General features: G+C 63.5%; 111 protein-coding genes and 1 riboswitch (2 of these 112 running past the window's edge). Of the genes, 58 read left to right on the forward strand and 53 right to left on the reverse strand.

All coding sequences use genetic code 11. The features are described 5' to 3' along the window. On the reverse strand, positions 1-430 hold the 5' portion of the coding sequence (locus ACNFIC_RS03275) for an ABC transporter ATP-binding protein (RefSeq protein ID WP_416779885.1). It extends 374 nt beyond the left edge of the window; only the first 430 of its 804 coding nucleotides appear in the window; it begins with the start codon at positions 428-430; its stop codon lies off the left edge, out of view. Positions 431-813: 383 nt separating this feature from the next. Here ACNFIC_RS03275 and ACNFIC_RS03280 point away from each other — a divergent pair, with 383 nt between their 5' ends. The 3 genes from ACNFIC_RS03280 (at position 814) to ACNFIC_RS03290 (ending at position 3917) form a co-directional block, all read left to right on the forward strand. Then, positions 814-2937 carry a TonB-dependent siderophore receptor gene (locus tag ACNFIC_RS03280; protein WP_138218168.1) on the forward strand — a complete coding sequence of 708 codons (2124 nt, stop codon included), beginning with the start codon at positions 814-816 and terminating at the stop codon, positions 2935-2937. Between the two features lie 105 nt (positions 2938-3042). Beyond that, complete coding sequence (locus tag ACNFIC_RS03285; protein ID WP_416779887.1) at positions 3043-3495, forward strand: YeeE/YedE family protein; 453 nt, start codon at positions 3043-3045, stop codon at positions 3493-3495. A gap of 2 nt (positions 3496-3497) precedes the next feature. Then, a complete protein-coding gene (locus tag ACNFIC_RS03290) occupies positions 3498-3917 on the forward strand; it encodes a YeeE/YedE family protein (protein ID WP_138217831.1) in 420 nt (139 codons plus the stop codon). 41 nt (positions 3918-3958) lie between these two features. Here the strand turns inward: ACNFIC_RS03290 and ACNFIC_RS03295 are convergent, their stop codons facing one another. Further along, positions 3959-4858 carry a LysR substrate-binding domain-containing protein gene (locus tag ACNFIC_RS03295; RefSeq protein ID WP_138217832.1) on the reverse strand — a complete coding sequence of 300 codons (900 nt, stop codon included), beginning with the start codon at positions 4856-4858 and terminating at the stop codon, positions 3959-3961. A 92-nt stretch (positions 4859-4950) separates the two neighbouring features. Here ACNFIC_RS03295 and ACNFIC_RS03300 point away from each other — a divergent pair, with 92 nt between their 5' ends. The 9 genes from ACNFIC_RS03300 to ACNFIC_RS03340 all read left to right on the forward strand — a co-directional run bounded on the left by ACNFIC_RS03300 (position 4951) and on the right by ACNFIC_RS03340 (position 14689). Continuing rightward, the gene (locus tag ACNFIC_RS03300) at positions 4951-6042 is read left to right on the forward strand and encodes a tartrate dehydrogenase (RefSeq protein WP_416779890.1); all 1092 of its coding nucleotides are present in this window, start codon (positions 4951-4953) and stop codon (positions 6040-6042) included. A 246-nt stretch (positions 6043-6288) separates the two neighbouring features. Then, entirely contained in the window at positions 6289-7344 is a 1056-nt protein-coding gene (locus ACNFIC_RS03305; protein WP_416779892.1) for an ABC transporter substrate-binding protein, read from the forward strand. 12 nt (positions 7345-7356) lie between these two features. Then, the gene (locus ACNFIC_RS03310; protein WP_416779894.1) at positions 7357-8280 is read left to right on the forward strand and encodes an ABC transporter permease; all 924 of its coding nucleotides are present in this window, start codon (positions 7357-7359) and stop codon (positions 8278-8280) included. Position 8281: 1 nt separating this feature from the next. Beyond that, complete coding sequence (locus tag ACNFIC_RS03315) at positions 8282-9073, forward strand: ABC transporter permease (RefSeq protein WP_416779896.1); 792 nt, start codon at positions 8282-8284, stop codon at positions 9071-9073. Between the two features lie 158 nt (positions 9074-9231). After that, positions 9232-10692 carry an NAD-dependent succinate-semialdehyde dehydrogenase gene (locus ACNFIC_RS03320; RefSeq protein ID WP_416779898.1) on the forward strand — a complete coding sequence of 487 codons (1461 nt, stop codon included), beginning with the start codon at positions 9232-9234 and terminating at the stop codon, positions 10690-10692. A 117-nt stretch (positions 10693-10809) separates the two neighbouring features. Further along, positions 10810-11895: an ABC transporter ATP-binding protein gene (locus tag ACNFIC_RS03325; RefSeq protein ID WP_416779900.1), complete on the forward strand. Its 1086-nt coding sequence runs from the start codon at positions 10810-10812 to the stop codon at positions 11893-11895. Positions 11896-12111: 216 nt separating this feature from the next. After that, entirely contained in the window at positions 12112-13404 is a 1293-nt protein-coding gene (gene gabT / locus ACNFIC_RS03330) for a 4-aminobutyrate--2-oxoglutarate transaminase (RefSeq protein ID WP_416779902.1), read from the forward strand. 73 nt (positions 13405-13477) lie between these two features. Then, positions 13478-14158 (forward strand): hypothetical protein, encoded by a 681-nt coding sequence (locus ACNFIC_RS03335; RefSeq protein WP_416779904.1) that lies wholly within the window; start codon positions 13478-13480, stop codon positions 14156-14158. A 39-nt stretch (positions 14159-14197) separates the two neighbouring features. Beyond that, the gene (locus ACNFIC_RS03340; RefSeq protein ID WP_416779906.1) at positions 14198-14689 is read left to right on the forward strand and encodes an Lrp/AsnC family transcriptional regulator; all 492 of its coding nucleotides are present in this window, start codon (positions 14198-14200) and stop codon (positions 14687-14689) included. Positions 14690-14739: 50 nt separating this feature from the next. Here the strand turns inward: ACNFIC_RS03340 and ACNFIC_RS03345 are convergent, their stop codons facing one another. From ACNFIC_RS03345 to ACNFIC_RS03355, 3 genes are read right to left on the reverse strand one after another with little or no spacing between them, the layout of a single operon-like run. Further along, positions 14740-15372: a cupin domain-containing protein gene (locus ACNFIC_RS03345; RefSeq protein ID WP_416779908.1), complete on the reverse strand. Its 633-nt coding sequence runs from the start codon at positions 15370-15372 to the stop codon at positions 14740-14742. 12 nt (positions 15373-15384) lie between these two features. Then, entirely contained in the window at positions 15385-16668 is a 1284-nt protein-coding gene (locus ACNFIC_RS03350) for an NAD(P)/FAD-dependent oxidoreductase (RefSeq protein ID WP_416779910.1), read from the reverse strand. A gap of 56 nt (positions 16669-16724) precedes the next feature. Continuing rightward, positions 16725-17429: an HAD-IA family hydrolase gene (locus ACNFIC_RS03355; RefSeq protein ID WP_416779912.1), complete on the reverse strand. Its 705-nt coding sequence runs from the start codon at positions 17427-17429 to the stop codon at positions 16725-16727. 186 nt (positions 17430-17615) lie between these two features. Here ACNFIC_RS03355 and ACNFIC_RS03360 point away from each other — a divergent pair, with 186 nt between their 5' ends. Next, on the forward strand, positions 17616-18542 hold the full coding sequence (locus ACNFIC_RS03360) for a 2-hydroxyacid dehydrogenase (protein WP_416779913.1): 927 nt from the start codon (positions 17616-17618) through the stop codon (positions 18540-18542). Positions 18543-18556: 14 nt separating this feature from the next. Here the strand turns inward: ACNFIC_RS03360 and ACNFIC_RS03365 are convergent, their stop codons facing one another. After that, entirely contained in the window at positions 18557-19135 is a 579-nt protein-coding gene (locus ACNFIC_RS03365) for a nucleotidyltransferase family protein (protein WP_416779915.1), read from the reverse strand. 243 nt (positions 19136-19378) lie between these two features. Here ACNFIC_RS03365 and ACNFIC_RS03370 point away from each other — a divergent pair, with 243 nt between their 5' ends. Further along, positions 19379-21706, forward strand: coding sequence for a putative bifunctional diguanylate cyclase/phosphodiesterase (locus ACNFIC_RS03370; protein WP_416779917.1), 2328 nt, complete (start codon positions 19379-19381; stop codon positions 21704-21706). Beyond that, positions 21694-22581: a phosphate/phosphite/phosphonate ABC transporter substrate-binding protein gene (locus tag ACNFIC_RS03375; RefSeq protein WP_416779919.1), complete on the forward strand. Its 888-nt coding sequence runs from the start codon at positions 21694-21696 to the stop codon at positions 22579-22581. The genes ACNFIC_RS03370 and ACNFIC_RS03375 overlap by 13 nt, the downstream gene beginning before the upstream one ends. Before the next feature lie 19 nt (positions 22582-22600). Here ACNFIC_RS03375 and ACNFIC_RS03380 read toward each other — a convergent pair whose 3' ends face one another. Both ACNFIC_RS03380 and ACNFIC_RS03385 read right to left on the reverse strand, forming a co-directional pair. Further along, complete coding sequence (locus ACNFIC_RS03380; RefSeq protein ID WP_416779921.1) at positions 22601-23740, reverse strand: glycerate kinase; 1140 nt, start codon at positions 23738-23740, stop codon at positions 22601-22603. Positions 23741-23858: 118 nt separating this feature from the next. Continuing rightward, positions 23859-24956 (reverse strand): sugar diacid recognition domain-containing protein, encoded by a 1098-nt coding sequence (locus tag ACNFIC_RS03385; RefSeq protein ID WP_138217839.1) that lies wholly within the window; start codon positions 24954-24956, stop codon positions 23859-23861. A gap of 154 nt (positions 24957-25110) precedes the next feature. On the opposite strand from ACNFIC_RS03385, the gene ACNFIC_RS03390 reads away from it, so the two are divergent. Both ACNFIC_RS03390 and ACNFIC_RS03395 read left to right on the forward strand, forming a co-directional pair. Next, positions 25111-26439 carry an MFS transporter gene (locus ACNFIC_RS03390; protein WP_416779923.1) on the forward strand — a complete coding sequence of 443 codons (1329 nt, stop codon included), beginning with the start codon at positions 25111-25113 and terminating at the stop codon, positions 26437-26439. A 95-nt stretch (positions 26440-26534) separates the two neighbouring features. Next, positions 26535-27446 carry a LysR substrate-binding domain-containing protein gene (locus ACNFIC_RS03395; RefSeq protein WP_138217841.1) on the forward strand — a complete coding sequence of 304 codons (912 nt, stop codon included), beginning with the start codon at positions 26535-26537 and terminating at the stop codon, positions 27444-27446. A 363-nt stretch (positions 27447-27809) separates the two neighbouring features. Here ACNFIC_RS03395 and ACNFIC_RS03400 read toward each other — a convergent pair whose 3' ends face one another. The 4 genes from ACNFIC_RS03400 to ACNFIC_RS03415 form a co-directional block, all read right to left on the reverse strand. Further along, complete coding sequence (locus ACNFIC_RS03400; RefSeq protein ID WP_416779925.1) at positions 27810-28439, reverse strand: pseudouridine synthase; 630 nt, start codon at positions 28437-28439, stop codon at positions 27810-27812. A 6-nt stretch (positions 28440-28445) separates the two neighbouring features. Continuing rightward, the gene (gene amn / locus ACNFIC_RS03405; RefSeq protein ID WP_138221416.1) at positions 28446-29909 is read right to left on the reverse strand and encodes an AMP nucleosidase; all 1464 of its coding nucleotides are present in this window, start codon (positions 29907-29909) and stop codon (positions 28446-28448) included. 129 nt (positions 29910-30038) lie between these two features. After that, entirely contained in the window at positions 30039-31691 is a 1653-nt protein-coding gene (locus tag ACNFIC_RS03410) for an acyl-CoA dehydrogenase family protein (protein ID WP_416779927.1), read from the reverse strand. Between the two features lie 115 nt (positions 31692-31806). Continuing rightward, positions 31807-33795 carry a 7TM diverse intracellular signaling domain-containing protein gene (locus ACNFIC_RS03415; RefSeq protein WP_416779929.1) on the reverse strand — a complete coding sequence of 663 codons (1989 nt, stop codon included), beginning with the start codon at positions 33793-33795 and terminating at the stop codon, positions 31807-31809. 265 nt (positions 33796-34060) lie between these two features. On the opposite strand from ACNFIC_RS03415, the gene ACNFIC_RS03420 reads away from it, so the two are divergent. The 8 genes from ACNFIC_RS03420 to lnt all read left to right on the forward strand — a co-directional run bounded on the left by ACNFIC_RS03420 (position 34061) and on the right by lnt (position 41566). Then, positions 34061-34858: a hydroxymethylpyrimidine/phosphomethylpyrimidine kinase gene (locus ACNFIC_RS03420; RefSeq protein ID WP_138221413.1), complete on the forward strand. Its 798-nt coding sequence runs from the start codon at positions 34061-34063 to the stop codon at positions 34856-34858. A gap of 14 nt (positions 34859-34872) precedes the next feature. After that, positions 34873-35496: a thiamine phosphate synthase gene (gene thiE, locus ACNFIC_RS03425; protein WP_138221412.1), complete on the forward strand. Its 624-nt coding sequence runs from the start codon at positions 34873-34875 to the stop codon at positions 35494-35496. A 17-nt stretch (positions 35497-35513) separates the two neighbouring features. Beyond that, complete coding sequence (hemL, locus tag ACNFIC_RS03430; protein ID WP_138221411.1) at positions 35514-36797, forward strand: glutamate-1-semialdehyde 2,1-aminomutase; 1284 nt, start codon at positions 35514-35516, stop codon at positions 36795-36797. 175 nt (positions 36798-36972) lie between these two features. Beyond that, a complete protein-coding gene (locus ACNFIC_RS03435) occupies positions 36973-37518 on the forward strand; it encodes a tetratricopeptide repeat protein (protein WP_138221410.1) in 546 nt (181 codons plus the stop codon). 191 nt (positions 37519-37709) lie between these two features. Beyond that, positions 37710-38708, forward strand: a complete 999-nt coding sequence (locus ACNFIC_RS03440; protein ID WP_138221409.1) for a PhoH family protein — start codon at positions 37710-37712, stop codon at positions 38706-38708. Then, the gene (gene ybeY / locus ACNFIC_RS03445; RefSeq protein ID WP_138221408.1) at positions 38701-39174 is read left to right on the forward strand and encodes an rRNA maturation RNase YbeY; all 474 of its coding nucleotides are present in this window, start codon (positions 38701-38703) and stop codon (positions 39172-39174) included. The genes ACNFIC_RS03440 and ybeY overlap by 8 nt, the downstream gene beginning before the upstream one ends. Before the next feature lie 26 nt (positions 39175-39200). Beyond that, positions 39201-40040 carry an HlyC/CorC family transporter gene (locus tag ACNFIC_RS03450; protein ID WP_138221407.1) on the forward strand — a complete coding sequence of 280 codons (840 nt, stop codon included), beginning with the start codon at positions 39201-39203 and terminating at the stop codon, positions 40038-40040. Positions 40041-40048: 8 nt separating this feature from the next. After that, on the forward strand, positions 40049-41566 hold the full coding sequence (lnt, locus tag ACNFIC_RS03455; RefSeq protein ID WP_416779932.1) for an apolipoprotein N-acyltransferase: 1518 nt from the start codon (positions 40049-40051) through the stop codon (positions 41564-41566). A 36-nt stretch (positions 41567-41602) separates the two neighbouring features. Here lnt and ACNFIC_RS03460 read toward each other — a convergent pair whose 3' ends face one another. Together ACNFIC_RS03460 and ACNFIC_RS03465 are read right to left on the reverse strand one after the other, a co-directional pair. Next, positions 41603-42364, reverse strand: a complete 762-nt coding sequence (locus tag ACNFIC_RS03460) for a YdcF family protein (protein WP_416779934.1) — start codon at positions 42362-42364, stop codon at positions 41603-41605. Positions 42365-42492: 128 nt separating this feature from the next. Beyond that, on the reverse strand, positions 42493-42807 hold the full coding sequence (locus ACNFIC_RS03465) for a hypothetical protein (protein ID WP_416779936.1): 315 nt from the start codon (positions 42805-42807) through the stop codon (positions 42493-42495). 241 nt (positions 42808-43048) lie between these two features. Between ACNFIC_RS03465 and leuS the strand changes: the two genes are divergently transcribed. The 5 genes from leuS to ACNFIC_RS03490 all read left to right on the forward strand — a co-directional run bounded on the left by leuS (position 43049) and on the right by ACNFIC_RS03490 (position 49118). Then, positions 43049-45655: a leucine--tRNA ligase gene (leuS, locus tag ACNFIC_RS03470; RefSeq protein WP_138221403.1), complete on the forward strand. Its 2607-nt coding sequence runs from the start codon at positions 43049-43051 to the stop codon at positions 45653-45655. 56 nt (positions 45656-45711) lie between these two features. Further along, positions 45712-46317 carry an LPS assembly lipoprotein LptE gene (lptE, locus tag ACNFIC_RS03475; RefSeq protein WP_138221402.1) on the forward strand — a complete coding sequence of 202 codons (606 nt, stop codon included), beginning with the start codon at positions 45712-45714 and terminating at the stop codon, positions 46315-46317. A 37-nt stretch (positions 46318-46354) separates the two neighbouring features. Beyond that, entirely contained in the window at positions 46355-47392 is a 1038-nt protein-coding gene (gene holA, locus ACNFIC_RS03480) for a DNA polymerase III subunit delta (protein WP_138221401.1), read from the forward strand. A gap of 183 nt (positions 47393-47575) precedes the next feature. After that, the gene (gene arfA, locus ACNFIC_RS03485; RefSeq protein ID WP_138221400.1) at positions 47576-47740 is read left to right on the forward strand and encodes an alternative ribosome rescue factor ArfA; all 165 of its coding nucleotides are present in this window, start codon (positions 47576-47578) and stop codon (positions 47738-47740) included. Between the two features lie 61 nt (positions 47741-47801). Next, positions 47802-49118, forward strand: coding sequence for a lytic murein transglycosylase (locus ACNFIC_RS03490; protein ID WP_138221399.1), 1317 nt, complete (start codon positions 47802-47804; stop codon positions 49116-49118). A 485-nt stretch (positions 49119-49603) separates the two neighbouring features. Here ACNFIC_RS03490 and ACNFIC_RS03495 read toward each other — a convergent pair whose 3' ends face one another. The 13 genes from ACNFIC_RS03495 to ACNFIC_RS03555 form a co-directional block, all read right to left on the reverse strand. Further along, positions 49604-50542 carry a S66 peptidase family protein gene (locus ACNFIC_RS03495; protein ID WP_416779939.1) on the reverse strand — a complete coding sequence of 313 codons (939 nt, stop codon included), beginning with the start codon at positions 50540-50542 and terminating at the stop codon, positions 49604-49606. Between the two features lie 108 nt (positions 50543-50650). Then, positions 50651-51667, reverse strand: coding sequence for a lipoyl synthase (lipA, locus tag ACNFIC_RS03500; protein WP_138221397.1), 1017 nt, complete (start codon positions 51665-51667; stop codon positions 50651-50653). A gap of 2 nt (positions 51668-51669) precedes the next feature. Continuing rightward, a complete protein-coding gene (lipB, locus tag ACNFIC_RS03505) occupies positions 51670-52317 on the reverse strand; it encodes a lipoyl(octanoyl) transferase LipB (protein WP_138221396.1) in 648 nt (215 codons plus the stop codon). Further along, entirely contained in the window at positions 52317-52592 is a 276-nt protein-coding gene (locus ACNFIC_RS03510) for a DUF493 domain-containing protein (RefSeq protein ID WP_011535839.1), read from the reverse strand. The genes lipB and ACNFIC_RS03510 overlap by 1 nt, the downstream gene beginning before the upstream one ends. Before the next feature lie 73 nt (positions 52593-52665). Next, positions 52666-53826: a D-alanyl-D-alanine carboxypeptidase family protein gene (locus ACNFIC_RS03515; protein WP_138221395.1), complete on the reverse strand. Its 1161-nt coding sequence runs from the start codon at positions 53824-53826 to the stop codon at positions 52666-52668. A 266-nt stretch (positions 53827-54092) separates the two neighbouring features. Continuing rightward, entirely contained in the window at positions 54093-55091 is a 999-nt protein-coding gene (locus ACNFIC_RS03520) for a septal ring lytic transglycosylase RlpA family protein (protein ID WP_138221394.1), read from the reverse strand. Then, a complete protein-coding gene (mltB, locus tag ACNFIC_RS03525; RefSeq protein ID WP_138221393.1) occupies positions 55092-56102 on the reverse strand; it encodes a lytic murein transglycosylase B in 1011 nt (336 codons plus the stop codon). Between the two features lie 17 nt (positions 56103-56119). After that, on the reverse strand, positions 56120-57223 hold the full coding sequence (gene rodA / locus ACNFIC_RS03530; RefSeq protein WP_171031003.1) for a rod shape-determining protein RodA: 1104 nt from the start codon (positions 57221-57223) through the stop codon (positions 56120-56122). A 38-nt stretch (positions 57224-57261) separates the two neighbouring features. Continuing rightward, positions 57262-59160: a penicillin-binding protein 2 gene (gene mrdA / locus ACNFIC_RS03535; protein ID WP_138221391.1), complete on the reverse strand. Its 1899-nt coding sequence runs from the start codon at positions 59158-59160 to the stop codon at positions 57262-57264. A 17-nt stretch (positions 59161-59177) separates the two neighbouring features. Continuing rightward, positions 59178-59645: a 23S rRNA (pseudouridine(1915)-N(3))-methyltransferase RlmH gene (gene rlmH / locus ACNFIC_RS03540; RefSeq protein WP_138221390.1), complete on the reverse strand. Its 468-nt coding sequence runs from the start codon at positions 59643-59645 to the stop codon at positions 59178-59180. Positions 59646-59654: 9 nt separating this feature from the next. Further along, the gene (gene rsfS, locus ACNFIC_RS03545) at positions 59655-60074 is read right to left on the reverse strand and encodes a ribosome silencing factor (RefSeq protein WP_138221389.1); all 420 of its coding nucleotides are present in this window, start codon (positions 60072-60074) and stop codon (positions 59655-59657) included. 42 nt (positions 60075-60116) lie between these two features. Beyond that, entirely contained in the window at positions 60117-60809 is a 693-nt protein-coding gene (gene nadD / locus ACNFIC_RS03550) for a nicotinate-nucleotide adenylyltransferase (RefSeq protein WP_416779944.1), read from the reverse strand. Beyond that, positions 60778-62049: a glutamate-5-semialdehyde dehydrogenase gene (locus ACNFIC_RS03555; protein WP_138221387.1), complete on the reverse strand. Its 1272-nt coding sequence runs from the start codon at positions 62047-62049 to the stop codon at positions 60778-60780. Before ACNFIC_RS03555 ends, nadD begins: the two co-directional genes overlap by 32 nt. A 387-nt stretch (positions 62050-62436) precedes the next feature. On the opposite strand from ACNFIC_RS03555, the gene ACNFIC_RS03560 reads away from it, so the two are divergent. Both ACNFIC_RS03560 and ACNFIC_RS03565 read left to right on the forward strand, forming a co-directional pair. Beyond that, on the forward strand, positions 62437-63123 hold the full coding sequence (locus tag ACNFIC_RS03560) for a DNA-3-methyladenine glycosylase (protein ID WP_138221386.1): 687 nt from the start codon (positions 62437-62439) through the stop codon (positions 63121-63123). A gap of 2 nt (positions 63124-63125) precedes the next feature. Continuing rightward, the gene (locus ACNFIC_RS03565; protein ID WP_138221385.1) at positions 63126-64442 is read left to right on the forward strand and encodes a bifunctional DedA family/phosphatase PAP2 family protein; all 1317 of its coding nucleotides are present in this window, start codon (positions 63126-63128) and stop codon (positions 64440-64442) included. A 363-nt stretch (positions 64443-64805) separates the two neighbouring features. On the opposite strand, the gene ACNFIC_RS03570 is transcribed toward ACNFIC_RS03565, so the two are convergent. From ACNFIC_RS03570 to ACNFIC_RS03580, 3 genes are read right to left on the reverse strand one after another with little or no spacing between them, the layout of a single operon-like run. Further along, positions 64806-65396, reverse strand: coding sequence for an LON peptidase substrate-binding domain-containing protein (locus ACNFIC_RS03570; RefSeq protein ID WP_138221383.1), 591 nt, complete (start codon positions 65394-65396; stop codon positions 64806-64808). Positions 65397-65405: 9 nt separating this feature from the next. After that, positions 65406-66122, reverse strand: coding sequence for an LrgB family protein (locus ACNFIC_RS03575; RefSeq protein ID WP_138221382.1), 717 nt, complete (start codon positions 66120-66122; stop codon positions 65406-65408). Continuing rightward, the gene (locus tag ACNFIC_RS03580) at positions 66119-66481 is read right to left on the reverse strand and encodes a CidA/LrgA family protein (RefSeq protein WP_138221381.1); all 363 of its coding nucleotides are present in this window, start codon (positions 66479-66481) and stop codon (positions 66119-66121) included. Before ACNFIC_RS03580 ends, ACNFIC_RS03575 begins: the two co-directional genes overlap by 4 nt. A gap of 148 nt (positions 66482-66629) precedes the next feature. Between ACNFIC_RS03580 and ACNFIC_RS03585 the strand changes: the two genes are divergently transcribed. The 3 genes from ACNFIC_RS03585 (at position 66630) to ACNFIC_RS03595 (ending at position 69602) form a co-directional block, all read left to right on the forward strand. Next, the gene (locus ACNFIC_RS03585; RefSeq protein ID WP_138221380.1) at positions 66630-67085 is read left to right on the forward strand and encodes a MaoC family dehydratase; all 456 of its coding nucleotides are present in this window, start codon (positions 66630-66632) and stop codon (positions 67083-67085) included. 115 nt (positions 67086-67200) lie between these two features. Then, positions 67201-68934: a C13 family peptidase gene (locus ACNFIC_RS03590; protein WP_416779948.1), complete on the forward strand. Its 1734-nt coding sequence runs from the start codon at positions 67201-67203 to the stop codon at positions 68932-68934. Between the two features lie 26 nt (positions 68935-68960). Continuing rightward, positions 68961-69602, forward strand: coding sequence for an oxidoreductase (locus ACNFIC_RS03595; protein ID WP_138221378.1), 642 nt, complete (start codon positions 68961-68963; stop codon positions 69600-69602). A gap of 63 nt (positions 69603-69665) precedes the next feature. On the opposite strand, the gene ACNFIC_RS03600 is transcribed toward ACNFIC_RS03595, so the two are convergent. The 4 genes from ACNFIC_RS03600 to ACNFIC_RS03615 all read right to left on the reverse strand — a co-directional run bounded on the left by ACNFIC_RS03600 (position 69666) and on the right by ACNFIC_RS03615 (position 73977). Further along, positions 69666-69926, reverse strand: a complete 261-nt coding sequence (locus tag ACNFIC_RS03600; RefSeq protein WP_138221430.1) for a YceK/YidQ family lipoprotein — start codon at positions 69924-69926, stop codon at positions 69666-69668. Between the two features lie 23 nt (positions 69927-69949). Then, positions 69950-70579, reverse strand: a complete 630-nt coding sequence (gene ubiX, locus ACNFIC_RS03605) for a flavin prenyltransferase UbiX (RefSeq protein WP_138221377.1) — start codon at positions 70577-70579, stop codon at positions 69950-69952. Then, a complete protein-coding gene (mpl, locus tag ACNFIC_RS03610; RefSeq protein WP_138221376.1) occupies positions 70576-71925 on the reverse strand; it encodes a UDP-N-acetylmuramate:L-alanyl-gamma-D-glutamyl-meso-diaminopimelate ligase in 1350 nt (449 codons plus the stop codon). Before mpl ends, ubiX begins: the two co-directional genes overlap by 4 nt. 66 nt (positions 71926-71991) lie before the next feature. Continuing rightward, positions 71992-73977, reverse strand: a complete 1986-nt coding sequence (locus ACNFIC_RS03615; RefSeq protein WP_416779951.1) for a sigma-54-dependent Fis family transcriptional regulator — start codon at positions 73975-73977, stop codon at positions 71992-71994. Positions 73978-74241: 264 nt separating this feature from the next. On the opposite strand from ACNFIC_RS03615, the gene ACNFIC_RS03620 reads away from it, so the two are divergent. The 10 genes from ACNFIC_RS03620 to yhdJ all read left to right on the forward strand — a co-directional run bounded on the left by ACNFIC_RS03620 (position 74242) and on the right by yhdJ (position 85251). Continuing rightward, complete coding sequence (locus ACNFIC_RS03620) at positions 74242-75762, forward strand: aldehyde dehydrogenase family protein (protein ID WP_416779953.1); 1521 nt, start codon at positions 74242-74244, stop codon at positions 75760-75762. A 214-nt stretch (positions 75763-75976) separates the two neighbouring features. Further along, positions 75977-77425: an ethanolamine permease gene (eat, locus tag ACNFIC_RS03625; protein WP_138221373.1), complete on the forward strand. Its 1449-nt coding sequence runs from the start codon at positions 75977-75979 to the stop codon at positions 77423-77425. Between the two features lie 49 nt (positions 77426-77474). Then, entirely contained in the window at positions 77475-78869 is a 1395-nt protein-coding gene (locus ACNFIC_RS03630; protein WP_138221372.1) for an ethanolamine ammonia-lyase subunit EutB, read from the forward strand. 12 nt (positions 78870-78881) lie between these two features. Continuing rightward, positions 78882-79700: an ethanolamine ammonia-lyase subunit EutC gene (gene eutC, locus ACNFIC_RS03635; RefSeq protein ID WP_138221371.1), complete on the forward strand. Its 819-nt coding sequence runs from the start codon at positions 78882-78884 to the stop codon at positions 79698-79700. Positions 79701-79808: 108 nt separating this feature from the next. Beyond that, positions 79809-80267 (forward strand): GNAT family N-acetyltransferase, encoded by a 459-nt coding sequence (locus tag ACNFIC_RS03640; protein ID WP_138221370.1) that lies wholly within the window; start codon positions 79809-79811, stop codon positions 80265-80267. A 342-nt stretch (positions 80268-80609) separates the two neighbouring features. After that, positions 80610-81257: a DedA family protein gene (locus ACNFIC_RS03645; RefSeq protein WP_138221369.1), complete on the forward strand. Its 648-nt coding sequence runs from the start codon at positions 80610-80612 to the stop codon at positions 81255-81257. Between the two features lie 7 nt (positions 81258-81264). Beyond that, positions 81265-82080, forward strand: a complete 816-nt coding sequence (locus tag ACNFIC_RS03650) for a zinc-dependent peptidase (RefSeq protein WP_138221368.1) — start codon at positions 81265-81267, stop codon at positions 82078-82080. Between the two features lie 93 nt (positions 82081-82173). After that, the gene (gene ppa / locus ACNFIC_RS03655; RefSeq protein WP_003255365.1) at positions 82174-82701 is read left to right on the forward strand and encodes an inorganic diphosphatase; all 528 of its coding nucleotides are present in this window, start codon (positions 82174-82176) and stop codon (positions 82699-82701) included. A gap of 161 nt (positions 82702-82862) precedes the next feature. Further along, complete coding sequence (locus ACNFIC_RS03660) at positions 82863-83561, forward strand: LexA family transcriptional regulator (protein ID WP_416779957.1); 699 nt, start codon at positions 82863-82865, stop codon at positions 83559-83561. Positions 83562-84372: 811 nt separating this feature from the next. After that, positions 84373-85251, forward strand: coding sequence for an adenine-specific DNA-methyltransferase (yhdJ, locus tag ACNFIC_RS03665; protein WP_138221366.1), 879 nt, complete (start codon positions 84373-84375; stop codon positions 85249-85251). Here the strand turns inward: yhdJ and ACNFIC_RS03670 are convergent. Beyond that, positions 85216-86244, reverse strand: coding sequence for a hypothetical protein (locus ACNFIC_RS03670; protein ID WP_416779960.1), 1029 nt, complete (start codon positions 86242-86244; stop codon positions 85216-85218). The genes yhdJ and ACNFIC_RS03670 overlap by 36 nt on opposite strands. Before the next feature lie 116 nt (positions 86245-86360). Beyond that, positions 86361-86502: riboswitch (FMN riboswitch) on the forward strand. Between the two features lie 79 nt (positions 86503-86581). Here ACNFIC_RS03670 and ribB point away from each other — a divergent pair. Further along, positions 86582-87226 (forward strand): 3,4-dihydroxy-2-butanone-4-phosphate synthase, encoded by a 645-nt coding sequence (ribB, locus tag ACNFIC_RS03675; RefSeq protein WP_416779962.1) that lies wholly within the window; start codon positions 86582-86584, stop codon positions 87224-87226. Positions 87227-87287: 61 nt separating this feature from the next. Here ribB and ACNFIC_RS03680 read toward each other — a convergent pair whose 3' ends face one another. Genes ACNFIC_RS03680 through ACNFIC_RS03690 form a run of 3 tightly spaced genes read right to left on the reverse strand, consistent with a single transcriptional unit; the run spans position 87288 to position 91009 of the window. Beyond that, positions 87288-88481 (reverse strand): SGNH/GDSL hydrolase family protein, encoded by a 1194-nt coding sequence (locus tag ACNFIC_RS03680; protein WP_416779964.1) that lies wholly within the window; start codon positions 88479-88481, stop codon positions 87288-87290. Between the two features lies 1 nt (position 88482). Beyond that, positions 88483-89619 (reverse strand): DUF459 domain-containing protein, encoded by a 1137-nt coding sequence (locus ACNFIC_RS03685; protein WP_138221362.1) that lies wholly within the window; start codon positions 89617-89619, stop codon positions 88483-88485. Next, positions 89606-91009 (reverse strand): MBOAT family O-acyltransferase, encoded by a 1404-nt coding sequence (locus tag ACNFIC_RS03690; protein WP_416779967.1) that lies wholly within the window; start codon positions 91007-91009, stop codon positions 89606-89608. Before ACNFIC_RS03690 ends, ACNFIC_RS03685 begins: the two co-directional genes overlap by 14 nt. A gap of 234 nt (positions 91010-91243) precedes the next feature. Here ACNFIC_RS03690 and ACNFIC_RS03695 point away from each other — a divergent pair, with 234 nt between their 5' ends. The 3 genes from ACNFIC_RS03695 (at position 91244) to dxs (ending at position 94397) form a co-directional block, all read left to right on the forward strand. Further along, on the forward strand, positions 91244-91486 hold the full coding sequence (locus ACNFIC_RS03695) for an exodeoxyribonuclease VII small subunit (RefSeq protein ID WP_011531978.1): 243 nt from the start codon (positions 91244-91246) through the stop codon (positions 91484-91486). Continuing rightward, entirely contained in the window at positions 91483-92370 is an 888-nt protein-coding gene (ispA, locus tag ACNFIC_RS03700) for a (2E,6E)-farnesyl diphosphate synthase (RefSeq protein WP_138221360.1), read from the forward strand. Before ACNFIC_RS03695 ends, ispA begins: the two co-directional genes overlap by 4 nt. Before the next feature lie 131 nt (positions 92371-92501). Further along, positions 92502-94397 (forward strand): 1-deoxy-D-xylulose-5-phosphate synthase, encoded by a 1896-nt coding sequence (gene dxs, locus ACNFIC_RS03705; protein WP_138221359.1) that lies wholly within the window; start codon positions 92502-92504, stop codon positions 94395-94397. Positions 94398-94501: 104 nt separating this feature from the next. On the opposite strand, the gene ACNFIC_RS03710 is transcribed toward dxs, so the two are convergent. From ACNFIC_RS03710 to nrdR, 11 genes are all read right to left on the reverse strand, one after another. Further along, positions 94502-94921, reverse strand: a complete 420-nt coding sequence (locus ACNFIC_RS03710; RefSeq protein ID WP_138221358.1) for an MFS transporter — start codon at positions 94919-94921, stop codon at positions 94502-94504. Beyond that, positions 94918-95535, reverse strand: a complete 618-nt coding sequence (ribA, locus tag ACNFIC_RS03715) for a GTP cyclohydrolase II (protein ID WP_138221357.1) — start codon at positions 95533-95535, stop codon at positions 94918-94920. Before ribA ends, ACNFIC_RS03710 begins: the two co-directional genes overlap by 4 nt. A 297-nt stretch (positions 95536-95832) precedes the next feature. Next, positions 95833-96576, reverse strand: coding sequence for a substrate-binding periplasmic protein (locus ACNFIC_RS03720; protein WP_138221820.1), 744 nt, complete (start codon positions 96574-96576; stop codon positions 95833-95835). A 15-nt stretch (positions 96577-96591) separates the two neighbouring features. Further along, the gene (locus tag ACNFIC_RS03725) at positions 96592-97095 is read right to left on the reverse strand and encodes a phosphatidylglycerophosphatase A (protein WP_138221819.1); all 504 of its coding nucleotides are present in this window, start codon (positions 97093-97095) and stop codon (positions 96592-96594) included. Continuing rightward, positions 97092-98048 carry a thiamine-phosphate kinase gene (thiL, locus tag ACNFIC_RS03730; protein WP_416779971.1) on the reverse strand — a complete coding sequence of 319 codons (957 nt, stop codon included), beginning with the start codon at positions 98046-98048 and terminating at the stop codon, positions 97092-97094. The genes ACNFIC_RS03725 and thiL overlap by 4 nt, the downstream gene beginning before the upstream one ends. An 18-nt stretch (positions 98049-98066) precedes the next feature. After that, entirely contained in the window at positions 98067-98564 is a 498-nt protein-coding gene (gene nusB, locus ACNFIC_RS03735; protein WP_138221817.1) for a transcription antitermination factor NusB, read from the reverse strand. Further along, a complete protein-coding gene (gene ribE / locus ACNFIC_RS03740) occupies positions 98561-99037 on the reverse strand; it encodes a 6,7-dimethyl-8-ribityllumazine synthase (RefSeq protein ID WP_138221816.1) in 477 nt (158 codons plus the stop codon). The genes nusB and ribE overlap by 4 nt, the downstream gene beginning before the upstream one ends. Before the next feature lie 91 nt (positions 99038-99128). Beyond that, positions 99129-100220, reverse strand: a complete 1092-nt coding sequence (gene ribBA / locus ACNFIC_RS03745; RefSeq protein ID WP_138221815.1) for a bifunctional 3,4-dihydroxy-2-butanone-4-phosphate synthase/GTP cyclohydrolase II — start codon at positions 100218-100220, stop codon at positions 99129-99131. 18 nt (positions 100221-100238) lie between these two features. Then, the gene (locus tag ACNFIC_RS03750) at positions 100239-100904 is read right to left on the reverse strand and encodes a riboflavin synthase (protein ID WP_028690276.1); all 666 of its coding nucleotides are present in this window, start codon (positions 100902-100904) and stop codon (positions 100239-100241) included. A gap of 42 nt (positions 100905-100946) precedes the next feature. Further along, on the reverse strand, positions 100947-102077 hold the full coding sequence (gene ribD / locus ACNFIC_RS03755; RefSeq protein ID WP_416779974.1) for a bifunctional diaminohydroxyphosphoribosylaminopyrimidine deaminase/5-amino-6-(5-phosphoribosylamino)uracil reductase RibD: 1131 nt from the start codon (positions 102075-102077) through the stop codon (positions 100947-100949). 2 nt (positions 102078-102079) lie between these two features. Continuing rightward, positions 102080-102544: a transcriptional regulator NrdR gene (gene nrdR / locus ACNFIC_RS03760; RefSeq protein WP_016393425.1), complete on the reverse strand. Its 465-nt coding sequence runs from the start codon at positions 102542-102544 to the stop codon at positions 102080-102082. 106 nt (positions 102545-102650) lie between these two features. On the opposite strand from nrdR, the gene ACNFIC_RS03765 reads away from it, so the two are divergent. From ACNFIC_RS03765 to trxA, 3 genes are read left to right on the forward strand one after another with little or no spacing between them, the layout of a single operon-like run. After that, positions 102651-103103, forward strand: coding sequence for a YbaY family lipoprotein (locus ACNFIC_RS03765; protein ID WP_138221813.1), 453 nt, complete (start codon positions 102651-102653; stop codon positions 103101-103103). After that, entirely contained in the window at positions 103104-103763 is a 660-nt protein-coding gene (locus ACNFIC_RS03770; RefSeq protein WP_416779976.1) for a class I SAM-dependent methyltransferase, read from the forward strand. It begins immediately after the preceding gene. A gap of 31 nt (positions 103764-103794) precedes the next feature. Continuing rightward, positions 103795-104667, forward strand: coding sequence for a thioredoxin (gene trxA, locus ACNFIC_RS03775; protein WP_138221811.1), 873 nt, complete (start codon positions 103795-103797; stop codon positions 104665-104667). Between the two features lie 50 nt (positions 104668-104717). On the opposite strand, the gene ACNFIC_RS03780 is transcribed toward trxA, so the two are convergent. From ACNFIC_RS03780 to ACNFIC_RS03790, 3 genes are all read right to left on the reverse strand, one after another. Further along, the gene (locus ACNFIC_RS03780; protein WP_416779978.1) at positions 104718-104978 is read right to left on the reverse strand and encodes a hypothetical protein; all 261 of its coding nucleotides are present in this window, start codon (positions 104976-104978) and stop codon (positions 104718-104720) included. A 22-nt stretch (positions 104979-105000) separates the two neighbouring features. Beyond that, on the reverse strand, positions 105001-106227 hold the full coding sequence (locus ACNFIC_RS03785; protein ID WP_416779980.1) for a hypothetical protein: 1227 nt from the start codon (positions 106225-106227) through the stop codon (positions 105001-105003). Between the two features lie 78 nt (positions 106228-106305). Next, positions 106306-106662, reverse strand: a complete 357-nt coding sequence (locus tag ACNFIC_RS03790) for a hypothetical protein (RefSeq protein WP_138221809.1) — start codon at positions 106660-106662, stop codon at positions 106306-106308. A 132-nt stretch (positions 106663-106794) separates the two neighbouring features. Here ACNFIC_RS03790 and ACNFIC_RS03795 point away from each other — a divergent pair, with 132 nt between their 5' ends. The 5 genes from ACNFIC_RS03795 (at position 106795) to ACNFIC_RS03815 (ending at position 110683) form a co-directional block, all read left to right on the forward strand. Then, positions 106795-107361: a DUF2796 domain-containing protein gene (locus tag ACNFIC_RS03795; RefSeq protein WP_416779982.1), complete on the forward strand. Its 567-nt coding sequence runs from the start codon at positions 106795-106797 to the stop codon at positions 107359-107361. A 2-nt stretch (positions 107362-107363) separates the two neighbouring features. Further along, positions 107364-108074: an ABC transporter ATP-binding protein gene (locus ACNFIC_RS03800; RefSeq protein ID WP_416779984.1), complete on the forward strand. Its 711-nt coding sequence runs from the start codon at positions 107364-107366 to the stop codon at positions 108072-108074. Then, complete coding sequence (locus ACNFIC_RS03805) at positions 108074-109339, forward strand: ABC transporter permease (RefSeq protein WP_138221806.1); 1266 nt, start codon at positions 108074-108076, stop codon at positions 109337-109339. The genes ACNFIC_RS03800 and ACNFIC_RS03805 overlap by 1 nt, the downstream gene beginning before the upstream one ends. Positions 109340-109348: 9 nt before the next feature. After that, complete coding sequence (locus ACNFIC_RS03810; RefSeq protein ID WP_138221805.1) at positions 109349-109891, forward strand: DUF3299 domain-containing protein; 543 nt, start codon at positions 109349-109351, stop codon at positions 109889-109891. 108 nt (positions 109892-109999) lie between these two features. Further along, a complete protein-coding gene (locus ACNFIC_RS03815; protein ID WP_416779987.1) occupies positions 110000-110683 on the forward strand; it encodes an OmpW/AlkL family protein in 684 nt (227 codons plus the stop codon). Here ACNFIC_RS03815 and ACNFIC_RS03820 read toward each other — a convergent pair. Then, positions 110671-111885: an MFS transporter gene (locus ACNFIC_RS03820; protein WP_416779988.1), complete on the reverse strand. Its 1215-nt coding sequence runs from the start codon at positions 111883-111885 to the stop codon at positions 110671-110673. The genes ACNFIC_RS03815 and ACNFIC_RS03820 overlap by 13 nt on opposite strands. A 101-nt stretch (positions 111886-111986) precedes the next feature. On the opposite strand from ACNFIC_RS03820, the gene ACNFIC_RS03825 reads away from it, so the two are divergent. Further along, a protein-coding gene (locus ACNFIC_RS03825) for a winged helix-turn-helix transcriptional regulator (RefSeq protein ID WP_138221802.1) crosses the window boundary here: on the forward strand, positions 111987-112275 show its 5' portion. 152 nt of this gene lie beyond the right edge of the window; only the first 289 of its 441 coding nucleotides appear in the window; it begins with the start codon at positions 111987-111989; the stop codon falls past the right edge of the window.

Here is a 112275-nt window from a genome sequence, read left to right on the forward strand (position 1 = left end):
GTAATTGTCCACCGGACAGGGAGGTCAAGCTGCGGTCCAGCAGCATCCCGACATCGGCCAGTGCCACGGCGCGATCAACCGCCTGTTGATCGGTATCACTCCACGGCTGCCACCAGCTTTGCCAGGGGTAGCGCCCCTGCATGACCAGCTCGCGCACGGTGATACCGGCAGGCGAGCTGGTACGTTGCGGCAACAGTGCGATTTGCCTGGCCAGTTCACGGCGCGAGAGCTGAACGTGGGGCTTACCTTGTAGCAATACGTCGCCGCTGGCGGGGCGCAGCATGCGTGCCAGCACGTTCAACAAGGTGGTCTTGCCGCACCCATTGGCACCAATCAACGCAGTAAAACAGCCCTCGGGAATGCTCAGGCTGATGTCATCCAGCACCTTCAGTCCGTCGAATTGAAGCTCAAGCCCCGTCGCTTTCAACATGCACGCACACTCGAATTCGAACCCCCGCACCAGCGCAGCCCGCCGGACATGTGGGTTCATCGCGAATCTCACCCCGCTCAGGGCGGACAGTACCTACGGCAGCATCCAGGCCTTGAACATTCATGCGCAGTAGCTTGCAGCAATAAATTAGTGAAGACAATAAATTGTGCGCTAGTACAAATATTTCTCATTTAGATGTAGAGTTCGCCCGCTACTGCTGACTGCCAAGAAGCAGGCGTGAAGGATCACAGAACATCCTCCGCCTCGCGCACACATACTAGAAGACCAAAGGATGTTCCTTCGCCATGTGCCAGGTTACGCACCCAAGCCCCGAACGTTTCGCCCCACGTCCCGCCTTCAGCCTTACTGCACTGGCACTGGCCATGGCCAGCCTGGGTTCAGGCAGCCTGCATGCCGCTGAGGCCGACCCAGCCACCACGGTTGCGCCCTTGGAAATCGAGGCCACCAACGTCACCGGGCAAAGCGTCGAGCAGCCCACTGAGCACGTGGTCGGCTATGTAGCCAAACGCAACCTGAGCGCGACCAAGACCGATACGCCGATCACCGAAACCCCGCAGTCGCTGTCGGTGGTGACGAGCGATGAGGTACGCGACCGCCAGGCGGAAACCCTCGGCCAGGCGCTGAGATACACGCCAGGCTTCACCAGCGGCTCGACCAACTTCAACCGCACGGCGGACCGCTTCCGCGTGCGTGGTTTCTCGGTCGAATCCGCCACCGGCGGCTCGCTGCGCGACGGCCTGCGCCTACAGACCAACTCCTACGACGGCACCCAGGAACCTTATGGCCTGGAGCGCGTCGAGGTCATTCGCGGCACTGCTTCGGTGCTCTACGGCCAGCTCTCGCCTGGCGGCATGGTAAACGGCGTCAGCAAGCGCCCAACCCAGACGCCGTTTCACGAGCTGAACCTACAAGTAGGCTCCTATGACCGCAAACAGCTCGCCGCCGATTTCAGTGGTCCATTGGGCGATAGCGACACCCTGAGCTACCGCCTGACCATGCTCGGGCGCGACAGCGATACCCAGCAGGACTATCTCAACGACGACAAGTTCTACATCGCCCCAGCGCTGACCTGGCGCCCAGACGAAGACACCTCGCTGACCTTGCTGTCTTTCTACCAGAAGACCGATACGCGTTTTCCTGCACCGGTGCCCTATCAGTTGACCAAAGGTGTCGGTAACGGCGCCTTCAAGATCGGCCGCCACGATTTCATCGGCGAGCCGGACTACGACGATATGAATGGCGAAATGTCGGCCCTGGGGTACGAATTCAGCCACCGCTTCAACGAGCACTTCACGGTCAACCACAAGCTGCGTTATTCCGAGTCGGATGTGAAGTGGAGGTACTTGCAGGTCGTGCCCGGTACGGCCGCCGCCACTGCCACGACCGGCATTCTGAACCGCCGATACAGTGACCGCCACGAACGTGCTCGGGTCCTGGGCAGCGATACCAACATCGAATCCAAATGGCAGTTCGGCAACGTCGAACAAACCGTGCTGCTCGGTTTCGACGGCTACGACATGTCCTACGATTCCCATAATTTCCGAGGCGCTGCCCCCGACCTGGACCTGAGTCGTTACAACTATGGACAGCCCGTAGTGGTTAACAGAGCCCGTGCCCTGGATCGTGGCTCGCAGATCGATACGCTGCAAAAAGGTGTGTATCTACAGGATCAGATCAAGTTCGACGACAAGTGGGTCCTGGTGCTGGGTGGCCGCCACGACTGGGCTGATCAGGATCAGATGGCGCATCGCACAGGTGCCAAGGCCAGCCAGAGCGACGAAGCCACCACCTGGCGCGCGGGCCTGGTGTACCTGGCGGACAACGGCCTGGCGCCCTACGTCAGCTACAGCGAGTCGTTCTTCCCGGTTTCGGTAGCAGAAGCCCCCGGCCTGAACTTCGAACCCACCGAAGGTAAACAGTACGAAGCCGGTGTGCGTTATCAGCCCAAGGACAGCACTGTCCTGCTCAGCGCAGCCGTCTACGAGCTGACCCAGACCAACGTGCTCAAAGAGGACCCAGTGACCGAAGAGTTCCGCCAGACCGGCAAGGTCCGCTCGCGCGGCCTGGAGCTGGAAGCCAAGGCGGACGTCACCCCGGCACTCAGCGTAATCGCCTCCTACAGCTATACCGATGCCCGCACCATCAAGAGCACCATTGACTCCGAGATCAATCAACGGATCGATGAAACGCCGTATCACCAGGCGGCGCTGTGGGCCACCTACAACCTCGTCAACTGGGGCATTCCGAAACTGACCGTGGGCGGTGGCGCTCGCTACATGGGTACCACGCCGGTCTCGGGCCTGGATTCGTCCATGCCCGCCTATACCCTGTTTGACGCCATGGCGCGCTACCAGATCGACGACCAGTGGACGGTAACCGTCAACGCCACCAACCTGACCAACAAGCTCTACACGACCTGTGACGCCGTCGACTGTCAGTACGGTGACGAGCGCACCCTGGTGACCTCGCTGAACTTCAACTGGTAATCCACCCCGGCGCGCGCCGCGCAAGCACCCTGCCATGCCCGCTGCCTGTCTCTGAAAGATAGAGGCAGCGGGCAGGCGGATGTGCTAAAACCTGCGAGTTTCCATGTGGCATCGGAGAAACTCGTGCACATCGACTGGCTCAGCTTCACCCCCTGGTCATCCCTTGCAGGCGGCGCGTTGATTGGCTTGGCGGCCAGTCTGTTGGTCATCGCCAATGGGCGTATCGCCGGCATCAGCGGCCTGATCGGCAGCCTTTTACAGCGCGGTGGCGAGGGCCGCAGCGAAACATCCCTTTTCCTCCTGGGCCTGCTTGTCGCACCGCTACTCTGGGGCTTGTTCTTCACGCTGCCACACATCTCATTCGAAAGTGACGGGCTCGCCCTCGTGGTCGCCGGAATACTGGTGGGCGTCGGTACGCGATACGGCTCAGGCTGCACGAGTGGCCACGGGGTATGCGGCTTATCGCGCCTTTCGCCCCGTTCGATAGTGGCCACTGTGAGCTTCATGCTGAGTGGTTTCGTCACGGTGTTCGTGTTGCGTCATCTGCTGGGAGGATGAACGTGGCCAAACTGTCGGCGTTCATCGCAGGTCTGCTGTTCGGCTTGGGCTTGCTGTTGGCAGGTATGGCCAACCCCAGCAAAGTATTGGCGTTTCTGGACCTGACGGGTGCCTGGGATCCCTCCCTGGCGTTGGTCATGCTCGGGGCCATTGGCGTCGCCGTGGGACCGCTGACATGGGCCCGTCGGCAGTCCCGCTCGCTGCTGGGTCAGCCCATGCAGCTACCGGTCAAACGAGAATTGGACGCGCGCTTGATTGGCGGGAGTTTAGTGTTCGGCATCGGCTGGGGCATAGCAGGGATCTGCCCAGGCCCGGCAGTGGCCACGTTGCTCACAGGGCACTGGCAAGTGCTGGTGTTCACGTTGGCCATGCTCAGCGGCATGCTGTTGTTCAAGGCACTGGAGAGCCGACGCCGCGCTTGAGCCGACGCAGATGATGGCTGAACGTACGGAAGACGCCGCCTTCAACAGCGCTGGCGAAAGTAATCGCCCAGAAATTCCACCGTTACCCTCACCTTCGCCGAACTGAGCAATGGCGAGGTATGTACCGCCCAGATATCCGCAGGCTGAGCGTATTCAGCCAGCACCTGCACGAGCCGCCCAGCTTGCAGGTCGTCTTTGACATCCCACCTCGAACGCAATAGCAGGCCACGCCCATCCAGGCACCACTGCCGGGCGATTTCGCCATTGTTGGTAGAGAGGCTGCCCGCCACTTTGACGGTCTGCGGCCCTCTGGGCCCGATCAGGTTCCAGACTCCAAACGGGTGGTCCCGCTCTTTGATCACCAAGCAGTCATGCTGCCCCAGGTCTGCCAGGGTTTCGGGTGTGCCGCGCGCTTGCAGGTAGCCGGGGCTAGCGCACAGCACACGATGGTTCTTGGCCAGCGGCTTGGCGATAACATGCGGCGATATGTCATTGCCCACCCGGATATCCAGGTCCACGCCCTCCTCCATCAAATCCACCAAGCGATCCTGGATATCCAGGCGGATGTCCAGTCCAGGGTAGCGCACGGCCAATTCAGCCAATGCCGGCGCGACCATGCGACGCCCGAGGCCTGGGCTGCTGACCACCCTTAGCAGACCTTTGGGCTCACCCTGCCAGGCGTAGATTTCATCGCCCAGCTGGCTGACCTGATACAACAATTGCTGCGCCCAGGCACTGACGCGCTCCCCCTCCTCGGTCAGGGTCACGCTGCGCGTGGTGCGGTGCAGCAAGCGCAGGTTGAGGTCTTGCTCCAACGCGCGAACGCGTTTGCTGACAAACCCGGCAGACATGCCCAGTTCGTCAGCCGCAGCAGAAAAACTGCAACGACGTGCCACCAACAAGAACACATTCAAGTCGTGCAGGCTGGGTAGATTGTTCACGATTCGGAAACCAAGTTTCTATAAATGTACTGATTTTGTCTGATTTGGAGATATATAGCATAGGGGCTCCTCCACCGGACAGAGTTTCCCCTATGACCAACACCCCGTTTCGTATCGCGGCCATTCCCGGCGATGGCATTGGCCTCGAAGTCCTGCCTGAGGGCATCCGGGTCCTGGAAGCCGCCGCACGCAAATACGGCCTGGCGTTGCAGTTCGACACCTTCGGGTGGGCTAGCTGCGACTACTACCTGCAACACGGCAAGATGATGCCGGACGACTGGTCCGAGCAGCTCAAGCGCTACGATGCCATCTATTTCGGTGCCGTCGGCTGGCCTGACAAGGTGCCCGACCACATTTCGCTGTGGGGCTCGCTGCTCAAGTTCCGCCGCGAGTTCGACCAGTACGTGAACATCCGCCCGGTGCGCTTGTTCCCAGGCGTGCCTTCGACCCTGGCCGGGCGCAAGGTCGGCGATATCGATTTCGTGGTGGTGCGGGAAAACACCGAAGGCGAGTACTCGTCGATTGGCGGGATCATGTTCGAGAACACCGAGCAGGAATTCGTCATCCAGGAATCGATCTTCACCCGCCGTGGCGTCGATCGCATCCTCAAGTACGCCTTCGAACTGGCCGAGAAGCGCGAGCGCAAGCATGTGACCTCGGCCACCAAGTCCAACGGCATGGCGATCAGCATGCCGTACTGGGACAAGCGCACCGAGGCGATGGCCGCGCACTACCCCACGGTCACCTGGGACAAGCAGCACATCGACATCCTCTGCGCGCGCTTCGTGCTGCAACCGGATCGCTTCGATGTGGTGGTGGCCTCCAACCTGTTCGGCGACATCCTCTCCGACCTCGGCCCTGCCTGCGCCGGCACCATCGGCATCGCGCCGTCGGCCAACCTCAACCCCGAGCGCAGCTTCCCGTCGCTGTTCGAGCCGGTGCACGGTTCGGCCCCGGACATCTACGGCAAGAACATCGCCAATCCCATCGCGATGATCTGGTCCGGCGCGATGATGCTGGAGTTCCTCGGCCAGGGTGATGAACGCTACCAGCGCGCCCACGACGACATGCTCAAGGCCATAGAGACGGTGATTGCCGAGGGCAAGCTAACCCCAGACATGGGCGGCACGCTATCGACCCAGCAGGTGGGTGCCGCGATCACTGAAGCGCTGTTGCAGCGCTGAGCCCCACACAGAGGTGCCAGGCGCCCCGAAGGCACCTCTGTAACCCTTGTGCCAGAGCCTTCTGCGCAGGATATGCCGCAAGCTCTGCGGAATTTGCAATAAACCGCTTCTGCATCGCCCATTTGTGCGCCCTTGCACTTGGGCCGTGCCGGTACAGTAGCCCGAGGGGTCATCCACCGAGCGGCCCGACAAGACCGCCAACGCTCGTCTCCTGCACCTGCCCACATCCGAATGGGAGTATCGCACATGACAATATCCACGCTACGCGCCCTGCAGCTTTCCACCCTCGCCCTGCTGATCGGCAGCGCCGCCCCCTCATGGGCAGCAGACTCGATCACCTTCGTCTCCCAGGGAGGCGCTTACCAGGACGCTCAAAGCAAGGCGATTCTGCTACCGGCCGCCAAGGAACTCGGCCTGACCCTCAAGCAGGACAGCTCGCCCAAGGCCTACCCAATCATCAAGACCCAGGTGCAAAGCGGCAACGTCAGCTGGGACGTGGTAGACCTGCCTACAGGCGACTGCATTCGCGGCGAAGAGGAAGGCCTGTTCGAGAAGCTCGACCTCGCGCTGATTCCAAACGCCGCGCAATTGCCAACAACCCTCAAGGATGACTACAGCGTCGGCTATATCAGCTATTCCACTGTGCTGGCCTACCGTACCGACACCTTCGATAAGGCCAGCGCCCCGAAGACCTGGGCCGATTTCTGGAACACCGACAAGTATCCTGGCGCGCGCTCCCTGCGCAATTTACCGCGCCCAACCCTGGAGATCGCCCTGCTCGCCGACGGCGTAGCCCCGGACAAACTCTATCCGCTGGACGTTGATCGCGCGTTCAGGAAGCTTGAGCAGATCAAGCCGCACATCGCTACCTGGTGGACCTCGGGCGGGCAATCGGCGCAACTGATCAGCGACGGCGAGGTAGACATGATCCAGGCCTGGAACGGACGTATCACTGCCGTGCAGGCCGACGGCGCCCCGGTGGCCTTCAACTATGACCAAGGCATTCTCGAAACCAATTCGCTGTGCGTGCTCAAAGGCAGCAAGCACCGTGAGGCGGCGATGAAGTTCGTCAATGAACTGATCGACGCCCGCCTGCAAGCAGCCCTACCGCTGATCATCGACTATGGCCCGCTCAACCCCAAGGCCTTCGAGACAGGCTTGATCCCCGCCCAGCGTGCCGAGCAGTTGCCCTCCTCGCCAGACAACCTGAAACGCCAGGCCTTGCTGTCAGCTCAGTGGTGGGCGTCGGCTGAAGGGGTCAAGGCTGAAGAACGCTGGCTGTCGTTCGTGCAGAAGAACTGACCGGAGGTCGACATGAGCAATGCGTATCTCGCCCAATCTGTGCTGGACTCAGGCCCGAGCCCTGCGCCCATGACCACCCCCGAGGCGCTGCGGCGTGAAGAGCGCAAGGAGCACACCAACATGCTGCTCCTGCTGCTGCCGGCGCTGCTGATGGTCGTCGTGCTGCTGATCCTGCCCCTGGCCTGGCTCGCCCTGCAATCGGTGCAGGGCGACGAGGGCTTCACCCTGGCCAACTACCTGCGCATCTTCGAGGAGCGTATCTACTGGGACACCTTCGCCCTGACCTTCAAGATCAGCCTGATCGTCACCGTGCTGTCGATCTTGCTGGGTTTTCCCATCGCCTACGCAGCCTCGCGGCTGCCCGGGATTTGGGGCAACCTGATTCTGGTATGCGTGATCATCCCGTTCTGGACCAGCGTGCTGGTGCGCTCCTACGCGTGGCTGGTGCTATTGCAGCGACGCGGGCTGGTCAACCAGGCGCTGCTCGACCTGGGCTTGATCGATAAACCGCTGAACCTGATGCACAACACCACCGGCACGGTGATCGGCACCCTGCACGTGATGCTGCCGTTCATGGTGTTGCCGCTGTACGCGGTGATGCGCAAGATTCCCCAGGACCTGCTGCAAGCCTCCAGCAGCCTTGGCGCCTCGCCGTTCTATTCGTTTCGCCGGGTGTTCCTGCCCATGGCGGCCCCCGGGGTCATGGCGGGCTCGATCCTGGTATTCGTGATCTGCCTGGGCTTCTTCATCACCCCCGAATTGCTCGGTGGCGGGCGCACCATCCTGGTGTCGATGCTGGTGCAGCGCAACGTCGAGCTATACCACGCCTGGGGCGCGGCCAGTGCCGTGGGTCTGGTGCTGTTGCTGGTGGTGTTCCTGATCTTCTGGGGCATCAACCGCTTCATCCCGATCGAACGTGTCCTGGGAGCGCGCTGACATGAAAAGCCTGTTGTCCAACCTGCGCATCGCGAACCTGCTGTTCGGGCTGCTGGTGGTGCTGATCCTGGCCTACCTGATCGTGCCGGTGCTGATCGTGGTGCCGATGTCGTTCTCCGAGGCGCGCTTCCTGCAATTCCCGCCCAAGGCGTGGTCGCTGAACTGGTATGCCGCGTTCTTCCAGAGTATCGAATGGATGAGCGCCGCGAAGGTCAGCCTGATCACCGCCGTGGCCACCACCGTGGTATCGCTGCCGGTCGGCATGGCGGCGGCCTACGCCATCAACAACTCAACGCTCAAGGTGATCCGTACCCTGCAGATTGTCCTGCTCATGCCAATGATGGTGCCGATCATCCTGATCGCCGCCGGGGTGTTCTTCGTCTATGCCCGGGTCGGGTTGGTCAGTTCACTAATTGGCCTAGTCCTGGCGCACATCATGCTGGCCCTGCCCTACGTGATCATTGCCCTGCTCGCGGGGCTGCGCAACTTCGACATGTCCCAGGAAATGGTCGCTCGCAGCCTGGGGATGAACCGCTTTCGCGCGTTCATGGCGGTGACCCTGCCGCAGATCAAGCCCAGTGTTGTTTCCGCCACCCTGTTCGCCTTCATCACCTCGCTGGATGAAACCGTGGTGGCGCTGTTCATTTCCGGCGGCGACAACCAGACCCTGACCAAGCGCATGTTCACCGCGCTGCGCGACGAGATCGACCCGACCATCGCCGCCATCAGCTCGATGCTGATCCTCGCCTCCCTTCTGCTGGTGGTCATCGCCGGGCGCAACAAACAGGCCTGAGCCACCTGCCGTCACGCCATGCAGCGTGGCGGCAGGACCTGCTGCAACCCTGCACATTTCGGCATCTCTGACTGCCCGCCCTGGCCAAGTTGGCATCGGGCGCTGGCATCGGCTTTTTACAATATGTCCATCACGGCAACCGGTTACAGGTATTTCCCATGTTGAAAACCCAATTGCGCGACCCGTCCCTGCTGGTGGAAAAGGCGTACGCCAACGGCGTGTGGATCGACGCTGACGATGGCGCCACCCTGGCGGTCGTCAACCCTGCCAACGGCCAGACCTTGGCCCAGGTGCCGGCCCTGGAGGCCAGCGAAACCCGCCGCGCCATCGCCGCCGCCGAGGCCAGTTTCCAGGCCTGGCGCGAGGTGCCGCCGGCCGATCGAGCCAAACTGCTAGAGGCCTGGCATCAGGCGATCCTGGCCAACCAGGACGACCTGGCGGTGATCATGAGCGCCGAGCAAGGCAAACCCTTGGCCGAAGCCCGTGGAGAGATCGGCTACGGCGCAAGCTTCGTCAAATGGTTTGCCGAGGAAGCCCGGCGCATCTACGGCGACAGCATTCCGGCCCCGACTGCCGACCGGCGCATCCTGGTGCTCAAGCAGCCCGTCGGTGTGGTGGCCGCCATCACCCCATGGAACTTCCCTAATGCGATGATCACCCGTAAGTGCGCTCCGGCGTTGGCGGCAGGCTGCACCATCGTGGTCAAACCCTCGGAACTCACGCCGCTGTCAGCCTTGACCTTGGCCGTACTGGCCGAGCGCGTCGGCATCCCGCCCGGTGTATTCAACGTGCTGACCGGCCTGCCAGCCGGGGTGGGCAGTGAACTGACCGGCAACCCGAGCGTGCGCAAGCTGTCGTTCACCGGCTCCACCCAGGTCGGCCAACTGTTGATGAGCCAGTGCGCCACCACCATCAAGCGACTGAGCCTGGAACTGGGCGGCAATGCGCCCTTCATCGTGTTCGACGATGCCGACCTTGAATTGGCGATCCAGGGCGTGATGCTGAGCAAGTTCCGCAATGCCGGGCAAACCTGCGTCTGCGCCAACCGCATCCTGGTCCAGGACGGTATCTACGAACGCTTCGCCGAACGCCTCAGCGCCGAGGTGGCCAAGCTCAAGGTCGGCGATGCCTTCACTCCAGGCGTCACCCTGGGGCCGCTGATCAACGCCGCTGCGGTCGACAAGGTACGCCGGCACATCGACGACGCCGTGAGCAAAGGCGCCTCAGTGATCGCGGGCGGCCTGCCCCAGGGCGACGGTCTGTTCGTGCAACCCACCGTGCTGCGCGACGCCAGCCCAGACATGCTGCTGGCCAGCGAAGAAACCTTCGGCCCGGTGGCGCCGCTGTTTCGTTTCCAAAGCGAAGACGAAGCGTTGGAAATCGCCAACGCCACGCCGTATGGCCTAGGCGCGTACTACTTCACCCAGGACATGCGCCGCGCCTGGCGTGTGGGTGAGCGTTTGGAATTCGGCATGGTCGGCCTGAATACCGGGGTCATCTCCATGGAGGTGGCGCCGTTCGGAGGCATGAAGCAATCGGGTAGCGGGCGCGAGGGCTCCAAGTACGGGTTGGAAGAATTTCTCGAGATCAAGGCCTGGCACATAGGCGGCCTGGGCTGAGTCGCTGACAGCAGATCTGACTTTTGAACCGGCTTAAAACAGCACGTAGCGGTTGGGTGGCTGTGCTCAGATGGGCACAGCTCGCTTGCCCCGTTGCCTTGTGCAGGAGAATTCACGATGCAGTTCACTGATGGTTTCGAATCGGTCACCGTTCATCAGGTAAGCAAACACTACGGCAATCTCAAGGCGCTGGACCAAGTCGACCTGAAGGTCGAAGCCGGTGAGTTCATGTCGCTGCTCGGGCCTTCAGGCTCCGGCAAGACCACGCTGCTGAGCATTCTCGGTGGTTTCTTGCGGGTCAGTTCGGGCAGCATTTTGTTCGGCGAGCGCGACGTCACCCTGATGCCGCCGAACAAGCGTGAGATCGGCGTGGTGTTCCAGAATTACGCACTGTTCCCGCACATGAGCGTGGGCCAGAACGTCGCCTTCCCCCTGCGCGCCCGCGGTATCAGTGCCAAGGACAGTCGCGAGCGGGTGGCCAAGGCCCTGGCCACCGTGGAGCTGGGCGGTTATGAAGACCGCGCCATTGCGGCATTGTCCGGCGGTCAGCGTCAGCGTGTGGCCTTGGCCAGGGCGATCGTCTTCGAGCCCAAGCTGATCCTCATGGACGAACCCCTCTCGGCCCTGGACAAGCAACTGCGCGAGACCATGCAGATCGAACTACGCGCCCTGCACAAGCGCCTGGGCGCGACGATGATCTATGTCACCCACGACCAGCGCGAAGCCCTGACCATGAGCGATCGCATCGCGATCATGCGTGGCGGCAAACTGGTGCAGGTGGACACTCCACGCAGGCTGCATGACCACCCGGCCGACGACTTCGTGGCCAGCTTCATTGGCGAAAGCACCCTGGTGCCGCTGCAACGCAATGCGGCAGGCCTGAGCCTGGGCGCGGCGACCCTGCGCACCAGCCGCGAGATACCGGCCAGTGGCGAGCTGTTCCTGGCGCTGCAATCGGAAAAGCTGCTGCTCGACACCGGTGACGCGGGGCCTGAGTGGAATCGCTTGCACGGGCGGGTTTCCGACATCGTGTTCCAAGGCGAGAGCTTGAAGGTGTTCGTAGACCTCGATGGCGGCCCGACGGTCAGCCTGCGCCAGCCCAGCCACCATGAAGGCAATCTGAGCTTGCCGGCGATCGGTGCACCGCTGTGGATGCGCCTGCATCCGCAAGACACCATCGTCGTGCCGCGCGCCAGGGGCTGATGGCGTTGCTCAGGGCCTGTGGGCGTCACGGGCTTGCCTCGACAGGCAAGCGCTGACCCCGCAGCGCCTCCCCAGAGCCCCCAGCGTAATATTTCGCAACCCTCGCCCAAAACAACCGATCCCGCCACCTGCCCCCTCAACTTCAGCGCTTGTCACGCTGGCCAGTCCTTATCCTGATATCCAACCCAGCCCCACTGATTGACCCTGGAGATCACGATGAATCCACCCCTGAGCGAAAACCAACGCCTGCTCGCCTGGCGCGACGAAAATGTGCCACGCGGCATCGCCACGGCCCACCCGCTGGTGGCAGCCCGCGCCAGTGGCGCTGAGCTGTGGGATGTCGACGGCCGCCGCTACCTGGACTTCGTCGGTGGCATCGGCGTGCTGAACACCGGCCACAACCACCCCAAGGTGGTCGAGGCAGTGCAGCGCCAGGTCGAGCAACTGTCCCATGCCAGCTTCCAGGTGGTCGCCTACGAGCCCTACATTGCCGTCGCCGCGCGGCTCAACGCGCTGGTCGGCAACGGCGAGCACTACAAGAGTGTACTTTTCACCTCCGGCGCCGAGGCGGTCGAGAACGCCATCAAGATCGCCCGCGGCTACACCAACCGCCCTGCGGTGATCTCGTTCACCGGGGGCTTTCATGGCCGCACCCTGCTGGGCGTGACCCTGACCGGCATGAGCCAGCCCTACAAGCAGAATTTCGGCCCCTTCCCCGCCGAGATCTACCACGCCACCTACCCCAATCCTTATCGGGGCATCGACAGCCAGCAAGCCCTCACCCGTCTGGACGAGCTGTTCGCCACCGATGTCGCCCCTGACCGTGTGGCGGCGATCCTCATCGAGCCAGTGCAAGGTGACGGCGGCTTCATCGCGGCCCCAAAAGCCTTTCTGCAAGGGCTGCGCGAACGCTGCGACCAACACGGCATTGTGCTGATCCTGGATGAGATCCAGGCAGGCTTTGGGCGCACCGGCAAGATGTTCGGTTTCCAGCACGCCGATATCCAGCCCGACCTGGTCACCGTCGCCAAGAGCTTGGCCGGCGGTATGCCGCTATCGGGCGTGGTGGGTCGTGCAGCGATCATGGATGCACCCAGCCCGGGCGGTCTGGGCGGCACCTATGGCGGCAATGGGGTAGCCTGCGCAGCGGCGTTGGCGGTGCTGGATCTGTTCGAGAGCGAGGATCTGCTGGCCCAAGGCGAAGCGCTCGCCGAGCAGCTGCATGCAGGGCTGCTGCGCTTGCAACGCGCCCACCCAAGAATCGGTGAAGTCCGCGGCCTGGGCTTCATGCAGGCAATAGAAATGGTCGCAGGCGATGCCGCCAATACCCCGGACGCCGCCCTCGCCCAGCGCGTGATCGACCAGGCTCGCGAGGCGGGCTTGCTGGTCATCAAGTGCGGTGTGCAGCGCAACGTGGTGCGGTTCCTCGCGCCACTGGTCACCACCCAGGCGCAGCTGGCTGAAGCCTTGCAGATGCTTGGCCAGGCGCTGGATGCGGCAGGCGCCTGAGTGCTCGCCATGGGCCGGCACGGCCCTTGGCCCCTCGGATGGATCCGTCTGACACCCACAGGAGTTCCCTAGCATGAAAATCACGCAGTACCAGGCACTCGGCCTCTCCTACGCCACCCTGGTTGACCGCGAACGGGGCATCCTCGAAGGCTTGCGCCCTCTTGCGGTTCAATCTGCGCAGCCGGTCGATGACCACCAACTACTGGACGCCTACCGCGACCTCAGCCAGCAACTGGCGCCCATGGCCAGCAGCCCAGCGGCGTTGCATGGTCAGTTGTACCAACGCCTGGCGCGGCAATTGCTTCTGATTCCTGATTGGGATGCCAGCGTGGCCTTCGGTAACGCAGGCGCACACTGGCCGATCTATGAAGATGCCCCAGGAGCCTTGCAGTACCTGGGCAAGTTCTACCGCCTGATCCTGATCGCCCCACGCCAGGGTATCGATATCGACAGCCTGACCTGCCGCCTGCCGATTACCTTCGATGCCATTGTCCAGCCAATCGACGACGACTGGCGCCCGGCCTTGGCACAGGCACTGCAAACGATCAAGGTGTCACGGATGGACATGTTGCCGGTGCGCAGCAGCGAGCCGGACGATCCGTGGAACAGCCTGGTGGACTTCCCCCTGTGTACCCTGCGGCGCAGCCAGGCCCAGCCCTGGAACCTGTCGAACTCGGCACTCGATGCCAAACGTTGTGAATACGCAAGCCTGGCCGACATGGCCCATGCCCACCAACGGGCATTACGGGCCTGAGGCCGGCGCCCTGCACTGGCAATCTCTGAGGAGTCAACGATGGACGCGTCAACCAAACTCGATCGCATCGACATCAACATCCTTGTCCAGTTGCAAAAGGACGGACGCATGACCAACGTCAGCCTCGCCGAAGCCGTGGGGCTGTCGCCCAGCCCCTGCCTACAGCGGGTCAAGCGCCTGGAATCGGCGGGCTACATCAGCGGCTACGAAGCTCACGTCAACCTGGCCAAGTTCGCCAGCTCCGTGACGGTGTTCACCGAGGTCACCCTGTCGGACCACAAACGCGCGGATTTCGTGAAGTTCGAATCGAGCATCCGCAACATCGACGAGGTGCTGGAATGCCACCTGATCAGCGGTGGCTATGACTACCTGGTGCGCTTCCTGTGCAGCAGCATCCAGCATTACCAGGACCTGATGGAGTCGATCCTGGACAAGGACATCGGCATCGAGAAGTACTTCAGCTACATAGTGATCAAGTCGCCGGTGGTCAAGAGCAGCGTGCCGCTGCGCAGCCTGGTCAAGGCGGTGTGACGCGAATCACGTGGGAGCGCCGAGGCTCCCACGAAAGCCCAGGCTGCGGTTCAACCTAGGATGCAATAGACCTTGCGTACCAGCGTCTGGCTGGTCCACGCATTGGTCGCGCCTGCCGGCACCACCAGCGTTTCGCCAGCGCACACCCTATGCTCGGCACCATTCGCCTCGATCAGCGTGAGTTGCCCCTCGATGATAAGCATCAGCTCGCTATAGCCTGGCTCCACCTGCCGCCGCGCGTAGGGCTCACAGGCCCAAACCCCGATACGTAACGGCCCCTGCTCGAAGCCCGCCTGGCTCCAGGCATTGGGCGTCGCGCTCAGCAACACCTCGGCAGGCGGCGGGCTGCAAGGCTGCAACTCGCCCCACAGCTCGAGCTTGAGCGGATGAGCGTGGCTAGGCTCACCTGAAAGCCGCTCGAACGCCATGTACACATAGCGCAACCCCTCGCCGGCCTGCCAATCCACGGCCACGCCTTGGGGGACCACGAAGCAGTCGCCGGCCTGCACGTGCAGGTCGAAACCCTGGCCGCTCAGCCGTAGCTCGCCTGCTTCGACGATCCCCAGTACTACGCCGTCCAACCCAGGCGCGCCGTCACCTGCGTAGCGTCCGACCCGATAACCGCGTCCTGGTTGATGAACCTCACCCGCCAAGGACGGGGTGTAATGCAGAATCTGCGCCATGAAACCTCCTGGTCAACGGCCGATGGCATCGAGAAACTGTTGCCAGCCTGCTGCCAGGCGCACGCCCGGCGCACGGAAGGCATGCAGTGGTATGGGATTAAGCCGCTCGCCGGCAAGCAGGCGCAGGTCGGGAGTCTGGCCTGCGGTCAGTTCCGCCAGGCGCGCGCCCATGTAGGTGGACATCGCCACCCCGCCGCCGTTGTAGCCGATAGCGTAGAAACAACGCGCGTGCAACTGGCCGGCATGCGGCAACCCATCCAATGTCATGCCTACCAACCCCGACCAGCGATAGGCAATGGGCTGGCCGCGCAACTGTGGGAAAATCTCGACCATATTGTCTTGCAAGGCCTGGTAGGCAGCATCGCTGCCATCCTTGCCGAACGCGCCACGGCCGCCGAAGATCAGCCGGTCGCCAATCACCCGGAACCAGCGCAGCATGCGCTTGGTGTCGCCACACACCTGCCCGCCGGGCAGCAAGCTCGCCAGCAGTGCAGGCGCCAACGGTTCGGTGGCGATGATCGCGCTGCAAAACGGCACGATGCGCCGGTGCAGCGGGCCGGTGACGGGGGTGAGATCGGAATAGGCGTTGGTGGCGTAGACCAGTTGCCGTGCTCGTACTCGCCCCTGCGCAGTGTCCACCACCACCCCGCCACTGTCGCAGGCCACACGTAAAGCGGGGCTTTCGACGCACACCTTGACGCCACGGGCATCCAGGTGGCGGGCCATGCCGCGAGCGTAATTGAGCGGATGCAGGCCGCCCGCCTTGGGCGTCAGCATGCCGCCGCTGAAACGCCGGGAGCCGGTCATCTGCGCCACTTCATCGGCATTGAGCATCACCGAACTGCGCTTGCCGGTTTCGCGCTCGATCCACGCAGCAGTGCCCTTCAGACCCTCCAGGGCCTTGTCGTTGTGCGCAGCCGCCAGATGACCATTTAGGATCAGGCCGGCCTCGCTCAACCCCAGGCTGTCGACCGTCTCGATCACGCTGTCGACCGCCGCATAGCCGGTACGATACAGGTGCAGCGCGGTGTCGCGGTCGAAGCGCTGCATGACGCTCTGGAAGCTGACGCGAAACTTTGGCGATACCACGCCGCCATTGCGCCCGCTGGCACCTGAGGCCAGGCAACCGGCCTCCAGCACCAACGGTTCGCGGCCACTGTCGGCAATATGGCGGGCGGCCGACAAGCCGGTGTAGCCGCCACCGATGATCACCACATCGCACTGCCGCTCGCCGTGCAGGGGCGTCAGCGCTACGGCGGGCTCGGCGGTGGCGGCCCAAAGAGAGGGGATATTCATGGGGCAAAGGTCCGTAAAGTCGTGGCATTGGGGCCGCAAGACGGCCCCGTCTCAGTTCAGCCCAGCTCTTTTTCCACCGCATCGGCCAACTGCGCCAACGACGTGAAGTGGTAATGCGGCTCGGTACGCTCGGACTCCAGCGTGCCGCCGGTGCCTTTCTGGGCGTGACGACGCTCGATCCAGCACACTTGGTAACCCAGGCGTTTGGCAACGCCGATATCGTGATACTGGCTCTGGGCAACGTGCAGGATCTGTTCGAATACGATGCCCTGGGTGGCCAGCACGCCGCGGGTGTAGGCGAAGAATTGCGGGTCGGGTTTCTCGAAGCGCACATCGTCCACGCTGACCCTTACATCGAACGGCTCGCCCAGGGTGCGGGCCATGTGGTTGAGGGCCCAGATCCGCGAATTGGTGGTGGCCACCAGCTTGAAGTGCTTGCGCAGGCGCTGCAAGGCTTGCACCGAATCCGGGAAGGCCGGGAAGTTTTCCACCGACAATGCCAGGCCTCGGGCGTATTCGACGCTGTCGGGCAGGTTCAGCTTGGCTGCGATACGGTGGTAGCAGCGCTCCAGGTCATCCGGCCACCAACCGGCATCGGACTCGGCGCGGGCTTCACGGTAGGCCTTGAGAATGTCGTCGTCGCTGTAAGGCCTGGCGGCCTCGGCGACCACGCCACGAACATGATTGAGGATGCCAGCCTCGAAATCGATCAGGGTACCGACGACATCGAAGGTCAAGGCTTTGAATGGCTTGAAGGACATGGTGCGCTCCGCTGGTGTGGGTGACGGTGTGGGGAAAGTATCCGCGTCCCGGCCTGCGCCAATGTTCCGTTTTGACCGCACCTGGCAGGCACAACCTGCCGTATTTGTCGCGACGGCCAGGCGAATGTTGCGTCGCGCTCTGGCAAGCTGGTGCCTTCTGACCGCCATCCCCGCAAGCGAGGCACCATGACCCTGCTGTTCAAAGTCGACCCGGATCGAGGTCGCGCCTGGAAAGCGCTGTTCGCCGAGCACGCCCCCGATATCGAGGTGCGCTTGTGGCCTGAAATCGGTGATCCCTCGCAGATCCGTTACCTGGCCACCTGGCAGCCTCCCGAGGATATCGCCGGGCACTTCAGCAACCTGCAAGTGCTGTTTGCCACGTCTGCCGGCGTCGATCAGTTCGACAGCAACGCGCTGCCACCGAGCGTGCAGATCGTCAGGATGCTCGACCCCGGTATCGTCCAGGGTATCGTCGAGTACGCCACCCTCGCGGTGCTGGCCTTGCACCGCGACCTGCCTCTGTACCTGGACCAGCAGCGCCAGGGGCTTTGGCAGGTGCAGCAGAATGTGCCGGCGGCGCAACGGCGGGTAGGCGTCATGGGGCTGGGTAATCTTGGCCAGGCAGTGTTGCGCCAGTTGCACGGGTTCGGTTTCGCGCTGCGCGGCTGGTCGCGTTCGGCCAAGCAGATCGAGGGTGTCCAATGCTATGCCGGTGACGCAGGCCTGCCGGGCTTTTTGGCCGGTTGCGATATCCTGATCTGCCTGTTGCCGCTGACCGCGCACACAGCCGGTATCCTCGACGCACGCCTGTTCGACGCACTGCCGCGAGGGGCCAGCGTGGTCAACCTAGGGCGCGGCGGTCACCTGCGTGAAGCCGACTTGCTGGCCGCGCTGGACAGCGGCCAGCTGCGACGCGCCATCGTCGATGTGCTGAGCTGCGAACCGCCAGCACCCGACCACCCCTTGCTACATCACCCCAAGGTATGGGTGACGCCGCATATCGGCGCGGTGACTCACCCGGCCTCGGCTTTTCAGGTGTTGCTGGATAACCTACGGCGGCATCAGCGCGGCGAGCCGATGCAAGGACGGGTATCGCGCGAACGCGGGTACTGACGTGTACAACGAACTCAAGCGCTGGTGACTGAGTCTAGGGCACCGGGCGTATCGACGTCTTGCAACACCCCGGCATCCTCGGTCTGAAGTACCCTCACCCGCTCTGGATAGCGTTGCAGGACCGAGCGAGCACCTTCATCACCCGCGAGCCGAGCCAACGCCGGCCACAACTCGCGGCCGAACAGCACCGGATGGCCATTGCGCCCCTGGTGCCGGGCTACGACAATCGCGCCGGGGTTGGCAAGCGCCAACAGTTCGCGCAAGGTGTTTTGTTGTATCCAAGGCATGTCGCCGAGCACGATAGCCACGGCCTGCGCAGGGCTGTCGGCCAACGAGGCGACGCCTGCCGCCAGGCTGTGCCCCATGCCCAGCATGGCCTGCGTGCCTATGACCACCCGGCAGCTATCGGGCAAGCCCAGTTGCGCTGCCGTTTCGCCAGGGCGCAACACCACGCGTACCTCATCGAACACTGCCAGCGCCCGCGCGACGCTGTGCTGCAACAAGCTGCGGCCATCGGCCAGACACGCCCTGCGCTTGTCGCTGCCAAAGCGCGAACCCTGCCCCGCCGCCAATACCAGCGCGACGACGGTCATCGCGCCTGGCACTTGTGCACGGCAACCCGCGAACCCATCGCAGCGCGCTGAAAAATATCGGTTCTTACGCTTTCAAGCATGGCCAGGTCATCGATCTTGGGGGTATGCGGCGACACTAGCACAGCGATGTTGCGCTGGCAGCCACCCTGGGCGATGCCAGATAAAGGCAATATGCCACTAGTCATTCTGCTGTCATGTTTCTGTCGTATTTTTCAGCCTTCACCCAAGGTCGGGGATAACGCAGTGATCCGCCGTTCACGCTCGCGCGCAGGGCTGTTGCCGCTGCTGCTATTGATGCTGTGTGCTCTCACCCTCACCTTCCTGTGGGGCCTGCACATCAGCCAGAAAGCTGCCACGCGTCAGGACGCGCTGTCGGCAAAAGCCGCCGAACACCTCAATCTGGCGAGCATGGTCGCGGAAAACCTGCGTCAACTGGTAGACCGTGCCCAAGCCGTAGGGCGTGTCACCCAGGACGACATGAGGCGCCTGCGCCAAGGCAACCTGAGCTTGGCACGCATTCTTGCCGAAGACCCAGTGTTCAAACGCATGAGCCTGTACGACCGTCACGGCCGGCTGCTCTCCTCCAGCCACGCCGATGGGCCCGAACAGCTTCCAGCGGCCTGGCGCGAGCAGCTTGAGCGGCATGTCGCGCGCTATGGGTTCAAGGCCTTCATGCCGCGTGGCATGCCCGCCTCGCGTGCCTCGGTACAACCCAATTGGCGCTTGCCGTTCCTGCTGCCGCTGACCGACCTGCCAGGTCGGGAAATCGACACCATTCTGGTAGTTCAACTGGACATCGGTTACCTGGCCTTGCTGTTCCAGCACATCGACTTGGGCCGAACAGGCATGATGCGCCTGCTTCAGGACGATGGTCAGGAGCGCTTGCGCATCGACACCAGCGGCGTGGTGGTGGCCGGTGAGGCCCTCGCGCCGGATCTGCCTGACAGCGGCGAGACATCTGGCGCGCTCACCCAGTACAGCCTCCAAGGGCCTTATCAAAGCCTCTACCGACGTGTGCCCGAGCGCGGCTTCAGCGTGGTGGTCAGCCAGCGCAACGACGAAATCCTCGCCCCCTCGACACTCAGCACCCACCGCCAGTTTTGGCTGAACCTGGTCATGACCTTGCTGATCCTGGCCAGCCTGGCGTGGTGCATGCGCCTGCTGCGCAAGCGCCAGGAGGCTTTTGGCGAACTGGAGCGCACCCAACAGGTCAACCAGCAACTGATCGGCCGCCTGGAGGAGGAACACCGGCGCAGCAGCCATGCCGCCGCCACCGATCACCTGAGCGGGCTGCACAACCGCCGCCAGTTCGTCGAAGTGGCGGCAAAGGCGCTGACCCAACAGCGCGGAAAACGTCGGCTGATGGCGATCCTGTTCATCGACATGGACCGGTTCAAGTCGATCAACGACTCCCTGGGCCACAAGATCGGTGACTTGCTGCTACAGGCGGTGGCCGGGCGTATCCAGCATATGCTGGAGCCTGGCGATGAGGCCTCACGCTTTGGCGGGGATGAATTCGTCGTGCTGCTGGCCGGCGAACGTGGCGAGGAGCAGATCGATGCCTGGGTCCGGGCGTTGGTCAACAAGCTTTCGGCCACCTATGCGCTGGATGGCCAGGAGGTCAACACCAGCCCCAGTGTCGGGGTCAGCATCTGCCCACGTGACGGCCAGGACATCGACACCTTGATCCGCTGCGCGGATGCCGCCATGTACTCCGCCAAACAGGCCGGGCGCGCCCAGTACCGATTCTTCGACCCGTCGCTGAACCTGTCCGACATTCAGGCCTTCACCCTCGAACAGACTTTTGGCAACGCCCTGGCCGAGCGCCAGTTCGTTTTGCATTTTCAACCGCAGATTCGCCTGGATACCTTGCAAGTGCTCGGCTACGAAGCCCTGGTGCGCTGGCAACACCCCGAATTCGGCCTGCTCTACCCGGACCGTTTCATTGAAATGGCCGAGCGCAGCGGCTTTATCGTCGATCTGGGCTGGGAAGTGCTGCGCCTGGCCTGCGAGGCACTGGCCCTAGGCGGCGAACAGTGGCGCGATACGCGCCTGGCAGTGAACGTTTCGGCCTTGCAGTTGCGTCAAGCCGACTTCAGCGATCGCCTGCTGGCAGAACTCGACGCCTACGGCTTCGCCGCGCAGCGCCTGGAGCTGGAAATCACCGAAACCACCGTGCTCGACCCAGAGGGCACAGCCGTGGAGCACCTTCATCGTCTGCGCGCGGCAGGTATTGGCATCAGCCTCGACGATTTCGGCCGTGGCTATGCAGGTTTTGCCCACCTGCAGGCGCTGCCGCTGTCCAAGCTCAAGATCGACCGGGCGCTGATCGCTCCATTGTCCAACAGCTACGACGACAGCCCGATCGTGTCATCAACCATCATCCTGGCCAAGCGCCTGGGCCTGGAAGTGGTCGCCGAGGGGGTCGAAACCCGCGAGCAAGTGGTGTGCCTGAAGCTCGCTGGCTGCGACATCGCCCAGGGCTACCACTTCAGCCGCCCCCTGTCCTTGGCCCAGTTGCACGATTACCCTCCGTTCAGCGGTGCCGAGGAAAAGGCATGCGTGTATTGAAAACCTTCGCCAGCGTGGCGCTGACGCAACTGCTGGCGATGGCCGCTCAGGCCAACTGCACACCCCACAGCCTGCGCCTGGCGGTGATCCCGATCAAGGACGTGCAGGCCATGACCGACGAGCATCAACCGCTGCTTAAGCGCCTGAGCGAAGCCGCTGGCGTGCCGGTGGAACTGGTGATCAGCGCGTCCTACGAAAGCGTGGTGGATGCTATCGTTTCCGGTGGGGCCGACCTCGCCCGTCTGGGCCCGGCGTCGTACATCATCGCCCACCAGCGCGACCGGCGTATCGAGCCGTTCGCCACCTTCACCCTCAGCGCTGGCACCTATACCCCGGCAGGTAACCACTACCAAGCCTTGCTATTGACCCGCGCAGACGGGCCGTCCGATCTCGATAGCCTGCGCGGTGCGCGGGTGGCATTGAGCGACCCGGCCAGCACCTCCGGCAGCCTGGTGCCCAGCGTGGAGTTCGCCAGCAAGGTCGGCACCCCGTTGCAGGGGTACTTCAATTCGCTGGTGTATGCAGGTAACCACGACAAGGCATTGGACGCGTTGCTCGAAGGCCGGGTGGACGCGGCCTTCGTCGCCAGCGAGCGCGCCGATGCGTATTTGAAGGCGCACACCCTCGACCCCAGGCGCTTGCAGGTACTATGGCGTTCCGCGCCGATCTATTACGACCCTTACGTGTTCAGCGCAGGCCTGTGCCCGGCGCTCAAGCACAAGCTGCGCAAGGCCATGCTGGCAGATCCCGAGGCACTGGCCGAGTTCGTCGCCTCCCAGGACGCCACCGGGCTGGTCCCCGTGGCGCACAAGGAATATGCCGGTCTGGAAAAGATGATGGAAACATCGCTGCGGCCTGGCCAGCCACATCCTTGAACAAGGCCGCTAGCCCCGATCAGCGGGCGCTGGCGGCCTGCCATAACCTGGCCACATCCGCCGCCCGCGCCTTGAGCAGCCCCTGGGCATCGGCACACGCCTGCTCCAGGCTCATCGGCCCACTGGCCAGGGCAAACGCGGCGTCGATGCCGTGTGCATACAGCTGCTCGTAACCGGCCCCCAAGGTTCCAGCCAGTACCACCACCGGCACGCCATGCCGTTTGGCCACCCGTGCCACGCCTAATGGCGTCTTGCCGCGCAGGGTCTGGGCATCGAAGCGCCCTTCCCCGGTGATCACAAGGTCGGCACCCTGGACCCGCGCATCCAGCTCAGCCAGCTCTGCAACCACCTCCACACCAGGGCGGAACCGCGCCCCCATGAACGCCTTGGCAGCAAAGCCCATGCCGCCCGCCGCACCGCTACCGGGCTCATCGCGCCTATCGCTGCCCAGTAGCCGCGCGCAATGGTCTGCGAAATGCCCCAGGGCCTGGTCAAGCCACTGCACCTGCTCGGGGTTGGCGCCTTTCTGCGGACCGAAGATCGCCGAAGCCCCACTGGGCCCACACAGCGGGTTGTCGACATCCGCAGCGACCTCGACCTGCACCTGGGCCAGGCGCGGATCAAGGTCGCTGGCATCGAGGCGCGCCAGTTGCGCCAGCGCCAGGCCACCCTCGGCCAGCGGCTGGCCGTCGGCATCCAGCAAACGCAGGCCAAGGGCCCGCAGCATGCCGCTACCACCGTCGTTGGTCGCACTGCCACCGATAGCCAGGACGATACGCCGGGCACCGGCGTCCAACGCCGAAGCGATCAGTTCGCCAGTCCCCCAGGTACTGGAGCGGCAAGCATCACGCTGGTGCCCCGGCACCAGTTGGATGCCGCTGGCCTGGGCCATTTCGATCACTGCCGTCTGGCTCTCGGGCAGCCAGCCCCAGCTGGCCTGGACGTTACCGCCGAGCGGTCCGCGCACGCTCTGGCGACGTTGCTCGCCGTGGCTTGCGGCAACGATTGCCTCCAGCGTGCCTTCGCCACCGTCAGCCATCGGCACCTGGACCAACTCGGCCTGCGGCCACACCTCGGCAAGGCCGCAAGCGATGGCACAGGCGACACCGGCAGCATCGAGGCTGTCCTTGAACGAGTCGGGGGCGATCACGATTTTCATGGGGAATTCTCCTGTCTTGTACCGCGCATGCTGACAGTTGCGTGACAGGGTGGCGTCGGTCGGATGCACAAAGCCGCGCGCCGGTTGTTTGGGCAGATGCCTGTCCGGGTGAGCGCGCTTACCCTGCCGGCAATAACTGCAGCCCCAAGTACAAACTCAGCATGCCTTCCATGCGCAACGGATCCACCTCCCCTACCTCGGCGATCCGCTCCAGCCGATAGCGCAGGCTATTGCGATGAATCCCCAGCGCATCGGCACACGCCTGGCTCTGCCCGTCATGCGCGCACCAGGCGCGCAGCGTATTGAGCAACTGGCCGCTGTTGTCCTTGGCACGAATACGCAGCAGTGGCTCAAGCAACTCATCCAGCGCATCGTCGTTGCGGTGGCGCCACAGCAGTGCCGGCAGGCGGTAACGGGCAAGGCTGAGCAGGCGCTCCTGCGGCAGCACTTCGCGCCCGTAGGCGAGCAGGTCGCGCACCCGTCGGTAACCGCGGCGTAACTGCTCAAGGCTTTGCGCCGGGCTCCCCGAGGCCAGCCGTTCGACGTCCCAGCCATGGCGCTGCAAGCGCTCGAGCAGGCGAGCCTCGTCCAACGCCGTGGACGCCGGGCGGCACCATAGCAGCGATTGACGCGCGGGGCTGACACACCAGCTGTCTGGAAATCGGCTCAGCAGCCACGCCGCCAGGCTTTCAGCCGGGGGACCGGATTGGAGTTCGAGCAGACAAGGCACCCGTGGCAGGTTGGGTTTAAGGCCAAGCTGCTGCGCTTCATCCACCAGCCTGGGCGAATCGCCTGTGCCACCGAGCAGCAAGGCCAGCAAGTCGTCGCAGCGCTGACGGCGCCATTGCTGCTCCACCTGCAAATGGCGCTGGGCCAGGAGCATCTCTGCGGTCATGCGCACCAGCTCGCCATAGGTACGCAGCTGCCGCGGATCCCCCGTCAGGCCTAGCACGCCGATCAGCCGGCCATCGAGCATCAGCGGCAGGTTGACCCCCGGCTGCACGCCCTTGAGGCACTTGGCCGCGTCGTTGTCCAGCTCGACGATACGCCCGTTGGCCAGCACCAACTGGGCGCCTTCATGGCGGGTGTTGATACGCTCAGGCTCGCCGCTGCCCAGGATCAGCCCCTGGCTGTCCATCACATTGACGTTGCACGGCAAAATGGCCATCGCCCGATCGACGATGTCCTGGGCCAGCTCGTGGTCCAGTTCGAACATGCACAGATCCTTGAGGTTTGGTCGCCAGCACAGCAGGCTGCGGCCAACGCTGTGCAAAAGCACAAAGACAGCCGCGCTACACTGCCCGAGACTCATCGGGCGAGCGCCGGCTACAGGCGACGCGGCGATAACCATAACAAAAGAGACCCCGATCATGGCACACAGCCCCGCCCTTGACCAAGGCAACGACGTCACCCGCAACGCGCTGTACCGGCGCATCACCCTACGGCTGATTCCGTTCATTTTCATCTGCTACCTGTTCAACTACCTGGACCGCGTCAACGTTGGCTTTGCCAAGTTGCAGATGCTCGACGCGCTGAAGTTCAGCGAAACCGTCTACGGCCTCGGCGCCGGCATCTTCTTCATCGGCTATGTGCTGTGCGGCCTGCCCAGCAACCTGGCGCTCAATCGCTTCGGCCCACGGCGCTGGATCGCGGTGATGATGATCGCCTGGGGTAGCCTGTCGACCTGCCTGCTGTTCGTCACCACCCCCACCGAGTTCTACACCCTACGCTTGCTCACTGGCGCCGCCGAAGCCGGCTTCTTCCCGGGCGTCGTGCTATACCTCTCGCGCTGGTTCCCGGCGGCCCGGCGTGGCCGGATCATGGCGTTGTTCATGTCGGCGATCCCGGTTTCCGGCCTGCTCGGCGGGCCGTTCTCGGGCTGGATCCTGGAGCACTTCGGCGCAGGCCAAGGCGGCCTTGCCGGTTGGCAGTGGATGTTCCTCATCCAAGGCCTGCCGACCGTGGCCCTGGGGGGATTGGCCGTGCTGCTGTTGAGCGACGGTCACCACAAGGCCGCATGGCTAAGCCCGGCCGAGCGCCAGATGATCGAAACCGACCTGGCCACCGATGCTGCCAGCAAGCCGTCCACTAGCGGCGATAGCGTGCTGTCGGTGTTGACCAACCCGCTGATCTGGACCTTCGGTTTCGTCTACTTCTGCATCCAGAGCGGCGTGTACGCCATCAACTTCTGGCTGCCGTCGATCATCAAGAACATGGGCTTCGACAACCCGCTGCTGATCGGCTGGCTGAGCGCCATCCCGTACCTGCTGGCAGGGGTGTTCATGATCCTGGTGGGCCGTTCGGCAGACCTGCGCAACGAGCGCCGTTGGCATCTGGTGGTGCCGATGCTGATGGGCGCACTGGGCCTGCTGATCGCGGTGAACTTCGCCGCCCAGCCAGCCGTCGCGATCCTTGGCCTGTCCATCGCCACCATGGGCGCCCTCACCGGCTTGCCGATGTTCTGGCCGATGCCCACCGCGCTGCTTAGCGCCAGTGCCGCCGTGGCGGGTTTGGCGATCATCAACTCGGTAGGCCAGATGGCCGGTTTCCTGAGCCCCTACCTGGTCGGCTTCATCAAGGACCAGACCGGCTCCACCGACGCTGCGCTTTACACCCTGGCGGCGCTGATCGTGATCGGCAGCCTGGTGGCCCTGCGCGTCTCGCGCGCAGGCAACACCGCCCTCGCCGGCGCGCGCTGATACCCCCCTGCCCGCTCCCACGCGATGGGAGCGGGCTTGCCCACGATGGCTTCGGATCTGGCACACTCTCCTGGCCCCCGCCACGGACCGCGCGCATGCTGATCGACGAAGAACTCACCCTGAAGAAACTCGAAACCTTCCTCGCCTTCATGCGCACCGGCAACCTCGGCCGCGCCGCCGCCGCGCTGTCCACCAGCGCGGTCAGCGTGCACCGCGCGGTCCATTCGCTGGAAAGCGCGTTGCGCTGCCCGTTGTTCAAGCACGAAGGCCGCCAACTGATTCCACTGGAAAGCGCCTACGTGCTGGAGAAAAAGGCCCGCCAGCTGATCCAGGATGCCGAACAGATGGTGCGCCAGACCCGCGAAGCCGCAGGCTTCTATGCCGAGCGTTTTCGACTGGGCGCGTTGTATTCGCTGACGGTCAAGACCGTGCCCAAATTGGTGATGGGCCTGAAGCTGCGCCGCAGCGAACTGAACATCGACTTGACGTTGGGCTCGAACATCGACCTGCTGCAGCGCCTGAAAAATCACGAACTCGACGCGATCCTGGTCTCGCTGGACGAAAGCGTCAGCGACCCGGCATGTGAGCATTTGCCGCTGTTCTCGGACGATATTTTCCTTGCCGTGCCCACCGACTCGCCGTTCGCCGACCAGGACGAGGTCGACCTTGCAGACCTGGCCGACTCCACCTTCATCACCCTCACCCAAGGTTTTGCCACCCACCGCGACGGCGCGCGGGTGTTCCAGCAGGCAGGCTTCGAGCCAAAGGTGGCGATGCAGGTCAACGATATCTTCACGTTGCTCAGCATGGTCAGTTCGGGGGTCGGGTTTGCGTTGCTGCCGGGTCGCATCGCGGCGGTGTATGAAAACCGCGTGAGGTTGATCGCGCTACAGCCCCGGTATCGGTTGCAGCAGCATATCGGGGTGGTGTTTCTCAAGGCGCGGGAGCGCGAGCCGAACCTGTTGGCGTTGTTGGCCGAATGCCGGATGTACAGCCGGGAGGTTTGATTGGGCGTAACTGTCTTGCTCAATCGCGATCCCTGTAGGAGTTCACCCAGCCCTGCCGGGCTGCGCTGTCGTGCAGAGAACTGATTTCGCAAGCGCGCCGCGTACCCTGTGGGAGCGGCGGTTCGGCGCCCCGACTTGCCCGCGAAGCAGGCGACTCGGTGTATGGCACCGGCTTCGCCGGTGTTCGCGGGCAAGCCCGCTCCCACAGGTCCCTGCTAAATCAAAAAGTTATGTGTAGTTCTATGAGAGCGGCCTCGTGCCGCGAACACCGGCTTAGCCGGTGCCATGCGGCGCGGTGGATGGCACCGGCTAAGCCGGTGTTCGCGGCACGAGGCCGCTCCTACACAGGTGCCGCTGACAACCTCAGAGCTTGGCTTGCACCTCGCGCCAGCAGCCCTGCTCCAGCCCTTCGATCGTCCAGTCGCCAATCCTCACCCGCACCAGGCGCAAGGTCGGCAGGCCCACCGCCGCCGTCATGCGCCGCACCTGGCGATTGCGCCCTTCGCGAATCACCAGTTCCAGCCATGCGGTCGGCACGCTCTTGCGAAAGCGTACGGGCGGATTGCGTGGCCACAGTTCAGGCTCCTCCAGCAAGCGTGCCTCGGCCGGCAGGGTCGGGCCATCGTTCAGCTCGACGCCCTCACGCAGGCGCTGCAACTGCTCGGCGTTCGGTGCACCTTCCACCTGCACCCAATAGGTCTTGGCCAGCTTGTGCTTGGGGTCGGCGATGCGCGCCTGCAAGCGCCCGTCGTTGGTCAGCAGCAGCAGACCTTCGCTGTCGCGGTCCAGGCGCCCGGCCGGGTAGATGCCGGGTATGTCGATGAAGTCCTTGAGCGTGGCGCGGCCTTCGCCATCGCTGAACTGCGTGAGCACATCGAACGGTTTGTTGAACAGGATCAAGCGCGGCTCGGCCGGCGGCGCCTTGGGCTGGCGCCGTGGGCCGGCAGGACGCGCCGCCGGGCGGCGCGGGGTGTGGCGGGGAGGCAGGGGCATGGATCCTCAGCGGAACGGCGGCTCATCGAAGCTGCGCAGTTTACGCGAGTGCAGCGAGTTGAGCTCGGTACGCAGCAAATCCAGGGCGGCAATGCCGATCTTCAGGTGCTGGCTGACCGCGCGGTTGTAGAACGCATTGGCCGAGCCCGGCAGCTTGATCTCGCTGTGCAACGGCTTGTCCGAAACGCACAGCAAGGTGCCATACGGCACACGCAGACGGTAGCCCTGGGCGGCGATGGTGCCGCTTTCCATGTCCACTGCCACCGCGCGCGACAGGTTGATCAGCGGACGCTCCTGGGCCCAGCGCAGCTCCCAGTTGCGATCATCGTAGGTCAGCACGGTGCCGGTCCGCAGGCGCTTCTTCAGCTCCTCACCACGCTCGCCGGTGACTTGCGCAGCCGCTTCCTGCAAAGCCAGCTGTACCTCGGCCAGGGCCGGGATCGGAATGTTCGGCGGCACCACGCGATCAAGAATGCCGTCGCGGCGCATGTAGGCGTGGGCCAGTACATAATCACCAATGGTCTGCGACTGACGCAGGCCGCCACAATGGCCGATCATCAGCCAGCAGTGCGGACGCAACACGGCCAGGTGATCGGTGATGTTCTTGGCATTGGACGGGCCGACCCCGATGTTGACCAGCGTCACGCCATCGCCGTCACCGGCGATCAGGTGGTAGGCCGGCATCTGGAAGCGATGCCAGACCACCCCAGCTACCAAGGCCTGGGCTTCGCCGTTGTCCATGCCCTTTTCGATGACCACGTTGCCCGGCAGGACCATGCGCACGAAACGCGGATCCTCGCGCAGTTGTTCAAGGCCATGGGCGATGAACTGGTCAACGTAGCGGTGGTAGTTGGTGAGCAGGATCCACGGCTGCACATGCCGCCAGTCGCTGCCGGTGTAGTGCACCAGGCGACGCAGCGAGAAATCCACACGGGCCGCGTCGAACAGTGCCAGCGGCAGGGTTTCGGCGCGCTCCCAGTCGTACAGGCCATCGGCAATATCGTCGGTGGCTGCCGACAGGTCGGTGCTGGGGAACACCCGCGCCAACTGCGCGGCGGTGATGCCGCTGCCCGCCAGCTCGTCGCCCTGCTCGACCACGTAGGGGTACGGGATGCTCTGCTCGCTGACACCCACTTCCACCGTTACGGTGTAGTCGTGCATCAGCGGACGCAACTGTTCCAGCAGGTAGCTGCGGAACGCGGCCGGTTGCGTGACGGTGACACTGTAGGTGCCATCGACCTGAACCTTGGCGTACGCACGGGTAGTCGCGGCAACCTCGCCGAGGCTGTGGTAAGTCAGGCGCAGGGCGGGATAACGAAACAGCGTACGTGCTTGCTCATCAGGCTCGGTGCGATCTTTGAGGTAACGCTTCAGGGCCTGGCTGAGCGCCCCGGTGGCTTGTTCATGCAGGGCCGCCAGACGGTCGACGGCCTGTTCAGGGGTGGCAACGACTTCAAACACTTGGCTCACGCTGGGCTTCCTGTCTTTTGCACATGCTTGCCTGGCATCTTGCCTGCGTTGCGCGGCAAATACACCCCCGGCAAGCGGCCACGGGGCCAAGAACGTGCCCTGCGCGCCATGCAGCGCGACCCGGCACCATCAACCCGCCCACACCGGGGTAGCCCGCACCACCAGTGCCTCGGCATCCACGCCACGCGGCAGCGTGCCATACACCCGCCCAGCAGCAGTCAGGCGACTGCCGATGAAGGCATCGCTGACCGTCGCATCGCCGGCTTCGAGCAGCAGCTTGGCCTGCACCGCCAGGGCGATGTCCTCGGTCAGTTGCCGCGCGCGGTACTGCATCTGGCCGGTGTCGGCGAAGGCGCCCTTGAGGTTGCCAATGAACGTGGCCAGGCGCGTATCGCCATGCCCATCGCCCAGCTCGGCGAACAGCGCATCGAGTACCCCCGGTTCCTTCGACAGCGCCCGCAACACGTCCAGGCACTGCACGTTGCCCGAGCCCTCCCAGGTCGAGTTGACCGGCGCCTCGCGGTACAGCCGTGGCAGGATGCTGTCTTCGACGTAACCGGCGCCGCCCAGGCACTCGGCCGCCTCGTTGATCATCCCGGGCGCGCGCTTGCAGATCCAATACTTGCCCACCGCCGTCATCAGGCGGGCGAAATGCGCCTGCTGCGGGTCGTCCGGCTGATCCAGCGCCTGGCCCATGCGCAGGCTCAGGGCCAGCGCGGCCTCGCTTTCCAGCGCCAAATCGGCGAGCACGTTCTGCATCAGAGGCTGCTCGGCCAGCACGCGACCGCCGACCTTGCGGTGCGCGCAGTGGTGTGCGGCCTGGGTCAGGGCCTGGCGCATCAGCGCACTGGAGCCGACCATGCAGTCGAAACGGGTCATGGCGACCATTTCGATGATCGTCGGTACGCCCCGGCCCTCCTCGCCCAACATCCACGCCAGCGCGCCACGAAACTCCACTTCGCTGGAGGCATTGGAGCAATTGCCGAGCTTGTTCTTCAGGCGCTGGATATAGAACTGGTTGCGCGTATCGTCCGGGCGATGACGCGGCAGCAGGAAGCAGCTCAAGCCTTTGTCGGTCTGGGCCAGGGTGAGGAAGGCATCGCACATGGGCGCCGAGCAGAACCACTTGTGGCCGACCAGTTCATACGGCTGGCCCGGACCGGCCGCGCCGACCGGGTAGGCCCGTGTGGTATTGGCGCGCACGTCGGTCCCGCCTTGCTTCTCGGTCATGGCCATGCCCAGGGTCACACCAGCCTTGTGCCGGTCGCCGACATTGCGCGGGTCGTACTCGCGGCTGAGCACCTTGGGCAGCCAGTAGCCAGCCAGCTGCGGTTGCAGGCGCAGCGCCGGCACGGCGGCGAAGGTCATGGTCAAGGGGCAGCCACTGCCGGCTTCGGCCTGGCTGTGCAAGTAGGTCATCGCGGCGCGGGCAACGTGGGCGCCGGCCCGGGGCTCGGCCCAAGGCAGCGACGGTAGGCCATGCTCGACGGCCGTGCGCATCAGTTCGTGGTAGGCCGGGTGGAACTCCACCAGATCGATGCGGTGACCGTAGCGGTCGTGACTATGAAACACCGGTTTGTTGGCGTTGGCGAGAAACCCGGCCGCCATCAGTGGGCCGCCCGCCAGCGCACCGTAGGCATCGATCCGCGATTCGGCCCAACCGGCCCCACAGCGCCGCGCCCAGGTTTGTAGCGGCAGGTCGAGGCGGTACAAGTTGGCGCCGTCGAGCGAAGGCGGTTGGTTGCTGACTTCATGGGTTTCAGCGAACTGGTGCAGGTTCATCGGGAGCCTCCTGGATCCGCGCCTGTGCGACCCCCCAGTGAAGCACCGCAGCGCGCCGCGTCAAAGTGACATAACGGACGATAAGCAGGCCATTCGTCGAACACGCAAAGCGCTCTCAGCGCTTGAAACCACCCGCCAGTTGTCCGCACGGTACCTGGACCTGGGCCACGGCCAGGGTCAAGCTCAACTCGAAGCGGCTGCCCAGCCCTGGGGTGGACTCGTGGGAAAGTCGCGCCCCGATCAACTCGCCCAACTGCCGGCAGATCGACAGGCCGATACCCAAGCCGCCATAACGCCGCGTCATCGAGCCATCAACCTGGAAGAAGCGTTGGTACAGCACAGCCTGATCCAGGTCTTCGAAGCCGATGCCGCTGTCGCTGACGGTAAAACTCAAGGCCAGGCTGTCTGGCCCGGTCAAACGCCCACGGGCCTGCACCGTCACGCCACCGTGATGGGTGAACTTGAGGGCGTTGTCCACCAGGCAGGCCAGGCAGCGCGCAAGCTTCTGCGCATCACCAAGCAGCCCGTCCGGCAGGTCGGCCGGGACGTCGAGGCTCAAGTACAGGCCCTTGGCCAGGGCCTGGCCGGCATACCCCGCGCGCAGCTCTTGCAGCAGGCGGCGCAGGCTGAACGCCAGCGTCTGCGCGCGCAGGCGGCCGGCCTGCAGCTCGGTGAGCATGAGGATGTCGTCGACCATCGCCATCATGTCCTGGGCCGACCCGGTGGCCGTGCGGTGGTACTGGGCCTGCTCGGCGCCCATGGGCAGCGTGTGCATCAGCTCCAACGAACCGATCACGCCGTTCATCGGGGTGCGCAGCTCGTGGGTGACAGTGGCCAGGAACTCGTCCTTGAGCCGATTGCTGCGTGCCAGTTGCTGGTTCAGGTGTTCAAGGGCGCTACCCGTCTCGCGCAGAGTCTGCGCCTGCTCTTCACGCAGGTTGTTGATGCGGTCCGCCAGCGCCAGCGCCAACAGTGCCACCTCCAGCGCCGCGCCAAGCTGGCTGGCGTACATGGTGATGAATAGATTGGGCAGGTAGCCCAGCACCATCAAGGTATTGACCAGCCCACCCAGCAGGAACGCGCTCCAGGCAATGATGAACCAGCGCGCCACACGTACTCCGCGCCGCCAGGCATACACCCCGGCACTGAAGACGCTGACGATGAACAACAACGCCAAGCCCGTGGCCATGCGCAGTGCCAGGCCGTAGCGCAGGCTCAGCGCCAACAGCATGACCAGCCCGCCGCCGATCATCAGCGCCAGCAGCCAACGGTCCAGGCCACGGCTCAAACGCCGCAGTTGCAGGAAGTGGCGCGCGAACTGGCAGCCGAACAGGCCCGCTGCACCAATGAACAATGGCGTCGAGGCGTTGGCCCACCAGGGACTGTCCGGCCAGAAGTAGGCGATTCCAGCGCCGTTGACCGACACCTGGTACAAGCCGAACGCGCCGATATAAAGGATGTAGTAGAGGTAACTGACATCCCGCACGCTCAGGTAGATGAACAGGTTGTACACCAGCATCACCAACAGCACGCCGTAGATCATCCCCAGTACATACAGCCGGGTCGGTTGGTTTTCCAGGTACGCCTGGGTCGACCACAGCGTCAGCGGTGCCTGAATCGAACCCTGGCTGTGCAGGCGCAGATACACCGTGGTGGCTTTACCCGGTGCCAAGGGCAGTTCGAACAGGTAGTTGTCCTGGTGAATCTGCCGGCTGGCGTAGGGCAACGCATCACCAGTGCGCTGGGTCAGGCGGTAGTGGCCAGTGTCGTCGGGCAGGTACAGTTCGAGGTGGTCCAACGGCGGATAGGCCAGCTCCAGCAACCACTGGCGCGGCGCGGCGCCTAAAACACCGACATACTGCAGATCGACGCGTAGCCAGAACACCGAGGACGAATACCCGGCGTTGAGCACATCGTTGGGGTAGTCGCGAAAACGCTTGGCGAAGGCTGGGGAGCTGACGTCGGCGATACTGGCGCTGCCATCGAGGTCTTCGAAGACCTGCATGTGCCGACCCAACGGGAGACGTCCGGTGGCATCGTCGAACTCGACCGCCCCCGCGAACATGGGCAAGCAGCCCAGAAGCACAATCAGCAAATAGCGCATACAGCCCCAGCATGGTCTGTCCGTTCGCGTCGCGTTGGCCTCCTTTCCCTTTGAGACGACGTGATTCGGCAGAGCCCGTTTATCGAATTGTCCGAGCACTCTAGCATAGCCTCCGGTTAACGAAAGAGGTCATCTGCTTTTTGCCTAAAACCGCTCTAGCACGTGCGTTACAGGTAGGCACAAACAATTAACCTGACCACTCGATCAACAAAACCCGCCAAGCGACTGAACCGCACAAAAGGGTTTGGTGATAAGCTCGCCGCCCATGAATACCTACAGCTCCCGCCCCGTTGTCCTCTGTCTCTCCGGCCACGACCCCAGTGGTGGCGCCGGGCTGCAGGCAGATATCGAAGCCCTGATCGCCCAGGGTTGTCACGCTGCACCTGCCGTGACTGCCCTGACCGTGCAGGATACCGTCAACGTGTCCGACTTCCGCGTGCTCGACCGCGCGTGGGTGTTGGCCCAGGCCAACGCCGTGCTGGCCGACTCCACGGTCGCGGCGGTCAAGCTCGGCATGCTCGGCTCGATCGAAATGGTCGATACCGTCGCCGAACTGCTCAGCGCCCACCCGCACCTGCCACTGGTCTGCGACCCGGTGCTGCGCGCCGGTGGCGGTGGCCGCCTGGGCAAGGACGAGGTCGGCTACGCCTTGCGTGAACGCCTGCTGCCGCTGGCCACCATCGCCACCCCGAACCTGCCAGAGGCGCGCATTCTTGCCGAACTGCCTGAAGGCACGGCGGATGAGTGCGCCGCAAAACTGCTGCCGTTCTGCAAGCACCTGCTGATCACCGGTGGACACGGTGACGAAGACGAGATCCACAACCGCCTGTACACCCGCGACGGTCAACGCCACACCTGGACCTGCCAGCGCCTGCCGGGCAGCTACCATGGTTCGGGCTGTACGCTGGCCAGCGCCCTGGCCGGTCGCCTGGCCCTGGGCGAGCAGCTGCAAAGTGCCGTGCGCAGCGCCCTGGACTACACCTGGCGCACCCTGCGTGACGCCGAGCAACTGGGCAAGGGCCAGTACGTGCCGCGCCGCCTGCCCCTGGACTTCTGCTCCTGACACGAGGCCACCCGATGACGCTCCGCGGTCTGTATGCGATCACCGACAGCCAATTGCTCGCCGGTCGCTTCCTCTCCCATGTGCAAGCTGCCCTGGAGGGCGGCGTGTGCCTGCTGCAATACCGTGACAAGGGCGACGACGACGCACGGCGCCTGCGTGAGGCCGAAGCGCTGATGAAACTCTGCGAGCGCTACGGCACCCAACTGATCATCAACGACGACGCCGAACTGGCCGCGCGCCTGGGCGTCGGCGTGCACCTGGGCCAGACCGACGGCCCGCTCACCCCAGCCCGCGCCCTGCTCGGACGCCATGCGGTGATTGGCTCGACCTGCCATGCACGCCTGGAGCTTGCCGCCCAGGCGGCCAGCGAGGGCGCCAGCTACGTCGCCTTCGGCCGCTTCTTCAATTCCGTCACCAAGCCTGGGGCACCGGCCGCCAACGTCGAACTGCTGGAGCAGGCACGCGCCCAGGTCAAGCTACCGATCGCCGTAATCGGTGGCATCACCCTCGACAACGCCGCCCCACTGGTCGCCCACGGTGCCGACCTGCTGGCGGTGATCCACGGCCTGTTCGGTGCCGACAGCGCGCAGGAAGTCACCCGCCGCGCCCGCGCCTTCAACGCCCTGTTCGCTTCCTGATTTCGAGAGAAGATCCCATGTCCCGTTCCGAAGAACTGTTCGCCAAAGCCCAGAAACACATCCCCGGTGGCGTGAACTCGCCCGTGCGCGCCTTCAAGAGCGTCGGCGGCACGCCGCTGTTCTTCAAGCATGCCGAAGGCGCCTATGTCATCGATGAAGACGACAAGCGCTATGTCGACTACGTCGGTTCCTGGGGCCCGATGATTCTCGGCCACGGCCACCCGGACGTGCTGGACGCGGTGCGCAGGCAGCTGGAGCACGGCCTGTCCTACGGCGCGCCGACCGCCATGGAAACCGAAATGGCCGACCTGGTCTGCTCGATCGTGCCGTCGATGGAAATGGTGCGCATGGTCAGCTCCGGCACCGAAGCCACCATGAGTGCCATCCGCCTGGCCCGTGGCTACACCGGGCGTGACGCGATCATCAAGTTCGAAGGCTGCTACCACGGCCACTCCGACAGCCTGCTGGTCAAGGCTGGCTCCGGCCTGCTGACCCAAGGCGTACCCAGCTCGGCGGGCGTGCCGGCGGACTTCGCCAAGCACACCCTGACCCTGCCATTCAACGACATTGCCGCCGTCGAGAAGACCCTGGCGGACGTTGGCCAGAGCGTCGCCTGCATCATCGTCGAGCCGGTGGCCGGCAACATGAACTGCGTGCCACCGGCACCGGGTTTCCTCGAAGGCCTGCGCGCACTGTGCGACAAGCACGGTGTCGTGTTGATCTTCGACGAAGTGATGACCGGCTTCCGTGTGTCGCTGGGCGGCGCCCAAGGCCACTACGGCATCACGCCGGACCTGTCGACCTTCGGCAAGATCGTCGGTGGCGGCATGCCGGTCGGCTGCTTTGGTGGCAAGCGCGAGATCATGGGCTGCATCGCCCCGCTGGGCCCGGTCTACCAGGCCGGCACGCTGTCGGGTAACCCGCTGGCCATGGCCGCCGGCCTGACCACCCTCAAGCTGATCAGCCGCCCAGGCTTCCATGACGAACTGAGCGCTTTCACCAGCCGCATGCTCGACGGCCTGCAACAGCGCGCCGACGCTGCTGGCATCCCGTTCGTCACGACCCAAGCCGGTGCCATGTTCGGCCTGTACTTCAGCGGTGCCGACGACATCGTCACCTTCGATGACGTGATGGCCAGTGACGCCGAGCGCTTCAAGCGCTTCTTCCACTTGATGCTCGAAGGCGGCGTATACCTGGCCCCGAGCGCCTTCGAGGCGGGCTTCACCTCCATCGCCCACGGCGACAAAGAGTTGCAGATCACCCTCGATGCGGCAGAGCGGGCGTTCGCCAAGCTCAAGTAAGCGACTTGCCCGGCGATAAGCTGGCCGAAGGCTGCGTTGTGATCCAGGTCACACCGCAGCCTTTGCGCGTATCAAAGCAGAAATCTGAGTAAAACTTTGTAAGGTAGGCGCTGCTTATCCCATAATGTGCCACCAGAGACATTGGCCGCAGCTTTGCAGAGGTAAGTCGATCCCCATGAACCGCACCGGCCGCGCCCTGACCTTGGGCTGCCTGTTGCTTCTTCAGCCTCTGCTGGTCCTGGCGGAGGGTGGTAACTCGTTGCTGATTCCGGCGACGGGACGCTGCACGCTGAACGCAGCACCGGAAGACCTTGAGAACGCCCTCAAGGCTTGCGAGCGGACGGCACAAGCCGGGGACGCCCAAGCGCAGTACGAGCTGGGTGAGTTCTACTACAGCGCCTCCCCACGCCAACTCGACAAAGCCCTCAACTGGTTCGAAAAGGCCTCCCTGCAAGGCCATGCCGAGGCGCAGTACCGCCTGGGTTCGATGTTCTATCGCGGTGAAGGGGTCAAGGCCAACAACGTGCAGGCCTATATCCTGCTGAAAATGGCAGCGGTCAACGGCGCCGAAGACGCCCTGGATCTGGCAGACGAGGTCACCGAGCAGATGCCGCGTGACGAGCTCGAACACGCCACCCAAGTGCTCGGCCAGATTTTCCGCAAGTACCTCCTGGAGCTGCAGAACGCCGAAGGGCGCTCGCCATTCTCGCCACTGCCCTGAGCCTTCACGGCACTTTCGCTCGCCATCACGCAAGCGTAAGAAAAACCGCGCATCCTGCTGTCTTAATCCGTGTGGGCCGGCTAGCCCCGCGAAAGGCCAAATACCCTTGATCGTTTCAGTGCTTTCGCCACTGCGGTTCAAGGGGTATTCTTGAATTCACATTCACTGCCGTCGGGCGGCTATAAACGACCTTGAACGCACCCATACAACCCCATCGTTTCATCCTCGAACCTTTCGAGGCCAACCGTTTCGCCAACCTGTGCGGCCAGTTCGACGAGCACCTGCGCCTGATCGAACAACGCCTGGCCATCGAGATCCGCAACCGCGGCAATCAATTCGAACTGATCGGCGAACCTCAAACCACTTCCGCTGCCGAGCAACTCCTGCGCCGCCTCTACCGTGAGGCCAAGGCCACCGAGCTGTCGCCGGAAACCGTCCATCTCTATCTACAGGAGTCGACGGTCGAGAACCTCGCCAACCCCGCCGTCAACGAGGTCAGCGTCTCGCTGCGTACACGCAAGGGCAACATCCGCCCGCGCGGCGTCAACCAGCAGCGCTACGTCAAGGAAATCCTGGCCAACGACATCAACTTCGGCATCGGCCCTGCCGGTACCGGCAAGACCTACCTGGCCGTTGCCTGCGCCGTCGATGCGCTGGAGCGCGAGCAGGTGCGACGCATTCTGCTGGTACGTCCGGCAGTCGAGGCCGGCGAAAAACTCGGCTTCCTGCCCGGCGACCTGGCCCAGAAGATCGACCCGTATCTACGCCCGCTCTACGACGCGTTGTACGAAATGCTAGGCTTCGAGCACGTGGCCAAGCTGATCGAGCGCCAGGTGATCGAGATCGCGCCGCTGGCCTACATGCGTGGGCGTACGCTGAACAACAGCTTCATCATCCTCGACGAGAGCCAGAACACCACGCTCGAACAGATGAAGATGTTCCTGACCCGGATTGGCTTCGGCTCCACGGCGGTGATCACCGGCGACATCACCCAGGTCGACCTGCCGCGAGGCACCAAGTCGGGCCTGGCCCACGTGATCGAGGTGCTGCGCGACGTACCGGGCATCAGCTTTACCCATTTCCAGCCCAAGGACGTGGTGCGTCACCCGCTGGTGCAGCGCATCGTCGAAGCCTATGACCGCTTCGACGCCCGTCAGGCCAAGCCCGAGGCACCCCGCGACGATGCTTGAACTTGACCTGCAACGGGCCACGGACGCCGCCGCCCCCGATGACGCCGCCTTCCGCCGCTGGTGCGAGCTTGCCTTGCGCCAGCGCAGCGCCGACTCCGAGATGACCATCCGCCTGGTCGACGAAGCCGAAGGCCGCGAGCTGAACCACACCTACCGGCACAAGGACTACGCCACCAACGTGCTGTCCTTCCCGGCCGAGGTGCCTGACGAGCTGCTCGACATCCCGCTGCTGGGCGACCTGGTGATCTGCGTGCCAGTGGTCGAGCGCGAGGCCGCCGAACAAGGCAAGTCGCTCGAAGCGCACTGGGCGCATTTGGTCATACATGGCTGCCTGCACCTGCTCGGCTACGATCACATCGACGATGAGGAAGCCGAAGAGATGGAAGCGCTGGAACGGAACTTGCTGGCTGAACTGGGTCACCCGGACCCATACGCCGACGACGAAACCGACTCAATTACACACTGACACTGTAAGGATCACGAGTAACCGCCATGAGCGAAGATCGATCGAGCAACGGGCAAAAGTCCTGGCTGGGTAAACTGACCCAGGCTTTTGCCCATGAGCCGAAAAACCGCCAGGAGCTCCTCGAGCTGTTGCGCGAAGCCCATCAGAACAAGCTGCTCGACAGCGAAGCCTTGACCATCGTCGAAGGCGCCATTCAGGTCGCCGACCTGCAGGTGCGCGACATCATGGTGCCGCGCTCGCAGATGATCAGCATCAAGGCCAGCCAATCGCCACGCGAGTTCCTGCCCGCGGTGATCGACGCGGCGCACTCGCGCTACCCGGTGATCGGCGAGAGCCACGACGATGTGCTCGGCATCCTGCTCGCCAAGGACCTGCTGCCGCTGATCCTCAAGGAGAACGGCGACAGCTTCAACATCAAGGACCTGCTGCGCCCGGCCACCTTCGTGCCCGAGTCCAAGCGCCTGAACGTGCTGCTTCGCGAGTTCCGTGCCAACCATAACCACATGGCCATCGTCATCGACGAATACGGCGGCGTGGCAGGCCTTGTGACCATCGAAGATGTCCTGGAACAGATCGTCGGCGACATCGAAGACGAACACGACGTCGAGGAAGACAGCTACATCAAGCCGCTGCCCAGCGGCGACTTTCTGGTCAAGGCGCTCACCCCGATCGAGAACTTCAACGAGTTCTTCGACAGCGAGTTCTCCGATGACGAGTTCGACACGGTCGGCGGCCTGGTCATGAGCGCCTTCGGGCATCTGCCCAAACGCAACGAGACCACCGAGATCGGGGCCTACCGGTTCCGTATTCTCAACGCCGACAGCCGCCGGATACACTTGCTGCGTCTGACCCCGATCAATCGTTAAGGAACAACATGCGCTGGATCACCCGCCCCGGCTGGCCCGGTAACCTGCTGGCCCTGGCGGCCGGCGCCTCGACCCTGCTGGCCCTGGCACCATTCGACATCTGGCCGGTGGCCCTGCTGGCACTGGTGCTGTTCTACGCCGGCCTGCGCCAGCTCACTCCACGCCAAGCCATGGGCCGTGGCTGGTGCTTCGGCTTCGGCCTGTACGGCGCCGGTACCTGGTGGATCTACGTCAGCATGAACACCTACGGCGGCGCCTCGCCGTTGTTGGCCGTACTGCTGCTGGTGGCGTTCTTCGCGGCCCTGGCGCTGTTCTTCGCGCTGCCCGCCTGGTTGTGGGCACGCTGGCTGCGGCGCGATGCAGCGCCCTTGGCAGACGCCTTGTGCTTTGCAGCATTGTGGCTACTGCAAGAAGCTTTCCGCGGCTGGTTCCTGACCGGCTTCCCGTGGCTCTACTCGGGCTACAGCCAGCTCGACGGCCCGCTCGCCGGCCTTGCGCCAATCGGCGGGGTATGGCTGATTTCGTTCGCCCTCGCCTTGAGCGCCGCCTTGCTGTGCAACCTGCACCGCTTGCGCGCACGCCCCGGATTCCTGGCCACTGCCCTGGTCTTGCTGGTCGCGCCGTGGATCATCGGCATGGCACTCAAGGGCCATGCCTGGACCCAGCCGGCGGGCGATGCGCTCAAGGTCGCAGCCGTACAAGGCAACGTCGAGCAGGACCTCAAGTGGGACCCGGCGCACGTCAACGCCCAGCTGGCGCTGTACCGTGACATGAGTTTGAGCAGCAAGCCGGTCGATCTTCTGGTATGGCCGGAAACCGCAGTGCCCGTGCTCAAGGACCAGGCGCAAGGCTACATCGACATGATGGGGCGCTTCGCCGCCGAGCGTAACACCGCACTGATCACCGGCGTGCCGGTGCGCGAAGTGGTTCACCGCCAGCGCCGCTATTTCAACGGCGTCACGGTCACCGGCCAGGGCGACGGCACCTACCTCAAGCAGAAACTGGTGCCCTTCGGCGAATACGTGCCCCTTCAAGACATGCTGCGCGGGCTGATCGAGTTCTTCAACCTGCCGATGTCGGACTTCGCCCGAGGCCCCGATGACCAACCACTGCTGCAAGCCAAGGGCTACCAAGTAGCACCGTACATCTGTTACGAAGTGGTCTACCCCGAGTTCGCCGCCAGCCTTGCCGCGCGCAGCGACTTGCTGCTGACCATCAGCAACGACACCTGGTTCGGCACCTCGATCGGCCCGCTGCAACACTTGCAAATGGCCCAGATGCGCGCACTGGAAGCCGGTCGCTGGATGATCCGAGCCACCAACAATGGCGTGACCGCACTGATCGACCCGTTCGGCCGCATCAGCGCCCAGATCCCACAGTTCCAGCGCGACATCCTGTACGGCGAAGTCGTGCCGATGCAGCAACTGACGCCTTACCTGCAATGGCGTTCGTGGCCGCTGGCGATCGTCTGTACCCTGCTGATGGGCTGGGCGCTACTGGCGCGGCGTATGGCCAAGACCGTCTGAGCCCACCAGGCGGCTCCCGTGCGGGAGTCGCCTGGATCAGTAGAACACCCGATAGCCGACCAACCCGAGCGCCTCGTTGAGCAACTGCCCGCTCTGCCAAATCGCGCGCCCTTCAGGCAATAGCCCCGCGAACGGCCGCGCATGCTCGCGTCCCAGGAACCCTACCGGCGCGGGGATCACTTCGAAACCCGCCTGTTCGAAACTCCAGCGGGCACGCTGCATGTGCCAGGCCTGGGTCACCACCACGACGCGGCGGATACCCAGGGGCTGCAACAGCTGCGCGCTCAGTTCGGCATTCTCCCAGGTGGTGCGGCTGGCCTGCTCCTTCCAGCTGACCGCCACCCCGAAATCCTGCTGCAGGCGATCGGCCATCAACTGCGCCTCACTGGGCGGCGTTCCGTAGTGCAGGCCACCGCTGGTGGCTACCGGCAACCCGGAAGCCTTGGCCAAGGCGGCGGCATAGCGCATGCGCTCCAGGGCGACGTAGGTGGGCTGGTCGGCACCTTGCCAGGCAGGATCGCCGCGCTCACGGCCGGCCCCGAGCACCACGATGGCATCGGCACGTGTGGCCAGATCGGCCCAGGCCTGAGGGGGCAAGGCAGGTTCAGTCTCCAACTGCCGCGCGGCCTGCTCAACCACCAGTGGCAGGCTCATCAGCAACAGTGCACCGAAGCCCAGCCCGAAGCAGCCTGCCGCCAGGCGCGGGCGGCGCTTGCGCAACCACCAGCCAAGCAGCAGCAACAGCAGCAGAATCCCCGGCGGCATCAGCCATTGTTTGATGAAAAATCGCAGTGGCATCGCACACCTCTCCATGCAGGGCATGCAGCCTAAGAGGAACGGCGCCGGGCCTCAAGAGGCAGCCGGCGCCTAACGATGCTGGGTATCTGGAAATCGGCGCGCAAACGCGCACCTGCGACGCTGGACGACTAACGCGAGGACAGCGTCCTGGACCTTGCCGATGCAGCGGGGCGCTTGCGATCTTTCAGCCAGATGATCCTGGCAGACGACGATTGCGCTTGCGGATAAGCACTGGCGCTGGCGTGACGGTTTTCTGGAAGCGACTCCAGGTAGGCCTTGATGACTTCGAACTCGGCATGGCTCAGACCACGCAACTCCAGTTCGGCAGGCATCTCGTCACGCAATCGCACTGAAGTCCTGGCCATTTCCAGTGCCAGCCCCAGGCGATCGATCAGGCGCTCATAAAGATCCGGTTTATTCGTGGTTAGTTGCGACTCTCCCATCCGTTCACCTCATTGAAGGTCAGAATATCTCCCCCCCTCCCGATGAGCTTAGCGTCGCTGGGAAAAGCAGCCGGGCGCTGCGACCAACGGCCCGTGCGGCGGGCGATGCAATCAAGGTTTCCCACGATACACAGCGCTCATGTATGCTACGGCGTTCACTCTATCGACACCGCAGTGCCGGTCGCAGCGAGGTTGCGCTGCCTGGAAACAGGGTCTTTTCTCTCTCAGCAAAAAAGTAGCCATGCACGAACAATACACGCCCCGTGATATCGAAGCCGCCGCCCAGACCTTCTGGGACGAGCAACAGTCGTTCGCTGTTAGCGAACAGCCAGGCAAAGACACCTACTATTGCCTGTCGATGTTCCCGTACCCGAGCGGCAAGCTACACATGGGGCACGTGCGCAACTACACCATCGGTGACGTGATTGCCCGCTACCAGCGCATGCTGGGCAAGAATGTCCTGCAACCGATGGGCTGGGACGCGTTCGGCATGCCGGCCGAAAACGCCGCGATGAAAAACAACGTCGCCCCGGCCAAATGGACGTACGAGAACATCGACTACATGAAGACCCAGCTCAAGAGCCTGGGTCTGGCCATCGACTGGGCCCGTGAAGTCACCACCTGCAAGCCGGACTACTACCGCTGGGAGCAGTGGCTGTTCACCCGTCTGTTCGAAAAAGGCGTGATCTACCGCAAGAACGGTACGGTGAACTGGGACCCGGCCGACCAGACCGTATTGGCCAACGAGCAAGTCATCGACGGCCGTGGCTGGCGCTCGGGCGCGTTGATCGAAAAGCGCGAAATCCCGATGTACTACTTCCGCATCACCGACTACGCCGACGAGTTGCTGGAAAGCCTCGACGAGCTGCCGGGCTGGCCTGAGCAGGTCAAGACCATGCAGCGCAACTGGATCGGCAAGTCGCGCGGTATGGAAGTGCAGTTCCCGTTCGATCAGGCCAGCATCGGCCATGACGGCGCGCTGAAAGTCTTCACCACCCGTCCGGACACCCTGATGGGCGCGACCTACGTCGCCGTCGCCGCCGAGCACCCGCTGGCCACCCAGGCCGCCCAGGGCAACCCTGCGCTGCAAGCATTCATCGATGAATGCAAGAGCGGCAGCGTGGCCGAGGCCGACATGGCTACCCAAGAGAAGAAGGGCATGCCGACCGCCCTCTTCGTCCAGCACCCGCTGACCGGTGAAAAGCTGCCGGTCTGGGTCGCCAACTATGTGCTGATGCACTACGGCGACGGCGCAGTGATGGCCGTGCCGGCGCATGACGAGCGCGATTTCGAGTTCGCCCACAAGTACAACCTGCCGGTCAAAGCTGTGGTGCGCACCAGTGCTGGCGACGAAGTCGGCCGCGAATGGCTGGCTGCCTATGGCGAGCACGGCCAACTGATCAATTCCGGCGAGTTCGACGGCCTGGACTTCCAGGGCGCCTTCGACGCCATCGAAGCCGCGCTGATCCGCAAGGAACTCGGCAAGTCGCGCACCCAGTTCCGCCTGCGCGACTGGGGCATCAGCCGCCAGCGCTACTGGGGCTGCCCGATCCCGATCATCCACTGCCCGTCCTGCGGCGACGTGCCAGTGCCGGAAGACCAACTGCCGGTCACCCTGCCCGAGAACGTGGTGCCAGACGGCGCCGGTTCGCCGCTGGCGCGCATGCCCGAGTTCTATGAGTGCACGTGCCCGAAATGCGGCGCTGCGGCCAAGCGCGAAACCGACACCATGGACACCTTCGTCGAGTCGTCCTGGTACTTCGCCCGCTACGCCTCGCCGAACTACGAAGGAGGCATGGTCGACCCGAAAGCCGCCAACCACTGGCTGCCGGTCGATCAGTACATCGGCGGTATCGAGCACGCCATCCTGCACCTGCTGTACGCACGCTTCTTCCACAAGCTGATGCGCGACGAAGGCCTGGTGACCTCCAACGAGCCGTTCAAGAACCTGCTTACCCAAGGCATGGTCGTTGCTGAAACCTACTACCGCGTTGCCAGCAACGGTGGCAAGGACTGGTTCAACCCCGCCGATGTCGAAATCGAGCGTGACGCCAAAGCCAAGATCATCGGCGCGCGCCTGAAGACCGACGGCCTGCCGGTGGAAATCGGCGGCACCGAGAAGATGTCGAAGTCCAAGAACAACGGCGTCGACCCTCAATCGATGATCGACCAGTACGGTGCCGACACCTGCCGTCTGTTCATGATGTTCGCCTCGCCGCCCGACATGAGCCTGGAGTGGTCCGACTCCGGCGTCGAGGGTGCCAGCCGCTTCCTGCGGCGTGTCTGGCGCCTGGCCCAGGCCCACGTTGCGCAAGGCCTGCCAGGCAAGCTCGACACCACCGCGCTGAGCGATGAGCAGAAAGTCATCCGCCGTGCCATTCATGCCGCGATCAAGCAGGCCAGCAACGACGTGGGTCAGTTCCACAAGTTCAACACCGCCATCGCCCAGGTGATGACCGTGATGAACGTGTTGGAAAAAGCCCCACAGGCCACCGCTCAGGACCGTGCACTGCTGCAAGAGGGCCTGGAAGCGGTGACCTTGCTGCTGGCACCGATCACCCCGCACATCTCCCACGCGCTGTGGAACCACCTGGGCCACGAGCAGGCAGTGATCGATGCGGTCTGGCCGAGCGTCGACGAAAGTGCCCTGGTGCAGGACACCGTGACCCTGGTTGTACAGGTCAACGGCAAGCTGCGTGGCCAGGTCGACATGCCTGCCGCCGCCAGCCGCGAAGAGATCGAGGCAGCCGCCCGCAACAACGAAAACGTCCTGCGATTCACCGACGGCCTGACCATCCGCAAGGTCATCGTGGTGCCAGGCAAGCTGGTCAACATCGTCGCCAATTGATGGCAACGCCCGCCCATGCACAGGGCGGGCGTATCGGCCCACGAGGGAGCTACAACATGATCAAACGCAATCTGCTGGTAATGGGCCTGGCCGTGCTGCTCAGCGCCTGCGGTTTCCAGTTGCGCGGCACCGGCACCAATGAAATCGCCGTCAAGGAGCTGGGCCTCAGCGCTCGCAACAGCTACGGTGCCACCGTGGTTCAGCTGCGCCAAGCGCTCACCAATAACGGGGTGACGGTCACCAACACCGCACCTTACACACTGGTGCTCGCCGACGAGAAAGAAGAGCGTCGCGCCGCCACCTACACCCGCTCCTCGCGTTCGGCCGAGTACGAGCTGAGCACGACCCTGGAATACACCATCAACGGGCGCGACAACACGCCGCTGCTGAGCGACAAGCTGGAAGTACGCCGCTACTACGTGCGCGACGGCAACAACATCACCGCCGGCGACCAGGAAGTTACGCAGGTCCGCGAGGAAATCCGCAACGACCTGGTCCAGGCCATGCTGGTCCGCCTGCAATACATCGACCCCGCGCACCTGGCCAAATTGCAACGCAGGGCTGACGAGCGCGCCAAGGCCGAAGCCCAGGCCGCGCAGGAAGCCCAGCGCATTCAGGACGAGACGCCCCAGCAATCCCCGCTGGAAGTACCGGCCCAGTGAGTCCGAGCGGGGCACCTCGGGTGCCCCGCCTACCACCATGAAACTCTCCCCCGCGCAACTCAACAAGCACCTGCAAGGCCCATTGGCGCCGGTCTATATCGTCAGCGGCGACGACCCGCTGCTGTGCCAGGAAGCCGCCGATGCCATCCGTGGCGCGGCGCGCCAGCAGGGCTTCGATGAACGCCAGGTGTTCAGCGCCGACGCCAACTTCGACTGGGGCAACCTGCTGCTGGCCGGTGCCAGCCTGTCGCTGTTCGCCCAACGCCGCCTGCTGGAACTGCGCCTGCCTTCGGGCAAGCCCGGCGACAAAGGTGCTGCGGCGCTGCTGGAGTATTGCGCCAACCCGGCTGAAGACACGCTGTTACTGATCAGCCTGCCCAAGCTCGACGCTAGCGCACAGAAAACCAAGTGGGGCAAAGCCCTCATCGAGGGCAACCAGTGCCAGTTCATCCAGATTTGGCCGGTGGACGCGCAGCAGCTACCACAATGGATCAACCAGCGCCTTTCCCAGGCCGGACTGTCGGCCCAACGCGACGCAGTCGACCTGATCGCCGCGCGGGTAGAGGGCAACCTGCTGGCCGCGGCCCAGGAAATCGAAAAGCTCAAGCTCCTGGCCGACGGTAACCAGATCACGGTCGAAACAGTTCAGGCAGCCGTGGCCGACAGTGCTCGCTTCGACGTGTTCGGCCTGGTCGATGCCATCCTCAACGGTGAGGCAGGCCATGCCTTGCGCATGCTCGAAGGGCTACGTGGCGAAGGGGTCGAACCACCGGTGATTCTCTGGGCGCTGGCCCGCGAACTGCGTCTACTGGCCGGGCTGGCCCAACAGTTCAGCCAGGGCGTACCGCTGGACAAGGCCTTCAGCCAAGCGCGACCACCGATCTGGGATAAGCGCCGCCCATTGGTCAGTAAAGCCCTGCAACGCCTTTCGGCACAACGTTGGGCGGCCCTGTTGCAGGATGCACAGCGGATCGACGCACAGATCAAAGGCCAGGCCGAAGGCTCACCCTGGACCAGCCTGGCGCGGCTCTCGCTGCTGATGGCCGGGCAGCGCCTGAGCTTGCCGGCTGAGTAGGTTCCGCGCCTCAGACGCTGCACACGCCCATTTCTATCAGCGCAAATCACTGCTCGTTGAGTTGACACGACCTCATGTGCGAGCGGCGCGCCCGTCTGCCAAAACCATAAACACAATCAATTGGCCCGCTCGCCCGCTCAGGCCTAAAGTGCGCCCCGACATCCACCCAATCGGGAACCCGCCATGTCCAAGAAGCCGAACAAGCACGGCCCCAACAAGGCCAAGTCCATCGTCGCCCAACCGCTGTTCCGCTGCCGCCAGGAGCGAGCCGCAAAAGGCAAAGGCAGCTACCGCCGCGAAGCCTTCCAATCGAGAGATTGGGAGGCTTCCTGCTTTATGGCCGCATGAAAGGCATGAAAAGCGCAAGCATGGTATGGTCGGCACCTGACCTGCAATTCTGGATCTGTGCATGCCCTCTCGTCTCACCCTGCGCTGGCAACCCCGTCAGCTGATCGCGGCTACAAGTTTCATCCTCCTCGTCGCCTGCGCGGAAAAACCCACCGCCGCCGACGCCCTGCCGCTGGCTCCGGCCCAGCCCGCCCCGGTGGTGACACTCCCCGGCACCACGCCTGCGGTCAGTACCGAAATCCAGCCGTTGCAAACCTTCGCCCAATGGCAGGCCGGTTTCCGCCAGCAAGCCCTGCAAGCCGGTATCAGCGCCAGCCTGTTCGACCGTGCGTTTCTGGGTGTTACCCCGGACTTGGACGTGATCAAGGCTGACCGCAGCCAACCCGAATTCAGCCGCCCGGTCTGGGAATATCTGGATGGCGCGCTGTCGCCGGTGCGCGTGCGCAATGGCAAGAAACTGCTGGAGCAGAACGCCGAGCTGCTGAGCCGTATCGAACAGCGCTACGGCGTCGATCGCCAGGTATTGGTGGCGGTGTGGGGCATGGAAAGCAACTTCGGCCAGTTCCAGGGCAACAAGTCAGTGATCCGCTCGCTGGCCACTCTTGCCTACGAAGGCCGCCGCCCGCAGTTCGCCCAGGACCAGCTGATCGCCGCGTTGCAGATCCTGCAGAACGGCGATATCCAGCCTGATGCAATGCGCGGTTCGTGGGCGGGTGCCATGGGCCAGACCCAGTTCATCCCGACTACCTACCTTACCCATGCGGTGGACTTCGACGGTGACGGCCGCCGCGATATCTGGAGCAGCACCCCCGACGCCCTGGCCTCGACCGCCCACTACCTGCAAAGCTCAGGCTGGAAGCGCGGCCAACCTTGGGGCTTCGAGGTCCAGGTGCCGGACGGCTTCGATTGGTGGCTGGCCGATGGCAGCCAGCGCAAGACAGTCAGCGAATGGCTGCAACTGGGCGTGACACTACCTACCGGCACTCAGCTGCCACCGGGTAGCAACCAACTGTCGGCGGCCCTGCTGCTGCCAGCGGGCGCACGCGGTCCGGCGTTCCTGGTGTTGGACAACTTCCGCGCGATCCTCAAGTACAACAACTCGTCGTCCTATGCGCTGGCGGTAAGCCTGTTGGGCGATCGTTTCTCGAACTGGGGCTTCATCGCCGGCAGTTGGCCGAAGGATGACCTGCCGCTCAGCCGTAGCGAGCGCATCGAGCTGCAAACCCTGCTCAATGCCAGCGGCCACGAAGCAGGCAACCCCGATGGCATCATCGGCGCCAACACGCGCAAGGCGATCCGCAACGCGCAGCAAGCGCAGGGCTGGCCTGCCGATGGGTATCCGACGCACAAGCTGCTCGACAGCCTGCGCCGCAGATAGCCAGCCCGGTGCCCGGCGTCACCGCCGTACTCCAAATCCAAGCCGCCTTTCCTCTATTGGGCGGCTTTGGCTGCGATGGATGGCACCGGCTGCGCCGGTGTTCGCGGCACGAGGCCACTCTACAGGGACAGCGCTGGATTCAGGTTTTGCGCAATCCTGTGGGAGCGGGCTTGCCCGCGAAGCAGGCAGCGCGATGGATGGCAACGGCTGCGCCGGTGTTCGCAGCACGAGGCCGCTCCTACAGGGACAGCGCTGGATTCAGGTTTTGCACAATCCTGTGGGAGCGGGCTTGCCCGCGAAGCAGGCAGCGCGGTGGATGGCACCGGCTGCGCCGGTGTTCGCGGCACGAGGCCGCTCCTACAGCGACAGCGCTGGATTGAGGCCTTGCACAATCCTGTGGGAGCGGGCTTGCCCGCGAAGCAGGCAGCGCGATGGATGGCAACGGCTGCGCCGGTGTTCGCGGCACGAGGCCGCTCGCGCGTGCTTCAGCGCCTGAACAGATGCTGTAGCAGCGTGAGGCTTTGAGCGGCGCTGTCGAGGCGTACCTTGGCCCCCAGCGGCAAGCACACATTCGGGTCGCAATGCCCGCTGCGCCAACCGGCCAGCACCGGCACTCCCAACGGGCCGAACACATCGAGCAGCAAGGGCGTCAACGCCGTCACCGTGACCCCGGCAAAGTCCCCCACCAGCACCCCTTTCACGCCTCGTAGCTTGCCCGCCAGACGTAGTTGGGTCAGTAGACGATCAATGCGATACAGCGGCTCGTTGACGTCCTCGATGAACAGGATACTGTCCTGGCTGTCGATTTCAGCCAAGGTCCCCATCGTGGCCCCTAGCATCGACAGATTACCACCGATCAAGCGGCCGCACGCGTTGCCTGGCACCACGGTGCTCAACGGATAGGCCGCAGGGTGCACAATCGCACTGCCGCTGCCCACTTGCCCGCCTAATTGCTCTAACAGCGAGGAAGCGGTGGGCGCCTGTTTTTCCCCTAGCAGATCGGCATTGAGCATCGCGCCATGGAAGGTGATCAGCCCGACACGCTGGTTGATGGCCGTGTGTAGCGCGGTAATGTCGCTGTAGCCCACCAAGGGCTTGGGATGACGGCGGATCAGTTCGACATCGAGCCCATCGAGCAGGCGCATGCTGCCATAGCCACCGCGCATGCACAGGATGGCGTCGATGTCAGGGTCGGCAAACGCGTCGTGAAGGTCCTGCAGGCGCTGCCCGTCGCTACCGGCAAGGTAGCCTTCGGCCTGGCTGACGCCCGGATAGAGACGGCATCGGTAGCCGCGCCGCGCAAACCAATCGTGTGCCTTGCCGGGATCCAGCCGCGCTGGGCCAGCCGGGGCAACAATGGCGAAGCGGGCCCCGACCTGCAAGGCTTGGGGCAAGCGCGAGCCGGCGCTCTCCACACAATTCATCGCATCACTCCTACAGCTTGCCGCTTGCCACATGAAGCTCGCAGCTCAAAAACAAAAAAGCCGATGCCGCCTCATGGCGTGCATCGGCCTGTTACGCTCAAGCCCCGCTCAGAGCTTGATCTTGGCTTCGTGAGCCTGCTGGTCGGCATGGTACGAAGAACGCACCAGCGGGCCGGAGGCAACGTTCTTGAAGCCCATCTTGTAGCCTTCCTCGGCGAACCAGGCAAAGGTATCCGGGTGCACGAAGCGCTGCACCGGCAAGTGGCTACGCGAAGGCTGCAGGTACTGGCCAAGGGTAAGCATGTCGATGTCGTGCTCACGCATGCGGTGCATGACTTCGATCACTTCCTCGTCGGTCTCGCCCAGGCCGAGCATCAGGCCGGACTTGGTCGGCACGTGCGGAACCATTTGCTTGAACTTCTGCAGCAGGTCCAGCGACCAATCGTAGTCCGACCCCGGACGCGCAGCCTTATACAGGCGCGGCACGGTCTCAAGGTTATGGTTGAACACGTCAGGAGGCGTCTGCGCGGTGATTTCCAGCGCCACGTCCATACGCCCACGGTAGTCCGGCACCAAGGTTTCCAGCTGCACGCCCGGCGACAGCGCGCGGATCTCGCGGATGCAGTCAGCGAAGTGCTGGGCGCCGCCGTCACGCAGATCGTCACGGTCCACCGAGGTGATCACCACGTACTTCAGGCGCAGGTCGGCGATGGCGACAGCCAGGTTCTTGGGCTCGTCCAGGTCCAGTGGCTTCGGACGGCCATGCCCCACGTCGCAGAACGGGCAGCGACGGGTGCAGATGTCACCCATGATCATGAAGGTGGCGGTACCACCCGAGAAGCACTCGCCCAGGTTCGGGCAGGAAGCCTCTTCGCAGACGCTGTGAAGCTTGTGCTTGCGCAGCAGTTGCTTGATGCGGTCGACTTCCGGGGAGACGGGAATACGCACGCGGATCCAGTCGGGCTTCTTCGGCAACTCGTCGGTAGGGATGATCTTCACCGGGATGCGCGCGACCTTCTCGGCGCCACGCAGCTTCACACCGGCTTCGACTTTTTTCGGGGCAGGACGCGGGGTCACGTCTTGCGTGGGGATCTGGTTAGGCACGGCTTCTTGCACAGTTGTCATATTCAGTCGATTCCGCCCATGAGGGTCGTCTGCTCAGCATAGTCGAGGTGCTTGACCAGCTGTCCGCGCAGCCTTGTCCTGACCTCGTCGAGTTCGATCGGGCCTGCCAGGTCACGCAGCTGGGTCATGGCCAGCCCCGCGTACCCACAGGGGTTGATTCGGCGGAATGGCGCAAGGTCCATGTCCACGTTCAGAGCAAGGCCGTGGAAAGAACGACCGTTGCGGATTCGCAGGCCGAGGGAGGCGATCTTCGCTCCATCGACATAGACACCCGGCGCATCGGGCTTGGCAACCGCCTGCACGCCGTAGCTGGCGAGCAGCTCGATCAGCGTCAGTTCGATACGGCTGACCAGCTCGCGCACGCCGATACCCAAGCGACGCACATCCAGCAGCAAATAGGCCACCAACTGGCCAGGGCCGTGGTAAGTGACCTGACCACCGCGATCGGTCTGCACCACCGGGATATCACCCGGCACCAGCAGGTGCTCGGCCTTGCCGGCCTGGCCCTGGGTGAACACGGCGGGATGCTCGACCAGCCAGATTTCGTCCTGGCTGTGCGGGCCGCGTTGCTCGGTAAAACGGCGCATGGCCTCCAGCACCGGTTCGTAGGGCTGTAGGCCAAGCTCGCGAATACCGAGACAAGCGTTCATCACAGCACCATTTTCACGATGCCGGTGGCACGCAGGGCACTGTTGATATCGTGCAGCTGGTTTTCGCTTTCAGCGACGATATGCAGCTGCACGGTGGTGTACTTGCCTTCCTTGCTCTGACGCTCGGCGAGCGTCGACAGGTCGACTTTGGCGTGCTTGCTGAGGATCTCGATCACGGTATCACGGAAACCGACAACGGTATCGCCGATCACCTTGATCGGGTAGTCCTCGCAGGGGAATTCAATCTTGTGCGACTTGACGTCTTCTTCGCTCATGGCGGTAACGGCCTCGTAAGCCGTGGCAGCAACAATGCCCCCGCCTGGTTCACAGGGGCATGCAGGTCACGTATCAGTTGAACAAACCGTAGAAGAACAGGCGGATGCTATCCCACATACGGCGCACGAATCCGCCTTCCTCGACGCCGTCGAGGGCGATCAGGTCAGCGCTGTGAACCACTTTCTCGTCCAGTTTGACTTCCACTTTACCGATCACGTCACCTTTGGCGATGGGCGCGGTCAGCTGCGGGTTCATGGTCATGGACGCCTGAAGGCGTTTCAATTGGCCTTTTGGCAGGGTCATGGTCAGGTCGTTGGCAAGGCCAGCCTTGACTTGCGAGGTGGCGCCCTTCCATACCGGCGCCTGGGTCAGCTCGGTGCCCTTCTGGTAGAAGGTCTGGGTTTCGAAGAAGCGGAAACCGTAGGTCAGCAGCTTTTGCGTCTCGGCAGCGCGGGCTTGCTCGCTGTTGGTGCCGAATACCACGGCAATCAGGCGCTGGCCGTCACGTACCGCCGAAGCCACCATGCAGTAGCCGGCTTCTTCGGTGTGGCCCGTTTTCAGACCGTCGACGGTCTTGTCACGCCACAGCAGCAGGTTGCGGTTAGGCTGCTTGATGTTGTTCCAGAAGAACTCTTTCTGCGAGTAGATGGCGTAGTGCGCAGGATCTTCGTTGATAATCGCGCGTGCCAGCAGGGCCATGTCGTGAGCCGAGGAGTAGTGCTCCGGGTTTGGCAGGCCGGTCGGGTTCATGAAGTGGCTGTTGGACATGCCGAGGTCTGCGGCAGTCTTGTTCATCATGTCGGCGAAGGCATCTTCGCTACCGGCGATGTGCTCGGACAGGGCAACCGAGGCATCGTTGCCGGACTGGATGATGATGCCGTGCAGCAAGTCGCTGACGGTGACCTGGCTACCGACTTTGATGAACATGCGCGAACCGCCGGTACGCCAGGCGTTTTCGCTGACGGTGACCGGGTCGTTCTCGCCAATCTGGCCGCGACGGATGTCGAGGGTGGCGATGTAGGCGGTCATCAGCTTGGTCAGGCTGGCTGGCGGCAGGCGCTCGTCACCGTTGTTCTCGACCAGCACGTTGCCGCTGGACGCGTCCATGAGTACGTAGGACTTGGCGGCCAGTTGTGGCGGTGCCGGCATCATCTGCTCGGCCGCGAAGGCGGCCGGCATGATCATCAGCAGAACGGGCAGGCAAAGTCGTTTGGCAAGGTTGGTGATATTCATCCGTCTCTCGTAAATCGCTAATGGTCTGATGTTCCGTCGGCAACAGGGTGCCCGACGCCGCGTCAGTCTGGTTATGTGGCCATTAGGCCTGGCCCAAAAAAGTGCGGCGTAATGCCGCCCAGGGCAAAAGCGGGCATTGTACATGGCAAGGCCCGGCAATTCATGAACAAACCGACAGCTAGAGCGGCTCTAGCTGCGAGCTGCAAGCTTCAAGAAAAAGCGACGATGTACGCTTCCCCCCTTCTTGCAGCTTGCCGCTTGTCCGCTCAGTCAGTGACAACCTTGGCCTGGCCAAGGTTCGCCAGGCGAATGCTGTCCTGGGCTTGTTGGATCTCGCCCTGGCTGTTGATCGGGCCCAGGCGTACGCGGTGCAGCGTCTGCTGGTTACGTACGATGGAGCTGATGAACACCGGCGCGCTGACCATGGTACTGAGTTTGGCACGCAGCAGCTCGGCGGCGTCCGGGTTGGCAAAGGCGCCCACCTGCAAGATGCTGCCACCGGCACTGGAGGGCACGTTGTTGCCCGCGACCTGCACCGGCACCACGGGCGCTGCATGCTGCTGCGCAGGCGGCGTCCACTGCTCGACACGACCGGTGCTGGCAGTCATCGGCTGCGCCTGGGCCACTTGCGGCTCCTTGAGCATCAACGGCTGCTGCTGGCCACGATCGGCCCACCACTGCTGCGGATCGATACCCTCCACACGCACGTGCGCGGTGCCAATCTCGGCGTAACCGAGCTTTTTCGCCGCCGCGTACGACAGGTCGATGATCCGGTCGGAGTAGAACGGGCCACGGTCGTTGACCCGCAGGATCACGCTGCGACCGTTGGCCAGGTTGGTCACCCGCACGTAAGCCGGCAGCGGCAAGGTCTTGTGCGCCGCGCTCATGCCATACAGGTCATACAGTTCACCGTTGGCAGTATTCTGGCCGTGGAACTTGGTGCCGTACCACGACGCCGTGCCCTCGGCGCGGTAGTTGCGCGAGTCCTGCATGGGGTAGTAGGTCTTGCCCAGCACCGTGTACGGGTTGGCCTTGTAGGCGCCGTTGTGCACGGTCGGGGTGGCATCGGGGATCTTGTTGACGTCCACATCCCACCAGGGCGCGCCATCCTTGTGGGCACGGTTGATGTCCAGGCCCGGCTGCGCACGCACGACGTTACCGCCGCTTTGCGAGGTCGGTCGGCTGGACGAACAACTGGCCAGCACCAGGCCGACGGCCACGCAGGTCAGCAATTTGAACGTATTGGCTGTGAAAAACTCGCGCATTTAGTTGACGCCCCGTGCCTGAACCAGCTGTTCCGAAAGCTGATGCACCGCCATGGCATACATCACGCTGCGGTTGTAGCGAGTGATCGCGTAGAAGTTCTTGAGGCCCATCCAGTATTCGGGGCCCTTTTCGCCTTCCAAACGGAAGGCGGTGACCGGCATATCATCGCGCAGCGCATCATGACTCGACCAGCCCAGCGCCCGCAACTGCCCCACGGTGCTCACCGGTTCGATGCCGCTGGTCAACCCTTGATCGGCCAGCTCGCCGGAGACCGTCGCGCGACTGACCACCGGCCCTCCGGCAACCCAGCCATGGCGTTTGAAGTAGCTCGCAACACTGCCGATGGCATCGTCCGGGTTGGTCCAGATGTTGATGTGGCCATCGCCGTCGAAGTCCACGGCGTAATTGCGAAAACTGCTCGGCATGAACTGCGGCAGGCCCATCGCACCGGCATACGAGCCCTTGAGCGTGAGCGGATCGAGTTGTTCATCGCGGGCCAGCAGCAGGAACTCGCGCAGTTCCTTGCGGAAGAACTCGGCACGCGGCGGGTAATCGAAGCCCAAGGTGGACAGTGCATCGATGACCCGGTAATTGCCGGTGTTGCGCCCAAAGAAGGTTTCCACGCCGATGATCGCGACGATGTACTGCGCCGGCACCCCGTATTGCTGCTCGGCCCGCGCCAGGGCGGCCTCGTGCTGGCGCCAGAAGTCCACGCCACGGGCGATGCGCGCATCGGTGATGAACATCGGGCGGTATTCTTTCCACGGTTTGACCCGCTCGGCCGGACGCGAAATCGCATCGAGGATCGCTTGCTTGCGCTGCACCTCGCGGAACACGCCCACCAACTGCTCGCCGGCAAATCCATAGTCGCGGCTCATCTCACCGATGAATGCGGCCACTTCAGGAGAGGCGTCATAGTCGCCGGCATGGGCCTGCTGGACAGCGCCGAACAGGCCCACCGCACCGATCCACGGCGCACAACGGGCAGCCCAGTTACGCACTGCTTGCATCAAATTCATCACCTTTTTCAAACCTGAGCGATCCATTTGCGGTGCGTGTGGATCGACATCAGAACGCCAAACGCTGACAGCAGCGTCACCAACGAAGTTCCGCCATAGCTAATGAAGGGCAGCGGCACGCCCACCACGGGTAACAAGCCGCTGACCATACCGATATTGACGAACACGTACACAAAGAAGGTCATGGTCAAGCTGCCCGCCAGCAGCTTGCCGAACAATGTCTGCGCCTGGGCAGTGATCATCAGGCCACGGCCGATGAGCAGCAGATAGATGATCAGCAGCAGGCAGATGCCCACCAAGCCGAATTCCTCCCCCAGCACCGCGATGATGAAGTCGGTGTGGCTTTCCGGGAGGAAGTCCAGGTGCGACTGGGTGCCGAGCAGCCAGCCCTTGCCCAGCACGCCGCCTGAGCCAATCGCCGCCTTGGACTGGATGATGTTCCAGCCCGTGCCCAGGGGGTCGCTTTCAGGGTCGAGGAAGGTCAGTACGCGCTGCTTCTGATAGTCGTGCATCACGAAGAACCACATGCCTACCGCCACCGGCACTGCCGCGGTGATCACGCTGATGATCCAGCGCCAACGCAGCCCCCCCATGAACAACACGAAGGCGCCGGAGGCCAGGATCAACAGTGCAGTCCCCAAGTCAGGCTGACGCACGATGAGGATGAACGGCACGCCGATCAGCACCAGGCTGATCGCCACATGCTTGAGGTGTGGCGGCAGGGTGCGTTTGGACAGATACCAAGCGATGGTCGCCGGCATGATGATCTTCATGAACTCTGAGGGCTGAAAACGGATCACCCCGGGGATGTTGATCCAGCGCGTGGCACCCATGGCGTTGTGGCCCATCACGTCCACCACCACCAGCAGGAGCACACCGGCCAGGTACGCCAGCGGCACCCAGCGTGCCATGAAGCGCGGTTCGAGCTGAGCGATGATGAACATCGACACCAGACCAATGCCAAACGAGCTGGCCTGCTTCATCAGCAGGTCCCAATTCTTGCCGCTGGCCGAATACAGCACGAACAGACTGCCGGCGGCGAGTGTGAGCAGGATGAGCAGCAAGGGACCGTCGACATGGATGCGCTGCAGGAAGCTGGCGCGCCTGCGCATCACGTCCTCGCTGGAGAGCATGCGATCGAAATTGTTCTTCACGGGGCCGTTTCCTGGGCGACTGTGGCGGGGCCAAACTCAGGCTTGAGCTGGCCATTCTCGTCGAGCAGCCAGGCGTCCATGACCTGACGTACCACGGGGGCGGCGACACCTGAGCCGGACTCGCCGTTCTCGACCATCACCGAGACCACGATCTTCGGGTCGTTGGCCGGGGCGAAGGCGACGAACAACGCGTGGTCGCGGTGGCGCTCCTGAAGCTTGTTGCGGTCGTACTTCTCGCCCTGCTTGATCGCCACCACCTGCGCCGTGCCGCTCTTGCCTGCGATGCGGTATTGCGAGCCCAGCGCCGCCTTGCGCGCGGTCCCCCGGGCGCCGTGCATCACCTGCTCCATGCCATGGGTAACCTTGGCCCAGTCGGATTTGTCACGCAGGACAATGTCTTGCATGGGGTTCTGGTCCACTGGCGGCTGACCTTCGATGGTCTTGGCCAGGTGCGGGCGGTTCCACACACCCTTGTTGGCGATCAGCGCGGTGGCCTGGGCCAGTTGCAGGGGTGTCGCCTGCATGTAGCCCTGGCCAATCCCGAGAATCAGGGTTTCCCCCGGGAACCAGGCCTGACGGCGGGTGGCGCGTTTCCACTCGCGCGATGGCATGAGCCCTGGAGATTCCTCGAACATGTCGAGCGAGACTTTTTGTCCAATGCCGAAGCGGTTCATGTAGCTGGATAACCGATCAATGCCCATCTTGTGCGCCAGATCGTAGAAGTACGTGTCGTTAGAGCGCATGATCGCCACATCCAGATCCACCCAGCCATCGCCGGTACGGTTCCAGTTGCGGTACTTATGGTCATAGTTGGGCAGTTGGTAGTAACCGGGGTCGAAAACCCGGCTGGACGCTGTGACCACGCCGCTGTCCAACCCGGCGATGGCCACTGCCGGCTTGATCGTCGAACCCGGCGGGTACAGGCCACGCAACACACGGTTGAACAGCGGACGGTCGATCGAATCGCGCAGTTCGGCATAGGCCTTGAAGCTGATGCCGGTGACGAACAAGTTAGGGTCGAAGCTCGGCTGGCTGACCATCGCCAACACCTCGCCAGTGCGCGGATCGAGTGCCACGATCGCGCCACGGCGTCCACCCAGCGCCTGTTCGGCAGCCTCCTGCAACTTGATGTCGAGGCTCAGGACGATGTCCTTGCCTGGCTTGGGGTCGGTGCGCTTGAGTACCCGCAGCACACGGCCACGGGCATTGGTCTCGACTTCCTCGTAACCCACCTGGCCGTGCAGCTCGTCTTCGTAGAAGCGCTCGATGCCGGTCTTGCCGATATGGTGGGTGCCGCTGTAATTGACCGGGTCGAGCGTCTTGAGCTCCTTCTCGTTGATGCGCCCCACATACCCCACCGAATGGGCGAAATGCGTGCCCTGCGGGTAGTGACGGACCAACTGCGCAGCCACCTCGACGCCTGGCAGGCGGAACTGGTTCACGGCGATACGGGCGATCTGCTCTTCGGTGAGTTCGAACAGGATCGGCACCGGCTCGAACGGCCGTCGCCCCTGCTTCATGCGCTTCTCGAACAACGCCCGGTCATCCGGGGTCAGCTCCAGCACCTCGACGATCACATCCAGCACTTCCTGCCACTTACCGGGATTGCCGGCGCGCTCGCGCGTCATCACCAGGCTGAAGCTTGGACGGTTGTCGGCGATGATCACCCCGTTGCGGTCGAAGATCAGCCCGCGGGTCGGCGGGATCGGCTGCACATGCACCCGGTTGTTCTCCGACAGCGTCGAGTGATAGTCGTACTGAATGACCTGCAGGAAATACAGGCGCGCAATCAGCACGCAGATCAGCAGCATGATCGCCACCGCACCCACGACGACGCGTTTACGCACCAGGCGGGCGTCTTTCTCGTGGTCCTTGAGGGGGATCTGCTGCGGCATCGGGCGGGCTTACAGGTTCATTTGTGGTAGGGGTGCCCGGACAGCACGGTCCAGGCACGATAGATCTGCTCGCCAAGCAGAATCCGCACCAGCGGATGCGGCAAGGTCAGCGGCGACAACGACCAACGCTGCTCGCTGCGCGCACAGACCTCCGGCGCCAGCCCCTCCGGGCCACCCACCATCAGGTTGACCGTACGCGCATCCAGGCGCCAGCGATCCAGCTCGCTCGCCAACTGCTCGGTGCTCCACGGCTTGCCATGGACCTCCAGGGTGACGATGCGTTCCCCAGGCTGCACCTTGCTCAGCATCGCCTCGCCCTCCTGACGGATCAGGCGGGCGACATCGGCATTCTTGCCACGGGTGTTGAGCGGGATTTCCACCAGCTCCAGCGCAAGCTCCGGGGGCAGGCGCTTGGCATACTCATGCCAGCCTTCCTCAACCCACTTGGGCATGCGCGAGCCAACCGCAATCAGACGCAGACGCACAGCGCGACCTTATTCCCGATCCTTGAGCTTTTCGGAATAGTCATGCGCGTTCTCCGGGCTGTGGTGGCGACCATCAGCCGAACGGCTCTGCTCGGCACCCAGCCACAGACGCTCAAGGTCGTAGAACTGACGCGCAGCAGCGGTCATCATGTGCACGATGACGTCATTCAAGTCCAGCAGCACCCAGTCGCTGTCGCCCTTGCCTTCTTCGCCCAGAGGCTGTGCGCCCTTGGCCTTGACCGCCTCGCGGACCTTTTCCAGCATCGCGTTGATCTGGCGGTTGGAGGTACCGGTGGCGATGATCATGTAGTCGGTCAGGCTGTGCTTCTCACGCACGTCGATGACCTGGATATCCTGGGCCTTGACGTCTTCCAGCGCGGCCTTGGTCAGTTCGACCAGTTCTTCGCCATTGATTTTCTGCTTGGTCATATAAAACTCGTTCAACTCATTGAATGAGGCGCCGTGGCGCCGTCAGTTGGACGCACGATACAGATCGTGCGCCTCGATGTAGGCCAGTACGGCGTCCGGCACCAGGAACCGAACCGACTTGCCACTGGCCAGCAGCTGTCGGATCTGGGTGGCGGACACCGCGAGCGGTGTCTGCCAGACGAACGAAATGTGCCCCGCCGGGCCGGACATGGCGGTGGGATCGCTCTGCTGACGCGCTGCCAACAAGTTGCGCAGCGCATCAGGGGGTTCTACGTCGGCATCCGGGCGTTGCAGGACCAGGATGTGACAGTGTTGCAGCAATTCTTCCCAGCGGTGCCAGCTGGGCAAGCCACAGAAGGCATCCCAACCCAACACCAGGAACAGTTGGTCGTCGGGCCCCAGCTCGGCGCGCACCGACTCCAGCGTGTCGAGGGTGTACGACGGCTTGTCGCGGGCCAGTTCGCGGTCGTCCACGCTCAGGCGCGCAACGCCCTGCACCGCTCTGCGCACCATGGCCAGCCGGTCCTGCGCCGCCACCTGCGGGGTGTCGCGGTGCGGCGGGCGGGCATTGGGCAACAGGCGCAGTTCGTCCAGGTCCATGAACTCGGCCACTTCCAGCGCACTGCGCAAGTGACCGATATGCACCGGATCGAAGGTTCCGCCAAGCATGCCGATACGCCGGACTGCCGCAGCCTTGCTCAACTCAGCAGGACTCCTGGCCGCGCAGTTGGCCATCACCGATCACCACGTACTTCTCGCAGGTCAGGCCTTCCAGGCCGACTGGGCCACGGGCGTGCAGCTTGTCGGTGGAGATACCGATCTCGGCGCCCAGGCCATATTCGAAACCATCGGCGAAGCAGGTCGGGGTATTGAGCATGACCGACGCCGAATCGACCTCGGCCATGAAGCGCCGGGCCTGGCCCTGATGCTCGGTGATGATCGAGTCGGTGTGGTGCGAGCCGTAGTGGTTGATGTGTTCGATGGCCTGGTCCAGGCCATCGACCACACGAATCGACAGGATCGCGTCGAGGTATTCGGTGTGCCAGTCGTCTTCGCTGGCAGGCTTGCTGTCGATGAGTGCGCAGGTGCGTGGGCAGCCGCGCAGCTCGACGCCTTTCTCGACGAAGCGACGGGCCATTTCCGGGAGAAAGCCTTCGGCCACCTGCTGGTCCACCAGCAGCGTCTCCATGGCGCCGCAGATGCCGTAGCGGTAGGTCTTGGCGTTGAAGGCCACGCGCCAGGCCTTGTCCAGGTCGGCGTGTGCGTCGACGAACACGTGGCAGATACCATCCAGGTGCTTGATTACCGGCACCCGCGCGTCACGGCTGATGCGCTCGATCAGGCCACGGCCGCCACGCGGGACGATCACATCGACAAACTCCGGCATGCTGATCAACGCGCCAACCGCCTCGCGGTCGGTAGTCTCGACCACCTGCACCACCGCTGGCGGCAGGCCGGCCTTGGCCAGGCCCTGCTGGATGCACGCGGCGATGGCGCGGTTGGAGTGGATGGCCTCGGAGCCGCCGCGCAGGATGGTGGCATTGCCCGACTTCAGGCACAGGCTGGCAGCGTCGATGGTCACGTTCGGACGCGACTCGTAGATGATGCCGATCACACCCAGCGGAACGCGCATCTTGCCGACCTGGATGCCCGACGGGCGGTAGCTCATGTCGCGGATCGCGCCGACCGGGTCCGGCAGGCTGGCCACCTGGCGCAGGCCAGTGATCATGCTGTCGATGCGCGCCGGAGTGAGCGCCAGACGGTCGAGCAGCGCCGGCTCCAGGCCGTTGGCGCGGCCTTTGGCCAGGTCCTGTTCGTTGGCTGCGGTGAGCGCATCGCGGGCGGCGTCCAGCGCGTCGGCAGCGGCCTGCAGGGCGCGGTTCTTCTGCGCGGTGCTGGCACGGCCGATCACCCGCGAGGCCTCGCGCGCGGCGCGACCCAGGCGGGTCATGTAGTCAAGAACGGACTCGGTCATAGGCTCGATGTCTTGTCAAAGGGGAAATCGGCTGATTATAACTGGCGCGCTCGGGTACGCCCAGCGGCGGGTGGCGGATGGTAGAAAATGGGTGGAAAGAATGCGTAGGAAAGATGTAACCACCCGTATCGGAATTATCCGAGCCAGATCCAATCCTTTCGTGGCACGAGGCAGCGCCTACAACCACAGCGCAAGCCAACATTCACGGGCTCACGCGGGCTCTGTAGGAGCGGCCTTGTGCCGCGAAAGGGCTGCACAGCAGCCCCAACAGGCTCAAATCGGGCACCTATGAAACAGCCCTCGCAAAGCATGCCCGCAAAGCGATTCAGCCTCGATTAAGCCATTCATTGCTATGATCCCCGGCTTTAATCGCCACGAACCGCCTGCATGCCAGCCCCCTGTCCCGACCGCGCCCTGCCCGACAGTTTTTTCGACCGCGATGCACAGACCCTCGCCCGCGAACTGCTGGGCAAGGTGATTCGCCATCGCCAGGGCGAGCTGTGGCTGGCCGCGCGAATCATCGAGACCGAGGCCTACTACCTCACTGACAAGGGTAGCCACGCCTCGCTCGGCTACACCGAGAAACGCAAGGCGCTGTTTCTCGATGGCGGACATATCTACATGTATTACGCGCGCGGCGGCGATTCGCTGAACTTCAGCGCAAAGGGGCCGGGCAATGCGGTGCTGATCAAGTCCGCCTACCCGTTTACCGATGCGCTTTCGGATTCGAACAGCCTGGCGCAGATGCAGTTGAACAACCCCGATGCCAGCGGCAAGCTGCGCCCGCCCGAGCGCCTGTGCAATGGCCAGACCCTGCTGTGCCGGGCCATGGGCTTGAAGGTGCCGGACTGGGACGCTCAACGCTTCGACCACGCGCGTTTGTACGTCGAAGACTGCGGCCTCGCCGTGCCACGGGTCATCCAGGCCGCGCGCCTGGGCATTCCCCACGGTCGCGACGAGCACCTGCCCTACCGCTTCGTCGATGCCCAATATGCGCGTTTCTGCACGCGGAACCCGTTACGTCGCGGCCAAGTCGAAGGCCGCGACTTCGTCATTCTCGAACAAGGAAACTGAACATGGGCGAATGGATCGACAGCCTGACCGGCTGGCTCAGCGCCAACCCTCAGTGGCTTGGCCTGGCAATTTTCCTGGTGGCGTGCATCGAGTGCCTGGCCATCGCCGGCATCATCGTGCCGGGCACCGTATTGCTGTTCGCCGTGGCGGTGCTCGCAGGCAGTGGCACCTTCAGTCTGGGTGAAACGCTGCTGCTGGGCTTTCTCGGCGGGGTGCTGGGCGATGCGTTGTCGTACGCGGTGGGCAAGTATTTCCACCAGAACATTCGCCGCCTGCCACTGCTGCGCGACCACCCCGAATGGATCGGCAGGGCCGAGGCGTACTTCCAGCGCTACGGCATCGCCAGCCTGCTGGTAGGCCGCTTCATTGGGCCGCTGCGGCCGATGCTGCCAATGGTCGCCGGCATGTGCGACATGCCGCTGCCTCGCTTTATCGCCGTCAGCCTGGTGGCCGGCGCTGGCTGGTCGGTCGCCTACCTGCTGCCGGGCTGGGCCACCGGTGCGGCCATGCGCCTGCCACTGCCGGAGGGTTTCTGGCTGGACGCTGGCATCGTGTTCGGCACCCTGGCGGTGCTGATTGGCCTGAGCCTGAACAGCAGTATTCGCGACCAGCGCCACGGCACCCGGCTGATCACGGCCATGAGCGGCGTGGCTGTGGCCGCGCTGTTCATCGGCTGGCCATACCTGAGCGCCTTTGACCAAGGCGTGATGACCTTGGTGCAGGAACACCGCAGCCAGGCCATCGACAGCATCGTGGTGGTCGTGACCCGTCTGGGTGATTTCCGCACCCAGTTCTTCCTGGGCGGCCTGCTGACCGGCCTGCTGCTGCTGGCCCGGCAATGGCGTCACGCGCTGTTCGCCGGCGCCGCACTGATCGGCACGGCGACCGCCAACGGCACGTTGAAATGGTTGTTCGCCCGCGCCCGCCCCGAAGTGCTGAGCGACCCGCTAACCAGCTACAGCATGCCCAGCGGCCACAGTTCGGCGTCGTTCGCGTTTTTCCTGGTGCTGGCGGTACTGGCCGGGCGCGGCCAACCCCCGCGCATGCGCCTGACCTGGGTGCTGCTGGGCTGCATTCCCGCACTTTCGATTGCCCTGTCGCGGGTGTACCTGGGGGTGCACTGGCCCACCGACATTCTCGCAGGCGCGCTGCTGGCCTGCTGCGTGTGTGCGTTGAGCCTAACCCTGGTGCAATACCGCCAGCCGCTCACGGCGTTGTCGCAACGGGTGTGGTGGCTGGTCTTGCCGGCGTGCATCGCGTTGCTGTCATTCTTTGCGCTGCATGCGCTGCCCAAGGCGTTGTTGCGGTACCAGTATTGAACCGAGCGCAAATCCCTGTAGGAGATCACCCAGCCCTTTGGGCTGCGCTGTCGCGCAGAGAACTGATTTCGCAAGCGCTCCGCGTACCCTGTGGGAGCGGCGGTTCGGCGCCCCGACTTGCCCGCGAAGAAGGTGACTCGGTGTATGGCACCGGCTTCGCCGGTGTTCGCGGGCAAGCCCGCTCCCACAGATTCCTTCTAAATCAACAAATTATGTGTAGTTCTATGAGAGCGGCCTTGTGTCGCGAAAGGGGCGCGTAGCGGTCCCAGGATTGCGGCCTCATGCAAAATTGCCGGGGCTGCTGCGCAGCCCTTTCCAGCCGGTCCGGCGCCCCGGCAAGGCCGCTCCTACAGGAGATCGTGGTCAGGCAAACAACTCGCCCTGGATCCGTTCCAACAGGGTCTGGATCGCCTCAAGCCGCAATTGCGGTGAGTCCATCGCCAGCAAGTCGAGCTTGTCTTCCTCCATGAACGGCAGCAGGTAGGCCAGCTGGTTGGCCAGCGCCTGGCGCCCGTCAACGTCGCGCGGCATGTCCAGCGCCTCGACCATGGGATGCTCGCCCAGTGCCACCAGCAGCGCTAGCAGGTCGTCGTCTTGCTCGATCAAGGGGCTGTCGGCCTGCTCCGGCAGCCAATGCACCTGGCCGACCAGCAATTGGTCCTTGCGCACCTCGGTCTGCGCCACGCGAAAGCGCCGCACACCCTCGACCCGAATGCCCAGCAAGCCGTTATCCTGCTGCACGAAGTCACGAATCACCGCCTCGCAGCCCACCGATGCCACCGCAGGTGGAGCCTTGCCCACCTGCTCGCCTTCGAGGATGCACACCACGCCAAAGCCTTCGCCCTGCTTCATGCAGCGGCCAATCATGTCCAGGTAGCGCGCCTCGAAAATCTGCAAATCGAGCAGGCAACCGGGAAACAGCACGGTATTGAGGGGAAACAGCGGTAGCGTCATCACGATTCCTCAAACAACCAGGCTGACCGCCAACGGCAGGAACACCGCTGTGGCCACCCCCATCAGGCTCATCGCCAGCGCGGCGAAGGCGCCACATTCATCACCTTCTTGCAGGGCCACCGAAGTGCCCACGGCATGCGCAGTAACCCCAAGGGCCATGCCCCGTGCTTCAGGGCTGAGCACACCAAAACGGCTGAGCAGCGCAGGGCCGAAGATCGCCCCGATCACCCCGGTGATCAGCACGAACACTGCCGCCAACGCCGCCACGCCGCCAATCTGCTCGGCAACCAGCATGGCAATCGGCGAGGTGACCGACTTGGGCGCCATGGTCATCAGGATCATGTGCTCGGCGCCAAACCACCAGCCCAGCGCCAGGCACGCCACGGTGGCGAACAGGCCTCCGACTACCAGCGTAGTAAATGTCGGCCAGAACAACTGGCGAATGCGCCGCAAGTTCAGGTACAGCGGTACTGCCAAGGCCACGGTGGCAGGCCCGAGCAGGATGTTCATGATTTCGGTGCTCTTGCGATACTCGGCGTAGTCGATGCCGCACACCAGTAGGATGCCGATCACCACTAGCATCGACACCAGTACCGGCTGCAAGAAGATCCAGCGGGTTTTCTCGTAGGCTCCCAGCACCAACTGATACGCCGCCAGAGTGATGCCGATGCCGAACAGCGGGTGGTGGATGACAGCCTCCAGCGCGCCGTGCCAGTCGAGGTTCATGGTTGCTCCTCACGCCGCCCCTGGCGATGAATGAGCTTCTGCATCAACACGCCGACGAACACCATCGTCGCCAGACACGAGATGAACAGCGCGCCGACGATAGCCCAGAAATCTGCGGCGATGTCGCGGGCGTACACCATCACCCCCACCGCCGGTGGCACCAGCAGCAGCGGCAGATAGCGCAACAGGCTGCTGGCTGCCTCGTTGAGCGGCTTGCCCACTTCGCCACGCAGCATCAGGTAGGCCAGCAGCAGCAACAGGCCGATGATCGGCCCAGGCAGGATGTGCAGGAACAGGTGATTGATCGCTGTCCCAAGCAGCTGGAACAGCACCAGCCAGGTCAAACCACGCAACAGCATACGGACCTCCTGAAAGCAGGCGGCCATTATAAGCACGCTAAGCAACTGGCTATAAGGCGATATTCGCCGAAAAACGGCCAACTTGACTGAATCGGTTCGGCGTGCTGATCTTGCACCCTCGTACCAAATGACACTCAGGAGAGTCGCGATGCCCTATGTACCGGTTACAGAGCTTTCGCAGTACGTTGGCAAGGAGTTGGGACGTTCCGACTGGCTGAAGATCGACCAGCAGCGCATCAACCTGTTCGCCGAAGCCACCGGCGATTTCCAGTTCATCCACGTTGATCCCGTCAAAGCCGCCAAGACCCCATTCGGCACCACCATCGCCCATGGTTTCCTGACCCTGTCGCTGATCCCTAAGCTGATGGAAGATATCCTGGTGCTGCCCGAGGGGCTGAAGATGGCAGTCAACTATGGCCTGGACAGCGTGCGCTTCATTCAACCGGTAAAAGTCGACAGCCAGGTGCGCCTGAAAGTCGAGCTGACCGACGCCATCGAGAAAAAGCCCGGACAGTGGCTGCTCAAGGTCACCGCAACCCTGGAAATCGAAGGCGAGGAGAAACCTGCCTACATCGCCGAGCCGCTCTCGCTCTGCTTCGTCTGAGCCGCGCCGGGGTTGCGCCCACAGGATCGAGCCGCGCTGGACCTGTGGGTGCTGGCGATAGCCTGCGATAAGGCCAGTACGGCATACTCGGCGCATCGTTTCGCCGGACACCAACATGCGCCCACTGCTGCCCCTGACCCTTGCCGTGCTGCTCGCTGCCTGTGGCGAAGGTGAACCCCTGTCGCCACCCGATGCACGCCTGCCCGATGGCGGGCGTTACCGGGGCCAGGTCGTCGACGGCTTGCTGCAAGGCGAAGGCCGCATCGACTATCCCAACGGCAGTTGGTACGCCGGCGGCTTCAAGGATGGTCAATGGCATGGCCAGGGCGAGTGGCACGGCAGCAACGGCGAGATCTACCGTGGCCAGTTCAGCGCAGGCCTGTTCCAAGGCCTGGGCGAGTTGAATACACCGGACAGCCACTACGCGGGCACCTTCAAGCAGGGCCGACGCGACGGCGAAGGCACCCTCAAACAGCACGACCAGACCTACCGTGGCCAGTTCAAGGACGACCAGTACAACGGCGCCGGCCTGCTTGAGCTGGCCGACGGCAGCCGCTACCAAGGCCTGTTCGCCAACGGCAAACCGAATGGCGCTGGGGTGCGCAGCGATGCTGCCGGCAACCGCTTCGGTGGCCACTTCATCGACGGCCAGTTGCAAGGGGCCGGCACCTACGACAGCGCCGACGGCGAGCAGTACATCGGCGAATTCAAGGACAACCACCTGCAAGGCCGTGGGCGTTACGAAAACGTCGACGGCGATGTCTGGATCGGCGATTTCAAGGACGGTTCGCTCACCGGCGAAGGCGAACTGCTGGGCAGCGACGGCAGCCACTACAAGGGCGGTTTCCGCGACTGGCGCTTCAATGGCAAGGGCACCCTGCAACTGGCCGACGGCAGCGAATTCAGCGGTGGTTTCGCCGACGACGTCTACCAGGGAAATGGCCGGCTGACCCACCCCGATGGCCGTCTCGAGGCCGGCTACTGGGTCAACGGCGTGCGCGTGCGCGACGACAAGGGCAAATTGCTGCCCGACCCGCTGGACCTGGCCTTGCTCAAGCAAGGCAAATTGCTCGACGACGCGCTGGCCAAGGTGCCGCACTCGATACCCCCGGTGCAGCTATACAGCCTGGTGGTGGCCGGCGATGGCCAGCAGAGCGTGTTCATGCGCGAGGCCGACTACGTCAGCAACATGCTCAGGGTACGCTTCGGCGCCCTTGGCCAGGTGACACTGGTCAACCACCGCGAGCACATGGCCGACCGCCCCATGGCCACCCGCGAAAGCCTGTCCCGTGCAGCCCGGGTGATTGCCGAGCGCAGCGGCCCGGAGGACCTGATATTCGTCTACCTGACCAGCCACGGCAGCCCCGACCACCAACTGGTGCTCGACCAGCCGCGCCTGCAATTGGCCGACCTGTCCGCCGACGAACTGGCCAGCGCCCTGGCCCCGCTGAAGAACCGCGACAAGGTGATTGTCATCTCTGCCTGCTATTCCGGTGGCTACATCGCCCCGCTCAAGGATGAACGAACCTTGATCATGACCGCCGCCCGACCTGACCGGGTGTCGTTCGGCTGTTCGGAAGAGGCTGATTTCACCTATTTCGGCGACGCCCTGTTCGCCCAGGCGCTGAACCAGACGGACGATCTGAAACAGGCGTTTGAACTGGCGCGACAAAGCGTTGCCCAACGAGAGCGAAGAGAAGGATTCGACGCCTCCGAACCGCAGCTCTGGGCCCCGCAGGCAGTGCTCGCGCACTGGCAGCGACTGCGCAAGCAACAGGCCGAGACAGCACTGCGCAACGAGGCCCAACCAGCGCCGGTGGAACAGGCAAAAACACCTGCCGACCACTAAGCTGTGTGTAACAAGGGAGAGACATCATGTACTTGACGCCTCAGCATGTCCTGCTTGCCGGTGCCACGGGTCTGACAGGTGAACACCTGCTCGACCGGTTGCTCAACGAACCCACCATCAGCCGTGTGCTGGCACCGACCCGCCGGCCGCTGGCCGAACATCCACACCTGGAAAACCCCGTGGGTGACCCGGCGGTGTTTCTTCCACAGCTGGCCGGCCGCGTCGATATCGCCTTTTGCTGTCTGGGCACCACGCTCAAGCAGGCGGGCTCCGAGTCGGCGTTTCGCGCGGTCGATCTGGACATGGTGGTGGCGTTCAGCAAGCGTGCCCGCGAGATGGGCGCGCGCCATCTGCTGGTGGTCAGTGCGCTGGGTGCAGACCCTAAGTCGTCGATCTTCTACAACCGGGTCAAGGGCGAGATGGAGCAAGCGCTCAAGGACCAGGACTGGCCGCAACTGACCATCGTGCGGCCTTCGCTGTTGCTCGGCGAGCGCATCCAACCGCGCCTGGGCGAAACGCTCGCGGCGCCGTTCTCCAAGCTGATTCCGGGCAAGTATCGTGGAATCGAAGCCTGCACCCTGGCTCGGGCGCTGTGGCGCTTGGCGCTTGAAGAAGAGGACGGGGTGCGGGTGATCGAGTCGGACGAGTTACGCAAGCTGGGCAAGTAGTCGGCGAGAGCCCTGCCGGGGGCGACAACGTAACGGCAACAGGATTAGCTGACTGTCGCCAGCCTACAGCCCGCCCCTGGCATTGAACCCCACCCCTGCCGCCGTCAGCAGCGACAACGGCAGCAACAAGGTATCCAGCAACGCGCTCCCTGGCAGATCCAGACGCGGATACGCCGGGGCCTCGGCCCCGAAGCGATCCAGCGGGCAGCATCCACCGTTCAACGCATACAGATCCAGCCGCGTGCCGGCATACACCACCGGCGCGCCAGGTTTGTTGGCATCCAGCGTACGTAGCGTGGCACACCCCCCCAGGGTGCAGCACATCAGCAAGCCCAGCAGCGTGCGTTTCAATCGTCAGCCCCGTAGTGGTGCTCGCCCCAGCGCGGCAGCATGTCCTGTGGAATATTCAGCAGGTTGAGGATGCGCGCCACGACAAAGTCCACCAGGTCGTCGATGCTCTGCGGCTGGTGATAAAACCCCGGCGCTGCCGGCAGGATCACCGCGCCCATCTGCGATAACTTGAGCATGTTTTCCAGGTGGATGGTCGACAGCGGCGCCTCACGTGGTACCAGAATCAACTGGCGGCGCTCCTTCAGCGTCACGTCGGCGGCACGTTCGATCAGGTTGTTGCAGGCGCCGCTGGCAATCGCCGACAGGCTGCCGGTAGAGCATGGCACCACCACCATCGCCGTCGGCGCACCAGACCCGGAGGCCACCGGCGACATCCAGTCTTCCTTGCCGTACACGCGGATCTGCCCGTCGGCGGCACCGGTATACTCGGTGAGAAACGCCTGCATGGCCTGGGGCTTGGCCGGCAGCATCACGTCGGTCTCGGTGGACATCACCAGTTGCGCGGCCTTGGAGATAAGAAAGTGCACCTCGCGGTCTTCGCGCACCAGGCAATCGAGCAGGCGCAGGCCATACTGCGCCCCGGAGGCGCCGGTCATGGCCAAAGTGATACGTTCCGGGCCGCTCATTGGAGGGCCTCGGCCAGTTTGCCGTGCAGGCCGCCGAAGCCGCCGTTGCTCATGATCACCACATGGGTGCCTGGGCGCGCCTGGCCCTTGATACGCGTGATGATTGCCTCAAGGCTGTCGGCAACGATACTCGGCACGGTGCACTCGGCGGCGGTGCCAGCCAGGTCCCAACCGAGATTGGGCGGTGCATACCAGATCACCTGATCGGCGTCGTTGACGCTTTCCGGCAGGCCAGCGCGGTGGGCGCCGAGCTTCATGGAGTTGGAGCGCGGCTCGATCACCGCGATCACCGGCGCCTCGCCGACGCGCTTGCGCAAACCGTCGAGGGTGGTGGCGATAGCCGTCGGGTGGTGGGCGAAGTCGTCATAGATGGTCACGCCCTGCACCTCGGCGACCTTCTCCATACGCCGCTTGACGCTCTTGAACGCGCTCAGGCCGTCGATGCCCATGGCCGGCACCACACCGACATGGCGTGCCGCTGCCAGGGTAGCCAATGCGTTGGCGACGTTATGCTGGCCAGTCAGAGCCCAGTCCACCACACCTTGCACCTGGCCATCGAACAGCACTTCGAAGCGCGAGCCATCGGCGCTGAGCAGGCGTGCCTGCCACTGCCCCCCCTCGCCAGTGGTTTGTACCGGGGTCCAGCAGCCCATGCCGATCACCCGCTCCAAGGCAGGCTCGGTGGTTGGATGGATGACCAGGCCTTCGCTCGGAATAGTCCGCACCAAATGGTGGAACTGCCGCTCGATGGACGCCAGGTCGGGAAAGATGTCTGCGTGATCGAACTCAAGGTTATTGAGGATCGCGGTACGCGGATGGTAGTGCACGAACTTCGAACGCTTATCGAAGAAGGCGCTGTCGTACTCGTCGGCCTCGACCACGAAGAACGGCGTGCCGCCCAGACGTGCGGACACCGAGAAGTTCTGCGGCACGCCGCCGATCAGGAAGCCTGGGCTCATGCCAGCATGTTCGAGCACCCACGCCAGCATGCTGCTGGTGGTGGTCTTGCCGTGGGTCCCGGCCACCGCCAGCACCCAGCGGCCTTGCAGCACATGGTCGGCCAGCCACTGTGGGCCTGACACGTAGGGCAGGCCCTTGTTCAGCACGTACTCCACCGCCGGGTTACCCCGCGACATGGCGTTGCCGATCACCACCAGGTCTGGCGCCGGCTCCAGCTGGGCCGGGTCATAGCCTTGGGTGAGTTCGATGCCCTGAGCTTCGAGCTGGGTGCTCATGGGGGGATAAACATTGGCGTCGGAGCCCGTGACGCGGTGGCCAAGCTCCTTGGCCAGCACGGCCAGCGAACCCATGAAAGTGCCGCAGATACCGAGAATGTGAATGTGCATGTTCGACCTCGCAAAACGTCGAGGCAGGGTAGCCCACGGCGCGGGAAATCGCACCCGATGTTTCGCTCAGCCGGCCCTGGCGATGCCGTGTTTACGCAGTTTTCGATAAAGGGTGTTGCGGCTGATGCCCAGGTGCTCCGCGACCTGGGTCAGGTGCCAGCGTTTTGCCTCGAGCACGCTGAGCAGCGCATCGCGTTCGGCGTGTAGGAGCGGCCTTGTGTCGCGAAAGGGCGGCGCAGCAGCCCCGGCGCAATTGCCAACGCCGCTGGATATCGGGGGCCGCTCTGCGGCCCTTTCGCGACACAAGGCCGCGCCTACAGGGACCGCAGCGCTGCGGATGACAGCGGGCAGATCATGAAAACCAACCACCCCTTCCTCACACAACGCCACCACGGTGCGCAGTACGTTCTTCATCTGCCGTACGTTGCCCGGCCAGTCGAACGCCAGCAATGCCTGACGCGCAGCCGGATCGAGGGTCACCGTTTGCCCCTCGGCCTCCTGATGCAGCAGAGCGTCCAGCAACTGGCTCTTGTCGCTGCGTTCGCGCAGCGCCGGCAGCAACACTTCCAGGCCATTGAGGCGGTAATAGAGGTCTTCGCGGAAGCTGCCTTGCGCTACCCGTTCGAGCAAATCACGGTGCGTGGCACTGATGATGCGTACATCCACCGCCTGCGGCTCGCCGCCGATGGGTACCACCTGGCGCTCCTCCAGCACCCGCAGCAGGCGGGTCTGCAAGGCCAACGGCATGTCGCCGATCTCATCCAGCAGCAACGTACCGCCGTCGGCCTGCAACAGCTTGCCGCGCATGCCTTCCTTGCGCGCCCCCGTGAAACTGCCGCCCCGGTAGCCGAACAGCTCACTCTCGATCAAGCTCTCGGGGATCGACGCACAATTGATAGCCACGAAGGGCTTCTGCCGACGCGCACTGGCCTGGTGCACAGCCTGGGCGAATGCCTCCTTGCCGCAGCCGGTCTCGCCCCGCAGCAGCAATGGCACATCACGCTCGAACACGCGCACGGCGCGGCTGAATTCATGTTGCAAGGCAGCGTCGAGCAGGCAGATGCCCGGCTCGACGAGCCGACGCGGCTCACCCAACGCCACCGGCACCGACCACACCGGTGTGCGTGCCCGACCCCGCAGGCTGGCGAACACCTGCCGCCCATCGCGGGTATGCAAAGGCCAGGCTGTGCTGCCTTGAGGCGTGGCACGGCAGAACAGCGCGTCATGGCTACAGGCAAAGAACTGCTCCATCGGCTTACCCAGTAGCTCGCCACGCACGGTCCCAAGCAGGTGCAGCGCGCCCTGGTTGGCCGCGCAGATCCGCCCATCGCCGTCGAAGGCCAGCAGGCCTTCGCTGAAAAGCCCGACCGACTCAGCCTGCAAGTGGAAACGCAGCAGCCATTGCTGCTCGTAATGACGCAGGAAGTAGCAACTTTCGATCATCTTGGCCGACAGGTTGACCAAGGCCATGGTGTGGAACTGGCTCTGGCGCGACACATCCGGGCGCGCCGACGAGACATCGAGCACCGCCAGCAGCTCGCCATGCGGGTCGAATACCGGGCTGGCCGAGCAGGTCAGACCGGTGTGGCGACCACGAAAATGCTCATCCTGATGGATGGTCAGGGCCTGGCGTTCGACCAGACAGGTGCCGATCCCATTGGTGCCTTCGCGGGCCTCGCTCCAGTCGGCGCCCAGCCACAGCCCGGCACGCTCGAAGATGCGCCGCTCACTGGCGGCGGTGACGCAGTTGAGGATCACGCCACGCGCATCGGTGAGCAGCACCGCATGCCCTGCCCCGGACAACTGCTGGTGCAGGCTGTTCATCTCGGTGTCGGCAATCTGCAGCACCTGGCGCAGGCCCTCACGGCTCTCCAGCAGGCGGCCATGTTCCAGCACCACTGGCGCCTGGGCTCGCTCGGGGTCGAGGTGGTAGTCCTCCAGGCAACGCAGCCAGGAGCGGGCAATCGAAGGGTCGCTGCCCGGCCCGCAGGCCTTGCCGTGGGCGACGGTGAGCACTTGCTGGGCATGGCGGCTGGAAGGGTTGCTCTGCATTTTTGTTGTTCTCCGCAGATACGCGTGCCTCCAGCATCCCCCAGGCCGGTGCGCTTTGCAATGCTGCCCTGACCACCTAGTCACCGAGCGCGCCATAAACGGTACAAAGTGTCACTCCCGCTGTACCAGCGCTGGCACGCCAGCGCCTGTCAGCGTGCTGAAAATGACCCAAGTCATTGATTGGCAAGGGACTCCAGGCGCTGGCCCAAGCTTTGCTCTACGCTTTGAAACTCCGCAACAATCACAACGATCAGGAGACACACCATGCGTTACGCACATCCCGGCACCGAGGGTGCGAAGGTTTCCTTCAAGACTCGCTACGGCAACTACATCGGTGGTGAGTTCGTCGCTCCGGTGAAAGGGCAATATTTCGAAAACACCTCTCCGGTAAATGGCCAGCTGATCGCCGAATTCCCTCGCTCCACTACCGAAGACATCGAAAAAGCCCTGGATGCCGCGCATGCCGCCGCCGACGCCTGGGGCCGCACTTCGGTCCAGGACCGCTCCAACGTGCTGCTGCGCATCGCCGATCGCATCGAGCAGAACCTCGAACTGCTGGCGATCACCGAAACCTGGGACAACGGCAAGCCGATCCGCGAAACCCTCAATGCCGACATCCCCCTGGCCGTGGACCACTTCCGCTATTTCGCCGGCTGCATCCGCGCCCAGGAAGGCGGCGCCGCCGAGATCAACGACAGCACCGTGGCCTACCACATCCACGAGCCGCTGGGCGTGGTCGGACAGATCATCCCGTGGAACTTCCCACTGCTGATGGCCGCCTGGAAACTCGCACCGGCCCTGGCTGCCGGCAACTGCGTGGTGCTCAAACCCGCCGAACAAACACCGCTGGGCATCACTGTACTGCTCGAGCTGATCGGCGACCTGCTGCCCAAGGGCGTGCTCAACGTGGTGCAAGGCTATGGCCGCGAAGCCGGTGAGGCCTTGGCCACCAGCAAGCGCATCGCCAAGATCGCCTTCACCGGCTCCACCCCGGTGGGCTCGCACATCATGAAGTGCGCCGCCGAGAACATCATTCCGTCCACCGTCGAACTGGGCGGCAAGTCGCCCAACGTGTACTTCGAAGACATCATGCAGGCCGAGCCAAGCTTCATCGACAAGGCCGCCGAGGGCATGGTGCTGGCCTTCTTCAACCAGGGCGAGGTATGCACCTGCCCGTCGCGGGCGCTGGTGCAGGAGTCGATCTACCCGCAGTTCATGGAAGTGGTGATGAAAAAGGTGCTGCAAATCAAGCGCGGCGACCCGCTGGACACTGACACCATGGTCGGTGCCCAGGCCTCGCAACAGCAGTTCGAGAAGATCCAGTCGTACCTGAAGATTGCCCAGGAAGAAGGCGCAGAGCTGCTGACCGGCGGCAAGGTGGAACAGCTCGAAGGCTCGCTGGCTACCGGCTATTACATCCAGCCGACGCTGATCAAGGGCAACAACAAGATGCGCGTGTTCCAGGAAGAGATCTTCGGCCCGGTGGTCAGCGTCACCACCTTCAAGGATGAAGCCGAGGCCCTGGCCATTGCCAACGACACCGAGTTCGGCCTCGGCGCCGGGGTATGGACCCGCGACATCAACCGCGCCTACCGCATGGGCCGTGGCATCAAGGCCGGCCGTGTGTGGACCAACTGCTACCACTTGTACCCGGCGCATGCCGCGTTCGGTGGCTACAAGAAGTCCGGCGTCGGCCGTGAAACCCACAAGATGATGCTCGATCACTATCAGCAGACCAAGAACCTGCTGGTGAGCTACGACATCAACCCGCTGGGCTTCTTCTAAGCACCCGTTGCACACTTGAAGCTACAAGCGCCAAGAAAGAGCGGGCCGCTGTGAAGCCGCTTCCTGGCGCTTGTGGCTCGTTTCATGCAGTACCCATCACCAAGAAGAGCAGTCTCGAGCTTCTGGCGACAAGTGATAGCAGCCTCACGCGGGCTGCTTCTACTTACCGCTTGCAGCTTGAAGCTGCTCCATAACTCAAAAAACAGGTGAATCCATGCCAAGCGATCAATCCGCCGGCGCGCCGGCAAACTCCTCCGTCGACTTCGAAAAAGTCGGCTCCGACTACTTCCAGCAACGCGAACTGAAAAAAGGTGCTGCTGGCTGGGTACTGCTGGTCGGCCTGGGAGTGGCCTACGTCATCTCCGGCGACTACGCCGGCTGGAACTTCGGCCTGGCCCAAGGCGGCTGGGGCGGGATGTTCCTCGCCACCTTGCTGATGGCGACCATGTACCTGTGTATGTGCTTCTCGCTGGCCGAGCTGTCCTCGATGATCCCCACCGCAGGCGGTGGTTATGGCTTTGCCCGTAGCGCCTTCGGCCCCTGGGGCGGATTTCTCACCGGTACCGCGATCCTCATCGAATATGCCATCGCCCCGGCGGCCATCGCCGTATTCATTGGCGCCTATTGCGAGTCACTGTTCGGGATTGGCGGCTGGATGATCTACCTGGCGTTCTACGTCGTATTCATCGGCATTCACATCTTCGGGGTGGGCGAGGCGCTGAAGCTGATGTTCATCATCACCGCCATCGCGGCCATCGCCCTGGCAGTGTTCCTGATCGCCATGGTGCCCCACTTTGATGCAGCCAACCTGTTCGACATCGCCAAGACCGACGCTGTCGGTGCAAGCAGCTTCCTGCCATTCGGCTATGTCGGGGTGTGGGCGGCGATTCCCTACGCGATCTGGTTCTTCCTGGCGGTCGAAGGCGTGCCGCTGGCCGCAGAAGAAACCAAGAACCCCAAACGTGACCTGCCGCGCGGCCTGATCGGCGCGATGCTGGTACTGCTGGCCTTTGCCCTGCTGATCCTGGTGGTGGGCCCAGGTGGCGCGGGCGCCGAAGCCCTGAAGTCCTCGGGCAACCCACTGGTCGAGGCACTGGCCAAGGCCTACGGCGGGTCCACCTGGATGGGCGGCTTCGTCAACCTGGTCGGGCTGGCAGGCTTGATCGCCAGCTTCTTCTCGATCATCTACGCCTATTCGCGGCAGATCTTCGCGCTGTCGCGTGCAGGCTATCTGCCGCGCAAGCTCTCGGAAACCAACAAAAGCAAGGCCCCGGTGCTGGCCTTGGTGATTCCGGGCTTGATCGGTTTCGCCCTGTCGCTCACGGGTCAAGGCGACCTGCTGATCCTGGTGGCGGTATTCGGCGCTACGCTGTCCTATGTGCTGATGATGGCCGCGCACATCACCTTGCGCATTCGCCGGCCGAAGATGGAGCGTCCGTACCGCACCCCCGGCGGCATCTTCACCTCCGGTGTCGCCTTGGTGCTGGCCTGCATCGCGGTGGTCGCAGGCTTCCTGGTGGACCCACGGGTAGTGATTGGTGCAGCGCTGATCTACGCGGTACTGATCGCCTACTTCGCCTTCTACAGCCGCCACCACTTGGTAGCCGGTACGCCGGAAGAGGAATTCGCCGCGATCCAGAAGGCCGAAGAGGCCTTGCACTGATCGCAGACTTGCGCCACCGGTTCGCCCGGTGGCGCCCTGGAGATTCTGTATGGCCGTTTTCGTACACACCGTTGGCAACCAGCTGTACCGCTTCGATAGCCTCAAGGAGGTGATGGCCAAGGCCAGCCCAGCGCGTTCGGGCGATTACCTGGCCGGCGTCGCCGCCAGCAATGACGGCGAACGGGTCGCCGCGCAGATGGCCCTGGCCGACATCCCACTCAAGCACTTTCTCAACGAAGCCCTGATCCCCTACGAACACGACGAAATCACCCGCTTGATCGTCGACACCCACGACACCCAAGCATTCGCCCCGGTCAGCCACTTGACCGTCGGTGGCCTGCGCGACTGGCTGCTCAGCGAGCAGGCCGATGAACACAGCCTACGCGCCCTGGCACCGGGCCTGACGCCGGAAATGGCAGCGGCGGTATCGAAGATCATGCGCGTGCAGGACCTGGTGCTGGTGGCGCAGAAAATCCGCGTAGTCACCGCGTTTCGCGGCACCATGGGCCTGCGTGGGCGGCTCTCGACGCGCCTGCAACCCAATCACCCCACCGACGAGCCCGCCGGTATCGCCGCGAGCATTCTCGATGGCCTGTTGTACGGCAATGGCGACGCCATGATCGGCATCAACCCGGCCACCGACAGCATTGCCTCGATCTGCGCGCTGCTGGAAATGCTCGACGCCATCATCCAACGCTACGACATCCCTACCCAGGCCTGCGTACTCACCCACGTAACCACCTCGATCGAGGCGATCAACCGCGGCGTGCCGCTGGACCTGGTGTTCCAATCCATCGCCGGCACCGAGGCGGCCAACGCCGGCTTTGGCATCAACCTCAACGTCTTGCAGGAAGGCTACGAGGCCGGGCTTTCGCTCAAGCGCGGCAGCGTCGGGCAAAACCTCATGTACTTTGAAACCGGCCAAGGCAGTGCGCTGTCTGCCAACGCCCACCATGGCGTCGATCAACAGACCTGCGAAACCCGTGCCTATGCCGTGGCACGGCATTTCAAGCCGTTTCTGGTCAACACCGTGGTCGGTTTCATCGGCCCGGAATACCTCTACAACGGCAAACAGATCATTCGCGCCGGGCTCGAAGACCACTTCTGCGGCAAGCTGCTGGGCGTACCGATGGGCTGCGACATCTGCTATACCAACCACGCCGAAGCCGACCAGGACGACATGGACACCCTGCTGACTCTGCTGGGAGTGGCCGGCATCAATTTCATCATGGGCATTCCCGGCTCCGACGACATCATGCTCAACTACCAGACCACCTCGTTCCACGACGCGCTGTACGCGCGCCAGACCCTAGGTTTGCGCCCCGGCCCGGAATTCGAGGCCTGGCTCGAGCGCACCGGCATCTTCACCCAAGCCGACGGGCGCATCCGCTTCGGCGACAACCTGCCGCCAGCCTTCCGCCAGGCCCTGGCGCAGTTGGCATAGGGACGACCGACCATGGACCGACACAGCCCCACCCCTGAAAACCCTTGGCTGGCCCTGCGCAACCTCACCCCGGCGCGTATCGCCCTGGGCCGCACCGGCATCAGCTTGCCCACTGGCGCCCAGCTGGATTTCCAGTACGCCCACGCCCAAGCCCGCGACGCCGTGCACCTGCCCTTCGACCACGCCAGCCTGCGCCAGCAGCTCAGCGAGCGTGGCCGCGACAGCCTGTTGCTGCGCAGCGCCGCCAGTGACCGCCACCAGTACCTGCAACGACCCGACCTGGGCCGGCGCCTGCACGAGGACTCAGCCCAGCAACTGCGCGCGCACGCTCAGGCCAACCCCGGCGGGGTCGATTTGGCAATCGTCGTCGCCGACGGCCTGTCGGCGCTGGCCGTACACCGTCACACCCTGCCGCTGTTGACGCGTTTCGACGAACAGGCCGCCGCCGACGGCTGGAGCCGCGCCCCGGTGGTGCTGGTGGAGCAGGGCCGTGTGGCAGTGGCCGACGAAGTGGGCGAGCTGCTCGGCGCACGCATGACCGTGATGCTGATCGGCGAGCGCCCTGGGCTGAGTTCCCCCGACAGCCTGGGCTTGTACTTCACCTATGCGCCCAAGGTCGGCCTGACCGATGCCTACCGTAACTGCATTTCCAACGTACGCCTTGAAGGCCTGAGCTACGGCATGGCCGCCCATCGACTGCTATATCTGATGCGTGAAGCCTGCCGGCGCCAGCTCTCGGGCGTGAACCTAAAGGACGAAGCCGAAATCCAAAGCCTCGAAAGCGATGATTCAGGCAACAAAAACGGGAACTTCCTGCTTGGTGAAGGGTAAAAAACCTGTCACCGATGGCCGATTGCGCTTGTCGCCTGCTTTAGGCAGCATGCGGATGAACGCTGCTGGCAATTCGCCGTATCCCCCAATGGACTCTGAGGCCCGCCCATGCGCATCATCAAGGCAACCCTGGAACACCTCGACCTGCTCACCCCGCTGTTCGTGAAGTACCGCGAGTTCTATGGCGAGCTGCCCTACCCTGACAGTTCGAAGTCCTTCCTCAAAAAACGCCTGGAACGTGGCGAGTCGGTGATCTACCTGGCCATGCCGCTGGACGACGACAGCAAGCTGCTCGGTTTCTGCCAGCTCTACCCGAGTTTTTCTTCGCTGTCGCTCAAGCGTGTGTGGATCCTCAACGACATCTACGTGGCCGAAGACTCACGGCGTATGCTGGTGGCCGATCACCTGATGCGCGAGGCCAAGAAAATGGCCCGCGAATCCAACGCCGTGCGCATGCGCGTGTCCACCAGCAGCAGCAACGAAGTAGCGCGCAAGACCTACGAATCAATGGGCTTTCGCAAGGATACCGAGTTCGAGAACTACGTGTTGCCGCTCAGCCAGGAGTGACTCCAAGCGGCAAGGCTTTGCGCAAAAACCTGTAGGAGCGGCCTTGCGTCGCGATGGGGCGGCGTAGCGGCCCCCTATTTTCAGCTCCGCAGTTGAAATTGCCAGGGCCGCTACGCGCCCCATCGCGGCACAAGGCCGCTCCTACAGAAAATTGCGCAGTGCCGGCTGACAATGCCGTAACCCCCCGCTACAAACTCTCCGGGCACTTTCCCGTCTTCGCCGTATAATCCCTTTCCAGTCATGTGTGAAAAGTTACCTTCCCCCAGGTGAATCTGCCCACGCCCTAGACGCCGTCCGTCATCGCGCGCCCGTAGAAGCGGGACAAGAACACAGGTGCTGTACATGGATTTCAACCCGCTGGACCTTATCCTGCATCTCGATGCCTACCTCGATCTGCTGGTCAACAACTACGGCCCCTGGATCTACGCCATCCTGTTCACCGTGATCTTCTGCGAGACCGGCCTTGTGGTGATGCCGTTCCTGCCGGGTGACTCCCTGCTGTTCATCGCTGGCGCCGTAGCCGCCGGGGGCGGCATGGACCCTGTACTGCTGGCCGGCCTGCTGATGGCCGCTGCGATCCTCGGTGACAGCACCAACTACGTGATCGGGCGCACGGCAGGCGAGCGCCTGTTCAGTAACCCGCGCTCGAAGATCTTCCGCCAGGACTACCTGCAACGTACCCATGAGTTCTACGAACGCCATGGCGGCAAGACCGTGACCCTGGCGCGCTTCCTGCCGATCCTGCGGACCTTCGCGCCTTTCGTCGCCGGTATCGCCCACATGCACTACCCCCGTTTCCTCGGTTTCAGCGTGGCCGGGTCGATCCTGTGGGTCGGCGGTCTGGTCACCTTGGGTTACTTCTTCGGCAACGTGCCATTCATCAAGCAGCACCTGTCGCTGATGGTCGTGGGCATCATCGTCCTGTCGCTGGTGCCGATGATTCTCGGCTTGCTGCGCGGGCGCCTGGGCCGCGCGGCCAAGGCCCACTAAGCCGCACATGTGGTCGTTCAGCGCCTGGCGGCGCCGGCGTACCTTGGCCCGATACCCGGTGGACGACGCCCAGTGGCGCACGCTGCGCGAGCGCCTGCCGCTGCTCGACGGGCTGACTGACGAAGAAGACCATTGGCTGCGCGAGGCCTGCGTGCTGTTCCTGCATGACAAGCACCTGACCACCTTGCCGGGGGTCGAGCTGGACGATGGCCAGCGCCTGTTCCTCGCCGCCCAGGCCCAGCTGCCCCTGCTGCACCTGGGCGAGCTGAACTGGTACCAGGGCTTTCACGAGATCATCCTCTACCCCGACGACTTCAAGAGCCCGCAGCGCCACCGCGACGCCAGCGGCGTGGAGCATGTCTGGGACGCCGAGCACAGCGGCGAGGCCTGGCAGCAAGGTCCGGTGATCCTGGCCTGGGACGGCGTACTGGCTGGCGGCGGCTGGGAAGCTTACAATCTGGTGATCCACGAACTGGCGCACAAGCTGGACATGCTCAATGGCGACGCCAACGGCCTGCCACCGCTGCACAACGACATGCGTATCGAAGATTGGGCCGAAGCGATGCAACACGCCTACGACGATCTGAACCGCCAATTGGACGCCGACCCGGACCGCGAAACCGCAATAGACCCATACGCGGCGGAGAACCCCGCCGAATTCTTCGCCGTCACCAGCGAGTATTTTTTCAGCGCCCCCGACCTGCTGCACGCGACTTATCCAAAGGTCTACCAACAGCTGGCACGCTTCTATCGCCAAGACCCGCTGGCGCGCCTGCGGCGCCTGCAGGCCGAGCACCCGGACTACCGCCAGCCCCCCGCCTGAATGCCCCACGCATCAGGGCGGGCGTGGCATGCAGCAGTGGAATGTGCCTATAATCGCCGCCACTTTTTTGATCAAACACGGGGGCATTGCCCAATGAGCTACAGCAAGATTCCGGCTGGCAAAGACCTGCCGAACGACATCTACGTCGCTATCGAGATCCCGGCCAACCACGCGCCGATCAAATACGAGATCGACAAGGACAGCGATACCCTGTTCGTCGACCGCTTCATGGCCACCCCGATGTTCTACCCGGCCAACTACGGCTTCATCCCCAACACCCTGGCCGACGACGGTGATCCACTGGACGTGCTGGTCGTGACCCCGTATCCGGTCGCTCCAGGCTCGGTGATCCGCGCCCGTCCGGTCGGCGTGCTGAACATGACCGACGACGGCGGCGGCGACGCCAAGGTCATCGCCGTTCCTCACGACAAGCTGAGCCAGCTGTACGTCGACGTGAAGGAATACACCGACCTACCAGCCCTGCTGATCCAGCAGATCGAGCACTTCTTCGCCAACTACAAGGATCTGGAGAAGGGCAAGTGGGTCAAGATCGAAGGCTGGGAAGGCGCTGACGCCGCCCGCGCCGCGATCACCAAGTCGGTCGCCGCCTACAAGGGCTGATAGATCAGACACGCAAGCCCCGCCTCGGCGGGGCTTTTTTCTGCCCGCAGGAAAAGGCCTACGCAAGCTGAGGATGCGCCCTACAAATGCGGCGTTTTCAGACAGATCGCATCAACATCAGGTTCATTTCCCTGATGATTCACCGGCGATACACTCCTCCCATGAATACATCCGGTGATCGCCTCAAAGCTCTCCTGCTGGAGTGCAACCTGACCTCTTCTGACTTCGCTGCCCATCGCGACATTACCCCTCAGCACGTCAACAACTGGTTCAAGCGCGGTGTGCCCTTGGCGCGACTCGACGAAATTGCCGAGCTGTTTTGCGTGCACCCGCGCTGGCTACGCACGGGCGAAGGCCCCAAGCACCCCGACCCCCTTGTCGCCCCGCGCGCCGCCGTGCCTCGCGCCGAGCCTCCCAAAGCGCTGCTCGAACCGGGTTCGCCAAGCATATCGGTTGCGCTGCACCACATCCGCCAGGGCAGGTTGACGCCATCTGCCGGGCTGCACCAGTGCTTACCGGCCCAAGCCCTCGATAACCTGGGCGTGAACGCGCGACACGCGATCTGCGTCGCCATGCCCGACTGCAACATGGCGCCGCTAATCCCACAAGGCGCGCTGCTGGCCATCGATCGCAGCGTCACCTGGATTGCCGACGGCGAGTACCACGCATTACTCCTGGACGGCCACCTGCGGGTCCACCAGCTCAGCCATGGCCCGAATGACACGCTCTGCCTGCACAGCCATGATCGCCTCAACCACCCGGTCGAGCGCCTCACCCCGAACCAGCGCCGCACCCGCCAGCTGGAAATCGTCGGCTGGGTATTCTGGTGGGCGTGCCTACGCGCCGCACGTCCGGCCTGAAACACCTCGCACCATTTTTTGCTGGGCATCGCTGGCAAGCCCTAGTATGCTACGCCGCACATCACGCCCCCTGTTGGTGCAAGCCGCATTCCAGAGGGCCTGGCGACGTCTCACACAGACGTCTGCCATCTTTTTCAGGCCATGTTGCCAACCGTTTAAGGCGATTGCGGCTTATCAAAAATGAGCCAAGATCGTCCCCGAGAAGCCGGCCACAAGCCGGCTTTTTAATTGCCCAGATTTTCCTACGTTTTCCGAGAGCCTCGCTATGCCGGAGGTAGGCATTGCCCTATGGGTAGCGGCTCATGACCCCCTCCCCCGCATTCACGCGCTCGGCTGTCAGCCCTTTACTCGCGCAAGCGCTACTGCTACGCCCCAATGACACGGTTAACAGGCTGGGGCGACTCAGCGCTGGCCGTAGGCAGAATCAGCACCCGCCTGAACGTAGCGCTACTACGCCAAAAAATTAAGGCGCTGGAGCCAAAGCGGAACAATAATCAGGAACTACAAACCTATCCGCTTTTGACTCAAAAAATCAAAGCAAAATAAACGCCCCTGAAAGCAATTATTTAATTAATCCCATAAGCGTGCCTCACACTCCAAAACAATTAAAGAGCAATGATTAAACGAAGAACAAAAACACCAGCTCGCAAAGCTATAACCCACCGACTTAAAATCAAAAAAACCAAACAAATAGACTAAAACACGAAAGCCGACAAGCAGCATTTACCCGAAGCGCGAAAATTGATACCATGCACTGCGCATGCGCGGCAATTGAAATGGGCTACCCCCACCTGAATGGACCTTATCAGTCATGACCAAGCAATACTCTCATGATGGCCACACCATATACCACGGAGAAGCTGTCGAGGTTCTCAAGTCCATCGAAACTGCCAGCATTGACCTGATATTCGCCGACCCCCCATATAATATTGGAAAAGATTTCGACGGCATCCATGACCGCATTGATGAGTCAGAGTATTTCTCTTGGTGCTGGCAATGGATTGACGAGTGCAGCCGCATATTGAAGCCAAACGGGACGTTCTACTTGATGAACTCCACGCAAAATATGCCTCACCTGGACATTTACTGCCGCAAACAGTTTGAAATTCTGTCGCGGATCATCTGGGCTTACGACAGCTCAGGGGTGCAAGCCAAGAAATTTTTCGGTTCGCTATACGAGCCAATCCTGCATTTGGTGAAAAACCCAAAATCCTACACCTTCAATGCCAATGACATTCTGGTTGAGGCGAAGACTGGGGCAAAGCGCGGCCTGATGGACTACCGAAAGAATCCGCCACAGCCGTACAACACAACGAAAGTACCGGGTAATGTGTGGGAATTCCCCCGCGTTCGCTTCAAGATGGATGAATATGAGAACCATCCCTCTCAAAAGCCTGAGTCCCTGCTGGAGCGCGTGATTCGCGCATCATCGAATCCAGGCGAAGTGGTGCTCGACCCGTTCGGTGGTTCATTTTCGACAGGGGCGGTGGCCAAGCGCCTTGGCCGCCGCTCTATTTCGATTGAAAAAAATGAAACTTACATAAAAATCGGACTTCGTCGCATTGGCATCCCTTCAGACTATTCGGACGAGGAACTGCTCAAGCACAAGGCTCGTAAAACTCAGAACCTGTCCAAAAAGCAGAGAACCAAGGAATCAGCCCAACAGCCCATATTCCAATTGGAATTGTAACGCGAGTTCGTGCTTGATCCGTTCAAGTGTGGCGACTGATAGTCCGGCCGCCACCGCTTGCAGATCCCGCAGCGTGAAAATCTCTTCAAAAAGATCCATATACATCAAGACCGTATCTACATTGTATTGCCCAGAGTGCAACGCATCGTGGTAAATACGGCTCATCACAGTCTCTTTCTCCGTATTCACCTTGATCACGAATGACATCGGATAGCGATTGACCTTCTCAAAATCGAGAAAGTACTTCTTGAAATCCAACGTTTCGGTCACTTGAAAAAAACGACCTAAGGGTTGCAAGACAAAATCGATCCCACCGTCGTTGGCATTGGTTCGCCCAGTTCGGAAAAGTACAAGCGGCTTAGGCTCAACACTCTCAGCCCGCGGGCCGATGAAAATCGTCTGTCCTCGATAGTGCTCCGCCAGCAGCACATAGGAAGCAATTTCAAACAATCTGGCATCCGCATTAGGCGCGAACGCTGCGGTGAAGAACCTGAAGAGATCCTCCAACGTTTCAATACCCTGAATCTCTTCCAGCACGCTGCTTTGATTAGCTGTAATCAGGTCAATGTACGCATTTACGGCATCGATAATGACACTCGCAACCCGCTTGGGATCGGCACCGCCATGACTCAGCAGTTGCTCTGATATCGCCCTGGCCTTTTGCCCGCCCACCTTCGCCCCCCTGACGGGTAGCAAATCACCGTCTACGCGAAGCTGACGAGCGAATTCATCATTCAGTCGATTATCAAGGGGGTGATTTTGAAGTTTTGACCCAAACGGCAGCATTCGCATGCGCGCCAGTAAATCAGTAAAGCGAGAAGTCTTGCCGTCCCTGTAGTCTTCGGCCAGCACGAACAACGCATACACGTTCCCCAGCGAGCGCCTCGCTTTGCTCCCTCGATCTGCGGCCCGGGTCTTACGCACCAAATACTGCACCAGAAGGTTGCTGACTGGCACTCCATGGTTTTCAGCTATCGCTTCGACAAACGACATAGGCTCCTGCTCGCGTAGTCAATCCAAGAGCCGCAAGAGTACACCAGGGACAGTCGCAACCAAGCATCGCCCCCCACCCAGGCTTGCCAACCGGATGGTAGCGCGCGTTATGCTTACGCGGTCTTCAGGGCGGGGTGAAAGTCCCCACCGGCGGTAAATCGAAAGATGAGCCCGCGAGCGCTCCGGCCATGTCGGAGGTCAGCAGATCTGGTGCAACTCCAGAGCCGACGGTCATAGTCCGGATGAAAGAAGGCGTTTGCCAGGGGCCTACAGGTGCCCCTGCGCGCGCGTTTTGTTCGCCCCGAGACGTTCATCGATCATTCACGAGGAGCGTTTCATGTCCACCACGCATCACTTGCACTTCCCCCGCGTTACTGCCGCTATCGCCGCCTTCAAGGCCGGGCGTCCGGTGCTGTTGCTCGACGACGACGACCGCGAGGACGAGGCCGATATCGTCGCTGCTGCCGAAAACCTGTCGCTGCAAACCATGGCCATGATGATCCGAGATTGCAGCGGCATTGTCTGCCTGTGCCTGGACGAAGCCACCGTCGACGCCCTGCAACTGGCGCCGATGGTACAGAACAACCAGGCCCGCCATGGCACTGGCTTCACCGTCACCATCGAGGCCGCCGAAGGCGTCAGCACCGGGGTCTCGGCACAGGACCGCATCACCACCATCGAGGCGGCGCTGCGCTCGACAGCGCAGCAGCGCCATATCGTCAGCCCAGGGCATGTGTTCCCGCTGCGCGCCCGCGACGGCGGCGTGCTGACCCGCCGCGGCCACACCGAAGGCTCGGTGGACCTGGCGCGCTTGGCTGGCCTGCGCCCGGCTGCGGTGTTGTGCGAACTGATGAACCCCGACGGCAGCATGGCACGGGGCGAGGAGGTGGCGGTGTACGCCCGGCAGTACAACCTGCCGGTGCTGACCATCGATGAACTGGCGCGCTATCGCGAAGCGATGCTGGTGGCCGAGCCGGCCTGACCCGAAAGCATCGCGAGGCAAGTCGGCACTCCCGACTTGTCTCGCGACAGGGCCGCAAGCCTCAACGCAGGCCCAACGGCCCTTTCAGGAATTCATACAACCCCGCTGCACTCTTGCGATAGCCCTCGGCGCTCAGGTGCACCAGATCGGGTCGCGCCAAGCCGCTGGCCTGCCAGCCGGCAATCGCGCACGGCCCGCCCATGAACGCCTGCCAATCCCAGAACAGCGCCTGGTGCTTACGTGCCATCTGCTGCTGGATGCGGATCACCGACGCCAGCGGCTGAGGCTGGCGCGCTGCACAGGTACGCGCCTTGCGCTGCTTGATCGAGTCTGGCGGGCCCACCAGCAGAATCGCAGTACGCGGCAGATCCTGGCGCAAGCGTGTCAGCGTGGTGTCCAACTGGGTCTGGTAAAGCGCTAGGTCTAGCTTGTCGTCGAACGCTTCGTTGGTGCCATAGGCGAGAATCACCAGGTCCGGCTTAACGGCCTTGAGGCTGTCCTGCCAACCCGGCTGCCACTTGTCCACCACCTCCAGGCGCGCACCATTGGTGCCCAGCGTCGAGTAGATCACCCCAGCGTTCTTCTGCGACTGTAAGTACCAGCCGCCCAAGGCCAAGCCGCGCCCACCCTCGACGCTCAGTTGCAGCGGCAGACCAGCGGTCGCGAAGACCGGACTGAAACGCCATTGGCCATTGCTGATCGCCAACGCGCGGCGCTGGCCGCCGTTGACCAGCAGCGCAGCATTGGTGGTGGACTGGTACAACGCCGACACCTTGTAGCGCTGCGCGTCTTCATCGCGCGCTTGCAGCACCACGCTGGAACGATTGGCCAGCGGCAACGACAAGTAGCCGCCCAAGGGGAACTGGCTGCTCTGCTGGTTGCGCGCCGAGATCAGCTCCCATTGGCGCTTCTCGCTCTTGATGATCACCCGGTCGTTGCGGATCCCTGGCACCGGCGAAGCGGGCACCAGACCAATGCCGCCGTCGCCGTAGCGCGCCTGCAACAGCCGGCGCAGCTCGCCGCTGAACAGGTCGGCAGCGGTGTGCGAGTCGCCCAGTTGGACGATCGCCACCGGTGCCCGGTTGGCGTTGCGCAGTTTGTTGGCCAGCAGCGACAGATTGCCGTCCTGGCGGGCGGCAGGTGCGGGCGCCGGGCGTGCTGCGGGCTGGGCGGCCACGCTGCTCGCGCCGGTGCTGCAACCGGGTACCGCGCTGATCAGCAGGGCCAGGCCCAGCAGGTGATGCCATTGGCGCATCTCAATGTCCTGTTACGGTCAGGCCGGGGAAGCTGATCAGCGACAGTACCTGTTCGGCGATCATCTTCTGGCCTGTGATGGTGAAATGAATACCGTCGTCGACACGCACCTTGACCCGCTTGCCCTCCGGCGTCTGCACCGTATAGGAGAAGGTGTCGTCCGCGTAACCGAGAATCGGGTTGGCCGAGACATAGTGCTGGCCGTACAGCGCGGTTTGCGCCTGATACAGGCCGCTCAGGTAGCCCATGGCTGTGGACAGCCGCGCCTTCTCCATGTTCGGCGGGCCCACCCACAGCACTTGCACGTTATGTGCCCGGGCTTGGTCTAGGATCGCGTCGATGCGTGCACGGTAAGCCACCTCCCACTCCGGGGACTTGAAGCGCAGGAAGGGCTTACCCTTGCCCTGAGGCATGTCCCAAGGATCGTTCGGCCCGAGGAACACCACCATCAGGCGGATGTTCGGGCCATGTTCGAGAGTATCGGCAACGGTTTTCGGCCAGTTGAAGAACCCCGGATACGCAAGCCCGGTGCTCTGTTTGCTGAGGTTGACGGTACGGATCTGGTAGCGCTTGCGCAGGCTGTTGGCCAGATGCGGCGCGACGCCCTGCATCAGTGAGTCGCCGACCAGGAACACCTCGTCACCCGACGCCAGCGAAACCAGCGTGCCGCCCTGCAACGTCTGCGGGTGCGGCGCCTGGGCAACAACGGCTGGCCGCATCACCGGGACCGATGTGTGCGGCACAGGCTCTGGCTCGACGCCAGGCACAGGTGGGCTCGCCACCGGCAACGGTTTGGCCAACGCCGCGGGCGTCTCCAGGTTGATCGTCACCACCGGCGCAGGTGCAGGCAACTCCACCGGCGCCGGGGACCGGGCCAACTGCGGGGCCTGCTGCAAGCGCTCGATGAAACTGTCGCGGCCGTCTTCCAGGGCCAAGGTCAACTGCGCGCCGTAGCGCCAGGCTGGCAGTTGCCCCAACAGCGGAATCTCGCAACCCTCGTGGTACTTCTGCTGGCAGTAGAGCTTGATCGAGTCCTGGTTCAGCCAGAACAGCAACGCGGTGGTCAACACAATCGCGTACAACGCACGGGCAGCGCCCAACTGCACCTGGAGCAGCTGTTTGCTATCAGAAACTTGCATAGATGAACCCCGGCACACCCGATTGCGAAGCGAAGATCACCAGCGACACGCCGATCCCCAGCGGAACCGGATACAACAGCCACGGCAGTCGTTGGCTGGCGGCAAAGCCCTGGCGCAGCAGCGCCAGCCACTGCGGGTAGCTGGCCACGAACAGTACGCAGCCCAGCAGCATCAGGCCGATGCTGCTGGCCAGCCCAGCCAGGCTCAGCTCAGCGATATCACCGAGCATCTCCAGGGCGCCATCGAGCGTGGTACTGCGGAAGAAGATCCAGGCGAAGGCGACGTAGTGGAAGGTCATCAGACGCGCCATCAGCCCGGCCCCCGGCAACTTGGCGAAGCCGGGCAGCCACTGGCTGAACAGCTTGGAAATCGCCAGGCCCACGCCATGCAGCGCGCCCCAGATGATGAAGTTCAGGCTCGCCCCGTGCCACAGCCCGGACACCAGCATCGCCAGCAGCATGTTCAGGTTGCCGCGCCAGGCCCCCTGGCGATTGCCCCCCAGGGGGATATAGACGTAGTCACGGATGAACCGCGACAGGCTGATGTGCCAGCGCCCCCAGAACTCCTTGAGGTTGTGCGCCATGTAGGGCGCGTTGAAGTTCTCCGGCAGACGAAAACCCAGCAGCAGCGCAATGCCGGTGACCAGGTTGGTGTAGCCGCTGAAGTTGAAGTAGATCAGGAAGCTGTAGCCATACACACTCAACAGCACCTGCTCGGGCGAATAGCTGCCGGGCGTGTCGAACACCGGGTCGACCCACTCGCTGCCCAGCCAGGCACTGAGGAAGAACAGCTTGATCACCGCCAGGGCAATCAAGCCCAGCGCACGCTGCGGCTCGAGCACTTGGCGCATGGCCTCGGGGCGGATCTGCGCCAGCATGTGCAGTGCCCGGTTCACCGGGCCCGCCACCAGGCTGGGGAAGAACGCCAGGTACAGGGCCAGGTCCAGCGGCCCGACCGGTTGCAGTTCGCGCCGACTGATCGACACCACGTAGCTGACCGAATGGAAGGCGTAGAACGACAGGCCAATGGGCACCAGCACGTCCAGCAGCGGTAACGCCACTTGCACCCCGGCCGCCGCCAAGGCGTTTTGCACCCCTTCGACGAAGAACACCTGATACTTGAACAGGTAGAAGCAGCCCACCACCAAGGCAAGCAACAGCGCATTGCAGAACCCACGCCCGGGATAGCGCCCGGCCAAGCCTCCAAGCAAATACACCAGCGCGCTGTAACCCAGCAGGATATACAGCGAATGCAGGCTGAAACTCGCCACCAGCGCATAGCTGGCCGTCAGCAGCAGCACGTTTTGCAGCCGGGCACTCCAGCACAGGCTCCAGTAGACAATGAAGAACAGCGTGAAACAGAGGCCGAATTCGATCGAGAGGAAGCTCACAACGTAGTCCGTTACGTGACATCGAGGGGAAAGACCCGCCGCACAGGGGCCGCGGGCCGAAGAGCGCGGATTATGGCAGAGGGCCAAGACCCTCACAATCCGATCACATCTGAATGTGCAAGACGTTACCGCTCAGATAAATGCAACAAAATAAGACAAAACCTGCGTTGATTTGCTCCCCCTGCCCCGCTCTGCTAGTGTCGCGCCGTTCTGAACACCACCGAGACAGTCGCCATGGCCCGCAAAAAAGCCTCCATCGATTTCGAACAATCCCTCGCTGACCTGCAAGCCCTGGTCGAGCGCCTGGAGAACGGCGAACTGTCGCTGGAAGAATCGCTGGCCGCCTTCGAACAGGGCATCGCCCTGACCCGCGACTGCCAGGGCGCCCTGGCCCAGGCCGAGCAGAAGGTGCAGATCCTGTTGGAGCGTGACGGCGAACTGGCGGCCCAGCCGTTCGACGCGGAGCCCGAGGCATGATCGCGCAGTACCAGGCCCACTGCCAGGCACGCGTGGATGCTGCCTTGGAAACGCTGTTCCAGGCCCCCTCCAAAGAACTCGAACGCCTGTATGCGGCCATGCGCTATAGCGTGATGAACGGCGGCAAGCGGGTCCGTCCGCTGCTGGCCTACGCGGCCTGCCAAGCCCTGGGCGCGCCGGCCGAACAGGCCAACGGCGCAGCCTGTGCTGTCGAGCTGATCCACGCCTATTCGCTGGTGCATGACGACCTGCCAGCGATGGACGACGACGACCTGCGCCGTGGCCAGCCGACCACCCATAAAGCCTTCGACGAAGCCTGCGCCATCCTTGCCGGCGACGGTTTGCAAAGCCTGGCGTTCAGCGCCCTACTCGACGCGCGCCTGAGCCCGCAGCCCGATAGCCTGCGCCTGGCCATGGTCCAGGCCCTGGCCAAGGCCGCAGGCCCCGCTGGCATGGTCGGCGGCCAGGCCATCGACCTCGGTTCGGTGGGCCTTAAGCTCGACCAGAAGGCGCTGGAATACATGCACCGGCACAAGACCGGTGCACTGATCGAAACCAGCGTGCGCCTGGGCGCTCTGGCCAGCGGCCACGCCGAACAAGCCCAGCTCGACGCGTTGCAGACCTATGCACAAGCCATCGGCCTGGCCTTCCAGGTGCAGGACGACATCCTCGACGTGGAAAGCGACACCGCCACCCTGGGCAAACGCCAGGGCGCTGACATCGCCCGTGACAAACCTACCTACCCGGCATTGCTCGGGTTGGACGCGGCCAAGGCCTATGCACTGGAGCTGCGCGACCAGGCGCTGGCGGCGTTGCAAGGGTTTGACGAGCACGCCGAGCCGCTGCGTGCGCTGGCCCGCTTTATCGTCGAACGCCGCCATTAAGCCCTGACACCCAGGCCTGAGCGAGCGTGGACAACCCGCGCCAACAGGGTGTGTATGCCCCTGCTTGAATGGGCAGCTTTTCCCACAATGGGGTAAACTGCCGCGTCTTCAAACCTATAACGACTCGCCTGATGCCCACGACGTTTCAAGAGATCCCCCGCGAACGCCCGGTCACGCCGTTGCTGGACCGCGCCGATACGCCAGCCGGCTTGCGCCGGCTGGCCGAAGCCGACCTGGAGACCCTGGCTGACGAGCTGCGCCAGGAGCTGCTCTACACCGTTGGTCAGACCGGTGGGCATTTTGGTGCTGGCCTGGGTGTCATCGAGCTGACCATCGCCCTGCACTACGTCTTCGACACACCCGATGACCGTCTGGTGTGGGACGTCGGTCACCAGGCCTACCCGCACAAGATCCTCACCGGTCGCCGCCAGCGCATGCTCAGCCTGCGCCAGAAGGACGGCATCGCGGCCTTTCCGCGGCGCAGCGAGAGCGAGTACGACACCTTCGGCGTCGGCCACTCCAGCACCTCGATCAGCGCCGCCTTAGGCATGGCCATCGCCGCCCGCCTGCAGAACGACCCGCGCAAATCCATCGCGGTGATCGGTGACGGCGCGCTGACCGCCGGCATGGCCTTCGAGGCGCTGAACCACGCGCAGGAAGTCAACGCCGACATGCTGGTCATCCTCAATGACAACGACATGTCGATTTCGCGCAACGTCGGCGGGCTGTCCAACTACCTGGCCAAGATCCTCTCCAGCCGCACTTACGCGAGCATGCGCGAAGGCAGCAAGAAAGTCCTCTCGCGCCTGCCAGGCGCCTGGGAAATCGCCCGCCGCACCGAAGAATACGCCAAGGGCATGCTGGTCCCCGGCACCCTGTTCGAGGAGCTGGGCTGGAACTACATCGGCCCGATCGACGGCCACGACCTGCCCACACTGATCGCCACCCTGCGCAACATGCGTGACCTCAAGGGCCCGCAGTTCCTGCACGTGGTCACCAAGAAGGGCAAGGGCTTCGCCCCGGCCGAAGTCGACCCAATCGGCTACCACGCCATCACCAAGCTGGAGCCGGCCGACAAGCCAGTGGCCCCGAAAAAGCCCAGTGGCCCCAAGTATTCGGCAGTGTTCGGCCAGTGGCTATGCGACATGGCCGCCGCCGACAACCGCCTGGTGGGTATCACCCCGGCAATGAAGGAAGGCTCGGACCTGGTCGCATTCAGCGAGCGCTACCCCGAGCGTTACTTCGACGTGGCCATCGCCGAGCAGCATGCCGTAACCCTGGCCGCTGGCATGGCCTGCGAAGGCGCCAAGCCGGTGGTGGCGATCTACTCCACCTTCCTGCAACGCGCCTATGACCAGCTGATTCATGATGTGGCAGTGCAGGATCTGGACGTGCTGTTCGCCATCGATCGCGCAGGCCTGGTCGGCGAAGACGGCCCGACCCACGCCGGCAGTTACGACCTGTCGTACCTGCGCTGCATCCCCGGCATGCTGGTGATGACCCCAAGCGATGAGAACGAGCTGCGCAAGATGCTCAGCACCGGCCATCACTACAAAGGTCCAGCGGCAGTACGCTACCCCCGTGGCACCGGCCCTAACGTACCGATCAGCGGTGACCTCGATCCACTGGAAATCGGCAAGGGCGTAGTCCGCCGCCATGGCCGCAACGTCGCGCTGCTGGTGTTCGGCGTGCAGTTGACCGAGGCGCTGCAGGTGGCTGAAAAGCTCGATGCCAGCGTGGTCGACATGCGCTTCGTCAAGCCACTGGATGAGGCGCTGGTGCTGGAGATGGCTGCTCAGCATGAGTTGCTGGTGACCATCGAGGAAAACGCCATCATGGGTGGCGCAGGTGCTGCCGTCGGTGAGTTCCTGGCCCGCGAAGCCGTGGTCAAGCCGCTGCTGCACCTGGGCCTGCCGGACCTCTACGTCGAGCACGCCAAGCCTGCACAGATGCTCGCCGAGTGCGGACTGGATGCCGCAGGCATCGAGGCTGCGGTACTCGCCCGCATGGCTAAGCTCGGCCTGTAACGCCCCCGCGACAGGCATTGGCAAGGCCGCTCTTGCATAGTCCGCGCTAGCCCGTGAATGTTGGCTTGCGCGGTCACTGCAGGAGCGGCCTTGCGGGGATTTTCTCAGCCGAGCTGACGTGGGATGCGATAGAGGTAAAGCACCACCACCGTCGACAGCGCAAGCAGGCACTGCGGTATCGCCTCCAGCCCCACTAGCACCGACAACGCGGCCACCCAAGCCGGGAAACAAGCAAACAGCATCGCCATGCGTCGCGCCTGTGCCAACGCGATCCAGGCAGCCGGCTCTTCGGCGCTGCCCAAGGCCTTGTCGGTGGCGATCAGCGCCCGCTTGTAGGCGCCGAAGCGCGGCAAGCTGAGAAACAACGTGGCGGTGCCAGCAATGAACAGCGGCATCGCCAGCACCGGCATCAGCGGGTCACCAGCACCAAAAGCCCAAGCCATCACTGGCAACGGCACCAAGCCGACCGCCAGGTACTGCCACCAAGCCAGGGCCAGTCGGCGCTTGACCTCGCCACGGGTCACGCCTGGGGGACCTCGCCCTGGTGCTGGTTGCCCATCATGTGGCCAAGCTTGTCGGCCTTGGTGGCCAGGTACAGGCGGTTGTGCGGGTTATGCCCGGTGTGCAGCGGCACACGCTCGGCGACCTTGATATGCATGTCGGTCAGGGCTTTGACCTTGCGCGGATTGTTGGTCATCAGACGCAGCGAACTGACCCCCAGGTGCTCGAGCATTGGCAAGCACATGGCGTAGTCGCGCTGGTCGGCAGCAAAGCCCAAGCGCTCGTTGGCCTCGACGGTATCGGCGCCACCGTCTTGCAGTTCGTAGGCGCGGATCTTGTTCAGCAGGCCAATACCACGGCCTTCCTGGCGCAGGTACAGCAGCACGCCACGGCCCTCACGGGCGATGGCTTGCAGCGCAGCTTCCAGTTGCGAGCCACAGTCACAGCGCTGGCTGAACAGGGCGTCGCCGGTCAGGCACTCAGAGTGCAGGCGCCCCAACACCGGCTGGCCGTCGGCAATGTCACCCAGGCTGAGCACCACATGCTCACGGCCGGTGGCTTCGTCGAGGAAACCATGCATGGTGAAAGTCGCGAAGGGCGTCGGGAGTTTTGAGGCGGCAACAAAGACGACGGGCACGTTGTGCTCCTGGTGGTAGGAAATTTCAGATCGACCGATTGTATCAGCAGCCCGGAGCAGGTGCGCAGGCTGAATACCGTGGATCAAGATCGAAAAGTTCGATGCTTATGGGGCCGCGCACATCATGCACGCGGGAACAACTTTCTTGCTGATCATTGGGAAGCTGATGCGAACCCTGTGGGAGCGGCTTTAGCCGCGAAGCAGGCGATGCGGTGGATGGCACCGGCTTCGCCGGTGTTCGCGGGCAAACCAGCTCCCACAGGGTACGCGCCAAAGCTTGAAGCGACCCGCCGCTTTTTAATGGGGCTGGCTGTCGCCACTGAATGGGTACGGCTGCTTCCAGCGCTCGAAAATCGGCTTAAGCTCACCGCTACGTACCAGCAGCTGCATGCGGCTGTCGTACAGCTCACGCAGGGCCTTGCTGCGTTCGCTGCGGGAAAACGCCAGGTATAGCGGCAGTTCCGCTATATGGGTCGCACGGAAGCGATCACGGTTAGGCGCCTGCTCGAGCACATCGTCGACCTCGGTGCGCGCATCGATGTAGAAGTCCACCCGATCGTGTTCAAGCATCGGCAAGATGCCCTCGCGGCGCTGCACTTCACGGAAGTTATGCACGCTGGGCAAGTAGTTGGCATAGTCGTAGCCGCGTACCCAAGCCAGGCGATACTGGCCAATGCTTTCAAGGGTGGGCGCTGCACGGTTGGCCAGGCCCAATGCGTAAATATGGTCAATATCGAAGTGCCAGCGCGGATACAGGTTTTCGTCGTTCTCATCCTTGTACGAGCCAACCCAGGCATCCGCTTCATCGCGCTTGACCAGCCCCACCGCGCGGCTGTAGGGCGCGCTCAGCGCACGCACCTTGACCCCGGCAGGCTCGAACACCTTGCGTAGGACATCCCACGCCAGCCCGCTGCCATCAGCGTTGGTGTAGTCCTGCCATTGCTCGCTGACCAGGCGCACCTCGGCGGGCAGGTCCTGGGCCACGGCGCCCTGGCCCATCATGAGCAGCATCAATGCCAGCAACCGTGTCCTCATGCCCATCACGACGCTCCCTGTTCAGGCCACCGCCCATACCAGCACCTGCATGCCCAGCCAGGCGAACACGCCGGCCAGGATATCGTCGAGCATGATCCCGAAGCCGCCATGCACATGGCGATCGATCCAGCGAATCGGCCAGGGCTTGAGGATGTCGAAGAAGCGGAACATCAGGAAGCCCGCCAATAGCCACTGCCACCCTTCCGGCACGAGCCAGAGGGTGATCCACATGCCGACCATCTCGTCCCAGACAATGCCTTCATGATCGTGCACGCGCAAGTCGTTGGCCACTTTGCCGCACAGCCAGACGCCAAACAGCATGGTGATACCCAGCAGCAGCCAGTAGCCCCAATCGGGCAGCATCTGCCACAACGGGATGAACGGTACGGCCACCAGCGAGCCCCAGGTACCGGGGGCCTTGGGCAAGGTGCCAGAGCCGAAGCCGAAAGCCAGGAAATGCCACGGATTGCGCCACACCGAGGGCGGAACGAACTCCGCAGGCACCTGGTTGGGGTGGTCGGTCACGGTGTCTCCCTGAAATGTTGATAGCCCCGCTGATCGGGGGTGATGTCGCGGCCCTGCTGATCGCGCAGGGTCACGCCCTGGCCCTCCAGCACACGGCCGATAACGTGCACCGTCTCCGTCAACGAAGACACTGCGGCGGCTGGCGCGGTGAACGCCAGGATGTAGTCGTCGCCACCGGTGAGCGCCGCGCGCAGCGCCGCTTCGCGCCCCAGCAAAGCCACCAGCGCGTCGGACACAGGCACCTGCGCCAGATCGACCGCCAGCGCGACGCCAGAAGCCTTGGCGATGTGCCCGCAGTCGGCCAGCAAGCCGTCGGAGATATCCAGCGCCGCCGTGGCCCGCCCGCGCAGCAACTCGCCCAGGCGCAACTGCGGCAACGGTGCCCAGTAGTGTTCGAGCAGGGGCTCACCGACATGCGCAGGCGCCTGGCGCTCGCCGAGCACCAACGGTAATGCGCCTGCCGCATTGCCCAGCGAGCCGCCCACGCACAGTAGGTCTCCAGGCCTTGCGCTGCTACGGCGCAAGGCCTGGCCTAGCGGTACGCGGCCAAACACGGTGAGCGTAATACTCAGCGGGCCACGGGTAGTGTCACCGCCAATCAGGCTGATCGCACAGCGCCCGGCCATGCGCCCCAGTCCATCGGCAAAGCCGGCGAGCCAGTCGCGACCGACATCGGGCAGCGTGAGGGCAAGCGTGAAGCCGATGGGCGTGGCGCCCATCGCTGCCAAGTCACTCACCGCCACGGCCAGGGCGCGCTGGCCGAGTAGAAGGGGATCGCAGATCGCGGGGAAATGTACACCGGCCACGAGGGTGTCGGTGGAGATCGCCAACTGCTCGCCGGCTGGCAGGTCCAGCAGGGCGCAGTCGTCGCCGATACCCAAGGCCACGCCCTCGCCGCCTTGCGCACAGGGCGCAGCGGCGAAGTAATGGCTGATCAGCTCGAACTCACCCATGCCTGGTCAGCGCCGGGATCAGCGCTTGTTCGCCTTGACTTCCGCCTCGCGCAGACGCGGGGCCAGCTTGTCCAGTACACCGTTGACGAACTTGTGGCCGTCGGTAGCGCCGAAGACTTTCGCCAGTTCAACGCCTTCGTTGATCACCACGCGGTATGGCACATCGGCGCGCATCATCAGCTCCCAGGCCGACAGACGCAGCACGGCCAATTCGACCGGGTCGAGTTCTTCGATCGGGGTATCCAGGCAAGGCTTGAGGGCCTCGTCGATTTCGCCCTTCTTCACCGGAACCCCATGCAGGATCTCGCGGAAATAGGCACCGTCGACATCGGTGAAATCGTTATCGACCCGGAACTGCGCCTCGACCTCATTCAGCGAATGCTGTGCCATGTGCCACTGGTACAGGGCCTGCGTGGCGAGCTTGCGGGCTTCGCGACGCTTGGCGCTCTTGGAGGGCTTGCCGGCATCCGCTGCGCGCTCGCGCGGGTTGAAACGATCGCTTTCGTCGCTAATCACTTGGCCTCCAACTGCGCCAGCAGGCTGACCATTTCCAGGGCGGACAGGGCTGCTTCGCCGCCTTTGTTGCCAGCCTTGGTGCCGGAACGCTCGATGGCTTGCTCGATGGAGTCGACGGTCAGGACGCCGAAGGCCACCGGTACACCGAACTCCATGGACACCTGGGCCAGGCCCTTGGTGCATTCACCCGCGACGTATTCGAAGTGCGGGGTACCGCCACGGATCACTGCACCCAGGGCGATGATCGCGTCGTATTCACCCTGTTGGGCGACTTTCTGTGCAACCAGCGGGATCTCGAAAGCCCCCGGCGCACGGATGATGGTGATCTCGCTTTCGTTGACACCGTGGCGCACCAGGGTGTCGACGGCGCCGCTGACCAGGCTTTCGACGACGAAGCTGTTGAAGCGGCCAACCACCAAAGCATAGCGACCTTTGGGGGCGATGAAGGTACCTTCGATGGTCTTCAGGGTCATTCCGATGTTCTCATCTTCAAGAGCGAGGCCGCGCGTGGCGGCCTCGGGAGGGTTTGGACTCGAGCGTGAAGGGCGTCACTGCCGCCTCAAGTCACTCGGAGGGCACGTATTCTACAACTTCCAGATCGAATCCGGATATCGCATTGAACTTCATCGGCGAACTCATCAGGCGCATTTTGCGCACGCCGAGGTCGCGCAGGATCTGCGAACCGGCGCCGACGGTGCTGTAGGTGGTCGGTGTCTTAGCCGGTGCATCGCCCGCGCTTTCACGAATGTGTGCCAGCAGCACGTCGCCGTCCAACGGGTGACCCAGCAGCAGCACCACGCCACTGCCCGCCTCGGCCACCGCGGCCATAGCCGCACGCAGGCTCCAGCGCCCCGGTTGCTTGACCAGCAGCAGGTCGCGCAACGGGTCCATGTTGTGCACGCGCACCAGCGTAGGCTCTTCGGCGCAGATATTGCCGAGCGTGAGGGCCATGTGCACGTCGCCTTCCACGGCATCGCGGTAGGTGACCAGGTTGAACTCGCCCAGTTCGCTCTCGATCGGCTGCTCGGAGACGCGCTGTACGGTGCGCTCATGGATCATGCGGTAGTGGATCAGGTCGGCGATGGTGCCGATCTTCAAGCCGTGTTCGGCGGCGAACACTTCCAGCTCGGCGCGGCGCGACATGGTGCCGTCGTCGTTCATCACTTCGCAGATCACACCGCTGGGCTCGAAACCGGCCATGCGCGCCAGGTCGCAGGCCGCCTCGGTGTGACCGGCACGCGCCAGGGTCCCACCGGGCTGGGCCATCAGCGGGAAGATGTGGCCAGGGCTGACGATGTCGTCTGCCTTGGCGTCCTTGGCCGCCGCCGCTTGCACGGTGCGTGCGCGGTCGGCGGCGGAAATACCGGTGGTCACGCCTTCGGCGGCTTCGATCGACACGGTGAACTTGGTGCCGAAGCCCGAACCGTTACGCGGCGCCATCAGCGGCAACTTGAGCGTTTCGCAGCGCTCGCGGGTCATCGGCATGCAGATCAGGCCACGGGCGTGCTTGGCCATGAAGTTGATGTGCTCGGGCTGGCAGCACTCGGCCGCCATGATGATGTCGCCTTCGTTCTCGCGGTCTTCGTCATCCATCAGGATGACCATTTTGCCCTGGCGGATGTCTTCGACCAGTTCTTCGATGCTGTTGAGCGCCACGCGGCACCCCCTTCTCAATCAGGATTTCAAGAAGCCGTTGGCGGCCAGGAAGCTTTCGGTGATGCCACTGCCCTTGCTCGGTTCGGCAGCCTTGTCGCCCAGCAGCAGACGCTCCAGGTAACGGGCCAGCAGGTCGACCTCAAGGTTGACCCGACGCCCTGCGCGGTAGTCGGCCATGATGGTTTCGGACAGGGTGTGTGGGACGATGGTCAGCTCGAACTCGGCGCCATCGACCTCATTGACCGTCAGGCTGGTGCCGTCGACGGTGATCGAGCCCTTGTGGGCGATGTACTTGGCCAGCTCTTTCGGGGCGCGCACGCGGAACTGGATGGCGCGAGCGTTATCGGCGCGCGAGACGATCTCGCCAACGCCGTCGACATGACCACTGACCAGGTGACCACCCAAGCGGGTGGTCGGGGTGAGGGCTTTTTCCAGGTTGACCCGGCTGCCGCTCTTGAGGTCGACCATGGCGGTACGCTTGAGCGTTTCGACGCTGACGTCGGCCCAGAAACCGTCGCCGGGCAGCTCGACGGCCGTCAGGCACACACCATTGACGGCGATGCTGTCGCCGAGCTTGACGTCGCCCAGATCGAGCTTGCCGGTTTCGACGTAGACGCGCACGTCACCGCCCTTGGGGGTGAGGCTGCGGATGGTGCCGATGGATTCGATGATGCCGGTGAACATGCTGTTCTCCTCAAGTACGGGCTGCGCGGGGCAAGCCGGGCATTATACGCCGGGCGCCGGCAGGGGGATGGCAGTGACTCGCCAGTCATCGCCGACTGCGCGCATTTCGGTGATCTTCAGTCGCGGCGCCTCGCTCATCTTCGCCAGCGGCCAATCCAGCAACGGACGGGCGTGGCTGCCGAGGAAGGTGCCGGCGACGAACAGCTGAAACTCGTCGATCAGGCCAAGGCGGGCAAAAGCCCCCACCAGACCCGCGCCGGCTTCTAGCAGGATTTCATTGACGCCACGCTCGGCCAGCACACGCAACAGCGCGGGCAGGTCGACCTGGCCGGCGCTGCCGGGCAGGCGCAACAGCTCGTGACCGGCAGCAGCGTAGCGCGCATTCTCAGCGGCGGCGGTCACCACCAGCGCGGGGCCAGCCTGGAAGAATGGCGCCTCCAGCGGCAGGCGCAGGCGCCCGTCGATCAGCACCCGCAGCGGTGGACGTGACAGGGCCAGGGCGGTGGTTTCGGCATCCAGACCCAGCTCGCTGCCGCGCACGGTCATGCGCGCGTTGTCCTGCAGCACGCTGGCGGCGCTGGTGAGCACCACGCTGGAACGGGCGCGCAGGCGCTGCACCGCCGAGCGGGCAGCGGGCCCGGTGATCCACTGGCTTTCGCCGCTGGCCATGGCAGTGCGCCCGTCCAGGCTCATAGCCAGCTTGGCGCGCACGAACGGCGTGCCCTGCTCCATGCGTTTCAAGAATCCAGGGTTCAGCGCCCGCGCCTCGGCTTCGAGCACGCCGCTGAGCACTTCGATGCCGGCTTCCTGCAAACGCCGCAGGCCATTGCCCGCCACTTGCGGGTTGGGGTCCTGCATGGCCGCCACCACGCGTGCCACGCCGGCCTTGACCAGCGCCTCGGCGCACGGTGGCGTGCGCCCATGGTGGCTGCAAGGCTCCAGGGTGACGTAGGCGCAAGCACCTCGGGCCCGCTCGCCGGCCTGGCGCAGGGCGTGGACTTCGGCGTGCGGTTCGCCCGCGCGCACGTGCCAGCCCTCGCCGACCACCTCGCCATCACGCACGATCACGCAGCCTACGCGCGGATTGGGGTGGGTGGTGTAGAGGCCCTTGCGGGCCAGTTCCACGGCCCGGGCCATGTAGTGGGCATCGAGAATGGCGGCTTGGCTGGACATGCTTACTCTTTGGCTGGCTCGCGAGCCAGGCGGTCGATTTCTTCGCGGAACTCGTCGAGGTCCTGGAAGCGCCGGTACACCGAGGCGAAACGGATGTAGGCGACTTCATCGAGCTTGCGCAGCTCGGCCATGACCAGCTCACCCACCACCAGCGACTTCACCTCGCGCTCCCCGGTGGCGCGCAGGCGGCTTTTGATATGCGCCAGCGCCGCCTCCAACCGCTCCACACTGACCGGGCGCTTTTCCAGCGCACGCTGCATGCCAGCACGCAGTTTGTCTTCGTCGAACGGTTGGCGTGTGCCGTCCTGCTTGATCAGGCGGGGCAGCACCAGCTCGGCGGTTTCGAAGGTGGTGAAACGCTCGCCGCAGGCGACGCATTCGCGCCGACGGCGCACCTGTTCGCCCTCGGCGACCAGACGCGAGTCGATGACCTTGGTGTCGTTGGCACCGCAAAACGGACAGTGCATGGTGGCAGGCAACAAAAAAAGGGAGGGCCATGGTAGCGCATTGCACTGGCAAGACAAGCCAAAGGGGTTAACATCCATGGGAAATCTGCCCGCGAAGGACCATCCCATGCTTCATCGAGCGCTCCTGGTGCTGTGCTGCGCCGCCCTGCTCGCCGCCTGCGGCAGCGACCGGCCTAAACCTGCGCCAGCCCCGGCGCCGTTGCCGCCCAACGTCGCCAAAAAGGCCGAACCGCTCGGCCCCTTGCCTGCCTATCAGCGTGAGCTCAGCGGTACACTGCTGGAAATCCCGGCCGGCGCCTTCGTGGAGCTTGCACTGTTGGTGATCGACGAACGCGGCCGCCCGCAACAGTTGCTCGCCAGCAGGACCCTGACCGGCACCGGCCAGGCCCTGCCCTATCAACTGCGCTTCAACCCCGAGGCTTTCCCGGCCGGGGCACGCGTCGAACTGCGCGGCCGCGCCAGCCAGTCCGGGCAACTGATCCTGCACCTGCCACCACAACGCATCATCCAGGCACAAACCCAGGCCACCGGTCCCCTGCGCTTCGAAAAGGCCCCGTAAATGCCGACGCACGCCCTGCAACAGGCCCTCAGCGGCCTGATTGGTGAAGCGCGGCTGACCGTCAGCGAACTGCCGGGGTGCGCGCTGAAGCTCTGGCTGATCGATGCACAGAACATGGACCGTGCCTTCAGCCGCGAAGAAACCCAGCGCATCCTCGAAGAACCGCCCTACTGGAGTTTCTGCTGGGCCAGCGGACTGGCCATGGCGCGTTACCTGGCGCAGTACCCTGACTGGGTGCGCGGCAAACGCGTGCTGGATTTCGGCGCAGGCTCAGGTATCGCCGGCATCGCCGCCGCTAGGGCTGGGGCGATTGAGGTGGTGGCCTGCGACCTAGACCCGCTGGCATTGGATGCCTGTCGCGCCAACGCCGCGCTGAACGAGGTGCAACTGAACTACAGCAACGATTTTTTCGCCGAGGCCGACCGCTTCGACCTGATCCTGGTGGCCGACGTGCTTTACGACCGCGCCAACCTGCCGTTGCTCGACCAGTTCCTCAGCCGTGGTCGCCAGGCGCTAGTGGCCGACTCGCGGGTGCGCGACTTCAGCCACCCGCTCTACCGCCCGCTGGGCGTCCTGGACGCGCTGACCCTGCCAGACCTGGCCGAGCCCCACGAATTCCGCCGGGTCAGCCTGTACCGCGCCAGTCGTGAGCCTTTATAGTGGTGTCATTCACGGATTTGCGAGAGTTGCGATGAGTCAGGAAACGCCGTACATCTTCGATGCCACCGATGCCACCTTCCAGCAACTGGTCATCGAAAATTCCTTCCACAAACCCGTTCTGGTCGACTTCTGGGCCGAGTGGTGCGCACCGTGCAAAGCGTTGATGCCACTGCTGGCGAAAATCGCCGAGGGTTACCAGGGTGAGCTGCTGCTGGCCAAGATCAACTGTGACGTCGAGCAACAGGTGGTCGCCCAATTCGGGATCCGCAGCCTACCAACGGTGGTGTTGTTCAAGGACGGCCAACCAGTGGATGGGTTTGCCGGAGCCCAGCCCGAGTCAGCCATTCGCGCCATGCTCGAGCCGCATGTGCAGATGCCCGCGCCGCCTACAGCAGCGCCGCTGGAGCAGGCCAAGACCCTGTTCGCCGATAGCCGCTTCAGTGAAGCCGAAGCGCTGCTGCAAACGCTGCTGGGCGAAGACAACAGCAACGCCGAGGCGTTGATCCTGTACGCCCGCTGCCTGGCTGAGCGCGGTGAGCTGGGTGAAGCGCAAGTGGTGCTGGATGCGGTCAAGACCGACGAGCACAAGGCTGCACTGGCCGGCGCCAAGGCGCAGCTGACCTTCCTGCGCCAGGCCGCCAGCCTGCCCGAAGCCGCCGACCTGAAGAGCCGCCTGGCGCAGAACCCGCAGGACGATGAGGCCGCCTACCAGTTGTGCATCCAGCAGTTGGCGCGCCAACAGTACGAAGCGGCGCTGGAAGGGTTGCTGAAACTGTTCCAGCGCAATCGCGCCTACGAGAATGGTCTACCGCAGAAGGCACTATTGCAGGTATTCGAACTGCTAGGCACAGAGCATCCGCTGGTCAACCTCTACCGGCGCAAGCTCTTCGCCGCCATGTATTGAGGCCCCGCCAGGCGCGCCGCCTGGCTTGGCGGATTGTTTCCTAGAATGGCTCAGGCGATGCCCAGTTTCAGGGCATCGCTCATCTCCAGAAGCGGATATGGAACGATAAGTATCGCCCAAATGAAATTATCCCCCTCTTCGTGATAAGCCATGATGATGCACAGCCGCTCACTCCCCCAGTGGGTCATCACGCCGAGATCCGATACATCGCAGTTCTGCGCGACCCAGGTGGTATTGTCCAGAGGCACCTCCTGCTCTTCACCGCTTTTATCCACGTAGCACAATTTGAGCACCGGCTTGCCATCGCTCATCCCGGTAGAGCGAATGTAGCCGTTAGGCGGCTGATGCAGCACAACGACCCAGGAGATGAAATGCTCCCCGTCCAGAACTGCCTCGACATGGTCGACCTCCGAGACCTCCCACAGCCCTTTTTAGCCCGACGCCCGGCGACGCCTGTCCTAGGTCTCTAGCCGCGCCCTGCCGAGGCCGGTAGTGGCACCGCCAGCCGTCAGCCTCAATCAAGCCGTCATCGCGATCTAACCACTCGGGTACCTCGGACTCCGGGCTGGCGGGGAGAAGATGGAAAGTCGCCCCTTGGTCCCTGTTCAGCACTTTGAACAACGGCTCGAGGGTGCGGCCTTTGATCGGTGCCGATTGTGCCGCTGGCGGGGCCTCCAAGTCGTATTTACCGACGACCACTCCTCCCGAGCTCGACAAGGAACAGCCTCGCACAGCAAGCGCAGGCATGAACAAGCTCGGGCACTCACGCACATCCGACTCATTCAACGAGGCAAACGGATAACGCGAGCCGTCGAGCAGAATTCCCGTTTGTCCATTGCTCAAGTAGTTGCCCAAAGCGTAATCCGGAGGAAACAACCCAGCAGTCTCGCCTGCAATCGTAGGATGCAGGACCAAGAGGCGCGGATCATTGGCCAGACGCATCACGAACTGCACCGGCTCAAGCACCTTCCCCGCTTGCGAAACGGATTCGGCTAGTACGATTTGTTGCTCCGACCTAGGCAGCCCCTTGAAATACAGGGCGTAGCACAAGCTCAACGGCGAATCGTCCAACCCTTCATCAGCGGCCTCTAGATAGAAGCAGGGAGACCCTGCCCAACTGAGCGCGACCTGCTGTCCGTCATACTGGCCCACATTCTCGCCAAGGGGAATCTTCAGGCACAGATCCACCCCCTGCGCCTCATTGATACGCCGAATTTCGGTAATCAGGCGTGTCGCGGCTCCGACTGAGCGACTGAGCTGCAAATGCGCAGCGTCGAGAAACCTGCGCTTGACCACCAGACTCGCGCGCGCCGTTTCATCCACGTCAAGCTGTAGACGCAGGTCACCCAGGGTACTGCTGGCGTAGAATCCACTCAGCGATGAGGTTGCCGTCTCGAACACCAACGAACTGTTCGCAAAGCCTTGCCTGGACACTTTGAGCGCGAAGTCACGCCAATAGGCATCTAGCGTTGCCCTGTCATAGGCCACCAGAAATGGCCATCCATGCATAAGTTGTGCGCTATGGATTGCGCCAGCGCGGCTTGCGTCGTGTTCGTTCATGTTCACACCACTTTTGCTGGTTTTCCAGGCGATTCTTGGCCACCCAGCAAATGCCCGCAACTGGCAAAAAATGTCAGTTCAGGCTGGTTGCTCCGGCCCAAGCCAACGAAACAACGGTGCGTCCGTAGCGCTTTGAACGCTAACCTGCGGGCTGTGACGCAGTCGCACCAGCAGACGCTTGCCTGCGACAGCACCGCCAGCAAGATCCTCCAGGCGCGCAAGTAATTGCGGCCCATCGAGCTGGCCCGCCTGGCGCAACAGATCGCAGGCCGCCAGCCACAGTCCATCGTCCTGGCGCGGCGCAGCCTGGGGGCTCACTTGCGTCTCGACATCCCTAGGGGCCTCCACGTGACGCCCCAGTTGAGCCCACTCATGCGCCTCCAACTCGACAGTCAAGTCCACCGGCCAGTTGCCAATCTGTCCACGAATTCTCACGATGCTTTCCTTGAAGCCAAGTCAATGTGGCAATGCTACAGCAACATGAAACCTGTGCCAGGCAGACTGGCGGGCAGCAGAAAATTTGTTATAACATTGCAAAATCTTTCCAGCCCATCCTCGGAGCCTCACATGCGTCGTCTGCTGCTCGCCCTGCCCTTCGCCCTGCTGCCGCTGGCCGCGGCCCATGCCCACGACGACCACGATCATGCGCATGGCACCCTCGGCGCCCACGAGCACGGCGTGGCCAAGCTCAACGTGGTGCTTGATGGCAACACCCTGGAGCTTGAGCTGGACAGCCCGGCGATGAACATCGTCGGCTTCGAGCATGCAGCCAACAGCGACGCCGACAAAGCCACGGTTGCCGCCGCCCGCCAGCAGCTGGAACAACCCCTGAAACTCTTCGCCTTGACCCAGGCCGCAGGCTGCAAGGAAGAGGCACAGGAGCTGGAAAGCCCACTGTTCGGCGATGCCGACCACGATCACGATGGCGGCGCGCATGAGCACGGCCACCAGCACGCCGACGTCAACGCCCACTACCAGCTGACCTGCGCATCCCCGGACAAGCTCGCCCAGCTTGACCTCGCGCCGCTGTTCAAGACCTTCGCGCAGACCCAGAAGGTCAACGTGCAACTGATCGGCCCGAACGGCCAGAAAGGCGTCGAGGCCACTCCCGCCAAGGCTGCGGTTGCGTTCTGAGCATGAGCCAGCCGTTGATCGACCTGCGTGACCTAGTGTTCGCCTGGCCCGGCCAGGCGCCGCTGCTGGATATCCCTGCACTGCGCCTGGAGCCCGGCGAGGCCTTGTTCCTCAAGGGCCCCAGCGGCAGTGGCAAGACCACGTTGCTAGGCCTGCTGGGCGGCGTGAATCGTCCAGGCCAAGGCAGCATCCGCCTGCTCGGCCAGGACCTCGCCAGCCTGGGGCAAGGCGAGCGCGATCGTTTCCGGGTCGATCACACCGGCTATATCTTCCAGCAGTTCAACCTACTGCCGTTCCTATCGGTACGCGAGAACGTCGAGCTGCCCTGCCGCTTCTCGAAAACCCGCGCCGCCCGCGCCAGCCAGCGCCACGGCAGCATCGACCAGGCCGCCGTGCAGTTGCTCGCCCACCTGGGCCTGAACGAGCCAGAACTGCTGGCCCGGCGTGCCGGCAGCCTGTCGATCGGCCAGCAACAACGGGTGGCTGCTGCACGGGCGCTGATCGGCCAGCCAGAGCTGGTGATCGCCGACGAACCAACCTCGGCACTGGATGCCGACACCCGCGAGGCATTCATTCGCCTGCTCTTCGACGAATGCCGCGAGGCCGGCGCCAGCCTGCTGTTCGTCAGCCACGACCAGAGCCTGGCGCCGCTGTTCGACCGACACCTGTCGCTGGCCGACCTCAACCGCGCCGCCAAGCCCCGGGAGGCCTGATGTACCTGCTCCGCCTTGCCCTGGCCAGCCTGGCCAATCGCCGCTTCACCGCACTGCTCACGGCGTTCGCCATTGCCTTGTCGGTGTGCCTGCTGCTGGCCGTCGAGCGCGTGCGTACCGAGGCCCGCGCCAGTTTCGCCAGCACCATCAGTGGCACCGACCTGATCGTCGGCGCGCGCTCAGGTTCGGTGAACCTGTTGTTGTACTCGGTGTTTCGCATCGGCAATGCCACCAACAACATCCGTTGGGACAGCTACCAACACTACGCCAAGGACCCACGGGTCAAATGGGCGATTCCGATTTCCCTGGGCGACTCGCACCGCGGCTACCGGGTGATGGGCACCACCGGTGATTATTTCGACCACTACCAGTATGGCCGGCGCGAGCACCTGGCACTGAGCCAAGGCCGCCCCTTCGCCGACGACCCGTTCGAGGTGGTACTGGGCGCGGAGGTAGCCGAGGCACTGCACTACCGGCTTGGCGATAAACTCGTACTCGCCCACGGGGTCGCGGCCATCAGCCTGGTCAAGCACGACGACAAGCCGTTCACCGTGGTCGGCGTGCTCAAGCGCACTGGCACCCCGGTAGACCGCACCTTGCACATCAGCCTGGCCGGCATGGAAGCGATTCACATCGACTGGCACAACGGCGTACCGGCCCGCGGTGCCGGGCGCATCAGCGCTGAGCAGGCGCGCAGCATGGACCTGCAACCCACTGCCATCACCGCCTTCATGCTGGGCCTGAACAGCAAGATTGCCACCTTCAGCCTGCAACGCGAGATCAACGAGTACCGCAGCGAGCCACTGCTGGCGATCCTACCCGGCGTCGCCTTGCAGGAACTGTGGAGCCTGATGGGCACCGCCGAACAGGCGTTGTTCGTGGTGTCGCTGTTCGTGGTGCTGACCGGCCTGATCGGCATGCTCACCGCGATCCTCACCAGCCTCAACGAACGTCGTCGTGAAATGGCCATCCTGCGCTCGGTGGGTGCCCGGCCCTGGCACATCGCCGGGCTGCTGGTGCTCGAAGCGCTGGCCTTGGCGGGCGCCGGGATCGTTGCCGGGCTGGGCCTGCTGTATGCGGGTATCGCCGTGGCCCAAGGCTATGTGCAGGCTAACTACGGCCTTTACCTGCCGCTGGACTGGCCGAGTGCGCACGAGTGGACGCTGCTGGCTATCATCCTTGGCGCGGCGCTGCTGATGGGCAGCGTGCCGGCATGGCGCGCGTATCGACAGTCGCTGGCCGATGGCCTGTCGATTCACCTCTGAGAACCTGCGATGACCCTGAACGCTCGCGCCCACGCCAAATGGCTAGGGGCCCTGCTGCTGATGTTGCTGCTACCGCTGTCCGCCTGGGCCACCGAGCCCCGCGAACTGGACTGGCCCGCCCTGATCCCCGAAGGCGCACCGGTGATCCCGCCGCAACTCGCCCCACTGCACGACCTTTCGCAGATCAGCGATGCGCTCTCGGCAGAGTCCGCCCCGGCCGCTCGCCAGCAGGCGCCCGACGCGCCGGTGGTGAAGGCGCTGGATGGCCAGCAGGTGAAAATCCCCGGCTACATCGTGCCGCTGGAAGTAAGCGAAGAAGGCCGTACCACCGAGTTCCTGCTGGTGCCCTACTACGGCGCCTGCATTCACGTGCCGCCACCCCCGTCGAACCAGATCGTGCACATCGTCAGCGAGATGGGCGTGCGTGTAGAGGACCTCTACCAGCCCTACTGGATCGAGGGCACGATGCAGGTCAAATCCTCCAGCAGCGAACTGGCCGATGCCGGTTACCAGATGGAGGCGGAAAAAATCTACGCATATGAGCTGAAGTAAGGGCTTGTCCGCTGCATAGAACCGCTTCGTTGAGCTGGGTCAAACATTCCGTTCAGACGGCTTCGTACCATTGGACCACTCGATTACTCACGTCCTCTGGGAGCTTCCATGAACAAGTCCTTGCTCGGTGCCTCGCTCGTCGCGTTGGCGCTTGCAGCCCCTGTCGCCCACGCCCACCAGGCGGGGGATTTCATCCTCCGCGCCGGCGCCATCACCACCGCGCCGAACGAAGACAGCGGCGAGATCAAGCTTGATGGCGCCAAGGCCGCCGGCACCAAGGCAACTCTGGACAGCGACACCCAGTTGGGCTTGGCCTTCGCCTACATGCTCACCGACCACATCGGCCTGGAACTGCTGGCCGCCACCCCGTTCAAGCACACCGTAGGCGTCAAAGGCCTAGGCGCTGGGCTTGACGGCAAGCTGGCCGACATCAAGCAACTGCCGCCGACGCTGTCGCTGCAGTACTACCCAATGGCGCCGACTTCTAAGTTCCAGCCCTACGCTGGCGTCGGTATCAACTACACGATGTTCTTCGATGAAGAACTAAGCGGCGCCCGCAAGGCCCAAGGCTTCAGCAACATAAAGCTCAAGGACTCGGTCGGCATCGCCGGGCAACTGGGCATTGACTACATGCTCACCGACAACCTGCTGGTCAACGCCGCCGTGTGGTACGTCGACATCGACACCAAGGCCACCATCGACGGCCCGAGCGCCCTGGGCGTGGGCAAGACCAAGGTCGACGTGGATGTCGATCCGTGGGTCTACATGGTCGGTATCGGCTACAAGTTCTGAACCTGCTCGCCCGCTCCCAACGGAGCGGGCTTGCCCCGAGCACGCAGCCACCCCCAGTAGCCCCAGGCCATACCACTGATTCCCGCCCCCAGGCCGCACACCGCGCCCCATCCCCACACCCCGTACACCCAAGTCGCCGCGACCGCACCCAATCCACTGCCCAGCGAATAACAGCACATGTAGGCGCCGATCAGCCGGCTAGCCATCGCGCTGCGCCCGGCCAGCAATAGCGTCTGGTTGGTGACATGCACCGCTTGCACGGCCAGGTCCAGCATCAGCACCCCGATCACCAGGGCCAGCAGCGACTGCTGCACGAACAGCGTGGGTAGCCAAGACAGCGTCAGCAACCCCAACGCCAGGCCAGTGGTGCGCTGTGCATGCCCCTGGTCCGCCAGGCGTCCGGCCCGCGAGGCCGCCAGTGCGCCCGCAATGCCGGCCAGGCCGAACAGCCCGACTTGCGCGTGATCGAGCGCCATCGGCGCGGCGCTGAGCGGTAGCACCATGGCACTCCACAGCACGCTGAAGGCCGCGAAGATCAAAAAGGCGTAAATCCCACGCTGGCGCAGCAGCGAGTCATGCCGATACAGGCTGATCACCGAACCGAGCACGGCACCATAGCCCGGCGATTGCTTGTGCCGCTGCACACCCGGCAGACGCCAGGCGAGCAGACCCGCCATCATCAACGCCAGCCCAGCGGCGCCGAAGTACACCCCGCGCCACCTCAGCCAGTCCGCTACCAAGCCCGACACCAGCCGCGCCGACAGAATGCCCAGGACCACGCCACTGGTGACCGTGCCCACCACCTGGCCTTGCTGCGCGGGTGCGGCCAAGGTCGCGGCGTGCGCGACCATCACCTGCACCACCACGGCTGCCAACCCGACCAGCGCCACGGCCGCCAGCAGTATCGACCAGCCGGGCGCCACGGCGACCACCAACAAGGCACCGGCCGCAACCAGCAGTTGGCTGAGGATCAGCCGCCGCCGGTCCATCAGGTCGCCTAGCGGCACGATAAACAACAGGCCCACGGCGTAACCCGCCTGGGTCAGCCCAACGACCTGCCCGGCCCAGGCAGCCTCGATGCCGAAGCTGCTGGCCATCGAGTCGAGCAACGGCTGAGACAGGTACACCGTGGCCACCGCCGCGGCGCACGCCGCCGCCAGCAGCAGGGTCAGCCCACGGCCGAGTTGTGCTGAAGGAGTCATTGGGAACACCTCGCAAAACAGGTTTCAAATTAAAACCACATGCTGGCCTTCTAGCAAATGTAGTTTTAATATGCAACCAGCTTACCGCTAGAGATCCGCCCATGCTCGACGACAACAATCTGCGATGCCCTGTGGCCCGCGCCCTTGAAGTGATCGGTGATCGCTGGGCATTGATGATCCTGCGCGATGCCTTCGATGGCTTGCGCCGCTTCAGCGAATGGCAGAAGAACCTGGGGCTGGCGAAAAACATTCTCGCCTCGCGCCTGAAGCTGCTGGTGGAGGCCGAGCTGCTGGCCCAGCAGCCGGCATCCGATGGCAGTGCCTACAAGGAGTACGTGCTGACCGACAAAGGCCGCGCACTGTTTCCTGTGGTGATCGGGCTGCGCCAGT

The sequence above is a fragment of the Pseudomonas sp. NY15463 genome (genome assembly GCF_048068415.1).
GTDB lineage: Bacteria > Pseudomonadota > Gammaproteobacteria > Pseudomonadales > Pseudomonadaceae > Aquipseudomonas > Aquipseudomonas mosselii_C.

Coding starts and splice junctions, on each gene's coding strand:
- ACNFIC_RS03515 (WP_138221395.1), bottom strand. CDS start 53,826: ATGAATATCACCAACCTTGCCAAACGACTTTGCCTGCCCGTTCTGCTG.
- ACNFIC_RS03355 (WP_416779912.1), bottom strand. CDS start 17,429: ATGTCCTTCAAGCCATTCAAAGCCTTGACCTTCGATGTCGTCGGTACC.
- ybeY (WP_138221408.1), top strand. CDS start 38,701: ATGCTTGAACTTGACCTGCAACGGGCCACGGACGCCGCCGCCCCCGAT.
- ACNFIC_RS03385 (WP_138217839.1), bottom strand. CDS start 24,956: ATGTTCGAACTGGACCACGAGCTGGCCCAGGACATCGTCGATCGGGCG.
- ACNFIC_RS03335 (WP_416779904.1), top strand. CDS start 13,478: ATGAAAATCACGCAGTACCAGGCACTCGGCCTCTCCTACGCCACCCTG.
- mltB (WP_138221393.1), bottom strand. CDS start 56,102: ATGCAAGCAGTGCGTAACTGGGCTGCCCGTTGTGCGCCGTGGATCGGT.
- mpl (WP_138221376.1), bottom strand. CDS start 71,925: ATGCACATTCACATTCTCGGTATCTGCGGCACTTTCATGGGTTCGCTG.
- ACNFIC_RS03280 (WP_138218168.1), top strand. CDS start 814: ATGGCCAGCCTGGGTTCAGGCAGCCTGCATGCCGCTGAGGCCGACCCA.
- ACNFIC_RS03595 (WP_138221378.1), top strand. CDS start 68,961: ATGTACTTGACGCCTCAGCATGTCCTGCTTGCCGGTGCCACGGGTCTG.
- ACNFIC_RS03400 (WP_416779925.1), bottom strand. CDS start 28,439: ATGCCCCTGCCTCCCCGCCACACCCCGCGCCGCCCGGCGGCGCGTCCT.
- ACNFIC_RS03600 (WP_138221430.1), bottom strand. CDS start 69,926: ATGTGCTGCACCCTGGGGGGGTGTGCCACGCTACGTACGCTGGATGCC.
- ACNFIC_RS03765 (WP_138221813.1), top strand. CDS start 102,651: ATGCTTCATCGAGCGCTCCTGGTGCTGTGCTGCGCCGCCCTGCTCGCC.
- nrdR (WP_016393425.1), bottom strand. CDS start 102,544: ATGCACTGTCCGTTTTGCGGTGCCAACGACACCAAGGTCATCGACTCG.
- arfA (WP_138221400.1), top strand. CDS start 47,576: ATGTCCAAGAAGCCGAACAAGCACGGCCCCAACAAGGCCAAGTCCATC.
- ACNFIC_RS03670 (WP_416779960.1), bottom strand. CDS start 86,244: ATGTCGTTTGTCGAAGCGATAGCTGAAAACCATGGAGTGCCAGTCAGC.
- mrdA (WP_138221391.1), bottom strand. CDS start 59,160: ATGCCGCAGCAGATCCCCCTCAAGGACCACGAGAAAGACGCCCGCCTG.
- ACNFIC_RS03630 (WP_138221372.1), top strand. CDS start 77,475: ATGGCCGTTTTCGTACACACCGTTGGCAACCAGCTGTACCGCTTCGAT.
- trxA (WP_138221811.1), top strand. CDS start 103,795: ATGAGTCAGGAAACGCCGTACATCTTCGATGCCACCGATGCCACCTTC.
- ACNFIC_RS03510 (WP_011535839.1), bottom strand. CDS start 52,592: ATGAGCGAAGAAGACGTCAAGTCGCACAAGATTGAATTCCCCTGCGAG.
- ACNFIC_RS03305 (WP_416779892.1), top strand. CDS start 6,289: ATGACAATATCCACGCTACGCGCCCTGCAGCTTTCCACCCTCGCCCTG.
- ACNFIC_RS03310 (WP_416779894.1), top strand. CDS start 7,357: ATGAGCAATGCGTATCTCGCCCAATCTGTGCTGGACTCAGGCCCGAGC.
- ACNFIC_RS03580 (WP_138221381.1), bottom strand. CDS start 66,481: ATGCTGTTGCGTGGTTTGACCTGGCTGGTGCTGTTCCAGCTGCTTGGG.
- ACNFIC_RS03325 (WP_416779900.1), top strand. CDS start 10,810: ATGCAGTTCACTGATGGTTTCGAATCGGTCACCGTTCATCAGGTAAGC.
- ACNFIC_RS03815 (WP_416779987.1), top strand. CDS start 110,000: ATGAACAAGTCCTTGCTCGGTGCCTCGCTCGTCGCGTTGGCGCTTGCA.
- ACNFIC_RS03805 (WP_138221806.1), top strand. CDS start 108,074: ATGTACCTGCTCCGCCTTGCCCTGGCCAGCCTGGCCAATCGCCGCTTC.
- lipA (WP_138221397.1), bottom strand. CDS start 51,667: ATGACAACTGTGCAAGAAGCCGTGCCTAACCAGATCCCCACGCAAGAC.
- ACNFIC_RS03560 (WP_138221386.1), top strand. CDS start 62,437: ATGCCAGCCCCCTGTCCCGACCGCGCCCTGCCCGACAGTTTTTTCGAC.
- ACNFIC_RS03800 (WP_416779984.1), top strand. CDS start 107,364: ATGAGCCAGCCGTTGATCGACCTGCGTGACCTAGTGTTCGCCTGGCCC.
- ACNFIC_RS03390 (WP_416779923.1), top strand. CDS start 25,111: ATGGCACACAGCCCCGCCCTTGACCAAGGCAACGACGTCACCCGCAAC.
- ACNFIC_RS03570 (WP_138221383.1), bottom strand. CDS start 65,396: ATGACGCTACCGCTGTTTCCCCTCAATACCGTGCTGTTTCCCGGTTGC.
- ACNFIC_RS03495 (WP_416779939.1), bottom strand. CDS start 50,542: ATGAATTGTGTGGAGAGCGCCGGCTCGCGCTTGCCCCAAGCCTTGCAG.
- ACNFIC_RS03410 (WP_416779927.1), bottom strand. CDS start 31,691: ATGAACCTGCACCAGTTCGCTGAAACCCATGAAGTCAGCAACCAACCG.
- ACNFIC_RS03415 (WP_416779929.1), bottom strand. CDS start 33,795: ATGCGCTATTTGCTGATTGTGCTTCTGGGCTGCTTGCCCATGTTCGCG.
- lipB (WP_138221396.1), bottom strand. CDS start 52,317: ATGAACGCTTGTCTCGGTATTCGCGAGCTTGGCCTACAGCCCTACGAA.
- ACNFIC_RS03565 (WP_138221385.1), top strand. CDS start 63,126: ATGGGCGAATGGATCGACAGCCTGACCGGCTGGCTCAGCGCCAACCCT.
- ACNFIC_RS03720 (WP_138221820.1), bottom strand. CDS start 96,576: ATGGGCATGAGGACACGGTTGCTGGCATTGATGCTGCTCATGATGGGC.
- ACNFIC_RS03650 (WP_138221368.1), top strand. CDS start 81,265: ATGTGGTCGTTCAGCGCCTGGCGGCGCCGGCGTACCTTGGCCCGATAC.
- ACNFIC_RS03365 (WP_416779915.1), bottom strand. CDS start 19,135: ATGACCGTCGTCGCGCTGGTATTGGCGGCGGGGCAGGGTTCGCGCTTT.
- ACNFIC_RS03490 (WP_138221399.1), top strand. CDS start 47,802: ATGCCCTCTCGTCTCACCCTGCGCTGGCAACCCCGTCAGCTGATCGCG.
- ACNFIC_RS03795 (WP_416779982.1), top strand. CDS start 106,795: ATGCGTCGTCTGCTGCTCGCCCTGCCCTTCGCCCTGCTGCCGCTGGCC.
- ACNFIC_RS03680 (WP_416779964.1), bottom strand. CDS start 88,481: ATGCGCCAATGGCATCACCTGCTGGGCCTGGCCCTGCTGATCAGCGCG.
- ACNFIC_RS03435 (WP_138221410.1), top strand. CDS start 36,973: ATGAACCGCACCGGCCGCGCCCTGACCTTGGGCTGCCTGTTGCTTCTT.
- ACNFIC_RS03465 (WP_416779936.1), bottom strand. CDS start 42,807: ATGGGAGAGTCGCAACTAACCACGAATAAACCGGATCTTTATGAGCGC.
- ACNFIC_RS03640 (WP_138221370.1), top strand. CDS start 79,809: ATGCGCATCATCAAGGCAACCCTGGAACACCTCGACCTGCTCACCCCG.
- lptE (WP_138221402.1), top strand. CDS start 45,712: ATGATCAAACGCAATCTGCTGGTAATGGGCCTGGCCGTGCTGCTCAGC.
- ACNFIC_RS03645 (WP_138221369.1), top strand. CDS start 80,610: ATGGATTTCAACCCGCTGGACCTTATCCTGCATCTCGATGCCTACCTC.
- rsfS (WP_138221389.1), bottom strand. CDS start 60,074: ATGACCAAGCAGAAAATCAATGGCGAAGAACTGGTCGAACTGACCAAG.
- ubiX (WP_138221377.1), bottom strand. CDS start 70,579: ATGAGCGGCCCGGAACGTATCACTTTGGCCATGACCGGCGCCTCCGGG.
- ACNFIC_RS03460 (WP_416779934.1), bottom strand. CDS start 42,364: ATGCCACTGCGATTTTTCATCAAACAATGGCTGATGCCGCCGGGGATT.
- rodA (WP_171031003.1), bottom strand. CDS start 57,223: ATGCGCAGGCGCGCCAGCTTCCTGCAGCGCATCCATGTCGACGGTCCC.
- thiE (WP_138221412.1), top strand. CDS start 34,873: ATGACGCTCCGCGGTCTGTATGCGATCACCGACAGCCAATTGCTCGCC.
- ACNFIC_RS03685 (WP_138221362.1), bottom strand. CDS start 89,619: ATGCAAGTTTCTGATAGCAAACAGCTGCTCCAGGTGCAGTTGGGCGCT.
- ribE (WP_138221816.1), bottom strand. CDS start 99,037: ATGACCCTGAAGACCATCGAAGGTACCTTCATCGCCCCCAAAGGTCGC.
- ACNFIC_RS03395 (WP_138217841.1), top strand. CDS start 26,535: ATGCTGATCGACGAAGAACTCACCCTGAAGAAACTCGAAACCTTCCTC.
- ACNFIC_RS03585 (WP_138221380.1), top strand. CDS start 66,630: ATGCCCTATGTACCGGTTACAGAGCTTTCGCAGTACGTTGGCAAGGAG.
- ACNFIC_RS03520 (WP_138221394.1), bottom strand. CDS start 55,091: ATGCGCGAGTTTTTCACAGCCAATACGTTCAAATTGCTGACCTGCGTG.
- ACNFIC_RS03345 (WP_416779908.1), bottom strand. CDS start 15,372: ATGGCGCAGATTCTGCATTACACCCCGTCCTTGGCGGGTGAGGTTCAT.
- yhdJ (WP_138221366.1), top strand. CDS start 84,373: ATGACCAAGCAATACTCTCATGATGGCCACACCATATACCACGGAGAA.
- ACNFIC_RS03360 (WP_416779913.1), top strand. CDS start 17,616: ATGACCCTGCTGTTCAAAGTCGACCCGGATCGAGGTCGCGCCTGGAAA.
- ACNFIC_RS03315 (WP_416779896.1), top strand. CDS start 8,282: ATGAAAAGCCTGTTGTCCAACCTGCGCATCGCGAACCTGCTGTTCGGG.
- hemL (WP_138221411.1), top strand. CDS start 35,514: ATGTCCCGTTCCGAAGAACTGTTCGCCAAAGCCCAGAAACACATCCCC.
- ACNFIC_RS03810 (WP_138221805.1), top strand. CDS start 109,349: ATGACCCTGAACGCTCGCGCCCACGCCAAATGGCTAGGGGCCCTGCTG.
- ACNFIC_RS03770 (WP_416779976.1), top strand. CDS start 103,104: ATGCCGACGCACGCCCTGCAACAGGCCCTCAGCGGCCTGATTGGTGAA.
- ACNFIC_RS03450 (WP_138221407.1), top strand. CDS start 39,201: ATGAGCGAAGATCGATCGAGCAACGGGCAAAAGTCCTGGCTGGGTAAA.
- ACNFIC_RS03420 (WP_138221413.1), top strand. CDS start 34,061: ATGAATACCTACAGCTCCCGCCCCGTTGTCCTCTGTCTCTCCGGCCAC.
- lnt (WP_416779932.1), top strand. CDS start 40,049: ATGCGCTGGATCACCCGCCCCGGCTGGCCCGGTAACCTGCTGGCCCTG.
- eutC (WP_138221371.1), top strand. CDS start 78,882: ATGGACCGACACAGCCCCACCCCTGAAAACCCTTGGCTGGCCCTGCGC.
- ACNFIC_RS03555 (WP_138221387.1), bottom strand. CDS start 62,049: ATGACCGAGTCCGTTCTTGACTACATGACCCGCCTGGGTCGCGCCGCG.
- ACNFIC_RS03575 (WP_138221382.1), bottom strand. CDS start 66,122: ATGAACCTCGACTGGCACGGCGCGCTGGAGGCTGTCATCCACCACCCG.
- leuS (WP_138221403.1), top strand. CDS start 43,049: ATGCACGAACAATACACGCCCCGTGATATCGAAGCCGCCGCCCAGACC.
- ispA (WP_138221360.1), top strand. CDS start 91,483: ATGATCGCGCAGTACCAGGCCCACTGCCAGGCACGCGTGGATGCTGCC.
- ACNFIC_RS03660 (WP_416779957.1), top strand. CDS start 82,863: ATGAATACATCCGGTGATCGCCTCAAAGCTCTCCTGCTGGAGTGCAAC.
- ACNFIC_RS03380 (WP_416779921.1), bottom strand. CDS start 23,740: ATGAAAATCGTGATCGCCCCCGACTCGTTCAAGGACAGCCTCGATGCT.
- gabT (WP_416779902.1), top strand. CDS start 12,112: ATGAATCCACCCCTGAGCGAAAACCAACGCCTGCTCGCCTGGCGCGAC.
- ACNFIC_RS03785 (WP_416779980.1), bottom strand. CDS start 106,227: ATGAACGAACACGACGCAAGCCGCGCTGGCGCAATCCATAGCGCACAA.
- ACNFIC_RS03320 (WP_416779898.1), top strand. CDS start 9,232: ATGTTGAAAACCCAATTGCGCGACCCGTCCCTGCTGGTGGAAAAGGCG.
- ACNFIC_RS03340 (WP_416779906.1), top strand. CDS start 14,198: ATGGACGCGTCAACCAAACTCGATCGCATCGACATCAACATCCTTGTC.
- ribB (WP_416779962.1), top strand. CDS start 86,582: ATGTCCACCACGCATCACTTGCACTTCCCCCGCGTTACTGCCGCTATC.
- ACNFIC_RS03615 (WP_416779951.1), bottom strand. CDS start 73,977: ATGCAGAGCAACCCTTCCAGCCGCCATGCCCAGCAAGTGCTCACCGTC.
- ribD (WP_416779974.1), bottom strand. CDS start 102,077: ATGTCCAGCCAAGCCGCCATTCTCGATGCCCACTACATGGCCCGGGCC.
- holA (WP_138221401.1), top strand. CDS start 46,355: ATGAAACTCTCCCCCGCGCAACTCAACAAGCACCTGCAAGGCCCATTG.
- eat (WP_138221373.1), top strand. CDS start 75,977: ATGCCAAGCGATCAATCCGCCGGCGCGCCGGCAAACTCCTCCGTCGAC.
- ACNFIC_RS03620 (WP_416779953.1), top strand. CDS start 74,242: ATGCGTTACGCACATCCCGGCACCGAGGGTGCGAAGGTTTCCTTCAAG.
- dxs (WP_138221359.1), top strand. CDS start 92,502: ATGCCCACGACGTTTCAAGAGATCCCCCGCGAACGCCCGGTCACGCCG.
- thiL (WP_416779971.1), bottom strand. CDS start 98,048: ATGGGTGAGTTCGAGCTGATCAGCCATTACTTCGCCGCTGCGCCCTGT.
- ACNFIC_RS03300 (WP_416779890.1), top strand. CDS start 4,951: ATGACCAACACCCCGTTTCGTATCGCGGCCATTCCCGGCGATGGCATT.
- ACNFIC_RS03375 (WP_416779919.1), top strand. CDS start 21,694: ATGCGTGTATTGAAAACCTTCGCCAGCGTGGCGCTGACGCAACTGCTG.
- nadD (WP_416779944.1), bottom strand. CDS start 60,809: ATGGCCAACTGCGCGGCCAGGAGTCCTGCTGAGTTGAGCAAGGCTGCG.
- ACNFIC_RS03750 (WP_028690276.1), bottom strand. CDS start 100,904: ATGTTCACCGGCATCATCGAATCCATCGGCACCATCCGCAGCCTCACC.
- ACNFIC_RS03820 (WP_416779988.1), bottom strand. CDS start 111,885: ATGACTCCTTCAGCACAACTCGGCCGTGGGCTGACCCTGCTGCTGGCG.
- ppa (WP_003255365.1), top strand. CDS start 82,174: ATGAGCTACAGCAAGATTCCGGCTGGCAAAGACCTGCCGAACGACATC.
- ACNFIC_RS03590 (WP_416779948.1), top strand. CDS start 67,201: ATGCGCCCACTGCTGCCCCTGACCCTTGCCGTGCTGCTCGCTGCCTGT.
- ACNFIC_RS03695 (WP_011531978.1), top strand. CDS start 91,244: ATGGCCCGCAAAAAAGCCTCCATCGATTTCGAACAATCCCTCGCTGAC.
- ACNFIC_RS03350 (WP_416779910.1), bottom strand. CDS start 16,668: ATGAATATCCCCTCTCTTTGGGCCGCCACCGCCGAGCCCGCCGTAGCG.
- ACNFIC_RS03780 (WP_416779978.1), bottom strand. CDS start 104,978: ATGAGCGATGGCAAGCCGGTGCTCAAATTGTGCTACGTGGATAAAAGC.